Origin of the sequence: Rhizobium lusitanum, assembly GCF_014189535.1 — a bacterium.
Classification (GTDB): Bacteria; Pseudomonadota; Alphaproteobacteria; order Rhizobiales; family Rhizobiaceae; genus Rhizobium; species Rhizobium lusitanum_C.
This window is the reverse complement of the sequence record NZ_CP050308.1, coordinates 1,536,279-1,648,360: the sequence shown is the minus strand read 5'-3', so window position 1 is coordinate 1,648,360 and position 112,082 is coordinate 1,536,279. Positions and strand designations below refer to the sequence as shown.

The 112,082-nt window shown below is 59.6% G+C and carries 114 protein-coding genes, 1 tRNA gene and 6 pseudogenes (2 of these 121 cut by a window edge); 51 read left to right on the top strand and 70 right to left on the bottom strand.

Annotated elements, in window-relative coordinates; genetic code table 11:
• Window positions 1-1,005, bottom strand: partial view of a mannose-1-phosphate guanylyltransferase/mannose-6-phosphate isomerase gene (locus HB780_RS21765; protein WP_183696413.1) — the 5' portion only. 423 nt of this gene lie to the left of the window's left edge; 1,005 of the gene's 1,428 nt are visible here — the first part of the coding sequence; it begins with the start codon at window positions 1,003-1,005; the stop codon falls past the left edge of the window.
• 261 nt (window positions 1,006-1,266) lie between these two features.
• The gene (locus HB780_RS21760) at window positions 1,267-2,367 is read right to left on the bottom strand and encodes a DUF475 domain-containing protein (protein WP_183696410.1); all 1,101 of its coding nucleotides are present in this window, start codon (window positions 2,365-2,367) and stop codon (window positions 1,267-1,269) included.
• Between the two features lie 428 nt (window positions 2,368-2,795).
• Here HB780_RS21760 and HB780_RS21755 point away from each other — a divergent pair, with 428 nt between their 5' ends.
• Window positions 2,796-3,080: a hypothetical protein gene (locus HB780_RS21755; RefSeq protein WP_183696407.1), complete on the top strand. Its 285-nt coding sequence runs from the start codon at window positions 2,796-2,798 to the stop codon at window positions 3,078-3,080.
• 33 nt (window positions 3,081-3,113) lie between these two features.
• On the opposite strand, the gene HB780_RS21750 is transcribed toward HB780_RS21755, so the two are convergent.
• Window positions 3,114-3,587, bottom strand: a complete 474-nt coding sequence (locus HB780_RS21750; protein ID WP_183696404.1) for a hypothetical protein — start codon at window positions 3,585-3,587, stop codon at window positions 3,114-3,116.
• 94 nt (window positions 3,588-3,681) lie between these two features.
• A complete protein-coding gene (locus tag HB780_RS21745) occupies window positions 3,682-3,912 on the bottom strand; it encodes a hypothetical protein (RefSeq protein WP_183696401.1) in 231 nt (76 codons plus the stop codon).
• A 216-nt stretch (window positions 3,913-4,128) separates the two neighbouring features.
• On the opposite strand from HB780_RS21745, the gene HB780_RS33155 reads away from it, so the two are divergent.
• The 9 genes from HB780_RS33155 to HB780_RS21705 all read left to right on the top strand — a co-directional run bounded on the left by HB780_RS33155 (window position 4,129) and on the right by HB780_RS21705 (window position 10,087).
• Window positions 4,129-4,437: a hypothetical protein gene (locus HB780_RS33155; protein WP_286203161.1), complete on the top strand. Its 309-nt coding sequence runs from the start codon at window positions 4,129-4,131 to the stop codon at window positions 4,435-4,437.
• A 464-nt stretch (window positions 4,438-4,901) separates the two neighbouring features.
• Entirely contained in the window at window positions 4,902-5,240 is a 339-nt protein-coding gene (locus tag HB780_RS21740; RefSeq protein WP_183696399.1) for a helix-turn-helix domain-containing protein, read from the top strand.
• On the top strand, window positions 5,224-6,057 hold the full coding sequence (locus HB780_RS21735) for a helix-turn-helix domain-containing protein (protein ID WP_183696396.1): 834 nt from the start codon (window positions 5,224-5,226) through the stop codon (window positions 6,055-6,057). The genes HB780_RS21740 and HB780_RS21735 overlap by 17 nt, the downstream gene beginning before the upstream one ends.
• A 201-nt stretch (window positions 6,058-6,258) precedes the next feature.
• Entirely contained in the window at window positions 6,259-6,738 is a 480-nt protein-coding gene (locus tag HB780_RS21730; RefSeq protein ID WP_183696393.1) for a hypothetical protein, read from the top strand.
• Window positions 6,739-6,788: 50 nt separating this feature from the next.
• Entirely contained in the window at window positions 6,789-7,136 is a 348-nt protein-coding gene (locus tag HB780_RS21725; RefSeq protein WP_183696391.1) for a hypothetical protein, read from the top strand.
• The gene (locus HB780_RS21720; protein ID WP_183696388.1) at window positions 7,133-7,657 is read left to right on the top strand and encodes a hypothetical protein; all 525 of its coding nucleotides are present in this window, start codon (window positions 7,133-7,135) and stop codon (window positions 7,655-7,657) included. The genes HB780_RS21725 and HB780_RS21720 overlap by 4 nt, the downstream gene beginning before the upstream one ends.
• Window positions 7,654-8,658, top strand: a complete 1,005-nt coding sequence (locus HB780_RS21715) for a head maturation protease, ClpP-related (RefSeq protein ID WP_183696385.1) — start codon at window positions 7,654-7,656, stop codon at window positions 8,656-8,658. The genes HB780_RS21720 and HB780_RS21715 overlap by 4 nt, the downstream gene beginning before the upstream one ends.
• A 9-nt stretch (window positions 8,659-8,667) precedes the next feature.
• Window positions 8,668-9,042, top strand: a complete 375-nt coding sequence (locus tag HB780_RS21710) for a head decoration protein (protein ID WP_183696382.1) — start codon at window positions 8,668-8,670, stop codon at window positions 9,040-9,042.
• A gap of 4 nt (window positions 9,043-9,046) precedes the next feature.
• Entirely contained in the window at window positions 9,047-10,087 is a 1,041-nt protein-coding gene (locus HB780_RS21705) for a major capsid protein (RefSeq protein WP_183696379.1), read from the top strand.
• A 311-nt stretch (window positions 10,088-10,398) separates the two neighbouring features.
• On the opposite strand, the gene HB780_RS21700 is transcribed toward HB780_RS21705, so the two are convergent.
• From HB780_RS21700 to HB780_RS21685, 4 genes are all read right to left on the bottom strand, one after another.
• Complete coding sequence (locus HB780_RS21700; protein WP_183696376.1) at window positions 10,399-13,581, bottom strand: P-loop NTPase; 3,183 nt, start codon at window positions 13,579-13,581, stop codon at window positions 10,399-10,401.
• 309 nt (window positions 13,582-13,890) lie between these two features.
• Window positions 13,891-14,169, bottom strand: coding sequence for a helix-turn-helix domain-containing protein (locus HB780_RS21695; RefSeq protein ID WP_183696375.1), 279 nt, complete (start codon window positions 14,167-14,169; stop codon window positions 13,891-13,893).
• A complete protein-coding gene (locus HB780_RS21690) occupies window positions 14,166-14,489 on the bottom strand; it encodes a type II toxin-antitoxin system RelE/ParE family toxin (protein WP_183696372.1) in 324 nt (107 codons plus the stop codon). The genes HB780_RS21695 and HB780_RS21690 overlap by 4 nt, the downstream gene beginning before the upstream one ends.
• A 108-nt stretch (window positions 14,490-14,597) precedes the next feature.
• Window positions 14,598-15,104, bottom strand: a complete 507-nt coding sequence (locus HB780_RS21685; protein WP_183696369.1) for a hypothetical protein — start codon at window positions 15,102-15,104, stop codon at window positions 14,598-14,600.
• A gap of 86 nt (window positions 15,105-15,190) precedes the next feature.
• On the opposite strand from HB780_RS21685, the gene HB780_RS21680 reads away from it, so the two are divergent.
• The 3 genes from HB780_RS21680 to HB780_RS21670 all read left to right on the top strand — a co-directional run bounded on the left by HB780_RS21680 (window position 15,191) and on the right by HB780_RS21670 (window position 17,371).
• Window positions 15,191-15,370 (top strand): ribbon-helix-helix domain-containing protein, encoded by a 180-nt coding sequence (locus tag HB780_RS21680; protein WP_183696366.1) that lies wholly within the window; start codon window positions 15,191-15,193, stop codon window positions 15,368-15,370.
• Window positions 15,371-15,401: 31 nt separating this feature from the next.
• Window positions 15,402-16,040 carry a hypothetical protein gene (locus HB780_RS21675; protein ID WP_183696363.1) on the top strand — a complete coding sequence of 213 codons (639 nt, stop codon included), beginning with the start codon at window positions 15,402-15,404 and terminating at the stop codon, window positions 16,038-16,040.
• A gap of 185 nt (window positions 16,041-16,225) precedes the next feature.
• Window positions 16,226-17,371, top strand: coding sequence for a site-specific integrase (locus HB780_RS21670; RefSeq protein ID WP_183696361.1), 1,146 nt, complete (start codon window positions 16,226-16,228; stop codon window positions 17,369-17,371).
• A 62-nt stretch (window positions 17,372-17,433) separates the two neighbouring features.
• On the opposite strand, the gene HB780_RS21665 is transcribed toward HB780_RS21670, so the two are convergent.
• Both HB780_RS21665 and cpdR1 read right to left on the bottom strand, forming a co-directional pair.
• A tRNA-Val gene (locus HB780_RS21665) sits at window positions 17,434-17,508 on the bottom strand.
• A gap of 84 nt (window positions 17,509-17,592) precedes the next feature.
• Window positions 17,593-17,955 carry a response regulator CpdR1 gene (gene cpdR1 / locus HB780_RS21660; protein WP_183697351.1) on the bottom strand — a complete coding sequence of 121 codons (363 nt, stop codon included), beginning with the start codon at window positions 17,953-17,955 and terminating at the stop codon, window positions 17,593-17,595.
• 285 nt (window positions 17,956-18,240) lie between these two features.
• Between cpdR1 and HB780_RS21655 the strand changes: the two genes are divergently transcribed.
• The 3 genes from HB780_RS21655 to hisN all read left to right on the top strand — a co-directional run bounded on the left by HB780_RS21655 (window position 18,241) and on the right by hisN (window position 21,418).
• A complete protein-coding gene (locus HB780_RS21655; RefSeq protein ID WP_183697348.1) occupies window positions 18,241-19,125 on the top strand; it encodes an N-formylglutamate amidohydrolase in 885 nt (294 codons plus the stop codon).
• A 434-nt stretch (window positions 19,126-19,559) separates the two neighbouring features.
• A complete protein-coding gene (locus tag HB780_RS21650) occupies window positions 19,560-20,210 on the top strand; it encodes a pyridoxamine 5'-phosphate oxidase family protein (RefSeq protein ID WP_183696358.1) in 651 nt (216 codons plus the stop codon).
• Between the two features lie 434 nt (window positions 20,211-20,644).
• Window positions 20,645-21,418, top strand: coding sequence for a histidinol-phosphatase (gene hisN / locus HB780_RS21645; protein ID WP_183696355.1), 774 nt, complete (start codon window positions 20,645-20,647; stop codon window positions 21,416-21,418).
• 56 nt (window positions 21,419-21,474) lie between these two features.
• Here hisN and HB780_RS21640 read toward each other — a convergent pair whose 3' ends face one another.
• Both HB780_RS21640 and HB780_RS21635 read right to left on the bottom strand, forming a co-directional pair.
• A complete protein-coding gene (locus tag HB780_RS21640) occupies window positions 21,475-22,449 on the bottom strand; it encodes an alpha/beta fold hydrolase (protein ID WP_183696351.1) in 975 nt (324 codons plus the stop codon).
• 173 nt (window positions 22,450-22,622) lie between these two features.
• The gene (locus tag HB780_RS21635; RefSeq protein WP_183696348.1) at window positions 22,623-23,102 is read right to left on the bottom strand and encodes an Lrp/AsnC family transcriptional regulator; all 480 of its coding nucleotides are present in this window, start codon (window positions 23,100-23,102) and stop codon (window positions 22,623-22,625) included.
• Window positions 23,103-23,233: 131 nt separating this feature from the next.
• On the opposite strand from HB780_RS21635, the gene HB780_RS21630 reads away from it, so the two are divergent.
• Together HB780_RS21630 and HB780_RS21625 are read left to right on the top strand one after the other, a co-directional pair.
• A complete protein-coding gene (locus HB780_RS21630; protein WP_183696345.1) occupies window positions 23,234-23,650 on the top strand; it encodes a DUF2000 domain-containing protein in 417 nt (138 codons plus the stop codon).
• A gap of 365 nt (window positions 23,651-24,015) precedes the next feature.
• Window positions 24,016-24,480, top strand: a complete 465-nt coding sequence (locus HB780_RS21625) for an Hsp20 family protein (protein WP_183696342.1) — start codon at window positions 24,016-24,018, stop codon at window positions 24,478-24,480.
• Window positions 24,481-24,584: 104 nt separating this feature from the next.
• Here the strand turns inward: HB780_RS21625 and HB780_RS21620 are convergent, their stop codons facing one another.
• Window positions 24,585-25,601: a bile acid:sodium symporter family protein gene (locus tag HB780_RS21620; RefSeq protein WP_183696339.1), complete on the bottom strand. Its 1,017-nt coding sequence runs from the start codon at window positions 25,599-25,601 to the stop codon at window positions 24,585-24,587.
• 109 nt (window positions 25,602-25,710) lie between these two features.
• Here HB780_RS21620 and HB780_RS21615 point away from each other — a divergent pair, with 109 nt between their 5' ends.
• On the top strand, window positions 25,711-26,568 hold the full coding sequence (locus HB780_RS21615; protein WP_183696335.1) for a LysR substrate-binding domain-containing protein: 858 nt from the start codon (window positions 25,711-25,713) through the stop codon (window positions 26,566-26,568).
• 377 nt (window positions 26,569-26,945) lie between these two features.
• Here HB780_RS21615 and HB780_RS21610 read toward each other — a convergent pair whose 3' ends face one another.
• Complete coding sequence (locus HB780_RS21610; RefSeq protein ID WP_183696333.1) at window positions 26,946-27,992, bottom strand: threonine aldolase family protein; 1,047 nt, start codon at window positions 27,990-27,992, stop codon at window positions 26,946-26,948.
• 566 nt (window positions 27,993-28,558) lie between these two features.
• Between HB780_RS21610 and gltB the strand changes: the two genes are divergently transcribed.
• Together gltB and HB780_RS21600 are read left to right on the top strand one after the other, a co-directional pair.
• Window positions 28,559-33,283 (top strand): glutamate synthase large subunit, encoded by a 4,725-nt coding sequence (gltB, locus tag HB780_RS21605; protein ID WP_183696330.1) that lies wholly within the window; start codon window positions 28,559-28,561, stop codon window positions 33,281-33,283.
• 177 nt (window positions 33,284-33,460) lie between these two features.
• Window positions 33,461-34,915, top strand: a complete 1,455-nt coding sequence (locus tag HB780_RS21600) for a glutamate synthase subunit beta (protein WP_183696326.1) — start codon at window positions 33,461-33,463, stop codon at window positions 34,913-34,915.
• A 53-nt stretch (window positions 34,916-34,968) separates the two neighbouring features.
• Here the strand turns inward: HB780_RS21600 and HB780_RS21595 are convergent, their stop codons facing one another.
• The 5 genes from HB780_RS21595 to HB780_RS21575 all read right to left on the bottom strand — a co-directional run bounded on the left by HB780_RS21595 (window position 34,969) and on the right by HB780_RS21575 (window position 39,951).
• The gene (locus HB780_RS21595) at window positions 34,969-35,742 is read right to left on the bottom strand and encodes a GIY-YIG nuclease family protein (protein WP_183696323.1); all 774 of its coding nucleotides are present in this window, start codon (window positions 35,740-35,742) and stop codon (window positions 34,969-34,971) included.
• A complete protein-coding gene (locus HB780_RS21590; protein ID WP_183696320.1) occupies window positions 35,739-36,920 on the bottom strand; it encodes a DNA cytosine methyltransferase in 1,182 nt (393 codons plus the stop codon). Before HB780_RS21590 ends, HB780_RS21595 begins: the two co-directional genes overlap by 4 nt.
• On the bottom strand, window positions 36,917-37,339 hold the full coding sequence (locus HB780_RS21585) for a very short patch repair endonuclease (protein WP_183696317.1): 423 nt from the start codon (window positions 37,337-37,339) through the stop codon (window positions 36,917-36,919). The genes HB780_RS21590 and HB780_RS21585 overlap by 4 nt, the downstream gene beginning before the upstream one ends.
• A gap of 105 nt (window positions 37,340-37,444) precedes the next feature.
• A complete protein-coding gene (locus HB780_RS21580; RefSeq protein ID WP_183696314.1) occupies window positions 37,445-38,638 on the bottom strand; it encodes an SGNH/GDSL hydrolase family protein in 1,194 nt (397 codons plus the stop codon).
• An 89-nt stretch (window positions 38,639-38,727) separates the two neighbouring features.
• Entirely contained in the window at window positions 38,728-39,951 is a 1,224-nt protein-coding gene (locus HB780_RS21575) for a lytic murein transglycosylase (protein ID WP_183696311.1), read from the bottom strand.
• Between the two features lie 204 nt (window positions 39,952-40,155).
• Here HB780_RS21575 and galU point away from each other — a divergent pair, with 204 nt between their 5' ends.
• A complete protein-coding gene (galU, locus tag HB780_RS21570; RefSeq protein WP_183696308.1) occupies window positions 40,156-41,043 on the top strand; it encodes a UTP--glucose-1-phosphate uridylyltransferase GalU in 888 nt (295 codons plus the stop codon).
• 308 nt (window positions 41,044-41,351) lie between these two features.
• Here the strand turns inward: galU and HB780_RS21565 are convergent, their stop codons facing one another.
• Window positions 41,352-42,854 (bottom strand): outer membrane beta-barrel protein, encoded by a 1,503-nt coding sequence (locus HB780_RS21565; protein ID WP_183696305.1) that lies wholly within the window; start codon window positions 42,852-42,854, stop codon window positions 41,352-41,354.
• Window positions 42,855-43,031: 177 nt separating this feature from the next.
• On the opposite strand from HB780_RS21565, the gene HB780_RS21560 reads away from it, so the two are divergent.
• Window positions 43,032-44,027, top strand: coding sequence for a KpsF/GutQ family sugar-phosphate isomerase (locus HB780_RS21560; protein WP_183696302.1), 996 nt, complete (start codon window positions 43,032-43,034; stop codon window positions 44,025-44,027).
• Here the strand turns inward: HB780_RS21560 and HB780_RS21555 are convergent, their stop codons facing one another.
• The gene (locus HB780_RS21555) at window positions 44,028-44,486 is read right to left on the bottom strand and encodes an NfeD family protein (RefSeq protein WP_007701076.1); all 459 of its coding nucleotides are present in this window, start codon (window positions 44,484-44,486) and stop codon (window positions 44,028-44,030) included. It lies immediately after the preceding gene.
• Between the two features lie 3 nt (window positions 44,487-44,489).
• Window positions 44,490-45,506: an SPFH domain-containing protein gene (locus HB780_RS21550; protein ID WP_183696300.1), complete on the bottom strand. Its 1,017-nt coding sequence runs from the start codon at window positions 45,504-45,506 to the stop codon at window positions 44,490-44,492.
• Here HB780_RS21550 and HB780_RS21545 point away from each other — a divergent pair.
• Entirely contained in the window at window positions 45,484-45,834 is a 351-nt protein-coding gene (locus HB780_RS21545) for a hypothetical protein (protein ID WP_183696297.1), read from the top strand. The two genes, HB780_RS21550 and HB780_RS21545, sit on opposite strands and share 23 nt — an antisense overlap.
• A 4-nt stretch (window positions 45,835-45,838) precedes the next feature.
• Complete coding sequence (locus HB780_RS21540) at window positions 45,839-46,747, top strand: S1C family serine protease (RefSeq protein WP_183696294.1); 909 nt, start codon at window positions 45,839-45,841, stop codon at window positions 46,745-46,747.
• Window positions 46,748-46,768: 21 nt separating this feature from the next.
• Here HB780_RS21540 and hemH read toward each other — a convergent pair whose 3' ends face one another.
• From hemH to HB780_RS21485, 11 genes are all read right to left on the bottom strand, one after another.
• The gene (hemH, locus tag HB780_RS21535) at window positions 46,769-47,803 is read right to left on the bottom strand and encodes a ferrochelatase (protein ID WP_183696291.1); all 1,035 of its coding nucleotides are present in this window, start codon (window positions 47,801-47,803) and stop codon (window positions 46,769-46,771) included.
• A gap of 97 nt (window positions 47,804-47,900) precedes the next feature.
• Window positions 47,901-49,946, bottom strand: a complete 2,046-nt coding sequence (locus HB780_RS21530) for a 5'-nucleotidase C-terminal domain-containing protein (RefSeq protein ID WP_183696288.1) — start codon at window positions 49,944-49,946, stop codon at window positions 47,901-47,903.
• Between the two features lie 148 nt (window positions 49,947-50,094).
• Entirely contained in the window at window positions 50,095-50,406 is a 312-nt protein-coding gene (locus HB780_RS21525) for a hypothetical protein (RefSeq protein ID WP_435693915.1), read from the bottom strand.
• 37 nt (window positions 50,407-50,443) lie between these two features.
• Window positions 50,444-50,830: an outer membrane lipoprotein Omp10 gene (locus tag HB780_RS21520; RefSeq protein WP_183696283.1), complete on the bottom strand. Its 387-nt coding sequence runs from the start codon at window positions 50,828-50,830 to the stop codon at window positions 50,444-50,446.
• 182 nt (window positions 50,831-51,012) lie between these two features.
• A complete protein-coding gene (locus tag HB780_RS21515) occupies window positions 51,013-52,464 on the bottom strand; it encodes a homospermidine synthase (RefSeq protein WP_183696280.1) in 1,452 nt (483 codons plus the stop codon).
• 192 nt (window positions 52,465-52,656) lie between these two features.
• Window positions 52,657-53,550, bottom strand: a complete 894-nt coding sequence (locus HB780_RS21510) for a heme-dependent oxidative N-demethylase family protein (protein ID WP_183696277.1) — start codon at window positions 53,548-53,550, stop codon at window positions 52,657-52,659.
• A 9-nt stretch (window positions 53,551-53,559) separates the two neighbouring features.
• Window positions 53,560-53,928 (bottom strand): nuclear transport factor 2 family protein, encoded by a 369-nt coding sequence (locus tag HB780_RS21505; RefSeq protein WP_183696274.1) that lies wholly within the window; start codon window positions 53,926-53,928, stop codon window positions 53,560-53,562.
• A gap of 10 nt (window positions 53,929-53,938) precedes the next feature.
• Entirely contained in the window at window positions 53,939-54,223 is a 285-nt protein-coding gene (locus HB780_RS21500) for a YciI family protein (protein WP_183696271.1), read from the bottom strand.
• A 4-nt stretch (window positions 54,224-54,227) separates the two neighbouring features.
• Window positions 54,228-54,869, bottom strand: a complete 642-nt coding sequence (locus HB780_RS21495; RefSeq protein ID WP_183696268.1) for an aminotransferase class IV family protein — start codon at window positions 54,867-54,869, stop codon at window positions 54,228-54,230.
• The gene (locus HB780_RS21490; RefSeq protein WP_183697345.1) at window positions 54,854-56,014 is read right to left on the bottom strand and encodes an aminodeoxychorismate synthase component I; all 1,161 of its coding nucleotides are present in this window, start codon (window positions 56,012-56,014) and stop codon (window positions 54,854-54,856) included. The genes HB780_RS21495 and HB780_RS21490 overlap by 16 nt, the downstream gene beginning before the upstream one ends.
• A 23-nt stretch (window positions 56,015-56,037) precedes the next feature.
• A complete protein-coding gene (locus HB780_RS21485) occupies window positions 56,038-57,894 on the bottom strand; it encodes a M3 family oligoendopeptidase (RefSeq protein WP_183696265.1) in 1,857 nt (618 codons plus the stop codon).
• A 221-nt stretch (window positions 57,895-58,115) separates the two neighbouring features.
• Between HB780_RS21485 and HB780_RS21480 the strand changes: the two are divergent.
• The 7 genes and pseudogenes from HB780_RS21480 to HB780_RS21455 all read left to right on the top strand — a co-directional run.
• Window positions 58,116-59,367, top strand: a pseudogene (locus HB780_RS21480) (sigma-54-dependent transcriptional regulator); the annotation flags it as partial.
• Between the two features lie 140 nt (window positions 59,368-59,507).
• Window positions 59,508-59,699: pseudogene (locus tag HB780_RS33530) on the top strand (helix-turn-helix domain-containing protein); the annotation flags it as partial.
• A gap of 174 nt (window positions 59,700-59,873) precedes the next feature.
• Window positions 59,874-61,802 (top strand): peptidoglycan L,D-endopeptidase MepK, encoded by a 1,929-nt coding sequence (locus HB780_RS21475; protein ID WP_183696259.1) that lies wholly within the window; start codon window positions 59,874-59,876, stop codon window positions 61,800-61,802.
• Between the two features lie 138 nt (window positions 61,803-61,940).
• A complete protein-coding gene (locus HB780_RS21470; RefSeq protein WP_183696256.1) occupies window positions 61,941-62,543 on the top strand; it encodes a phosphoribosylglycinamide formyltransferase in 603 nt (200 codons plus the stop codon).
• Window positions 62,544-62,679: 136 nt separating this feature from the next.
• On the top strand, window positions 62,680-63,294 hold the full coding sequence (locus HB780_RS21465; RefSeq protein ID WP_183697342.1) for a glycosyltransferase family 29 protein: 615 nt from the start codon (window positions 62,680-62,682) through the stop codon (window positions 63,292-63,294).
• A 137-nt stretch (window positions 63,295-63,431) separates the two neighbouring features.
• Window positions 63,432-64,268 carry a glycosyltransferase family 25 protein gene (locus HB780_RS21460; RefSeq protein ID WP_286203160.1) on the top strand — a complete coding sequence of 279 codons (837 nt, stop codon included), beginning with the start codon at window positions 63,432-63,434 and terminating at the stop codon, window positions 64,266-64,268.
• Between the two features lie 11 nt (window positions 64,269-64,279).
• Window positions 64,280-64,980, top strand: a pseudogene (locus HB780_RS21455) (polysaccharide deacetylase family protein).
• A 75-nt stretch (window positions 64,981-65,055) separates the two neighbouring features.
• Here the strand turns inward: HB780_RS21455 and copC are convergent.
• The 9 genes from copC to HB780_RS21410 form a co-directional block, all read right to left on the bottom strand.
• The gene (copC, locus tag HB780_RS21450; RefSeq protein WP_183696253.1) at window positions 65,056-65,424 is read right to left on the bottom strand and encodes a copper homeostasis periplasmic binding protein CopC; all 369 of its coding nucleotides are present in this window, start codon (window positions 65,422-65,424) and stop codon (window positions 65,056-65,058) included.
• A gap of 124 nt (window positions 65,425-65,548) precedes the next feature.
• Window positions 65,549-66,142 carry an SCO family protein gene (locus HB780_RS21445; RefSeq protein ID WP_183696251.1) on the bottom strand — a complete coding sequence of 198 codons (594 nt, stop codon included), beginning with the start codon at window positions 66,140-66,142 and terminating at the stop codon, window positions 65,549-65,551.
• Window positions 66,143-66,215: 73 nt separating this feature from the next.
• Window positions 66,216-67,235 (bottom strand): ubiquinol oxidase subunit II, encoded by a 1,020-nt coding sequence (gene cyoA / locus HB780_RS21440; RefSeq protein WP_286203181.1) that lies wholly within the window; start codon window positions 67,233-67,235, stop codon window positions 66,216-66,218.
• Window positions 67,236-67,320: 85 nt separating this feature from the next.
• Window positions 67,321-67,857, bottom strand: coding sequence for a copper chaperone PCu(A)C (locus tag HB780_RS21435; RefSeq protein WP_183696244.1), 537 nt, complete (start codon window positions 67,855-67,857; stop codon window positions 67,321-67,323).
• A 34-nt stretch (window positions 67,858-67,891) separates the two neighbouring features.
• Window positions 67,892-69,265, bottom strand: coding sequence for a PepSY-associated TM helix domain-containing protein (locus HB780_RS21430; protein ID WP_183696241.1), 1,374 nt, complete (start codon window positions 69,263-69,265; stop codon window positions 67,892-67,894).
• A 234-nt stretch (window positions 69,266-69,499) separates the two neighbouring features.
• Complete coding sequence (locus HB780_RS21425; protein ID WP_183696238.1) at window positions 69,500-69,925, bottom strand: hypothetical protein; 426 nt, start codon at window positions 69,923-69,925, stop codon at window positions 69,500-69,502.
• A gap of 173 nt (window positions 69,926-70,098) precedes the next feature.
• Window positions 70,099-70,353, bottom strand: coding sequence for a DUF2312 domain-containing protein (locus tag HB780_RS21420; RefSeq protein WP_183696235.1), 255 nt, complete (start codon window positions 70,351-70,353; stop codon window positions 70,099-70,101).
• Window positions 70,354-70,629: 276 nt separating this feature from the next.
• Complete coding sequence (locus HB780_RS21415) at window positions 70,630-70,935, bottom strand: DUF1244 domain-containing protein (RefSeq protein WP_183697336.1); 306 nt, start codon at window positions 70,933-70,935, stop codon at window positions 70,630-70,632.
• Window positions 70,936-71,000: 65 nt separating this feature from the next.
• Complete coding sequence (locus HB780_RS21410; RefSeq protein WP_183696232.1) at window positions 71,001-71,798, bottom strand: N-formylglutamate amidohydrolase; 798 nt, start codon at window positions 71,796-71,798, stop codon at window positions 71,001-71,003.
• A 205-nt stretch (window positions 71,799-72,003) separates the two neighbouring features.
• Between HB780_RS21410 and HB780_RS21405 the strand changes: the two genes are divergently transcribed.
• From HB780_RS21405 to HB780_RS21395, 3 genes are all read left to right on the top strand, one after another.
• Window positions 72,004-72,492: a DUF1036 domain-containing protein gene (locus tag HB780_RS21405; protein WP_183696229.1), complete on the top strand. Its 489-nt coding sequence runs from the start codon at window positions 72,004-72,006 to the stop codon at window positions 72,490-72,492.
• On the top strand, window positions 72,492-73,931 hold the full coding sequence (pyk, locus tag HB780_RS21400) for a pyruvate kinase (RefSeq protein WP_183696226.1): 1,440 nt from the start codon (window positions 72,492-72,494) through the stop codon (window positions 73,929-73,931). Before HB780_RS21405 ends, pyk begins: the two co-directional genes overlap by 1 nt.
• Window positions 73,932-74,367: 436 nt before the next feature.
• Window positions 74,368-75,003: a LysE family translocator gene (locus tag HB780_RS21395; protein WP_183696223.1), complete on the top strand. Its 636-nt coding sequence runs from the start codon at window positions 74,368-74,370 to the stop codon at window positions 75,001-75,003.
• Window positions 75,004-75,008: 5 nt separating this feature from the next.
• Here the strand turns inward: HB780_RS21395 and HB780_RS21390 are convergent, their stop codons facing one another.
• From HB780_RS21390 to HB780_RS21375, 4 genes are all read right to left on the bottom strand, one after another.
• On the bottom strand, window positions 75,009-75,980 hold the full coding sequence (locus tag HB780_RS21390; RefSeq protein ID WP_183696220.1) for a threonine ammonia-lyase: 972 nt from the start codon (window positions 75,978-75,980) through the stop codon (window positions 75,009-75,011).
• An 89-nt stretch (window positions 75,981-76,069) separates the two neighbouring features.
• Window positions 76,070-76,642: a DUF4865 family protein gene (locus HB780_RS21385; RefSeq protein WP_183696217.1), complete on the bottom strand. Its 573-nt coding sequence runs from the start codon at window positions 76,640-76,642 to the stop codon at window positions 76,070-76,072.
• A 3-nt stretch (window positions 76,643-76,645) separates the two neighbouring features.
• Entirely contained in the window at window positions 76,646-77,041 is a 396-nt protein-coding gene (locus HB780_RS21380) for a cupin domain-containing protein (RefSeq protein ID WP_183696214.1), read from the bottom strand.
• A 5-nt stretch (window positions 77,042-77,046) separates the two neighbouring features.
• Window positions 77,047-77,436: a tautomerase family protein gene (locus tag HB780_RS21375; protein ID WP_183696211.1), complete on the bottom strand. Its 390-nt coding sequence runs from the start codon at window positions 77,434-77,436 to the stop codon at window positions 77,047-77,049.
• 110 nt (window positions 77,437-77,546) lie between these two features.
• Between HB780_RS21375 and HB780_RS21370 the strand changes: the two genes are divergently transcribed.
• Window positions 77,547-78,458, top strand: coding sequence for a LysR substrate-binding domain-containing protein (locus tag HB780_RS21370; RefSeq protein ID WP_183696208.1), 912 nt, complete (start codon window positions 77,547-77,549; stop codon window positions 78,456-78,458).
• Window positions 78,459-78,467: 9 nt separating this feature from the next.
• On the opposite strand, the gene HB780_RS21365 is transcribed toward HB780_RS21370, so the two are convergent.
• From HB780_RS21365 to HB780_RS21340, 6 genes are all read right to left on the bottom strand, one after another.
• Window positions 78,468-79,520, bottom strand: coding sequence for an alpha/beta fold hydrolase (locus tag HB780_RS21365; RefSeq protein ID WP_183696205.1), 1,053 nt, complete (start codon window positions 79,518-79,520; stop codon window positions 78,468-78,470).
• Window positions 79,521-79,608: 88 nt separating this feature from the next.
• Window positions 79,609-80,238: a hypothetical protein gene (locus tag HB780_RS21360; protein ID WP_183696202.1), complete on the bottom strand. Its 630-nt coding sequence runs from the start codon at window positions 80,236-80,238 to the stop codon at window positions 79,609-79,611.
• A 127-nt stretch (window positions 80,239-80,365) separates the two neighbouring features.
• The gene (gene ykgO, locus HB780_RS21355; RefSeq protein WP_003542835.1) at window positions 80,366-80,491 is read right to left on the bottom strand and encodes a type B 50S ribosomal protein L36; all 126 of its coding nucleotides are present in this window, start codon (window positions 80,489-80,491) and stop codon (window positions 80,366-80,368) included.
• A 152-nt stretch (window positions 80,492-80,643) separates the two neighbouring features.
• Entirely contained in the window at window positions 80,644-81,702 is a 1,059-nt protein-coding gene (locus HB780_RS21350) for a 5-(carboxyamino)imidazole ribonucleotide synthase (protein WP_183696199.1), read from the bottom strand.
• Window positions 81,699-82,193, bottom strand: a complete 495-nt coding sequence (gene purE, locus HB780_RS21345) for a 5-(carboxyamino)imidazole ribonucleotide mutase (protein WP_183697333.1) — start codon at window positions 82,191-82,193, stop codon at window positions 81,699-81,701. Before purE ends, HB780_RS21350 begins: the two co-directional genes overlap by 4 nt.
• A gap of 19 nt (window positions 82,194-82,212) precedes the next feature.
• Window positions 82,213-82,416: a YdcH family protein gene (locus HB780_RS21340; RefSeq protein WP_183696197.1), complete on the bottom strand. Its 204-nt coding sequence runs from the start codon at window positions 82,414-82,416 to the stop codon at window positions 82,213-82,215.
• A 228-nt stretch (window positions 82,417-82,644) separates the two neighbouring features.
• On the opposite strand from HB780_RS21340, the gene HB780_RS21335 reads away from it, so the two are divergent.
• Window positions 82,645-82,818: a YdcH family protein gene (locus tag HB780_RS21335; RefSeq protein ID WP_183696194.1), complete on the top strand. Its 174-nt coding sequence runs from the start codon at window positions 82,645-82,647 to the stop codon at window positions 82,816-82,818.
• A gap of 284 nt (window positions 82,819-83,102) precedes the next feature.
• On the opposite strand, the gene HB780_RS21330 is transcribed toward HB780_RS21335, so the two are convergent.
• Complete coding sequence (locus HB780_RS21330; protein ID WP_183696191.1) at window positions 83,103-83,363, bottom strand: ArsR/SmtB family transcription factor; 261 nt, start codon at window positions 83,361-83,363, stop codon at window positions 83,103-83,105.
• Window positions 83,364-83,612: 249 nt separating this feature from the next.
• Between HB780_RS21330 and HB780_RS21325 the strand changes: the two genes are divergently transcribed.
• Together HB780_RS21325 and HB780_RS21320 are read left to right on the top strand one after the other, a co-directional pair.
• Window positions 83,613-84,266, top strand: coding sequence for a thiamine phosphate synthase (locus HB780_RS21325; protein ID WP_183696188.1), 654 nt, complete (start codon window positions 83,613-83,615; stop codon window positions 84,264-84,266).
• Between the two features lie 9 nt (window positions 84,267-84,275).
• Window positions 84,276-85,499 (top strand): tetratricopeptide repeat protein, encoded by a 1,224-nt coding sequence (locus HB780_RS21320; protein ID WP_183696185.1) that lies wholly within the window; start codon window positions 84,276-84,278, stop codon window positions 85,497-85,499.
• Between the two features lie 77 nt (window positions 85,500-85,576).
• Here HB780_RS21320 and HB780_RS21315 read toward each other — a convergent pair whose 3' ends face one another.
• Entirely contained in the window at window positions 85,577-86,356 is a 780-nt protein-coding gene (locus tag HB780_RS21315) for an alpha/beta fold hydrolase (RefSeq protein WP_183696182.1), read from the bottom strand.
• A 173-nt stretch (window positions 86,357-86,529) separates the two neighbouring features.
• Here HB780_RS21315 and HB780_RS21310 point away from each other — a divergent pair, with 173 nt between their 5' ends.
• From HB780_RS21310 to HB780_RS21290, 5 genes and pseudogenes are all read left to right on the top strand, one after another.
• Entirely contained in the window at window positions 86,530-87,114 is a 585-nt protein-coding gene (locus HB780_RS21310) for a sigma-70 family RNA polymerase sigma factor (RefSeq protein ID WP_183696179.1), read from the top strand.
• Window positions 87,111-87,757 (top strand): annotated as a pseudogene (locus HB780_RS33380) (NrsF family protein). Before HB780_RS21310 ends, HB780_RS33380 begins: the two are co-directional and overlap by 4 nt.
• 233 nt (window positions 87,758-87,990) lie before the next feature.
• Window positions 87,991-88,793, top strand: a pseudogene (locus tag HB780_RS21300) (inositol monophosphatase family protein).
• A gap of 132 nt (window positions 88,794-88,925) precedes the next feature.
• The gene (locus tag HB780_RS21295) at window positions 88,926-89,969 is read left to right on the top strand and encodes a flagellar motor protein MotA (RefSeq protein WP_183696176.1); all 1,044 of its coding nucleotides are present in this window, start codon (window positions 88,926-88,928) and stop codon (window positions 89,967-89,969) included.
• A 3-nt stretch (window positions 89,970-89,972) separates the two neighbouring features.
• Window positions 89,973-91,004, top strand: coding sequence for a peptidoglycan -binding protein (locus HB780_RS21290; protein ID WP_183696172.1), 1,032 nt, complete (start codon window positions 89,973-89,975; stop codon window positions 91,002-91,004).
• 3 nt (window positions 91,005-91,007) lie between these two features.
• Here HB780_RS21290 and HB780_RS21285 read toward each other — a convergent pair whose 3' ends face one another.
• The 4 genes from HB780_RS21285 to HB780_RS21270 form a co-directional block, all read right to left on the bottom strand.
• Window positions 91,008-92,255 carry an RNA polymerase sigma factor gene (locus HB780_RS21285; RefSeq protein WP_183696169.1) on the bottom strand — a complete coding sequence of 416 codons (1,248 nt, stop codon included), beginning with the start codon at window positions 92,253-92,255 and terminating at the stop codon, window positions 91,008-91,010.
• Between the two features lie 7 nt (window positions 92,256-92,262).
• A complete protein-coding gene (locus HB780_RS21280) occupies window positions 92,263-92,601 on the bottom strand; it encodes a YciI family protein (protein WP_183696166.1) in 339 nt (112 codons plus the stop codon).
• A 253-nt stretch (window positions 92,602-92,854) separates the two neighbouring features.
• Complete coding sequence (locus HB780_RS21275) at window positions 92,855-93,043, bottom strand: YegP family protein (RefSeq protein WP_183696164.1); 189 nt, start codon at window positions 93,041-93,043, stop codon at window positions 92,855-92,857.
• Between the two features lie 108 nt (window positions 93,044-93,151).
• On the bottom strand, window positions 93,152-94,972 hold the full coding sequence (locus HB780_RS21270) for an ABC transporter transmembrane domain-containing protein (protein WP_435693914.1): 1,821 nt from the start codon (window positions 94,970-94,972) through the stop codon (window positions 93,152-93,154).
• A gap of 174 nt (window positions 94,973-95,146) precedes the next feature.
• On the opposite strand from HB780_RS21270, the pseudogene rpmE reads away from it, so the two are divergent.
• Window positions 95,147-95,367 (top strand): annotated as a pseudogene (gene rpmE, locus HB780_RS21265) (50S ribosomal protein L31).
• Between the two features lie 117 nt (window positions 95,368-95,484).
• Here rpmE and HB780_RS21260 read toward each other — a convergent pair.
• Window positions 95,485-96,126, bottom strand: coding sequence for a glutathione binding-like protein (locus tag HB780_RS21260; RefSeq protein WP_353622965.1), 642 nt, complete (start codon window positions 96,124-96,126; stop codon window positions 95,485-95,487).
• A gap of 139 nt (window positions 96,127-96,265) precedes the next feature.
• Here HB780_RS21260 and HB780_RS21255 point away from each other — a divergent pair, with 139 nt between their 5' ends.
• Window positions 96,266-96,589 (top strand): winged helix-turn-helix transcriptional regulator, encoded by a 324-nt coding sequence (locus tag HB780_RS21255; RefSeq protein WP_183696158.1) that lies wholly within the window; start codon window positions 96,266-96,268, stop codon window positions 96,587-96,589.
• Window positions 96,590-96,689: 100 nt separating this feature from the next.
• Here HB780_RS21255 and rcdA read toward each other — a convergent pair whose 3' ends face one another.
• The 3 genes from rcdA to HB780_RS21240 form a co-directional block, all read right to left on the bottom strand.
• Window positions 96,690-97,202, bottom strand: coding sequence for a protease adaptor protein RcdA (gene rcdA / locus HB780_RS21250; RefSeq protein ID WP_047456926.1), 513 nt, complete (start codon window positions 97,200-97,202; stop codon window positions 96,690-96,692).
• Between the two features lie 426 nt (window positions 97,203-97,628).
• Window positions 97,629-97,820: a DUF1192 domain-containing protein gene (locus HB780_RS21245; RefSeq protein ID WP_183696156.1), complete on the bottom strand. Its 192-nt coding sequence runs from the start codon at window positions 97,818-97,820 to the stop codon at window positions 97,629-97,631.
• A 131-nt stretch (window positions 97,821-97,951) separates the two neighbouring features.
• Window positions 97,952-99,226 carry an MFS transporter gene (locus HB780_RS21240; RefSeq protein ID WP_183696153.1) on the bottom strand — a complete coding sequence of 425 codons (1,275 nt, stop codon included), beginning with the start codon at window positions 99,224-99,226 and terminating at the stop codon, window positions 97,952-97,954.
• 225 nt (window positions 99,227-99,451) lie between these two features.
• Here HB780_RS21240 and HB780_RS21235 point away from each other — a divergent pair, with 225 nt between their 5' ends.
• Entirely contained in the window at window positions 99,452-99,613 is a 162-nt protein-coding gene (locus HB780_RS21235) for a hypothetical protein (RefSeq protein ID WP_007701280.1), read from the top strand.
• A gap of 50 nt (window positions 99,614-99,663) precedes the next feature.
• Here HB780_RS21235 and HB780_RS21230 read toward each other — a convergent pair whose 3' ends face one another.
• The gene (locus tag HB780_RS21230; RefSeq protein ID WP_183696151.1) at window positions 99,664-100,581 is read right to left on the bottom strand and encodes a PhzF family phenazine biosynthesis protein; all 918 of its coding nucleotides are present in this window, start codon (window positions 100,579-100,581) and stop codon (window positions 99,664-99,666) included.
• 484 nt (window positions 100,582-101,065) lie between these two features.
• Here HB780_RS21230 and HB780_RS33140 point away from each other — a divergent pair, with 484 nt between their 5' ends.
• Entirely contained in the window at window positions 101,066-101,266 is a 201-nt protein-coding gene (locus HB780_RS33140; protein WP_286203180.1) for a hypothetical protein, read from the top strand.
• Window positions 101,267-101,491: 225 nt separating this feature from the next.
• Here HB780_RS33140 and HB780_RS21220 read toward each other — a convergent pair whose 3' ends face one another.
• Window positions 101,492-101,863 carry a winged helix-turn-helix transcriptional regulator gene (locus HB780_RS21220; RefSeq protein WP_183696146.1) on the bottom strand — a complete coding sequence of 124 codons (372 nt, stop codon included), beginning with the start codon at window positions 101,861-101,863 and terminating at the stop codon, window positions 101,492-101,494.
• Between the two features lie 47 nt (window positions 101,864-101,910).
• On the opposite strand from HB780_RS21220, the gene HB780_RS21215 reads away from it, so the two are divergent.
• Window positions 101,911-102,720, top strand: coding sequence for an SDR family NAD(P)-dependent oxidoreductase (locus HB780_RS21215; RefSeq protein WP_183696143.1), 810 nt, complete (start codon window positions 101,911-101,913; stop codon window positions 102,718-102,720).
• A 130-nt stretch (window positions 102,721-102,850) separates the two neighbouring features.
• Here HB780_RS21215 and HB780_RS21210 read toward each other — a convergent pair whose 3' ends face one another.
• The 6 genes from HB780_RS21210 to tkt form a co-directional block, all read right to left on the bottom strand.
• A complete protein-coding gene (locus HB780_RS21210; protein ID WP_183696140.1) occupies window positions 102,851-103,873 on the bottom strand; it encodes a class I fructose-bisphosphate aldolase in 1,023 nt (340 codons plus the stop codon).
• Between the two features lie 211 nt (window positions 103,874-104,084).
• A complete protein-coding gene (locus HB780_RS21205; RefSeq protein WP_435693923.1) occupies window positions 104,085-105,344 on the bottom strand; it encodes a phosphoglycerate kinase in 1,260 nt (419 codons plus the stop codon).
• Window positions 105,345-105,360: 16 nt separating this feature from the next.
• Window positions 105,361-107,190 (bottom strand): potassium/proton antiporter, encoded by a 1,830-nt coding sequence (locus tag HB780_RS21200; RefSeq protein ID WP_183696134.1) that lies wholly within the window; start codon window positions 107,188-107,190, stop codon window positions 105,361-105,363.
• A gap of 338 nt (window positions 107,191-107,528) precedes the next feature.
• Window positions 107,529-108,113 (bottom strand): putative glycolipid-binding domain-containing protein, encoded by a 585-nt coding sequence (locus HB780_RS21195; RefSeq protein WP_183696132.1) that lies wholly within the window; start codon window positions 108,111-108,113, stop codon window positions 107,529-107,531.
• Window positions 108,114-108,115: 2 nt separating this feature from the next.
• Entirely contained in the window at window positions 108,116-109,126 is a 1,011-nt protein-coding gene (gene gap, locus HB780_RS21190; RefSeq protein ID WP_183696129.1) for a type I glyceraldehyde-3-phosphate dehydrogenase, read from the bottom strand.
• Window positions 109,127-109,189: 63 nt separating this feature from the next.
• Window positions 109,190-111,172, bottom strand: coding sequence for a transketolase (gene tkt / locus HB780_RS21185; RefSeq protein ID WP_183696126.1), 1,983 nt, complete (start codon window positions 111,170-111,172; stop codon window positions 109,190-109,192).
• Window positions 111,173-111,574: 402 nt separating this feature from the next.
• Between tkt and HB780_RS21180 the strand changes: the two genes are divergently transcribed.
• Window positions 111,575-111,850, top strand: a complete 276-nt coding sequence (locus HB780_RS21180) for a DUF4164 domain-containing protein (RefSeq protein ID WP_183696123.1) — start codon at window positions 111,575-111,577, stop codon at window positions 111,848-111,850.
• 49 nt (window positions 111,851-111,899) lie between these two features.
• A protein-coding gene (locus HB780_RS21175; RefSeq protein WP_183696120.1) for a cell division protein ZapA crosses the window boundary here: on the top strand, window positions 111,900-112,082 show its beginning. 195 nt of this gene lie beyond the right edge of the window; the window shows 183 of its 378 coding nt (coding positions 1-183); it begins with the start codon at window positions 111,900-111,902; the stop codon falls past the right edge of the window.

The window sequence follows — 112,082 nt, the reverse complement described above, 5'->3', positions numbered from 1 at the left end:
GCCGACATAGACGGCGTCTTCGCTGGCGATGACCGCGACGTCTTCAAGCCCCTGTACGGCGAGGTGGATGCCGTGGGTCATGACGAGCGAGTTCTTGGTATTGACCAGCGTCGTGCTGCCGGCGGCGACATTGCCATTGTCGTCCTGCTTGCCGACCTTCCAGACCGAATCCCAGCTTCCGAGATCCGACCAGGTGAAGGGCGAGGGGACGACGGCTGCATTCGCCGTCTTTTCCATCAGCGCGTAGTCGATGGAGATATCGGGGCTCTTTGCGAAGCTCTCGGCATCGAGGCGCGTGAAGTCGAGGTCGCGCTTCGACTTGGAAACAGCCTTGCTGGCAGCCTTTTCGACTTCGGGTGCATATTCGCCGATTTCGGACAGAAGCTGGGCGGCGGAGAACATGAACATGCCGGAGTTCCAGTAGTACCCACCGCTGGCGATCATCTCCTTGGCCTTTTCGAGGACCGGCTTTTCGACGAAGCGCTTGACGACATGAGCGCCGGTCGGCAGCGCCTTGCCGCTTTCGATATAGCCATAGCCGGTTGCCGGCTCGGTCGGCGCGATGCCGAAGGTGACAAGCTTGCCCTGAAGCGCGGTATCGCGAGCGATGCGGACGCAATCGTAATAGGTCGCGTTGGCGTCGATCTCGTAGTCGGAGCCCAGGACATGCATGGTTGCGTCCTTGCCGAAAAGCTCGGTCACGAGCGTGGCGGCGGCGGCGACGGCGGCAGCGGTGTTGCGGGCAACCGGCTCCAGCAGCACGGCGGCCAGCGTCAGGCCGAGCTCGCGCGCCTGCTCGGCAACGAGGAAGCGGAATTCTTCGTTGGTGAGCACGATCGGCGCTTCATAAAGCTCGGCATCGGAAACGCGCTCCAGCGTGTTTTGAAAGAGCGTCCTGTCGCCGATGAACTGAATAAATTGCTTCGGCGCCGAGGCGCGAGACAGCGGCCATAACCGTGTTCCCTTGCCTCCGGCCATGATCACCGGGACGATTTTGGCTACCATTCTTTCTTTCTCCTAAACACTTGTTCAAGCGTGACGCGAAAGTCTGCAACGTATGCGATAGTTTAAGTCAATTCCTTGACAACTCTATCGCCATTGCGCTCTGCCGTCGACTGCGAACTTTGCCGATTTTAGTGTGGAAATTCTAATAGACTCTGATCGGAAAGCTTATTCTCTGAGAGAAAGATGAAAGCTTTGTGGCGAACAGTTCGTCGAGACAGATAACCGTTGCCGCTTTGAGCGGCAACGGTCGCGTATTCTCCCTTACGCCTCGGCCCGGTCGCCCGGTTCTTCATGGGCAGGCCCATGCTCGACGCCGTTGCGTTTGTTGTAGCGGATCGACGACCACAGCGAGATGCCGATCAGGGCCGCGCCGCCAAGGCCGGTGATGACCTCGGGAATATGCATGAGCGTCTGGACGTACATGATCACCGAGAGGATCAGGATGGCGTAGAAGGCACCGTGCTCTAGGTAGCGATAGTGCGCGAGCGTACCCTTTTCCACCAGCATGATCGTCATGGAGCGCACATACATGGCGCCGATGCCGAGGCCGATGGCGATGATGAAGAGATTCTGCGTCAGCGCGAAGGCGCCGATGACGCCGTCGAACGAGAAGCTGGCGTCGAGAACCTCGAGGTAGAGGAAGGCGCCGAAGCCTCCCTTGGCGGCGGCACTCATGGTTTTCTGCGAGGCATCGAGAAAGCCCGCGAGGACTTCCACCAGCAGGAAAGTCAGGAGACCGTAGATGGAGGCGTGGAGAAATGTCGTCGAATCCTCGCCATCGAGCAGGGAGGAGAAGGTCAGAATGAGGATCAGAACGAAGGCGATCTCGATGCCCTTGATGGTGGCAAAACGCGCCATCGCCTTTTCCACAAAGGCGATCCAGTGCACATCCTTCTCGTGATTGAAGAAGTAGGTGAGGCCGACCATCATCAGGAAGGTGCCGCCGAAAGCGGCGATGGGCAGATGTGCATCATGCATGATCCGCGCGTACTGCTCTGGCTCGGCCGCCGCAAGCTTCAGCGCTTCCCAAGGATTGATCCAGGCCGCGATGGCGACGATCGCCAGCGGGAAGACGATGCGCATGCCGAAGACGGCGATGACGATGCCCCAGGTCAGAAAGCGGTGCTGCCAGAGCGGCGTCATCTCCTTCAGTTTGTTGGCATTGACGATGGCGTTGTCGAAGGAGAGGGAGATCTCCAGCACGGCCAGCACAGAGCAGATGAAAAAGGCTGTCGCGAGACCGCTGAGCGTGCCGGTCGCATTCCAGCCGAGCAGCGCGCCAAGGGCGAGACCGGCAACGGTAACAGCGAAAGCCCAGCCGAAATAGCCGAGCACGGATCTGGAGGAGGTGGACCGCGTCATGGGCGCACCTCGCTGCAAACGGAGGGGAGATATTCGGATCGAAAGCGCAACCGCATGCCGAAGACGGCATGCGGGCGAGGCATGGTCAAACTATTCATGAAAAGAAATCCGCCGGCTCATCTGCAGGCGGTACCGACATCGCGAGAGCGCCGTAAAAACTCTCGCCAGAGGGGCCCGGCACCATAGTTCGCTCCGCAGCCGATGTCAGAAGGCGCGAAGATGCCACCATTAGTTAGTGAAGTTGCGATGTACGTCAAGAGCCGAATTGGATGTCGATGCTTTCGCGTCCGCTTATACGGGATTTTCCGGAACCAAACGCGGCAGGTGGCGTTTGGTTTTAAGGCGGGCAGAGCAAAGTCCGTTGTCGAACGGATTCCTCAGGCGGATTCCATTGCCGGATAGAGAGCAACGGACAAGGAGAACCTCCCATGAGCCTGCACCCCATCCACCCAAAGACGAAGGAACAAAGGCCGGAACTGACGGCACGGCAGAAACGCGCGCGGCCGAATTCCCTGCGCCAGGCACAGGTGCTGCCGCCGCACCAAGTCGATCTGACGTTGCAACCCCGGGCACATGATGATGTCCACGTACCAGCGCATGTTAGCGGCGCGGATCTTTCTCGCGAGGCGCCGGGCGATGCCAATCATGGGGGCAAGAAAAAGGCGGCTCCCAATAAAATTCCGGAAAGGGCGCTTTCGGGCGCCCTTTTTTGACAGGGATGCGTTCGTCCGGCTTGAGGCTACCGGTTACTTTTTGGTGCGCGGCGGCTTGCCGTTCGACAGGAAGCTGCCGGTAAAGCTCAGTTCGCTCGATTTCGCCGAGCATTGGAATGCGACAGGCTTGCCGGAATAGGGGTTGGAGAAGGTGCAGACGCCTTTTGCCTCAACCTGGCCGGCGATCTTGTTGCCGGCGCCGGTGGAGATGACCTCGACCGGCAATTGTATCGTTCCCTTTGTGGCGCCCGGCTTGATCCCGCGCCCGTCACCCTGGAAGCCAAGCATCTTGCCGCCGGCTGAAAAGATAAACGTCACCGAGCCGTCCGGTCCCGTCACGCTGGCGATCTGGGGTGTACAGCCTTTGGACGCATCGAGCTTGCCGACAACGAGCTTGGAGCACTTGCCATCGATGACGGCCACGCCGGGGCCTGGAAAATTCTGCGCGCCGGCACTCGTGGCAACGGTCATGACTGTCAAAGCAGTGGCAAGGCCTGCGAATCGCATGTTACGGGCTCCTTTAAAGCCCAGACACGTTTGCCGATCGAAATGTGGCAGTCAACCCGCAGCGCTCAGATACAGCCGCGGGTAGGAGTGCCGGTCATTCCGGCACGAGCGTCCCGATCAGCTGCAGAAGGGCGTTCTGCCGGTTGCCGCCGCCGGCCAGGAAGTCATAGAGCGTCATCTGCTTTTCGCTGCCGCCATCGACGACATAGTCGGATTGGCGGATGATGAAGACCTCGCCGCTGTCGGTGTCGCGGGCGAGATGGAACAGATATTCATCACCATTGGTTTTGTGGTTTTTATAGAACTGCTTCTTTACAATCGCCATCTCGTCCTCCCGTACGATCAACGCCTTAGCATAACAGTAGTGTGACAGCGCGAGCGGAAGTCAAGCGTCTGCGAATGGAAATTGTGTGAAACCTACCCGCCACGAACGGGTTCGGGCGCCGAACATCAGCATGTGATTGGATATTGAAGGAAAGAGCTTTATTCTCAAGCTGCGCGGTCGAGCATTCGAGGCGCCACGAGCGAGAGGTCAAAGCAGATGAGAATGATGTTAGCGTTGGGAGCTCTATTGAGCTTGGCTTGCGTCTCCGCAGGCGAAGCACCCTCGAACTACCAGTCATACCACGGCGTCCGCGTCGACAGTGATCCCGTGCTTCTGGAGAGATACGACAGGGCGCTGAACCGTTGCGAACCGGAGGCCTATTCCTGGCATCGGGGATCGCCCGATCCAAACAGCACCCTGTACATTCTGGCATTGAGAAATTGTTTGTATAGACACGGTTTCGTGGACCGCGGCTTCTATGCCTATCCCACGTCGTCGGTGTTCCAGCACTTCCTGGATCTCTGATCGCGCACGGTCTATTTCCGCAATTTGGGAACGCCTTTTCCTTGGTCGGAAAGGGCGTTTATTCGCCTGCCGGATGGGTTGGTTCAGGCAAACAGGACCAAATGAAAAAAGGGCTTCCGGTTTCCCAAAAGCCCTTGCTTTTCAGCGAATTAGGATGGTGGGCGTGACAGGGATTGAACCTGTGACCCCTACGATGTCAACACGGTAGATAGGGCCGAAGCCCTTACCGCGCCGAGTGCGAGCAGTGCAAATAACGGCGCATGTTCTCATTCTGATCTCGATTACCTTGGGCAAAGTTTGGGCGTGCCGCCTCGGGTCCGTGAGGCGGCAATATGGCTTCACCTCACCCGAAATTCCGTCTCAGGCAACGTCATTATTGCTCTCCGCCGCCGATTTGATCTGACGGTCATTGAGGCGGTGGAAGCCTCGAAGCTTGCCCATGCCCTCGATTACGGGCACGCAAAATGACGGGTGCGCAGCAAGACAATCATCCATTTGCCGCTGACGATCTGGAAACGGCGTATCTCGGTATCGGTGTTTCGAGGAGCCTGAGTGTCCTCGATAAGAACGTTGCGACGGCGCTCCTGATCCTCTCTGAGCGGCGCGGCTCTGCCTCTGGCAGCGCTTGCAAGCTCGCTGAAGGCTTCGGCATTACCGAGGAGCGTGTTTACGCTTCCTTGCGCCGCTTGGAGGCCAGAGGGCTAATCAAGGTCATCTATGAGCCGGATATCGCCGCGCTGATCGCGTTGGGTGATGACTTCCGTGCCAATCGCGAGCGGTTGGGCGATGACGAAGAAAACTGATCTCCCTTCCGCTCTTGACATCGCGGTGGCCCGCCGTGCCCTCGGGCTTTGCACCGGCATTTCAGGCGGAGCGCTGAACGTCGGCTTCGCTTTGCTTGAGCATTTCAATCGCAAAACCGGCCAGTGCGACCCTTCTGTGGTGCGGCTTGCAACCATGCTTGGCCTCAGCGAGATAACCATAAAGCGCGCAACCAAAGAGTTGTGCGACGTGCACAAGCTGTTCCAGAAAAGCAGCCATGGCGGCTTTTCGAACCGCGCTAGCTACCGTCCAAATTGGGGGCGGATGCGGTCCATGATTGTCGATTGGGACAAGCGAATGTTGACCGGTTCGCCTCCCGAAAACGACGAGGCGAAGGTATCAGAAATGACACCTTCAACAGATCAAAAACGATACGTTCAAGGTATCAAAAATGATCCCCTAACCTATTGGAATAAACCTATTGGAATAAACCTAAGTACGGACGGTGCTTGTGGAGACATGGGTTTCCCACAGGCCGACGGGGGTGAAACATCGCCAACTTCCGAGCTAGTTGAGAGCACGAAAGGGCTTGGGAAGGAACCGAAAGGCGAGCCTGTCGCAAAGCCACCAAAGGTTGTGGATGGCAAGAACATGCGGATAGCGAAGGAAGCCGCCGGACGGCGCTGGAACTCTGCCATGCTCAGACGTGGTTCCGGCGCGTACAGCCGATTTGTTGACTGGGTGACGGAGACGCACAGCGATGCCGCCACGGCTGCGGAGATGCGGCGGCGTGGCGATGGCGAGCGGTACTTGGTCGAGCAGATGCTGCGCGATGGGGTGGTGACGCGGGATGCTTAGCGTGGTCGGGAGAAGCACGCGGCGGCAGGCCCACGGCGGTGAGGACCGGCGTCAGCCCCCCATTCAGGGACCGTACGAGCAGAAACACCCCCGGACGGGCCTGGGGGACTGCGGGATTTCAGCAGTTGCACCCTTCGCAACCGGTACACGGATACACGTGTGCACACGTGTTTTAAGCACGCATTTGCACGGGTGGCGACCGTGAACAAGTCAGCCAACGACCCGACAGTGACACTGCGTTGGATGGGGCAGATCGCACAGCACGTGGCGGCTGGCCGTCCGCTCCCGTATCACCTTTCGCTGTTCTTGCTTCAGGGGCTTTCGCCCTTCCTCGAAACCGCTGGCGAAGTCTCGCTGGATCAGTCTTTCGGGACCCGCCGCCACGGCGGCATCAGCATCAGCAATGCCGCGAAGAACGCTCAGCGTGACGACATGTTGCGGCATCTCCACAACATTCACCCCGAGTGGAGCGCATTGGCTCCGAGCGTTGCCAGCCGCCGCATGCGGCAGGCCTTCGAACGCTACGAGGCCGGGCGCTGGAAACGCGAGAAAAGCGCCACTTCCGCGCCGTCTTCGGAGCCGTTCACGACCTTCTGGCGCATCCTCAACGCCGGGATGCGGATGCCGCAAGAGGCCCGCCTTCGCCAGATCCTCGAACATGAAATTCAAGAGGCCGTTTGAATTTCAGGTCGCGGGCCGGATTTTCCAAATCATCAACGGGGATATACCGAATGACTATCGATCTTAGCCGCCTGACTGTGCTCGGCACGATCAGCGCTCGCGAAAACGCCGCGCTGGAACAGGCCCGCGCCACGCTGGACGTGGAATTGTCCGCCTCGAAAGAGGTTCGTCGCCAGCTTCTTGCCGAGCAGCGCCGTGACGGATTGGCCAGCGAGCGCGGCAGCATCCGCCGCCGCATCGAGCAGCTTCGCGGCAAACAGGCCGAAATCGACCAGCGTATCGAGGAACAAGAAGCCGCGATTGAGCTGCTTCAGGAGCGTGCCACCGCCGCGCACCGCCTGCGCAAGACCTGCGAAGCGTGGGCCGCGCAGCACGTCCAGAACGGAGGTGCGCAATGAGCGATACCGATCTCCGCCGCATCGTGGAAAAGTCCGTTGCGGGCGGCCAAACCCTGATGACGACGCTTGAGGACATCCGCAAGCGTATCGTCCTGAAGCGCTATTCCATCACCAAAATCCAGCAGGCTCCGGTTTCGTCCGATGAAGCCTTGCAGCGTTTGAATGACTGGATTGAGGCGGCAACCGCTGGCAGCGCCGTCGAAAACCTTGCTGCTCGCTTCATTGCCTCCGGCTATCGCCAGCCGGGCAGCTCCGTTCCCACGGAAATCATTGCCGCTGCGATCTTTGGGCCGCTCCGCGACCTGATCGGTGGCGCGATCTCCAAAAGCTATGGCTCCGCAAAGGGCATTTCCGCCGCCGACCGCGCCCGCGAGCTGGCGAAGGCCGAACGCGAGTTGCTTGAGCTGGAATGCGCCGAAGAGGCGATCATTCGCCATGCCGAACAATGCGGCATCGACGTGCTTCGCCGCATCGACGCCGATCCGCGCGCCGTCCTTTGCTCCGGGGAGTTTCTGAAATGAGCGTTATCGTTGACAAGAATACCATTCGCCTGACCGGTTCCGTACAATCCGGCGAGTTTCAGTCGGGTGAAGACGGCTTCAGCTCGACGGACGTGTTTTACGCGCTGGCTGGCTTCGATGACAAAGCCGCGATCACCGTCTACGTCAACTCTCCCGGCGGCATCGCCACCGAAGGCGCTGCGATCTACGCGCTCCTGAAATCCTATCCCGGTCGGCTCGACGTCGTTGTTGAGGGCATTGCCGCTTCCGCCGCCTCGCTGATCGCCATGGCCGGCAAGAAAGTCACGATGGCGGCGGGTTCGGTGATGATGATCCACGATCCCGCAGCCGTCACGGTCGGCAACAGCGACGACCATTCCAAGACCATCGAGGCGCTTGAAGCGCTCGCGACCGCCTACGCCCGTGTCTACGCGGCGAAGTCGGGCAAGAGCGTCGCTGCCTGCCGCGAAATCATGAAGGCCGAAACGTGGTTTTCCCCGGAAGAGGCGGCAAGCGCCGGTTTCGCGGATGCCAGCAGCGCCAAGTCCGGTTCGATTGTCGCCGCCTTCGATTACCGCCAATTCCGCAACGCGCCTGAAAAGCTGGTGGCGCTTGCGGCCTCTCAAAACTGGGGTTCCAGCAACCCGTCCAAGGCGCAGAAAACGCCGAAATCCAAGGAGAAAACTATGCCGCAGGATGATGCAGCCAACGCGGTCAAGACCCGCATGAAGGCCATCATGAAATCCGATCAGGCCGAAGGCCGCGAGGCGCTTGCCGAGTACCTGGCCTTCGAAACCAGCATGTCCGTTGAGGAAGCGGTCGCGCTCATGGACGTTGCGCCGCGCGGCTCCGATGGCGCGACCACCCAGAGCGAACAGGAATATCACCCGCCACGCACAATGACGATGAATGCTGCCGGCTTGAACCGTGGCGGCATGTCCCCCTCGGCAAGCGAACGCGCTGGCGCTGGCAAGCGCGCCAATCTCTCCGCCAACATGAAGCGCCGTTACGGCATCGAATAGGGAACCGCCATGCAGACGTTCAACTACAAGACGGAAAGCGATATCGTCAAAGACGAGGGTAAAAATCGCTTCTCCCGCGACACAGACACCCTCGCTTCCGGTTCCGGCAAGGTTTTGGCCGGAACCGTCCTCGGAAAGCTTACGAATGGCGGCAAGTTCAAGCCGCTCGCTCCCGATGCGACGGACGGCACGCAGATTGCCGCCGCCATCATCCTTCAGCATGCGGACGCGACCGCTGTCGATCAGGAGGTGGTCAACCTCAAGCGCCGCGCGCAGGTCGTTTCGCAAAACCTCGTCTGGCCCGGCGCGATCACCGCAGCGCAGAAGCTAACCGCCCTCGATCAACTCGCCGCCCTCGGCATCATCGCACGCATGGGAGTGTAAACCGTTGCCTACTCCACTCGACTATCTGAACGCTCCCGAATTTGCCGACGACCGGCTGACGGACAGCATCAACGTGCCGCCCTATGTGACCGGACGCCCGGCGCAGCTCGGCATCTTCACCGATACGCCGATCCACACCACCTATGTTCGTCTCGGCGTTTCCGAGCAGGAATTGACCGTCATCCCGGCCCGCGAGCGCGGCGGCGAAACGAACCTCAACATGCGCGGCGACAAGAGCGGCGTGTCCTTCGATATTCCGCACTTCCCGCTCGATGATGCGATCACGCCGGCCGATATCCAGAACCTCACGACCTGGGGCGAAGGTGACGTGATCATGGCGAGCCTTGAGGATGTCTATAACGACCGCCTCATTAACATGCGCGGTAAACACGACCTGACGCATAGCTATCTCGATTGGGGCGCTCTGAACGGCATCGTGCTGGACGGCGAAGGCAAGCAATTGCTGAACGTCTACGAAAAGTTCGATCTTATCGAGCACAGCGTCGAATACGATCTCGACACGGCGACCACGGAAATCTCGCCGCTCAATCGGCAGGTGAAAGCTTACATCCGCCGTGAGCTGCGCGGCACGCCGGCAACCGGCCTTCGCGTCTTGGCCGGCGCTCAGTTCTTCGACAAGTATGTCGGCCATCCGAACGTGCTGGAAGAGCTTCGCAGCTACAAGGGCGATACGCCCAATCCGGGCCGCGATGACATTCAAGACACCTTCAGCTTTGCGGGCCTTACGCTTGAGCGCATTGACGAGGAATACAAGGTTCGCCAGTCGAACGGCACGCTGGTTTCCCGCAAGGCCGTGGCCGACGATGAGGCGATTGTGGTTCCGCTCGGAACGCCGTTCTTCAAGCGCTACATCGCTCCGCCGGATACGATCAGCGGGGCGAACCGCCGTCCCGACCCGGACACGAAGGTATTCGTTTCGACCGACGATCTTCCCCATGACAAGGGCCGCGAAATCCATACCGAGTCGAACGTGCTGCCGATCTGCATCCGTCCGCAGCTTCTTATTCGCCTGAAGATGAAGTGAGGCCAGCCGCACTGTAAGCCGCTGGATTGGCGGCTTACTTTCAGCGGCTTCCAAAAGGCCAGCATGATGTCAAAGGCAAGCGGCCGGTCCGATTCCCGGCGAAGGGCACCACTAGAATTCCGTTTGCAGCTAGCGCGTTTGCGATTGAGTGAATTTTTCGCCTTTCGAAATGGACCGGTAGGCTCTCGCAGCAGTTGTCGAGAAACGCAGACTATTGCGAGAGATATTTGCGACACGGATCTTCCTGCCTTCCGGCTTTATGGATTTGTCGCGATAGGGACATTTCATGAATTTGCCGCTACGGAATTGCCTTACGAATTAAAACTAACCGTAGCGTTGGCCGTTTGCTCACGTACCTTAATGTCTACGGCTACCGGTCCGCTGCGATTGAAACGCATCCGAAAGTCGACGGAAAGCCCCACTTCGAGATCGCCAACGGTTGCCTCATCGAAGCCTGTCCGGTGCGCATAGATTTTGGCGGGGTAGGATCCTGAACGGATAAAACAATACCCCTCACGAATTTCCTCGATCGTACCATAATAGGTTGGAAGGCGAGCCGTGATAGCGTTATCAACCCTCGGTGCGATGCGCCTAAACTCTTTGGGTGCACGCTTGTGAAGCTCACCGAAACGCTGGAACGTACCTTCCACGTCCCCTTTTTCAAACAAGGCCTGCGCTAAGAGATATCTAGCTTCAAAATTTTGATCCTCCGCCGAAAAGCTACGTCCAAGATGGCTAATTGCCAATTCGAGATCCGGCGGATCCGTTTCGAGAAAGTGCATAGCCATTGCCTGATGCGCTGCCTTATCCTCGGGAGCACGTCGCAATGCTTCTTGTAGGATCTCAAGGCGCTTCTCGGGGTGCCCAGAGGCGGCATAGATTTTGCCTATACGAATACCCGTGCCAGTGCCGCGGGGCAATTTCGCCCAAGCTCTTTCTAGGGCTTTCAAGGCCTTCTTCTTGTCCTTCATTTCCGTCCAGAGCCGGGCTTCTGTCTCGAACATCTCCGCGTCGTCTGGAAAATCATGCTGCGCCTTAGCTATTGCCTTTTCCGTGTCGTCCAGCTTCTCTACGAAGAACTTATCTTCGGACTGCTTCTCCTCGTCGCTAAGACGGTCGCTGAGCTCGGTCACCTCGTCAACGAGGAGCTTGCAACGGCTGGAGGCGGAAAACCGCTCGTTCTTTGGCATCTTTTCAAGAAAGGATCGAGACAGCCGGCGAAGCTGATCCTTGAGCACGAGGGACGTTTCGAAGTTAGCCCGCTTGCGGGCAACCTCGGCTTGAGTATGTAGGAAGGTCATGTTCCTGGGTTCCATGAAACTGGCTATCTCAGCCAGATTCTCTGCCCGAAGGAAATCGCCTCCTGGATGCGTAGACTCAAAGATCGCCCACTGCTGGTAAAGGTACGCCTGTTTCGGTGCAGCGGTGATGGCGGCCTCGTAGATGCACCTGACGGCGGTCGGATCAGAAAAGGTGTCCGTGAAAGACCTTCCTTTACAAATGCCTTCTAGAGCCCGTTGGTCGGATGAAAAGCCCACGTCGAAGCCGTTGATCATTCGGACGAACTGCTCCGTCTTGCGATCGTCATCATCACAGACGCGTCCAAAGAGAATCTTAGCTACATGAGAGTGACGGGTCTTATAGGCGTAATCACCCGTATAAGGGTCTTGCGTGATCAAAATCATATCCTCAAGAGGCTTGAAGAACTTCTCCTGATACTCACGGAAATCGATACCCGATGAACGAGAAATGGTGCCCGCTCTGACTGGGACGTTGTATTGATTCATGGTGGCGATATCGAGATACAGCCTCCGGGCCTGTTCGGAGGCTACCGATCTATATTCGTTGAGCACAATGTCCTCGAACGGCAGGCCTTTGGTCAGCACATGCAGCGCGACCAAGAGTTGCCGATCAGCGTGCTTCTCACTCATAAATGCTTCGACCTGCTGAGCGCGGGTCTTTCCTTTTAGTTCTCCTAGGCAATCGTGGCGAACGAGCAAATCAAGAAGAAGCTCGACTTCGGTTGAAGACAAGGTACCGACCCGCAAGGAATGAACAGGGAGCATGTTTTCGATCGGCAGGCAGTGAAGGTTCCAGTCCGCTTCACGCTCCGCGCCACACACTACGATTGGTATCTTCCGTTGTTTCATCGCAGCAAGAAATGGCACGAGCTTCTCAATGTGAATGGCAACCTGATCAACGAAAAGGTAAATCGGCTTTCGTGTCAGTTCCGATAGCTCTTGAAAGACGTCTGGTCGAGGCTGCCCCGCCTCGTTTAGCCACATCACCACGGCGTTATTGGCTGTAGCCGCATCGAATGCGGCTCGCTTAAGCGAGATCGTCTTACCAGCTCCCGCAGAGCCGCGCAGCAGGAAAAACACCGGACCGTCAGGGTTCTCATTTTCCAGCAGCGCCTTAAAGAGAAGATCCCCTGTAACCTTCCGGCTGGCATCGAGCCGCTTGACAATGCCACCCCACCCCGTGTCGTAGCCAGAATAGAAACGCTCGGCGCTCTGCTCGGCAATAGGCATAGTCGCATGAATGTAGGTGAGGTCCTTCTCTAGTGAACCACGGACCAAGTTTGATTCTTCGGATCCTGATATTGCGTAATGATCCCTAATCGGAAACTTGATGGTTTCTACGGCAGGCATCACGAATCTCAGTAATTTGGGAATTGCCGCGTCGAGTGCATCCATGAATTCACCGAAGCGTAGTTTAAAGACACCCACGTTTTTGCTATCCCAGTACTTGACGTCTTCATCCTCAGCGTTCGGATCGACGATGTACCAGCGCGGACGTTTTGAACCATCAAGTTTATAAATAAGATCCCGAATATGCTGATCGCCGAGGCTATAGCCCACGAAGATCACCGGCGACTCGTGACAGGGATCAGTTAATCGGCCAAAGACGCGGGTGCGGTTGGCCGAGTGGGAGGCATAGCTTTCCCAAGAAAGGACGAGCGGAACATCCTTATCGAGACGATGCTCCAAACATCCATGCAGCTTTAGATATAGTAATGGATTCAGTGCACTTCTCATCCGTTCGTCAACGGGTTCGTCGTCCTTGACGAAGGGGATGAGAACTTGGCGTCTCCGCTTGGAATCCGCATATGCTTTTTCTAAGAATGTATCATAGTTGGTGGTCGCTATACGGTTCCAGATGAAGTCAGAGACCTTACGATGGGCCTCTGAAGTCTCGAAGTTCTGGAACGCACTATTCACGGTCTCGAAAACGAGGCTCGAACCAGCGCCGCTGGCGATGGCGAGTTCTGCCACGCCCATAACGTCACGGTTTGGCATGAGCTTACCGAAGTATTTCTGAGATAGGATATCGCGGAGCTGATCCGAGTTCGGGGGGCGATCTCCCTTCTCGTTAACACACTCCTTGGAAGCGCCCGCACCGAGAAAGAGAATGGCCCGGCCGCTACGTACAGCTTCCGTCAACAAAAACGGCAAATCTACCGGTGCCTTCTTCGTTGTCGCCCTGCTGTTCATGCGCCCCCCGTTTTGTTATCCGACATGATGACTGCCGTGAAAGAGAAGAGCAAGTGTCGAGAAAGCCAGAGAAATTGCGCTCTCCAAGCTGAAACAAAATTCAAAGAGCTATACATCACAGAATAGGCAATTCCGCCATGGCCGCAATGCTCGCTTGTGGCACATAGCGAAAATCGGCGAAAACTATCAGCTACCGGTTATTGGGCGCTAATTTCGCTGGCTGGAAATCGGGTGCAGGTCACCCCGGGTTTTCAGCGCGAGCCACAATCTTTCCGACCTAGCAAAAATTCTTCAGCGAGGCGTAAAGGCTTAAGGATGAACCAGATTGATTTCCAGCTTCGAGCCCGTCGCCTCGGCGTAGCGCCGTAGGGTGTTCAGCGAAGGCGATACGCCGCCGCCTTCTAGCCGTGCAATGGCCGATTGCGTGGTGCCGATGCGGCGGGCAAGCTCTGCCTGCGACAGGTTCGCCTTTGTACGAGCCCCGATCAAAGCTTCGACAAGCTGAAACTCTGCATCTGCCTTCTCGTATTCCTGCCGGAATTCGGGATTGTTCATCAGCTTCTTTTTCAGTTCGGCAATCTTGGTCATGGCTTCACCTCGTTCATTCGCTCTCTAGCTATTGCCAGCGCGCCCGGTGGCGTCTTCTGTGACTTCTTCACGAAAACATGCAGTACGATGACGCGACGGCCCGTAACGGTCACATAGATGCCACGGGCGATGCCTTCGGCGGCTTTGGCGCGTAGTTCCCAAAGCTTGCCTTCCAGATGCTTCACATGCGGTTCGCGTAGTTGCTCAAGGCCGACATTCTCGACCGTTTCCATGAGGCGGATCAGCCGCGCCTGAAGGCCCGGCGGCAATGCCTCGATTTCAGCATCGGCGGCATCGTGCGTTTCGACTGTCCATCTCATGCGTGCTATATAGCTGATATGATATAATGCTGCAAGACGCAAAACGTGCATTTCGAGTGATCAAAATGTAAGTTGAAGAAGCCACCAGAAGTTTGCAAGTCGCGAGAGTTAGTCAAGCGACGTGTCTTCCTTGCTGAGTTTAACAAGATTCAGATAGTGCTCTTTGTACTTTCCTTCGAGCTTTTTGGCTTCCGTGATGATCTCGGCCAAATCCCCCTCAACGCTGAAATTGTTAGCGATGCTGGTTATATTCTTAATTACGGACGCTATGATAGCGTAGCTCATTACCACTTCGGTCGCCGCGACCAAAACATCACCTTCCGCCGAGGTGATGTTTTCTTGATTTCCAATTACTGAGATTTTCTCGGTCAAGACTCTCGTCTTGGCGTGGAGATCAACTAGGCTGGTACCCACATCAATTTTGTTATTGTCGAAGATCGTACCGATTTGGAGAAGCCGGCGGACCGCCTCAGACCTAGTCGCAACTCGGTTCTTAAAGCGCCAATCATCCACAAGCTTCAACTCTTCATCCGACATCATTATCGGAACGCGGTTTTCTCGCGGCTTTACCATAGTAGCCCAATCCCAAAAAATCGGCACAAAAAGCACAACCATGTATTGACCTAACCTCGCAGGTTGGTCAATAAACAAAAATCGGCACAAAAGGCGCTGATTGGTCTGATTTTTTGACGGTGATTATCGTGTCCAACATGAAAACGGAACGCGTCGCGTTCATGCTTGAGAAATCCGCATTGGAAGCAATCGATGAATGGAGCTTCAAGAAGCGCATACGCACGCGCGCAGAAGTCATCCGCCAGCTCATTCAACTTGGATTGGAAGCTTCACAGGGAGAAACGAAAAAAGCCGACGCTACGGCCTAGGAACCCGCGTCGGCTTCAACCTCTACGAAAGGTGCATAATATGCAGACAAAATGTACTACAGAAAACATCGACAGCGCAAGCGCCCTCGACCGTCTCTCCAAACTCGCCAGCCGTCTCGACTGGCTGACCGGTGAAACGCAGGATGTGCGTTGCGCCGCCGAGATTGCGACAAACCATATAATTGGCATTCTTTTTCCGGGCCGGAAAGCAAGCGATAATACCAATGCGGCTTGGGCCAATGAGTATTATCATATCGATGAACGCGAACTCAGACACATCGATTTTATGACGAACGACATGGTCGAGCGCGCAACTCGTGCCGACCGTCTGGCGATCGAGCTTTCCGGAGAACTGCTGAGACTCTCTAGAGAAATGCGTCATGCCGCCACCATCAAGAAGGCGACCGATCTGGAAGACTGCATCGCCGCATGGCAGGCGGCATATGATGCCTGGATCGCAACTGGCCGTGATGGCTTCGTTCCCTACGACACGCCTCAAGCGGACGCGGAAGATGAAGCTCTGCTGGCGCTTGCTTCCTGGCCCTGTGTCTCACTGGAAGATATCCAGCAAAAGACAAATCTGTTTTTGAACAGCAAGTATTTGAGCGGCATGGCGTCGGACCATGCGCTGGATCTGCTGCAATCCTTTTCATTCGGGGAGGCCGCGTAGATGGACGCCCGTCCAAACCCGGATGCGCCGCTACGGCCAGCCGAGGCGGCGAAGTGGGCTTTTCCCGATGGTTCAATCACCAAGAGTAGTCTCCAGCGAGAAATTCGCCGGGGTAATCTCGCGTACGAGATGATTGCCGGGAAAATCTTCGTCACGCTCAACGACATTGCAGATATGAGGGCGAAATGCCGAGAAAATCCAAGGGGCCGCGCCTCTACCTTCGTCGCCGAAAGGGGAGGCCGTCAATTTGGGTCATCCTCGACAGCGGACAGCCTGAAATCAGCACAGGATGCGGCGAGCTTGATCGCGCAGGCGCTGAGAAAACCCTCGCAGACTACCTGACGGCAAAGCACAAGCCAGAGTGGCGCACGGGTGAGCCGCATGAAGTTTCGATTGCTGATGTGCTGGCATACTACGGCAAGGAAAAGGCGATAAACCACGCGCATCCAGAGCTTGTTGGCTACCACATGACTCCCCTCCTCGAATTTTTCGGGGAGCGCATGTGTGACTGGTTAGACGCTTCAGCGTGCCGCCAATATTGGGCGGCAAGGGTTGCCGGAAAGGTGGGGCGTCGAAAGGTGCAAGCGACAACCGCTCGGCGCGAACTTGAAACACTACAGGCTGCTTTGCGCTTTTGCCGGAAAGAGAAAAAACTTTCCGTGGATATTGATTTAACCTTTCCGGAAAAGGCGGAGGCGCGGCAGCGCTGGCTAACGCGTTCAGAGGCAGCAGCATTGATCGGCGGCGCTCTCGGCTTCACTGCGACCGCTTATGACGTGAAAACGCGCCAGCCGGTCAAATGGGGGCGAATGTTCCGCCCTTCCTATCATGTCGCGCGTTTCATCCTGATCGGCCTCTACACGGCCACGAGACACGAGGCCATACTTGCCATGCGTTGGAAGGCCAATACGAAGGGCGGCTGGTTCGATCTTCCCGGCGGGGTCATGTATCGGCGCGGGCAGGGGCAGAAGGAAACAAACAAGCGCCGTCCTGCCGTTCCCATCGCAGAAAACTTGGTGCCTCACCTTCAGCGTTGGCGTGGTCTAACGATGAATGGTCCTGTCGAATATCACGGACGGCTGATCCAGAAGGAGCGGAAAGGCTTCGAGCGGGCGCGCGATCTTGCTGGACTAGACGACTATGTAACGCCGCACGTTCTCAAGCATACATACATCACCTGGGCGATGCAGCGCGGCATTCCGATATGGGAGGTCGCGGGCTTCACCGGCACGTCAGAGAAAACGATTCGTGACGTGTATGGACACCATCATCCCGACGCCATGCCCAACGCCAAGAAGCGATTTCGTGGGCACAGTTTGGGCAAAAAATAAAGAAAGGAATTGCGGGTTATGTCGTCAACCTCGCAAACGCCTGCATGTGCAGGGGAACCGGATGGTGGGCGTGACAGGGATCGAACCTGTGACCCCTACGATGTCAACGTAGTGCTCTCCCGCTGAGCTACACGCCCATCCGATGGCGGCGCATAGATCATAAAACCTTGGGAGCCGTCAATAGGCTTTTTTCAATTTTATGACGCTGTGCGCGGCAAGCCTTATGCGGCAAGGAGTTTGTTCACTTCGTCGACGAGTTCGCGCAGGTGGAAGGGCTTGGAAAGTACCTTCGCATCCTTCGGCGCCTTCGAATCAGGGTTCAGCGCAACGGCGGCAAAGCCGGTGATGAACATCACTTTCAGGTCGGGATCGAGCTCGGTGGCGCGGCGCGCCAGTTCGATGCCGTCCATTTCCGGCATGACGATATCGGTCAGGAGCAACGAAAAAGGCTCTTCGCGCAGCCGGTCATAGGCGCTTGCTCCGTTGTCAAAGGACATGACCTTGTAGCCGGCCTTTTCCAGTGCCTTCACAAGGAAGCGACGCATGTCGTTGTCATCTTCGGCAAGAAGTATCTTCTGGGTCATCATCTGTTTCGCTAATCAACTGTTGTCTTGTTGGACTTGTCCAGCGTGTAAGGTAGCCGCTGGCCGTAAACAAGCTGTGAATGGTTGGACGGGATATAATCATCCACGTTCGCAGCCGCATGGTTGCACCCAGCGCCAGCCTCGTGTGGACCGGTATCTGGCTTCAGGGTTCGTCGGTTTCACAGCGTTGGATTAAGGCCATTTTGCTAAAGTTAGTATGGACTTGCGGGCGTGCAGCTGGCAACATGGATATTGCGACAGGTTGTAGACACGGTAAAGATGTTGATGTCCGCAGAGATGCGTAATTTCGAGATTTTCGAGGTATTGGAGCCCGTCTCCCAGACAATTCCCTTTGTCTATAGCTCGCCCCATAGTGGTCGCATCTATCCGCCCGATTTCATCGCCCAGTCCCGCCTGCAGGGCATCGCCATCCGCCGCTCGGAAGACCATTATGTCGATGAGCTGTTTTCGGCGGCGAGCGATCTCGGTGCGCCCCTGCTGCTTGCCAATTTCCCCCGCGCCTATATCGACGTCAATCGCGAGCCCTATGAGCTCGATCCACGCATGTTCGACGGGGCATTGCCGCCTTATGCCAACGTCAATTCGCTACGGGTCGCCGGCGGCCTCGGTACGATCCCGCGAATCGTCGCGGAAAACATGGAAATTTATGCCCGGCGCGTGCCGGTCGAAGAAGCGCTCAGGCGTATCGATACGATCTACAAGCCCTATCACGCGACCCTGCGGCGACTGATTGCCCGTACTCACGTTCAATTCGGCTTCGGCGTGCTGGTCGATTGCCATTCCATGCCGGGCAATATCCGTATTGCCGGCAGCAATATGCGGCCCGATTTCATCCTTGGCGACCGTTATGGCACCAGCGCCTCGGCGGAGCTTTCGCGTGCCGCCATGCAGATTCTCGAGGAGCTCGGCTTCAACGCCGTGCGCAACAAGCCTTATGCTGGTGGCTTCATCACCGAGCACTACGGCCGCCCCTCCCGTGGGCTGCATGCCCTCCAGATCGAGGTCAATCGCTCGCTCTATGTCGATGAAACGACGCTGGAGAAGCGTTCGGATTTTGACGATGTGGCTGCCGCCATCACCCTGTTCATGAAGCGCATCGCCGAGCATGTGGAATCCTACGCGGGCGATCCGGCTCTGGCGGCTGAGTAGTCGCCTATCTCGCGCTCTGAGCTTGCTGAAATGGGCGAGTGGGACAGAAAATCAGCATATGGGCGAGTGCGGAAATCGGGCAGGCCGTCCGAAAATCTGGGCGCAATCTAACCTTTGGAACCCCGCCCGCGTTTTCGAGCAGTCCGCGGGATTCTCGCGAAATATACAACCAAAGGTGTTGTTGCGTTGATAATGAATGTTATCGGCTGCGGCGGGCGTCCCATTTTAGAAGCCAGACAAGCTCGGTCATCTTGATCCCGTCGAGTTCTTGCGATAATGATTTTTGATGTACGTACGTCAAAAATATATCGTGCGCCTATCTGCGATACCGAAAGCGACGTTTCACTGGGCAGGAACGTGAGGCGCCGATATTCAAACCCGACCGCTCAGGCAAGGCTGATTCACTCAACAAGGCAACTTGGAAAGGCGAGACAATGAAGGGGTTCAGGCTTAATCCAGAATTCGTGATAGCAGATGAACAGTCTCTTCGAAGCCTATTTGAAGCCACACACGCTCTCGCGATATTGAAGTGTCAGGACACCCTCGGCGAGCACGCGCAAGACTTCATTAGGCGCTCGCCATTCTTGTGCATAGGCACACAAAATCTGGATGGAAAAGCGGATGTCAGTCCTCGTGGTGACCCCGTGGGTTTCGTCAAAATTCTCGACGAGCGCACGTTGGCGATACCGGATCGACCTGGCAACAACCGTCTTGATACCCTAATCAATATCATAGCCAATCCGAGCGTTGGGCTGATGTTCGTTATTCCAGGGTTTGACGACACATTGCGCGTGAATGGGCGGGCTACTCTGGTGAATGACCCTGATCTGCTGAAAAGGATGAGCGTCAATGATCGCGCCCCTAAACTCGCGATTGTCGTCGAGGTCGCTGAGGTTTTCATGCATTGCGCCAAGGCTTTCCGGCGCTCTCGGTTGTGGAGTCCGGATCATTTTCAGAACCGTACCGAGATGCCGTCGCTCATCAAGATCATTCTCGATGAAACGACTGGCGCGCCAAGCGACAAGGATGAGATGCGTAAAATGGACGACGACTTGGAGGAGGATTACAAGAGGACGCTCTACTAGCGGTAAACGTCGCTTTGGCACGCTTTGCAAATTTCAGACAGACGGTCTGCGGGAGTTTGGCGACGGGCTGAGTATCGCGGGATGATGATGCTTCGCAGGAGCTTTGAAGTCACCTGCACCTGAGAAATCGGCTCTGCGTCTGCCGCGTCATTCCAATGAAACAATAATTCCCGACAAAAAGAACCGCGCTTGTGGCGCGGTTAAGTCTAGGGAGGAAACACCCAAGGAGGGTATTTACAGTCAGAAGACTGTGAGGAGATGATGCTACTGCACTGCACAAATGTCAAGCAGAATATTGCGTTGCAATATATTTAGGCAATTTAGGATTTTCTGCTTGATCCGCAAGCATTCCGCCTCTTGTATCGGCATTTGGTTTGCTTCCCGATCTTTATGCGTTATGACTTCGCCCGCCCCGTCATTTATCCGGATCGACCATGCTTCCTGATCGCTCGTTCTTCTATCGTCTGGCCGAAGCGGCCAAGGCCGAAACTCTGCCGCGCTTTCGTGCCGGCGTCGATGTGGTCAACAAGGAAGCTCAGGGGTTTGACCCAGTCACCGAAGGCGACCGGGCCGCGGAGGCGGCGATTCGGACGCTGATCGGGGCGGAGTTTCCCGATCACGGCATTCTGGGCGAGGAGCACGGAAATATCGGCCTCGACCGCGAGCATGTCTGGGTGATCGACCCGATCGACGGTACGCGTGCGTTTATCTCCGGCGTGCCTGTGTGGGGAACGCTGATCGGTCTGCAGAAAAACGGCCGTGCCATCATGGGCATGATCGACCAGCCGTTTACCGGCGAGCGTTATTTCGCCGACGGCAATGGTTCGAGCTATTCCGGCCCGGATGGCGAAAAGCGGCTGCAGGTGCGCGATTGCGGCAGCCTGTCAAAGGCTATTCTTTTCACCACCTCGCCGCATCTCTTCGTCGGCGAGGAGATGGTGAAGTATCGTGAGATCGAGAGCCAGGTACGGCTCTTCCGCTATGGTACGGATTGCTATGCCTATGCGCTGCTTGCCGCCGGCCATGTCGATCTCGTCATCGAAAATTCGCTGAAGCCCTATGATGTCGGCGGTATCATTCCCGTCATCGAGCAAGCGGGTGGCATCATCACCACTTGGGATGGCGGCCGGCCGGAAATGGGCGGCTCCATCATCGCCGCTGGCAGCCGGGCGGTCTATGATCAGGCGCGGGCCATCCTGTCGCGCTGACTCTTTTTTACGCAATTCCGACAGGAAAACCGCAGCACACTTTTCCTGGAATTGCGTTAGCTTTCGACTTCCATTGTCTCCGCCTTCGCCTCGGCGTCGCTGCCGGGAATGAAGGCGTTGATGGCGGCGAGCGTCGCGTTCCGATAAATATCCCGCTCCTGCAGGAGTTCGTGCTTGGCCCCGTGAATGGGGACGAGCTGTGCCGCGCGGAAATAGCGCGCCAGCCGCTCCTGATCGGCATAGGGCACGATGCCGTCGCGGGTCGGCGCGATCAGTATGGTCGGAATGGCAATCGAGAACAGATGTTCGGGCCTGGTGACGCGATCGATGGCGCGGAACGATTCCGACAGCCAACGCGCCGTCGGTGGGCCGAGAACGAGCTGCGGATAGGTGGTGGCGATCGCTGTATTGCGTCGGTAACGTCGTTCGTCGCCGGTGAGAAGATTGTCAGGGAAAGGTCTTTCCCTGTTTCTCTTCGTGAACTGCATCCGGCCAAGACCAATTGCGCTTGCGGCGTTCGATAGTGCGCGCACGATGCCGGGCGAGGCACCCTGGCCCATAAGGCCGACGAAGGGCGCGAGCAGCACCATGCGCTCGATCCGGATCGCGAGCCGAGGCGCTGCTGACAGCGCGATCAGCGCGCCGGTCGAATGGGCCAGCAGGTAGAATGGCAGGCGTGTGTCCGGCAGCACGATCTTGTCGAGGAAGGCGGTCAGGTCTCGCTCGTAATCGGAAAAACGGCGGACATGCCCGCGCCTCGGATCCTGCAGCAGCCGTTCGGATCCACCCTGGCTGCGCAGATCGAAGGTCGCGACCCATAGGCCCTTGGCGGTCAAATCGCGGACTGTCTCCAGATATTTCTCGATGAACTCATTGCGGCCCTGCAAGAGCACCACGGTTCCCTTGGCAACCGCCTGCTCGCTGCGGAAGACGACATAGCGCAGCTTGCGCCCGTCGAAACTCTCGAAAAAGCCCTCGATGCGGTTTTCCGGCACAGGATTGTCTGGCGTGGAATAGAGGATCGAATCCATGACGATGTCGTGCCTCGCTAACGCGGTGGTTATTCTGAAGGGGATAGCGCAGGCAGGGGGAATTGCAACAGGTTTGTTGAGGGTTGTCGCTGCAAGGCGGCGGGCGCAGGCGTGTCTGATCGAGCGGCGAGATAGCCCCAAATGCTGCCGAAGTAGAGCCGGAACGTTCCTGCTTACCGCCCCGCCACATCCAGCGGAAAGCCTCGAAACGGCTTGATCTCCTTCAGAACGAACGTCGTCTGCATTTCCTTGATCCGGGGCAGGCGGCGTACGATGGTCATGGCGAAGTCGGCGTAGCTGTCGAGATCCGCCGCCACGACCTGCAACAGGAAATCGGCGTCTCCGGCGATGCTGTAGCAGGCGACGACTTCGCTCAGTTTCAGGACGTCCTGCGAAAACTCTTCCGCTTCCGCCTCGCTATGGCTGTCGATCTTGACGCGGATGAAGGCGAGGACGCCGAGGCCGATCTGCCGCCGGTCCAGAACCGCCGTATAGCTCTGGATGACGCCGCTCTCCTCCAATTGCCGAACCCGCCGCCAGCAAGGAGAGGTCGAAAGCCCGACCTCGGATGAGAGCGCCTGATTCGTCAGGCGGCCATCACTCTGGAGGGCGCCGAGGATGCGCGTATCGACAGACTCTAGCGGAAAAGGCATACTTAACCTCATGGGAAATAAAATACGGTAGCTCTTACCATAATTGCCAAATTTTAGGCAATGAAAGGTAAGATAATTCCCATGGCGGGATATATCCTTCGGCGCAGTTTCATCATCTGCCACAGGTTCTCATGCTCCCCGATACCCGCCTCGCCATCGTCATCAATCCGGAACTGCCGCTTGGTCTGATCGCCAACACGGCGGGCGCGATCGCTATTGGTCTTGGCGCCAGATTTCCGGGCCTTGCTGCCCGCCAGCTTGCCGATCGCGACGATCGCGCCATCGATATCAGCTCCAACCTGCCGGTTCCTATCCTGCAGGCGGACGCGGATACGATCCGGGCGCTGATGCTGAAGGCCCTGCCGCAACAAGGCGAGCGGGCAATCGTGCCGTTTCTAGCCTTCGCGCGGTCGCTGCACGACTATGCGGACTATGAGGCGACATTCCCCGGCCGTGACTTGTCGGAAGAGGTGATCGACGGTCTGGGGCTCGTGGGTCCATCGAAATGGGTGAAATCGCTGACGGGATCGCTGAAGCTTTTGCGGTAGGGTTGTTCGCCACCGTATCGCATAAAAAGGCCGGCTTGCGGAGATAGAGATATCCGCTGAGCCGGCCGAGTAAGGACTGAAGAAGAAGGGACGATATGCTTCAGTCATCGGATGTATTTGATGCATCCGACGGTTATATTGATATTCCCGCCAGCCTGAACGGGTGCCGAACCGGGTGTTCATCTGCGGTTCACGCGGTTTTCGGCGCAATCCGAGGCCAGCCATCGGGGCCTTGAACTCCTGAAAAGCGATCCCCATCTCCATTCTGCGGGTGCCAAACGGGCCCGCGAAACCGTCCCGAGGCCGCCCAGAGCGGGGTCGCGGGGCAAACAGTAAATCGCAATCGTCGCTCACAGGAGGACACCATGCGTCACGTAGACTTTACTCCACTTTACCGTTCCACCGTCGGTTTCGACCGTCTCTTCACCATGCTCGACAGCCTTGCGCAGCCGGATCAGGGTCAGACCTATCCGCCCTACAATATCGAGCGGACCGGTGAGAACACCTATCGCATCACCATGGCCGTTGCCGGGTTTAATGAGAAGGAACTGAGCATCGAGGCTCACGCCCATGTTCTGCAGGTCAAGGGTGAGAAGAGCGAAGAGCCGGCTGAAGCCAGCGAATATCTCTATCGCGGTATTGCCAAGCGCGCCTTCGAGCGTCGTTTCCAGCTCGCCGATCATGTCGAGGTCCAGGCGGCTTCTCTAAAGAATGGTCTGCTGCACATCGATCTGTTGCGCAACATTCCGGAAGCCATGAAGCCCCGCCGCATCTCCATCGCCGCCGAGCCGGTCGATACCCCGAAGGCGATCGAAACTCATATCAGCTAACCGTCGTCAGCCGACAGGCCGAGGACAGATCCTCCCAAGATCAAAAAAATAAGGCGGCGCTCCATTGGGGCGCCGCCTTTGTCTTGGGTACTATCGGGATGTGGCTAGGCTGCGTTCGTGGCCCCGTTAGCCTCGGCTTCGGCCTTGGTGGCATCGCGCCTCTTGGCCGCATCGGCATATTTCTGGGCCAGGAAGGCGCAGGTCATCAGCTGGATCTGGTGGAACAGCATCAGCGGCAGGACGATGGCGCCGATACCCTGACCGGCGAAGATGACGTTGGCCATCGGCACGCCGCTTGCCAGCGATTTCTTCGAACCGCAGAAGGTGATGGTGATCTCGTCGGCCTTGGAGAAGCCGAGCGCCCGGCTGCCGAACATGGTGATGCAGAGTACCACTGCCAGAAGCACCATGTTGGCGACAATGACGGTGGCGATGTCGATCACCGAGAAGGTGTGCCACAGGCCCTCGACCACGGCCTCGCTGAAAGCCGAATAGACGACCATCAGGATCGAGCCGCGATCGACCGGCATCAGGATCTTCTTCTTTGAGCGGATCCAGTCACCGATCCATGGCTGCAGCAGCTGGCCGGCGATGAAGGGGGCGAGCAGCTGGAGCATGATTTGCCACAGCACATCCCAGGAAAAGCCGCCCTGGCCACCGACCGAAAACAGCACGCCGACGAGCAGCGGCGTCAGGAACATGCCGAAGATGTTGGAGGCGGAGGCAGCGCAGATGGCGGCCGGCACATTGCCGCCGGCAATCGACGTGAAGGCGATCGACGACTGCACTGTCGAAGGCAGGACGCTCAAGAACAGAATGCCGGTGTAGAGCGCGGTTGGCAGAATGCTGGTCGGCACGACCTGACCCATGGCGAGCACCAGCAAGGGGAAGATACCGAAGGTCGTCAGCAGGATGACGAGATGCAGCCGCCAGTGCAGCATACCGGCAATGACGACATCGCGCGATAGGCGCGCGCCGTGCAGAAAGAACAGCAGGCCGATGGCAAAGTTGGTGGCGATGCCGAAATAGTGGGCGCCCGCCCCATGCACGGGAAAGAAGGATGCCGTCAGGACCGTCAGGACAAGCAGCATGGTGAAGGTGTCTGGAAGAAAGCGGCGCATCGTGCCAACCCCGATCGCAATTACAAGCCATAAGATTATGCCTTGCAGATAGACCTATCGTGATCCACGATGCAAGGAATAACAGTTATCTTAAATCAGGATAAAAGCGATGCTCGATCTTACGCAATTGCGCAGTTTCGTCGCCGTCGAGCAGATGGGCAGCTTCACGCTGGCCGCCGAGCGCCTCGGGCTTGGTCAGTCCACGGTCAGTCAGCATATCCAGCGACTAGAAACCACGCTTGGGCGCCGGTTGCTGGCGCGCGACACGCATCGGGTCGTGTTGACGGGGGACGGGGAGGCGCTGCTCGGCCATGCCCGGCAGATGCTGTCGATCGAAGGCGAGGTGCAGCAGCTCTTTGCCGGCAACAGCCTGCGCGGCAGTCTGCGGCTCGGCGTTTCCGAGGATTTCGTCACCAGCCAGTTGCCGGATGTGCTGGAGGAATTCGTCCACTCGCATCCCTCCGTCGATCTCGAACTGACGGTCGCGCTCAGCGGTACGCTTTATGAGATGCAGGACAATGGCGATCTCGACCTCGTGCTTGCCAAGCGCCGTCTTGGCGATGTCAGGGGGAAGCTGGTCTATCGTGAACCGTTGGTCTGGCTGGCGCGCGATCCGCAGCGTATCCGGGCGATTGTCGGGCCTCTGCCATTGATCGCCTTTCCAGCACCGAGCGTCACGAGGGCCGTGGCACTGGAAGCGCTGCGTCGCCAGCAGGTGCCTTGGCGCATCGTCTGCACCTGCGGCAGCCTTAGCGGCCTGACGGCGGCGGCGCGGGCCGGCATGGGTGTCCTCGTCCAGCCGCGTAGCATGGCGCCGGCGGGATTGTCGGAAATCGCGCCGGGCTGGCTGCCCGCTCTGGAGGATGTCGAATTCGTGCTGGTGCCGCGCAAGGGGGCGGATCAGCTGCTTGTCAGTGCCTTGTCGGAGGATATCCTGGCGAAGGTGAGGGGATTGCGGTCAATATGAACTTCGCCCGCTTTCGGATCGTCTGGATAGGCGTAAAGGACTCGTTAAGATTCATTCGCCGGCTGCCGTCTCCCTTTCCGCGTGCCTCTCTTTAGTGGTGCACGCGCTTCAGGTTCGAGTCAGCTTATCCTGCTATCGCATTTTTCAGTGAATGAGCTGAAGCGAGGATATCAGCCTCCATGATTTATGGCGCCATCTTCATTTCCGGACTTGTAGCCTGCGTAGTGGCAATGACGATGATCGTTCATCATGCGCCCCCTTATGACGGCGCATCGAACTTCACGATGTTCACGCATCGGAATCAGAACTAGGCTTTTGTCGCAAGACTGAGCGCCGGCTGGCCGAAAGCCAGTTCGGCGCTCTTTTTTATTCAATCGTCAAGCAAGGCAGGCGAGGAAGCCGGCGACATCGTCCTCGGTCGTGGCAAAGCTGGTGACGAGGCGGATCAGGGCTTCGTTCTCGTTCACCAGGTCCGGCTGCGATTCCGGGATCGGCCATTCATAGAACTTTGCGCCCTTGTCTTCTGCTTTCTTGGCCGCCGATTTCGGGATGATTGCGAAGACCTCGTTCGAAGCCGTGGGCCATGCGGGGCGTGCGTCCGGGTTTTGTTGGATGCCGGCGCGCAGGCGGTCGGCCATGCGGTTGGAATGGCGGGCAAGGTCGAGCCAGAGGCCGTCCTGGAAATAGCCGTCGAACTGGGCGGCGATGAAGCGCGACTTGGAGAAAAGCTGGGCGGCGCGCTTGCGGATGAAATGCATTTCCTTGGCCTGCTCCGGATTGAAGAAGACGATCGCCTCGGCGCACCAGCAGCCGTTCTTCGTGCCGCCGAAGGACAGGATGTCGACGCCGCGTTTCCACGTCATCTCCGCCGGGCTGGCGTCGAGCGCGACCAGCGCGTTGGCAAAGCGGGCGCCGTCCATGTGCAGCGGCAGTCCGTTCGCCTTGCTGATGGCGGCGATGGCGTCGATCTCCGCAAGCGAATAGACCGTGCCGATTTCCGTCGCCTGAGTGATGGTTACCGCCGCGGCGCGGCCGTGGTGGATGGCGTCCTGCGGGAAGCGCGCGACCTTGGTGGCGAGCGCCTTTGGGTCGATCTTGCCGAGAGCACCGTCGACGGTCGCGAGCCTCGCGCCGCTGAAGAAATCCGGCGCGCCGCATTCGTCTTCGGCGACATGCGCTTCGCTGTGGCAGAAGCTGATCCCGCCCGGCTTCTGGACGCTGGCGAGCGATAGCGAATTGGCGGCGGTGCCGGTTGCGACGAAGAAGACGGAGACTTCGCGCTCGAAAATCTCGGCGAATTTGGCCTCGACTTGTCTGTCGAGATCGCTGGTGCCATAGGCCGAGGCGAAACCGCCGGATTCGGCAAGCAGACGTTCGGCGATCTTGGAATGGGCGCCGGCCCAATTATCGGAAGCAAAAAACATTGATAACACCAACTGAGACTACAGGTTTGCGGGAAAGGTAGTTAAGGTCTGCCGGACATTAATCCAATGCTGCGGGCTATCAAGAGTGCAGTGCTGAAGGACTCATCACAGAAATTGATCTAAGCAATCAACAAACAAAATGATGCGCTGCAGCGAAACTTTCTTGCTTGAAATTTGCAACATCGGCAATCTTCCGTCGCGCATTGACGAAATTTTGCCCTTTTGCTCTTGCGAAGGCAGATGCTTTCTGTCATAGAGCTGGTGAATTAGGACAGGGTTGCTGTCCTATTTTGGCCACCGAGGCCGAAGATGCGCCAGGGGTCCTGACGATGTCGGGATTTCGAGCTATAGTCATTGTGAGCATGTCCTATCTTAGCCTTCAAGGCGATGGGCAGGGCGGGAATGAAATGGCAAGGCGCGGAACGCTGACGACGGGCTCCACCGAGGGGCCATGGTTTGCGACCGGATCTTCACAATGCAACAGCGCTGTCGCGCGTCGGGCCGGGTAACGGAGCGACGCGGGACGAAGGATCGCCCGCGCCGCGGGCCTTACCGGAGGGAAGACGATGACGAACAGGACGCCGTCCATGACTTTTGACCAGACTGCTGCAGCCAACGCTGTCGCTGCGGCCAAAACGTCGAAACGCGCCGGCGGCATCCCCCGGAAGCAAGGCCTCTACGATCCGCGCAATGAACATGATGCCTGTGGCGTCGGCTTTGTCGCGCATATGAAGGGCCAGAAGTCGCACCAGATCGTGCGCGACGGCCTGTTCATTCTCGAAAACCTGACGCATCGCGGTGCCGTTGGCTCAGATCCGCTGATGGGCGATGGTGCGGGTATTCTCGTGCAGATTCCGGATCGTTTCTTCCGCGAGGAAATGGCCTTGCAGGGCATCACCCTGCCGAAGGCGGGCGAATATGGCGTCGGCCATTTCTTCCTGCCGCGCGACGAGGCACTGATCGAGCATTTCAAGGCTGCCATCAAGCAGGTGGTTACCGAGGAAGGTCAGGTCCTGATCGGCTTCCGCGATGTACCGGTCGACAATTCCTCGCTGTCGAAGGCGCCTGATATCGCCGCCACCGAGCCGCATCATGTGCAGGTCTTCATCGGCGCCGGCCGCGATGCCGGCACGAACGAGGAATTCGAGCGCCGTCTGTTCACCCTGCGCAAGGTGATCTCCAACCGCATCTATGCGGAATACGAAGGCGAAGAGAGCAGCTTCTATCCTGTGTCGCTGTCGAGCTCGACCATCGTCTACAAGGGCATGTTCCTCGCCTATCAGGTGGGTGCCTATTATAAGGACCTGGCCGATCCTCGTTTCGAGACGGCGGTTGCCCTTGTGCACCAGCGCTTCTCGACCAACACCTTCCCGTCGTGGAAGCTGGCGCATCCGTATCGCATGGTCGCCCATAACGGCGAAATCAACACGCTGCGCGGCAACGTCAACTGGATGGCTGCCCGCCAGGCGTCGGTGTCTTCGCCGCTGTTCGGCGAGGATATCTCCAAGCTCTGGCCGATCTCCTATGAAGGCCAGTCGGACACCGCCTGTTTCGACAACGCGCTCGAATTCCTCGTGCGCGGCGGCTATTCCATGGCGCATGCCATGATGATGCTTATCCCTGAGGCATGGGCCGGCAACCAGCTGATGGCGGCCGAGCGCAAGGCGTTCTACGAATATCATGCCGCCCTGATGGAACCGTGGGATGGCCCGGCTGCGGTCGCCTTCACCGACGGCAAGCAGATCGGCGCGACGCTCGATCGTAACGGCCTGCGTCCGGCCCGCTATCTCGTCACCAACGACGATCGCATCATCATGGCGTCCGAAGCCGGCGTTCTGCCGGTGGACGAAGAGAAGATCATTCAAAAGTGGCGCCTGCAGCCGGGCAAGATGCTGCTGATCGACATGGAAAAGGGCCGCATCATCTCCGACGACGAGGTGAAGTCCGAGCTTGCCACCAAGCATCCCTATCAGAGCTGGCTGAAGCGCACGCAGCTGATCCTCGAAGACCTGAAGCCGGTGGAGCCGCGCGCGCTGCGCCGCGACGTATCGCTGCTCGATCGCCAGCAGGCCTTCGGCTATACGCTCGAGGACACCAAGCTCCTGATGTCGCCGATGGCGACGACGGGGCAGGAGGCCATCGGCTCCATGGGCACGGATACGCCGATCTCGGCCATGTCCGACAAGCCGAAGCTGCTCTACACCTATTTCAAGCAGAACTTCGCGCAGGTGACCAACCCGCCGATCGATCCGATCCGCGAAGAGCTGGTGATGAGCCTCGTTTCCTTCATTGGCCCGCGCCCGAACCTGCTCGACCATACAGGCATGGCCAACGCCAAGCGGCTGGAAGTGCGCCAGCCGATCCTGACCAATGGCGATCTGGAGAAGATTCGCTCGATCGGCCACACGGAAGACCGTTTCGACACCAAGACGCTCGACTTCACCTATGATGTCGATCGCGGCGCCGAAGGCATGCCTGAGATGCTCGACCGTCTCTGCGAGCGCGCCGAAGCGGCCGTTCGCGGCGGCTACAACATCATCGTGCTTTCCGATCGTCAGATCGGACCGGACCGCATCGCGATCCCGGCGCTGCTGGCGACCGCCGCCGTGCACCATCACCTGATCCGCAAGGGCCTGCGCACCTCGGTCGGTCTCGTCGTCGAAACCGGCGAGCCGCGCGAAGTGCATCATTTTTGCCTGCTTGCCGGCTATGGCGCCGAGGCTATCAACCCCTATCTCGCCTTCGACACGCTGCTCGACATGCATCAGCGTGGCGACTTCCCCAAGGAAGTGGACGCCAGCGAAGTCGTCTACCGCTACATCAAGGCGGTCGGCAAAGGCATCCTCAAGGTCATGTCGAAGATGGGCATTTCGACCTATCAGTCCTATTGCGGCGCGCAGATCTTCGACGCGATCGGCCTGCAGGAAGAATTGGTCGACAAGTATTTCTTCGGCACGGCGACCATGATCGAAGGCATCGGCCTCGAAACCATCGCCGAGGAAACCGTCGCCCGTCACAAGTCGGCCTTCGGTGCCGACCCGATCCTGGCGAGCACGCTCGAGATCGGTGGCGAATATGCCTATCGTATGCGCGGCGAAAGCCATGCCTGGACGCCGGATGCGGTGGCCGCCCTTCAACATGCCGTGCGCGGCAATGCCGAGGATCGCTATCGCGAGTTCGCGGACATGGTCAACGACTCGGCACTGCGGATGAACACCATCCGTGGCCTGTTCAAGATCAAGAGCGCGGAAGCGCTCGGCCGCAAGCCGATTTCGGTCGATGAGGTCGAGTCCGCCGTCGATATCGTCAAGCGTTTCTCGACGGGCGCCATGTCCTTCGGCTCGATCAGCCGCGAGGCGCATACGACGCTGGCGATCGCCATGAACCGGATCGGCGGCAAGTCGAACACCGGCGAGGGCGGCGAAGAGTCCGACCGTTATATGCCGCTCTTCGACGGTTCGCCGAACCCGGAACGTTCGGCGATCAAGCAGATTGCGTCTGGCCGCTTCGGTGTCACCACCGAATATCTGGTCAATGCCGACGTGCTACAGATCAAGGTCGCGCAGGGCGCCAAGCCTGGCGAAGGTGGACAGCTGCCCGGCCACAAGGTCGACGCGACCGTCGCCAAGACCCGGCATTCGACGCCGGGCGTCGGCCTGATCTCGCCGCCGCCGCATCATGACATCTACTCGATCGAAGATCTGGCGCAGCTGATCTTCGACCTGAAGAACGTCAACCCGACCGCCGATGTCTCGGTCAAGCTCGTCTCGGAAGTCGGTGTCGGCACGGTTGCCGCCGGCGTTGCCAAGGCGCGCGCCGATCACATCACCGTCGCGGGCTTCGACGGCGGCACGGGCGCTTCGCCGCTGACATCGCTGAAGCATGCCGGTTCGCCTTGGGAAATCGGCCTTGCCGAGACACAGCAGACGCTGGTGCTGAACGGGCTGCGCTCGCGCATCGCCCTGCAAGTGGACGGCGGCCTCAAGACCGGGCGCGATGTCATCATCGGCGCACTGCTGGGTGCCGACGAGTTCGGCTTTGCCACCGCACCGCTGATCGCGGCCGGCTGCATCATGATGCGCAAGTGCCACCTGAACACCTGTCCGGTTGGTGTGGCGACACAGGACCCGGTCCTGCGCAAGCGTTTCAAGGGCTCGCCTGAGCACGTTATCAACTACTTCTTCTTCGTTGCCCAGGAAGTGCGCGAAATCCTCGCCTCGCTCGGCTTTGCCAGGCTGGACGACATCATCGGCGCTTCGGAGCTGCTGGAGAAGGACGACATGCTCGCCCATTGGAAGGCAAAGGGGCTCGACTTCAGCCGTATCTTCCACAAGGTCGACGCGCCGAAGGAAGCGACCTATTGGACTGCCCTGCAGAAGCACCCGATCGACGACATTCTCGATCGCAAGCTCATCGAGCAGGCGGAGCCGGCGCTTACCAGCAAGACGCCTGTTGCTATCGAGGTCGGCATCAAGAACGTCGACCGTTCGGCGGGCGCGATGCTGTCGGGCGCTGTCGCCAAGCGTTATGGCGCCCGTGGTCTGAAGGACGATACGATCAGCGTCACGCTGAGGGGCACGGCCGGACAATCGTTCGGCGCGTTCCTGGCGCGGGGCATCACCTTCAACCTCATCGGTGACGGCAACGACTATGTCGGCAAGGGCCTTTCGGGCGGCCGCATCATCATCCGTCCGCCGGAGAACTCGAAGATCCTGGCCGAGCATTCGATCATCGTCGGCAATACCGTGCTTTACGGCGCGACCGAAGGCGAATGCTACTTCCGTGGCGTTGCCGGCGAACGCTTTGCAGTGCGCAACTCCGGTGCCGTCGCGGTTGTCGAAGGTGTCGGCGACCATGGCTGCGAATACATGACCGGCGGTGTCGTTGTCGTGCTCGGCGAAACCGGCCGCAACTTTGCAGCCGGCATGTCGGGCGGCGTTGCCTATGTGTTCGACGAGAAGGGCGATTTTGCCCGCCGCTGCAACATGGCGATGGTCGAGCTGGAACCGGTTCCGGAAGAGGACGAATTGCTGGAGAAGCTGCACCATCACGGTGGCGACCTCATGCACAAGGGACGCGTCGACGTCTCCGACGACATGACGCGCCACGATGAGGAGCGGCTCTACCAGCTCATTTCGAACCATTTCCATTACACCGGTTCGACGCGTGCGAAGGAAATCATCGATCAATGGACGGATTACCGCCCGAAATTCCGCAAGGTCATGCCGGTTGAATACCGTCGCGCCCTAGAGGACATGGAGCGGAACCGGTTGAGTGTGGCGGCGGAGTGATCCGCGGCAACGCCTCTACCATTCGAGGGTTTCGCGCCTGATTGCGATCGCCGAATTGGCGATCGCGACTGTCGAATAGCGGAATCAGATTTGAATTACAGTGCCGGAAAAGGCAGCGGGACTTGCCTTCAGGCATGGGAGCCATCGGGCTTCTCTTTAGAGTGAGGAAACGAAAGCATGGGCAAGGTAACAGGCTTCTTGGAAATCGACCGGCAGGTTGGCAAGTATCAGCCGGCGTCGGACCGTATCCGGCATTTCCGCGAATTCACGATCCCCATGTCGGACCCGGAAGTGCAGAAACAGGCCGCGCGCTGCATGGACTGTGGCATCCCCTATTGCCATGGCCCGACCGGCTGCCCGGTGCATAACCAGATCCCGGACTGGAACGACCTCGTCTACAACAACAATTGGGAAGAGGCGATCCGCAACCTGCATTCGACCAACAACTTCCCGGAGTTCACCGGCCGTGTCTGCCCAGCACCCTGCGAGGAAGCCTGCACGCTGAACCTGGAAGATGCGCCGGTCGCGATCAAGACGGTCGAGCAGGCGATTGCCGACAAGGCCTATGAGCTCGGCTTCATCCGCCCGCAGCCGGCCACGGTCCATACCGGCAAGAAAGTTGCGGTCATCGGCTCCGGCCCCGCCGGCATGGCGGCGGCTCAGCAGCTTGGCCGCGCTGGCCATGAGGTTCATCTTTACGAGCGCGAGTCGAAGGCTGGCGGGTTGCTGCGCTATGGCATTCCGGACTTCAAGATGGAGAAGAACTTCATCGATCGCCGCGTCGAGCAGATGAAGGGCGAGGGTGTGACCTTCCATTGCGGCGTCAATGTCGGCGTCGACGTCAAGATGGAGCAGCTTCTGGCCGATCATGAGGCCGTTCTTTACTGCGGCGGCTCGGAAACCCCGCGCGAAGCCGGCATTCCCGGCGTCGAGCTTGCCGGCGTCCATGATGCCATGCCCTATCTCGTGCAGCAGAACCGCCGCGTCGGTCGTGAAAACATCGACAGCATCGGCTGGCCGTCCGACCCGATCCTCGCCGGCGGCAAGCATATCGTCGTCGTTGGTGGTGGTGACACCGCGTCCGACTGCGTCGGCACGGCCTTCCGCCAAGGCGCCGTCAAGGTGACCCAGCTCGACATCCGCCCGCAGCCGCCGGAAAAGGAAGACAAGCTCGCCGTCTGGCCGTTCTGGGCCACGAAGATGCGCACTTCTTCCTCGCAGGCTGAAGGCGCCGTGCGCGAATTCCAGGTCGCGACGCTGGAATTCGTCGGTGAGGACGGCGTGCTGACCGGCGTGAAGTGCTGCGAAGTGGATGAGCGCCGTAAGCCGATCGCCGGCACGGAATTCATCATTCGCGCCGATCTCGCCTTCATCGCCATCGGCTTCCGCGGCCCGTTCACCGACAGCGTGCTCAAGGACCTCGACGGCAAGTTGACGCTCAACACCGACAAGCGCGGCTCGACCAACGTCGTTGCCGACGACAAGGAATACAAGACCTCGGTCGACAAGCTCTGGACCGCCGGCGACGTTCGCCGCGGCCAGTCCCTGGTCGTCTGGGCCATCCGCGAAGGCCGCCAGGCCGCCCGCGCGATCGATGAAGCCCTGATGGGCGCCACGGTGTTGCCGCGGTAAAAGGCCAGTCAATACCAAGTGGGGCCTTGTTTAATACAAACAAGGCTCCGCTTTCAACTCGCGATGGTTGATGTGGCGATGACTTCCGCTTGAGGATAATCGCGAGGCGCTTCCTTATAGAGGATAATGTAGCCCGGTAGGGCAGTTGCTTGCCATCCGATCGGTAAAGCACTGACAATGTGCTGGATTGCCTTGCGCGGAGTAATAGGGCCGCTTAGCGCGCTAAGTCCAGTTAGTTCCATATCAATGTGAGGTTTTCTGCCGCCACCGCCCTTTCCTTGATAGCGGAATGTATAGGGTAAAGCTTCCTTTAATCGAGCTAGGGCGCTCGCTGCGGCCTCACTCGTTTCGATCGCAAACGCTATTTCTCGATCGATATCAATTGGAAACTTTGCATCGTAATTCTTGGGATCGACCTTCGTGGTATCTCGTTCTCGCCCGGGGTCATTGGAGCCGAAACCACTTCCGTTCCAGTCAAGCGCTTTCACTCCGCCGTAATGCCGAATGAGATCAGACTCCAAATCCATTGCAGTGAAAACGAAGATGCGTACCGTCTTAAAGCTGACACGCGTTGGATCGAGGCCAACGCGATGCATGATTTTCCGCGCGTGGCGGGACAGTCGCTTATGCAAACCTGCCTCGGCATCGGTTTTGCCGATATAGACAACGCGGTCATCGAGGAGAAGCTGATAAACACCTTGTTCTTCAGGTATCGTCAGCAAACTTGCGGTGTTGAGCGGAGCGGCCTCTAATGCGTCGAGTACCTCGATGAGCCGGGTCAATAGCGCGCCCGGAAGGTCAAACTCGAATTCAACATATCCTTTCATTTCAAAAAGTCCGATCCCCCAAAAGTTAGGTGGTGTTTTACGCTGCGAGCTATCACGCTAGCCAGTTCAACGGGCACCGCGTTACCGAGCTGCCGCATGGTTTCAGTCCATGAACCATGAAATCGGAATTCGTCTGGAAACGTTTGTAAGCGCGCACTCTCTCGCACCGTAAAGTAACGCACACTGCCATCTGGCCGCCGAAGCATGTTCTCGCCACCAGGTACGCCGTGGACACCGGCTTTTAAGGTCTTTCCTGGCTCGTCCAATGGGCTGCCAGTATGGCCAGGGTAAGTACGCGCGCCGGCTTGGAAACGATGATCGTGATGCTTTTTAGCTTTTAATGGCTCGAGTTCTGGATCGGGTAGATCGCTGATGGCATCGCGTGTTGTTCGCCAAGGAAGTACGTCCGTCTTTTTGGTGAGACGATCTAGCCGGCCCCAATGGCGGTCATCGACTATGCGATCGGCTTTTCGCACTTTGTGGCGCTCCCAATAATTCCCCTTCAACTGATCCGAGAGGAGAGCGTCGTGGGAGTGAGTTTCGCGAGGGAACGACCATTCGATATCGAGATCATTGCGAAAGCCGACGAATACCACACGTTCGCGGCGCTGTGGCACGCCGTAATTCGCGGCATTGAGTACACGATAGACGACATTGTATTCCAATCCCGTTGATCCGCGATGCCCTGTGTGGTGCTTTTCAAGTCTACTTAAGTGACCTTCCCAGTCTTCACCGTACTTGGCAGTCAATTCGGGATAAGTCATCTGTAAAACAATATGAGACAGGTAGGTGGCGAAACTCTCGCGAGTAAGGCCTTTAACGTTCTCAAAAATGAAAGCCTTGGGTTTTGTTTCGCGTAAAGCACGCACGGCCTCTGGCCACATGTCTCTGGAATCAGCATGGGCTCGGTGCTTCCCACCCAGCGAAAACGGTTGGCACGGAGGCCCCCCGGTGATTAGGTCGATCTTACCTTCCAAAGTCCTGAAATCGACGCCGCGCACGTCACCTTCGGTCGGCTCCGGCCACGTTCCTATCAAGCCGAAACCATCTCGGCGATTCTCACGAATGGTGTCACAACACCATCGATCCCATTCTATAATCATTTGTGGAGAGAATCCGGCTCGACTGACTCCTAGGCCCAGCCCACCGGCGCCCGCGAAAAGCTCGATCGCTTTCATACAGTCTTTTCCTCTAGGAATTCTTGTAATTTGTTCTGCAATTGTTCACTTTGCCGCAATTCACACTCCCATACAATCAATATGTCCCATCCGAGCTGGTTTAGGGTTTTTTGACGCTGCGAGTCGCGCTCAGCGTTCCCTTTCAGCTTCGGTTCCCAGAAATCAAGTCGAGACTTTGGAAGGCGGGCGAGGCGGCATTCTGGGTCATTGTGACGATGCCAAAAACAACCATGGATGAAAATCACCTTCCGACGTTTTCCAAAGACAATATCCGGTCTACCTGGAAGATTGTTCCGATGCAGTCGGTATCGGTAGCCCATCCGATGCAAAAGACGGCGAACAACCATCTCGGGTTTCGTATCACGATTTCGGATACGCGCCATTCTAGCGCTACGTGCGGTGGGGCTCAGAGTATCCATTGACGTTGCCCTGTACACGATAAATAGGCCTGAGCCTGTCTCGTTCGGAGGGGTGATTTAGTTTCGAATCGTTATCTCGATCAAGCGTGTTTACATAACATTTTTTTAATGAGCAGCCCCCGGCAGCCGATAATCGTCGACGCGGCCCTTCGGGGCTGGGGCCATCTGGCCTTTTTCGACCAGCAGGTCGCGGGGCGAAGGTGTCGTAGGCGCCGGGGCGGGAGTTCCGCCGAGGAGCTGCGAGCCGCCGTCGAGGTTGGGGTCGGAGATGCTCATCGGCTGGGTGCGGATGATCTTTTCCGTCTCCGTGGCCGGCAGGTTTGCCTGTTCGGGCGCTACCGGATTGCCGGTGTCGAGGCGTGTGATATCAGGGCTTGCCTGATCGCCAAGTAGGCGGCGCACCGGCTTTTCGACGTAGAAGGCGACCTTGCGCTTGCCTGCCGCCGTCAGGTTGACGCCGTCGGCGGTTCTGAGCCGTACCTGCTGGCCGTTGATGTCGGAGCCGGTGACGATGAATTCACCGTTCTGGTCGGTGAAGCCATCCCAGATATCGATGAACTCGCCGCCGACGCTTGCGGCCTGGCTTTCGTAAAGCTGATTGAGCTTTACCGCGCCTTCGGTCAATTGGTCCGAGCCGAAGGATGGCAGGCCGACCCAGATGAGGGGGATGTGGCGGTTCGTCACCAGCTTGGCGAACTGTTGCACGCGCTCCTCATAGGCGAGGAACCAGGGATCGGTGCCGTATTTTTCGTTGAGGCCGTCGCCGATGATCTGCTGGCGGTCGTTGGCGCCGATCATTACGACGACGACTGCGGGTTTCAGTTGATCCAGCATGGTGGGCAGTTGCTGCGGCCAATTGTAATAGTCCTGGCGCACGAGGCCGGACGCGACTGTGCCGCGGGTCTGGACGACAACGCCGGGTGAAGTCGAAAAGGCGTCTGCTAATCCGTCGCCGAGGCCGCTTGCCAGGAAGTCGCCGACGACAAGGATCGTCTTGGCATCGGGCAACTTTTCCGCCGGTGGCGGTGTATCCGGTTGAACCACCACCTGGCGCGGCTTCGGCGGTGGCGCGACCCGTTTACGCGGCTGCGTCGAGCGTCTCGGAGCCGGCTGATCGTAGGACTGGTCGGGAATATCGGGCTCGGATCGGCCGAACAATATATCGAGCAGCGTCTTGCGCGGCCGCTCCTGCGCCTCGGCGGCCGTCGGCAGGCTGGCAAGGGTAAGGCAGACGGCAAGAAGTGCCGCGAGGGTCGATTTCGCGGCAGCCATGATTGCGCGGGCAGGTCGGTTTTTCATCGGGCTCATTTCCGCTCAATGCCCCCATGGTCGCATGAAGACGGCACCGCCGTCCAGCATATCCAAGGTTCATGGTCGATGGCGGCGACCTATTTGCGTAGCCTGTTCAACAGGTTCATCGAGGGTTCGCCATCGGCGTCCATGCCGATGCGCTGCTGAACCGCGGCGATGGCGGCCTTGGAACCGGAGCCGAAATTGCCGTCGACGACACCGTCGTAATAGCCAAGCTCCTTCAGCCGCGTCTGCAGCTCGAACTTCTGTTTGACATCCAGCGTACCGGTCGGGCGCGGCCAGGATTGCTGCATGCCGCCGTAGCCTGCGAGCTGATCGGCGAGCAGGCCGACGGCGATCGCGTAGCTGTCGGAAGCGTTGTAGCGCTTGATGGTGAAGAAGTTGCCGGTCATCAGGAAGCCGGGGCCGTTGGGACCACCCGGCATCTTCAACTGCGCGCGTTCGGAGTTCAGGCGGAAGCCCTTGCCGTTCGGGCGGCCGAAACCGAGGGCGATCCATTGGGCGAGCGTGTGGGTCTTGCCGGCTTGCGCGCTGCCGCCCGGCGGCACGGTGACTTCGTAACCCCAGGTATGGCCGGTGCTCCAGCCATTCTTCGCCAGCAGGTTGGCCGTTGTCGCCAGCGCGTCGGGAATGGAGTTCCAGATATCGGCATGGCCGCTGCCATCGGCATCTACGGCATAGAGCAGATAGCTGGTCGGGATAAATTGCGTGTGGCCCATGGCGCCGGCCCAGGAGCCGGTCAGCTCCTTGCGCGATATGTCGCCGTTCTGCAGAATCTTCAGTGCTGCGATCAATTGCTTCTTGGCGTAGTTGGCGCGTTTCGTATCGGCATAGGCGAGCGTTGCCAGCGCGCGCGGCACATAATGCAGCTTCTCTTCCTTGGCCAGGACCGCGCCGTAATTCGATTCCATCGACCAGATGGCGAGCATGATATTGCGGTCCACCCCGAAATGCTGTTCTAGTGAACGCAGTGTGGAACCGTATTTGGTCGCCATCTTGCGGCCAACATCGACGGTATAGGGATTGACGCGGGAATCCAGGTAATCCCAGATCTGGGATTTGAATTCCGGCTGGTATTGCGCTTTTTCAAGGACCGTGGGGTCAGGGTCCGTTACGCCGGCAAATGCATTGCGATAGGTCGACTGCGTAATGCCGCTCTTGGCGGCGGTGCTGTAAAAACCCGCAATCCATTTTTGGAACCCTGGGTCCGCTTTGGCGTTAATGGGGGTTAATCCCGCAAAGGCGCCGAGCGCGAGCGCCAGAGCGAGACCAAGAAGGGAGTGTTTGCGGTTTGAAGTCATCTACAGCCGTGTCCATCAATACTTGGATTTCGGAGCGGCGATGCGCGTAGCAGTCGCCCAAGCATGACATTACAGAAATGAAGTCAACAAATTGTTTACCATGGAAGCCGGGGTCAGTCATCATTGCAAAACAGTCGCAAATTTATTCTACTGACCCTCGAAATAATGTTGGCGTAGAACGATTTAATTCCCCAGGAGGTATGAGTGGGACAGCATAAAAAGGTGCGTAAGGCAGTATTTCCGGTCGCCGGGCTTGGGACGCGATTCTTGCCGGCAACCAAGTCGGTGCCGAAGGAAATGCTGACCGTCGTCGATAAGCCGGTGATCCAATACGTTGTCGATGAGGCGATGGAGGCGGGCATCGAGCATTTCGTGTTCGTGACCGGCCGCAGCAAGCATGTCATCGAAGATTATTTCGATATTCAGTTCGAGCTCGAACACACACTGCGCCAGCGCAACAAGAATGCCGAGCTGACGCTTTTGAGCGGCCTTTTGCCGAAGGCGGGCACGGCGAGCTTCACCCGTCAGCAGGAACCGCTCGGCCTCGGTCACGCCGTCTGGTGCGCCCGCGAGATCGTCGGTGACGAGCCATTTGCGCTGCTTCTGCCTGATATGGTCATGCGCGCCGAAAAGAGCTGCATGAAGGGCATGATCGAGCTCTATGGAACCAGCGGCGGCAACGTCATCGCGGTTGAGGAGTGCGCGCCGGACCAGACGCACAAATACGGTATCGTCGGGGTCGGCGACACCATCGGCAACGGCTTCCGCATCACCGAGATGGTGGAAAAGCCAGCCAAGGGCACGGCCCCGTCGAATTTCTTCATCAACGGCCGCTACATCCTGCAGCCGGAGATTTTCGAAATCCTGGAGAGCCAGGAACGCGGCGCCGGCAACGAGATCCAGCTGACCGACGGCATGCTGAAGCTTGCCCAGAAGCAGGATTTCGCCGGCTACCACTTTCAGGGCCAGACGTTCGACTGTGGCGCCAAGGATGGCTTCATCCTCGCCAACGTCGCCTTCGCACTTGCCCGCGCGGATATTCGACCGACTGTCGAAGACGGCCTGAAGGCGCTGGTCGCGGCGCTGAAGTAAGAGCTTTATCTCGCCCTTGGCGGGCGAGAAAGCAATTTCTTAGGATTAGGCGAGGGCTTGTCCCTCGTCTAATTTTTAGAAATTGCAAGAGAGGGGGTAGGTAGGGACACGCGGAACCCCGAACTGATCTGAGCAAGAATTGGACCCCCGCTCTTGCAATTTCAATGGCTTAGAAATTGTGCTAAGCTTCTGAATATATATGGCGCCTCCTGCATCGCAATTCCTAAACCAGTGAAATTGCGTCTCGTCCGCCAAGGGCGAGATGAGCTCCGCGTTCGCCGCGCGCATCAAATCTATCCCGGTAGTAACTACCTCTTCACCGTCAATCCCACGCCCGCCTGGACCTGCCGCGTATCGTCGCCCGTCTTTCGGGACGTCAGCTGGTAGCCGACGTTGCTGGTGAGATCGAGGTAGCGGTTGATGCCCCAGGTGAAGCCGAGAGCGGCGTCATATTCCGTCTCGTCGGCGAAGGTGCTGTCGGAGGGATAGTTACGCCAGATCGTGCCGCCGGTCAGCTTGGCGGTGAGGTCGTCGCGTAGCTGGTGGCTCAAGGTGCTGGTGAGCTGATAGGCGGTATAGCCGCTTTCGCTCGCCGTCGTGGAGGGCTGCACCGTGGTCGCAAGGCCTATGCTGACATCGGTGCCGCGTTGCGGCGACCAGGCGAGCTTGCCGTCGATGGTCGGCGAATCGATTGCGGCGAGCCGCGAATCATCGAATTCCGTGTGTTGATAGCCGAAGCCGAGTTCACCCTTCATCTTTTCGCCGAGGTCGAGCTCGACGCCTGCCTTGCCACCGAAGCTCTGGTTCGAGCGGGCATAGCCGTTGCTGTCATGCGACTGATCGTAGACGGCGAGACCTAGGTCTGCTTCGAGAAAGGGGATGAGGGCGGGTGACAGCTCGTAGCCGATACGCCCGCGCCAGGTGCCGGCCGTCTGGTTGCGGTCGCTGAGCGTTACCGGCGTTCCATCTGACAGCACGGCGTCGGAATAGACGGTGCGGGTCAATGCCACGGCTGTCGTGCCACGCAGCACGCCGAAATCACGCTCCAGCGAGAGGCCGGTGTTGAATTGGTTGACGGCCGATTGCTTCGAGGCGTTGGCGATGGCATTCGGATCGCTGGTATCCTCGCGATAGAATTGATAGCCGGCGGTGATGTGGGCGATGGTATCGGCGGGAAGGTCGAGGCGCAGATCGGCGTTGAGATTGACGGTCGGTTGCTCCGCGCCGCTGCCACTAAAGTTTTTCTGCCAGATGCCCTCGCCGGTGATGGTCAGCGCATGGCGGTCCCAATCCGAGGTCAGCGTGCTGCGCAAATCGGTTTGCAGGAAGCTGCGGTCGTCATTGGTGGAGCCGGTGCGGTTGCGCTCGACATTGACGGACTGGTTGATGGAGGGGCGCAGGGTAAAGGTGCCGAGCGGTATGCCCTGCGCGTCCGCGCGGTCCGGATATTGCCGCGCCCTCAGATCGTTGACGCCGGTTTCGCGCAGATTGACGCGGCGCAGATCGTCGTCGAGGGTCGAGCCCGTTGTCGTCGGATCGATGCTGCCGAGCCGCAGGCGGGCATTGAGTGGCGCGTCCGTATCCGTCGAATTCTGTTTTGCCGCTTTCGTTGTTTTCGATTTGGCGGATGTTTTGGCCGTGCCAGGCAGATCGAGGCTGTCGGTGTCGGCTGATCCTGCCTGGCTGGTGTCGGCCGACTGCGCATGGACCGGTATCGGCATGGCAAATACGCCCCAGCCCAGCAGAGCGGATGCAGCGCATGCCGTCAGCCGGAGGGAGCGTCCACCCGCCTTGTTGTTGCCGATGTCCATTTGATCCTATGTCTGATCTTACTGGAAATACCTTAAACTCTTACCCAATTCTAAAGCCTCATGGTTAACGCTTCCTTGCCAAGAAAAGATAAGGAGCAGGGGAAGAGAGGCTTGGTGCTTGCTGCGCGAAAACGATCGCAGGTGGACAGAAATAAAGAAAAGCGGTAGGCCTCCGTCATGAATAAGAGAGCAGTGAAATTCATCGAGAACGGCGCCATCGAGTCTGCGATGCGGACGATCGAGACCGAAAGACGAGGCCTGGAAGCGCTTGAACGGTCTTTAGCCGATGGTTTGGCCGAGCCTTTCAGCCGTGCGGTCGAGATCATCGGCGGTATCGACGGGCGTGTCATCATCACCGGCGTTGGCAAGAGCGGCCATATCGGCAACAAGCTCGCCGCCTCCTTCGCCTCCACGGGAACGCCGTCTTTCTTCGTGCATCCGGTCGAAGCCAATCACGGCGATCTCGGCATGATCACCCAGGACGATGTCATCATCGCCATATCATGGGGCGGTGAAAGTGCCGAGTTGCGCGGTATCATCAGCTATTCCCGCCGTTTCTCGATCCCGATGATCGCGATCACCGCGGGCGAGACCTCGACGCTGGCGCGTGAATCCGACGTGGTTCTGTTGCTGCCCAAGGAGCAGGAGGCCTGCCCGCATGGATTGGCGCCGACGACATCGACGCTGTTGCAGCTTGCGATCGGTGATGCGCTTGTCGTGGCGCTACTGGAAGCGCGGGGCTTTACCGCCGACGATTTCCGCACCTTCCATCCGGGTGGCAAGCTCGGCGCGAGCCTGTCGCATGTGGTCGATATCATGCACAAGGGCGATCGCGTTCCGCTGGTCAATCTCGGCACGGGCATGCAAGAGGCGGCGATGACGCTCTCGAATATGCGTTTCGGCTGCGTCGGCGTGATCGATGACGACGGCTGCCTTTGCGGCATCATTACCGATGGCGATATCGCCCGCAATCTCGGCCGCAGCCTGGCGGAGATGCGGGTGGACGAGGTGATGACGCGCAATCCGAAGACGGTGAAGGAAACGACGTTGGCAACCGGGGCGATGGCATTGCTCAACCGTTACAATATCTCGGCCTTGATGGTTGTCGACGAAACCAAGCGACCGATCGGCATCGTCCATTTCCACGACCTGCTGCGGATCGGCGTCGCCTGATCAGGCGGCCTCGACGGTCAGGTCGCGCCCGTTGCTGGCGACGACCTTGACGCGGGTGCCGGCCGGCAGATCCGGCCCGGCCACGATCCAATAGGTATCCTCCAGACGGATGCGGCCGCGGCCCTCGATGATCGGCTCGGCAAGCGTTGCCGTGCGACCGACGAGGCTGGCGCTGCGCTGGTTGAGAAACGGCTCGTCCGTTGCCTGGCTGTTATTATAGACATAGTGACGGCCGAGCAGGGTGACGATGACGGCGGATGCCGCGAAGATCAGCCATTGCACCTGCCAGACCCAGAAGGCGCTATCCCAGAAGAGCAGCGACAGCGCGCCGACGATAATGCCGGCAAGGCCGACCCAGATCAGGAAGAAGCCCGGCAATACGAGCTCGGCGGCGAGCAGTACCAGTCCTAGTACCCACCAGCTCCATGGGCCGAGTTGAACGACGAGATTGTCGAACATGGATCAGCTCTCCCGCGGCGCCAGCGGATTGATGGACGGCGTCGTGCGTGGCGGGCCGGGACGCGGACGCGGGGGCTGCGGTGAAGCGCTGCCGTCGCTGTTGTCACCGAAAACCTCGCGGGCGATTGCGCCGATGCCGGCAAGCGAGCCGATAATAGACGTCGCCTCCATCGGCATCAGCACGATCTTGGAATTGCCGGCGGTGCCGATCGCCGTCAGTGCCTCTGTGTATTTCTGCGCGATGAAATAGTTGATCGCCTGCACATTGCCCTCGGCAATCGCCTCGGAGACCACGCGGGTCGCCTTGGCTTCGGCTTCCGCCAGACGTTCGCGGGCCTCGGCGTTGCGGAAGGCGGCTTCGCGCTGGCCCTCGGCCTGGAGCACGGCCGATTGCTTCGCACCTTCGGCACGCAGGATTTGCGCGGCGCGCAAGCCCTCTGCTTCGAGAACCTGAGCGCGCTTTTCGCGCTCCGCCTTCATCTGCCGACCCATGGCGTCGACCAGATCCTTCGGCGGCTGAATGTCCTTGATCTCGACGCGGGTCACCTTGATGCCCCATGGCTCGACCGCGTTGTCGACAACGCGCAGCAGCCGTTCATTGATGGCGTCGCGATTGGACAGCAGCTCATCGAGATCCATCGAGCCCATGACAGAGCGGATGTTGGTCTTGGTGAGGTTGAGGATCGCACTTTCGAGATTGGTGATCTGATAGGCCGCCTGGGCCGCATTCAGCACCTGGAAGAAGGCGACGGCGTCGGTGGAAATGCTGGCATTGTCCTTGGTGATGACCTCCTGGGTCGGCACCGCCAGCACCTGTTCCATCACATTCATGCGCACGCCTAGCGTGTCGATGAAAGGTACGATCAGATTGAGGCCCGGTTCCAGTGTGCGGGTGTAGCGGCCGAAACGCTGGACCGTGTAACGATATCCCTGCGGCACGGTCTTGATCCCGGCAAACAGCACCAGGATGATCAAAACAACCAGGGCAATTACAAAGATGCTGAATCCACCGATCACCATAAAGTCCTCCATCGACGTTGCCCGCTCTCTGCGGGGTTACGTCATTCCCAAGCGTTGCTGCATCTCTGACGCCCACGGTCAAATGCGCCGCGAAGCAGCCCAATCAGATGTGGTGGGTTATCATGTTCTCGGCAAGGGTGAAATGGGCCAAACCATTCAACCTTTCGCGCGTCTTGGGGTTTCGGAATCGATCAAATCGGCGGTCAGGATATTCAATCTCGCCAAGGTCTTGTCTCCGGCACCGCATCTTCATACCTTAAGGGAAGGAAGATCTGGCTTAGCTGCGATGCAGCGTTCCGGGTCAAAGCATTGCGCATCAGCAGGGTGAAGCTATGAATATCGATAGGACCTTGCGGTCGGTCGTGGCCGTGCATTCCAAAATTCCGGAAGATGCCTTTACGGCGGGAGCGCTCGGTACGCGCCGTGAGGGCAGCGGCGTGGTCATCCGCAACAACGGGCTGGTGCTTACCATCGGCTATCTGATCACGGAGGCCGAGGAGGTTTGGCTGACGACCACTGACGGCCGTGTGATTCCCGCCCATGCGCTGGCCTATGATCAGGAAACCGGCTTCGGTCTGGTGCAGGCGCTCGGACGGCTGGATGTTCCCCCGCTGGATTTCGGCAACGTCGCCAAGGCCGAGATCGGCGATGCCGTCACGATGGCCGACGGTATCGGCCAGTTCGTGCAGGCAAACATCGTCGCCAAGCAGGAATTCGCGGGCTATTGGGAATATCTGCTCGATGAAGCGATTTTCGTCGCGCCCGCCCATCCGTCCTGGGGAGGTGCTGCCCTCATCGACGCCGACGGCAAGCTTCTGGGCATCGGCTCGCTACACCTACAGATGGCCGCCAAAAATGGCGGAAGCGCCGATATCAACATGGTCGTACCGATCGATCTGCTTGCCCCCATTCTCGATGACCTGCTCACTCGGGGCCAGGTCAACAAGCCGCCGAGGCCCTGGCTCGGGGCTTTCTCTGCCGAGAGCGACGGCGAGGTCGTGGTCATGAGCGTGTCCGAGGGCGGTCCCGCCGACCAGGCGGGCTTGCGCCGAGGCGATGTCATCTCCGAAATCCGTGATGACGAGGTTGACGGCCTTGCCGATTTCTACCGCAAGATATGGGAGAGCGGCTCCGCTGGAGCGGAAATCCCCATGCGGGTCCTGCGCAATGGCCGCGAGGCATGGCTAAGGGTCAAGTCGGCCGATCGCAGCAGTTTCCTGAGAAAGCCACATCTGCAATAAGGCGGCGCTGGGCCATTCAGATCAGGCCCAGCCCGACAGCTCCCGCCGCACTACCGTCTCCAGCACCCGCATGCCGTCTTCGCCGTCGTTGAGGCACGGGATATGCGTGAACTTCTCGCCGCCGTTGTGATGGAAGGATTCGGCCGCCTGTTCGGCGATTTCCTCAAGTGTTTCCAGGCAGTCGGAAACAAAGCCGGGGTTGAGGACGGCTATGCGCTTGGTGCCTTCCCTTGCAAGGCTCTCCACCGTCTTGTCGGTATAGGGCTGCAGCCATTCCTCCGGGCCGAAACGGGACTGGAAAGTGACCATGAACTGATCCTCGGCAAGACCGAGCTTTTCGCGTAGCAGACGGCCTGTTTTCTGACAGAAACAATAATACGGATCGCCCAGTTTGAAGTACGACATCGGTATGCCGTGGAAAGAGGCGAGGATTTTTTCGGGCTTCCAGTCGAGTGTTGAAAGATGCCGGGTCACGGAATTGGCAAGTGCCTCGATGTAGGTGTCGTCGTCATGGTATTGCGGTACGGTACGGATCGCCGGCTGCCAGCGCATCTTAGCCAGCTTCTCGAACGCCTTGTCATTGACGGTTGCCGTCGTTGCGGCAGCGTATTGCGGATACAGCGGAAAGAGTACGATGCGCTCGCAACCTTGATCCTTGAGAGTCTGGATGCGGTCGCCGATGGAGGGTTGGCCGTAACGCATGGCCCAATCGACGCAGATGTTGGGAAGATCGCGCAGGCGTTGGGCCATCAGGTCGGACTGATTGCGCGTATAGGTGCGAAGGTAGCTCTCGTTTTTTTCCTTGTTCCAGATCGTCTCGTAGGCCTTGCCGACTTTCTGCGGTCGAGTGTTGAGTACGATACCGAACAGGATCGGATACCATTTCCAGCGAGACCACTCGATGACGCGGCGGTCCGTCAGAAATTCACGCAGGTAGCGACGCATGGAGGAGTAATCGGTGCCATCAGGTGTTCCGAGGTTTACAAGCAGCACGCCAACCTTGCCGAATTTGACATTCGGGTGCTCGGGCGGAACGGCGCTCAGATCTGCTGTCATCGATTAAATTCCTTCTCGCGAAACGAAGCCCTCACATAGGAACAAAAGGCGGCCCGGAAAAGCCCGGACCGGCTAAGTCCTGCGAGACAAATCGTCCTTACTTGGCCGGAATCTTCAATTCCTCACCGACGAGAAGCCGGTGCGGCTTGAGATTACGGTTGGCCGCCAGGAGCTTGTGCCAGTCGTTGGCTTTGCCGTAATAGGTCTTGGCGATATCCCAAAGCGTGTCGCCGGCGACGATGACATGAGTGGTCGGTGTCTTTGGCGGTTCATTGGTTTGGGTTGCCGGGGCGACCGTCGTCGTTGCTGGAGCCGTTGCGGCTGGTGGGGTTGTTGTTGCCGCAGGAGCGGTTGCCGCCGGTGCGCTGGTGGCCGGCGCGGCGGTTGCGGGCGCCGATGCGGCGGGTGCTGGCGTGGCCGGCGCCGTGGTGGTCGCGGGTGCTGTGCCGGTATTCGCTGCCGCCGGAGCTGGCTTCTGATCCGGCGCGGCTGCCGGCTCCTGTGTCTGCGCAGGTTTTGCTGCCTCCGGCTGTGCGGCGGCGACCTGGCTTATGCGGCCGTCCGTGTAAGGCTTGTAAGGATTATGCGCGGCCAGATAGTCGGCCACCACGCCCGCCAGATCAGGGCCGAAGTCATAGGCGTTCTTGCCATTCTGCGCGAAGACGACATAGCCGTCGCCGCCGGCGCGCATGTAGTTGTTGCTGACGATGCCATAGGTCTTGTCGGGATCGAGCGGCGCGAATTCCGTGCCTTCCTGCACCGTGACGGAGACCAGGCGGCTGCCGGGTGGCTTGGATTTGTCGAAGCTATATTTGAGGCCGGAGACCTGCGGGAAGCGGCCGGCACCTTCGTCTATCTGGCTGAGACCGTTCTCCAGCGCCGTCTTCACTTCCGCACCCGTCAACTGGAAGGTGGCGACGGTGTTCTGGAATGGCAATACGGTCAGAACGCCGCCCATGCTGATGTCGCCGGCGCCGATCGAGGCGCGCAATCCGCCGCCGTTCTGGATGGCGATGCTGATGCCCTGTCCCTTCGTCCGCTCGAGAATGGCGTCGGCGACGAGGTTGCCCATGGAGCATTCCTGCACGCGGCAAACCTCACGGGCGGCTTCGATCGTGCCCTCGGAACTGCCGATCACCTTATGACGGAGTTCCTCGATCGGCTTGGCCATTTCCTGGACGCGGGCGGCGATCACAGGGTCGGGCTTGACTGAGGCGTCGAGCAGGATCGGATCGCCCTTGGCGTCCTTGACGGCGCCGTTGTCGTCGAAGGTGATGACGACGTCGCCGAGATATTTGCTGTAGGACGCGGCCTGGACGACCGGGACCTTATAGCCAGCGGGGTTGTCGACCATGGTCGGATAAGGGCCGGCGGCTTTCGGATCCGTGTTCGACAGCAGCGTATGCGAATGGCCGCCAACGACGACACTGACGCCGGCGATCTTGGCGATCTTTTCGACGTCACGCGGATAGCCGACATGGGTGAGCGCGATGATCTTGTTGACACCCTGCGACTTCAGCGCATCCACCTCGGCGCTGATCGCGGCGGCATCGTCGGTGATCTTGACATGCGGGCCGGGCGAGGAGAGTTCCGGCGTCTCACTGGTAACGGCGCCGACGATACCGATCTTCTGGCCGCCGATGTCGAGCACGATGGATTTCTTGATGCGGTCGCCGATTTTCGACTGGCCATCGACGACCATATTGGCGGTGACGACGGGGAATTTCGCCTTGTCGAGGAAAGCGGCCAGCGGCTCTTCGCCATCATCGAATTCGTGGTTGCCGACGGTCATGGCGTCGATCTTCATATCGTTGAGGAACTCGACCTCGGCCGCGCCCTTGTAGGTCGTATAGAACAGCGAGCCCTGGAAATTGTCGCCGGCATCGAGCACCAGGACATTCTGGCCGGCAAGGGCTGCGCGGCGTTGATCGATCATGGTTTTCATCCGCGCCGCGCCGCCGAAGCATTCGTTCTTGGCTTCTTCCGCAGCAGAGCAGGTGGTGTCGAATTTGTTGATCGACTCCACGCGGGAATGGAAGTCATTGAAGTGCAGAATGTTGAGCTGATAGTCCGCGAAAGCGGCGCTTGTGCTGAGCGCCAAGGCGGCTGTAGCCAACAGACCCACTCCGAAGGGCTTCGTCATCGTTCTCTCCTGTTGTTTTTCACAATCCGATCCGCCCGTTCCCTTGGCGGCTCCCCTGCCGCGATGTTTCCATCACGGCGGGACGAGCGCAAGCGAAAGCTGTTGGTTGATTAGGATTTTACAAATCCACAGGCGGGAGGCCGCGAGATCAGGCGCAGGCCTCGATTGAGGCGTCGCCATAGGCTTCCCGCACGGCGGCAATGACATTCCAGCCGATGGCGAGAGAGACGAACAGGCAGCAAAGCGCCGCGATGCGATGAAAGCGCCGGCTCTTGTCGCGATAGAGCAGGATCATGCCGCCAGCATAGAGCAGCAAGACCGGTATCGCGATGATCAGGACGCTCATCGGCCCGTCGCAATCGAGCGCGGTTATGCCTTGGGCCTTATAGCTATTGGCGGGAAGAATTACCGCCAGAATGGCGAACGGCAAGCCGATGATCAGGAGGATATAGAGCGCCATCCTGCGCATGCCGTCCTACCCGTCCGCGATGCCGGTCTCAGCCCTGGCGGTTGAGCGAGAAGTGTCCGCCGCCTTCAGCCGTGCAGTTAAGCTGGCTGGGGTTGGCCAGGAAGCAATTGACCTTGGAGCTGGTGCGCTTGACGTTCGAATACAGATTGATCTGAATCGTGCCCGACGGATCTGTCGAATAGGTTCCCGACGCCATCTGCGTATTCGTGCCGTCGGTCGTATGCGTCTCGAACCTGCCACCCGAAAATGACGAGCTCAGCCCGTTTGTGTCGCTCCAGTTGCCGTCCACCGTCGTTGTGCGCGGCTGTGCGCCCCCGCCCATGGTAACCGGTGGAGGGCGAGATCCGCCGAAGTCGACGCAGGCGGAGAGCGCTGCCGCGGCGGTGATTAGGGCAAGGCTGGACTTGATCTTCATAAATCTCTCCCGCGATAAAAGGCGGATTGGCGTCGTGGCGATTGCGAGAAACATGGCGCGACCATCTGTCGAAAGCAAGACTTCACGGCCTCATCACCTTGATTTATCTAGCGAGTGTAACAAAAATGCCCGCACGACCTGTGCGAGCATTTGAATTTTCGACTATGCAGATAATGCGTCGATCAGCGAACGAGGATGTTCTTGAACTGCCAAGGATCCTTGGTGTCGATATCTTCCGGGAACAGGCCAGGACGACCATCGAGCGGCGTCCAGTCGGTGTAGTGACCTTCAACCGGGCCGAGATAGGGCAGCTGCACTTCGAGGCAGCGCTTGTAGTCGATCTCGTCGGCTTCGACGATGCCGGCGGTCGGATTTTCGAGTGCCCAGACCATGCCGGCGAGAACGGCGGAGGTCACCTGCAGGCCGGTTGCGTTCTGGTAGGGAGCGATGCGGCGGGTCTCTTCGAGAGACAGGCGCGAACCGTACCAATAGGCGTTCTTGTCGTGGCCATAAAGCAACACGCCGAGTTCGTCGACGCCGTCTTCCAGCTCATGTTCGTCGAGGACGTGGTGAACCGGCTGCGGCGTGCCGCCATTGCCGAACATTTCGTGCAACGAGAGCACGGCGTCGTTGGCCGGATGGTAGGCATAATGGCAGGTCGGGCGGAAGGTAACGTCGCCGTCCTTGTCGCGGACCGTGAAGAAGTCGGCGATCGAGATCGATTCGTTATGCGTGACCAGGAAGCCGTATTGCGGACCCGGCGTCGGGCACCAGGTGCGGACGCGGGTGTTGGCGCCCGGCTGTTCGAGGTAGATGGCGGCCTTGGAGCCCTTCTTGTGCTTCTTGGCGTTCTTCGGCATCCACTCTTCATGCGTGCCCCAGCCGAGTTCGGCGGGCTGCAGGCCTTCGGAGATGAAGCCTTCGACGGACCATGTGTTCCAGAAGACGTTCAGCGGCTTCGGATGCTTGGTGCGCTGCGTGTCGCGTTCGGCGATGTGGATGCCCTTGACGCCGACCTTCTTCATCAGCTTGGCCCAGCCTTCGCGGTCATGCTGATCCGGCTCTTCGAACTTCACGCCGATGTCGTTGGCGAGGTTGACGAGCGCCTGCTTGACGAACCAGGAGACCATGCCCGGATTGGCGCCGCAGGTGGAAACGGCCGTGGTGCCGCCCGGGTTCTTCGCCTTTTCCTTGCGCATGGTTTCGCGCAGGGCGTAGTTGGTGCGGTCGGCATTCTTCAGGTTCTTGTCGAAATAGAAGCCGAGCCAAGGCTCGACGACGGTGTCGATGTAGAGCACGTCGAGCTTGCGGCAGAGCTTGACCAGGTCGAGCGAGCCGGTATCAACAGAGAGGTTGACGCAGAAGCCCTGACCGCCGCCTTCCGTCAGGAGCGGCTTCAGCAGCTCCTTGTAGTTTTCCTTGGTGACATGTTCCTTGATATGACGAACGCCGTGCTTCGCCAGGATTTCCATGTCGGCGGGCTCTTCGCGGGGGTCGATGACGACTATCCGGCTTTTGTCGAATTTGAAATGGCGCTCGATCAGGGGCAGGGTGCCGCGGCCGATGGAGCCAAAGCCGATCATCACGATCGGGCCGGTAATTTCGGCATATACCGGATATTTGTGTTTCGTCATTCTTGTCTCCTTCGAAAGGCAGGACGCCGTTCGGCCTATGAAATTCAATCAATGTTTGCGTGAAAACGCGAGATGGACGGCTCTAATCACAAATTGATGTCACAATAAAGAGCTCTCCGGGCTACGTCGGGGAAAGTCAATAGAATGGCACCATACACGCGGTTTGCGACGGGTTTGTTGCTTGTCGCATTCCTATATGCCGGCCAACACCCGCAATTGCTTCACCAACTCGGCTTTCTGATGGATCAGTCCCTTATACGCCGTCTGGTGTTCGTCCAATGCATCCAGTTGCGCGGCGAAGTTCGATGCGAGTTCCTGGGCTCTGGGGTGATGGGCGATCGCGGCGATCGGGTCGACATAGACGCGGATGGTGAAGAGAACATCGCCCGAGATCGGCAGCTTGCGCAGCGTCTGGCGCTCGACGCGAGCGAAGCGGGTTTCGAGGGTAGGCGCCGTGGTGACTGGCGGATGTTTGTGTTTTGAGGCCGAGAGAAACAGCTCATCTGTCATGTTCACCGACCAGTTCAGCCGCTCGACGGGCTGTGACTCCTGCAGATTGTCGAAGATGCGGGTGATCAGGGTGGCATTGCGGGTGCCCTCGCCGAAACCGGGCACATCGGCGTGGATCGCCTGCATCGGCCGTCCGAATTTCTCCTGAAGCGACCAAGAGGAGGGGAAGGCGACATGGCCGGCGACGAGATGCCAGCCGTCGGCCTTGCGGCGCATGATGACGAGATCGTCGGCGACCAGCGAGCCGGCCTTCAGAAGCGGCGGAAGCGAGGCGTCGGCGAGATCGACTGAATGACCGTCGGCCTTGACGATATCGCCGTCGCGGCGATGGATGGCCGGATGCTGTTCGCAGAGATAGGCCGTGAGCAGGTCGAGCGCCTCTTGCTGTGCGTCCTGCGTATTATCCTCGGCAACGAAAATCTCGCTCAGATAATCGCGGAAGAGACGCTGCTTCTCATCGAGATAGCGCCCGAGATCGGCATCCGGCTCGATCCAGCGGGTGAGATCCAACGGCACGAGGCCGATGGTGAAGGGTTTTGCGGAGCCGTCATAGGGTGTGTAGGTCAGTTGTGTCATGGATAAAGCTTATCGCGTCAGCGTTCCCTGATGGAAGAGCATCCGCCAACATCCGTCCGCCTCCAGCCGCCAGATCGAACTTCTGAGTGATCGGACAGTGGGCTTGTCGGGAGATGTGCGGGTGGCCCGATAGGTGACGAGAGCGATACCGTCGGACAGCTGGCTGACATGGAAGTCCTCAAGTGTCCGCAGGGCGGTATCCCCCGGGTCTGCCGGAAGCTGGGTCAGGATGTCTTCCAGGTCGAAGAGCCGGCCGGAGCTGCCGATTTCGCGGAACTCCGTGCAGAGCAGTTCCGCCAATGCTTGCCGCGAGCCGCGCACAGCCGGGTCGAAGAGCCTTTCTTCCAGATCTTTCAAATGTGAATGCAGATCGTCCATCGGGCTTTTCTCAGCTTTTCAATGCCTCCAGCCCTTCGGTCACGGTCGTCAGGGCGATTTCCGTGACCTCGTAGGCAGCGACACCGTGGATGGTGAAGGGATCGGCGGCGACATAGGCTTCGAGTTCGGCGCGATCACCGCGGGCGAAGATGATGCCGCCGGTGCGCGGCACCTTGCGGCCGGAGGCGAGGAACCAGCCCTTGGCATAGCCTTCCTTCACCCAGGCCATATGCGGCTCCATGTACTTGTCGGCTTCGTCATTGCCCTTGAGGTAGGTCAGCGAAAGGATGAGCATTGCGTCAATTCCATAGGAGTTGCACGCGGATCAGACCGCGCAGGGAGTTTCCGACATAAAGCGTGGCTTTTTCCAGATCGTCCACCTTGATCCTGCCAACGCGGGCCTTACGCTGGCAGATGAGCTCGGTGCGCAAGACGCCGGCGAGCAAGCCGCAAGAGATGGGCGGCGTTCGCAGGTGGCTCGAACCGTCATCGAGGAAGATCGAGGTGATGGTGCCTTCGCAGACTTCGCCTTTTTCATTCAGCAACAGAACTTCGTCTGCCTCCGCCTGTGGATATTCGGCACGAGCGGCTTCATAGACCGATCGGCGCGTGGTCTTGACGCGCAGCAGCGTGTCGGCGGAATCGATCCGGGTCTTGGCGATGCGGACGCGCCAGACGGTGTCGGGGCCGAGTGGCGTGAAAGCGGCGGTGGTGACATCGGTTTTCCCAGCGCGATCGAAGGTCAGGCGGACCCGCAACGGCGCGGTCGCGCCGGCGACGGCGGCGTCCAGTTTCGTCAATGCATCCTTCGGCGCGGGAAAGCCCAGCCGGCGAGCGGAGCGTTGCAGACGGGCGAGGTGCAGGCGCAGGCGCACGAAGCGGGTTTGCGGCTCGTAACGCAGCGTTTCGATCAGCGAAAAATCCTCTAGCGCTTGATCCATCGATCCCCCACGGCGAAGCGTGCCTTCAGGAGGCATTCTTCATATTCCGCTTCCGCCGTCGAATCGAAAACGATGCCGCCGCCGACATTGAAGATGGCGCGGCCGTCGTCGAATAGCGTGATGGTGCGGATCGCCACGGAAAAGCGCATGGCGCCCGTGGGAGAGATCATGCCGATCGCTCCGCAATAGGCGTCGCGCGGGCTGTCCTCGAGATCATGCAGGATTTCCATCGCCCGCATTTTCGGCGCGCCGGTGATCGAGCCGCAGGGGAAGAGCGCGGCGAAGATATCGCGGATGGTTATATCAGGGCGCAGCCTCGCCTGCACATGGCTGACCATCGTGTGCAGTGTCGGATAGGTCTCGATCTCGAAGAGTTTCGGCACGTCGAGCGTGCCGACCTCGGTGATGCGTGAGATATCGTTGCGCAGGAGATCGACGATCATGCGGTTTTCGGCCTGCGTCTTCTCATCGGCGAGCATGGCGCTGATGATTTCGGCATCCTCGGTAGCGTCTGCGCCGCGCCTGGCTGTGCCCTTCATCGGATGCGTCTCGATCCAGCCGCCTTCATCGGTGCGGAAGAAGAGTTCGGGTGAGCGGGACAGAATGATCGGCCCGCCGAGATCGACCAGCGCGCCGTACTTCACGGGCTGGCGCTCGATCAGCGACCAGAAGGCGGCCCTGGCATCACCGTTCCAACGCGCCGAGATCGGCATGCTGAGGTTCGCCTGATAGCAATCGCCCTGGCGGATATGCCCATGCAGGCGGTCGAATCTCTCTTTATATATGGGGAAGTTCCACGCAGCCGTCGCATCGGTCAGGAACTCCTGGTTTTCAAGGCGCTGCAACGGCTGGGCAAGGGGATGGCCGTCCGTTGCCGGAGCGTCGAAAACGCCGAAGCAGAGCAACGGCGTTTCGCGATTTTCCTCGGCAAAGAGCGCAAGTTTTTCCTCGAAGAGATGGCCGGCTTCATAGGCCATATGGCCCGCTAGCCATTTGCCTTCGGCCTTTGCCTGCTCCATCCGGTCGAGGGCATCGAAGAATTCCGCGCGCGTCCGTGCAACAATGATCTCCGCCGGCTCGGCGAAGATCATTACCTCTCCTGTGTTGTCGTCCCGGAAGAGGACGTAGGGTTGGGCATCGGCCATGCGCGGGTCTTCATCAATGTGCATCAAGCACTCGTATCAAGCGCCTCAAGCTCGTCGATCAGCCCTTCGATCATCGACAGTCCCTTGCTCCAGAACGACGGATCGGTGGCGTCGAGGCCGAAAGGCTTCAGAAGTTCCGAATGATGCTTGGTGCCGCCGGCCTTCAGCAGCTCGAAATACTTCGCCTGAAAGCCCTCTTCGGCATTCTGGTAGACGGCGTAGAGCGAGTTCACCAGGCAATCGCCGAAGGCGTAGGCATAGACATAGAAGGGCGAGTGGATGAAGTGGGGGATATAGGTCCAGTAGGTCTCGTAGCCCTCGGAAATCTTGATTGCCGGTCCGAGGCTTTCCGCCTGCACTGACAGCCACAGCTCGCCGATATCGTCGGAGGTCAGTTCGCCGTTCTTGCGGGCGGTATGCAGCTTGCGCTCGAATTCGTAGAAGGCGATCTGGCGCACGACCGTGTTGATCATGTCCTCGACCTTCTGGGCGAGCATCGCCTTGCGCTCGCGCTTGTCGGTGGTCTTGTCGAGCAGGGTGCGGAAGGTCAGCATCTCGCCGAAGACCGAGGCGGTTTCGGCCAGTGTCAACGGCGTCTGGCACATCAGCGCGCCCTGGCCGCCGGCCAGCACCTGATGCACGCCGTGGCCGAGTTCGTGGGCGAGCGTCATCACATCGCGCGGTTTGCCCATATAGTTGACGAGCACGTAAGGATGCGCGGAGGGCACGGTCGGATGGGCGAAGGCGCCCGGCGCCTTGCCGGGACGCACCGGCGCGTCGATCCATTCCTCATCGAAGAAGCGCTTGGCGATATCGGCCATTTCCGGGGCGAAATTGCCGTAGGCGGACAGCACGGTTTCCCTGGCCTCGGTCCAGGGGATCAGCGCGTTGGAGGTTTCCGGCAGCGGCGCGTTGCGGTCCCAGAAATTCATCTGCTCCATGCCGAGCCACTTGGCCTTCATCTTGTAATAGCGGTGCGAAAGGCGCGGATAGGCGTCGCGCACGGCGGCGGCCAATGCATCGACCACCTCGCGCTCGACGCGGTTGGCCAGATGGCGGCTGTCGGCGATGTCCTCGAAGCCACGCCAGCGATCGCCGATATCCTTATCCTTGGCGAGCGTATTGGTGATCAGCGTGAAGACACGCAGATTGGCCTTGAAGGTCGCGGTCAGCGCCACGGCCGCCTTGCGACGTACTTCAGGGTCCTTTTCCTGCAGCATGTTGAGGGTGACTTCCAGCGGCAGCTTCTCGCCGTCGACCTCGAAGCGCAACTCCGCCATGGTCTCGTCGAACAGGCGGTTGAAGGCGGCAGCGCTGGTCATGGATTTTTCCAGGAACAGCTGCTCCAGCTTGTCGTCGAGCTGGTAGGGCTTGTCCTTGCGCAGGTCGACGAGCCAGGGGCGGTAGTGGCCGGCGGCGGGGTCGTTCGCCATGCAGGCATCCACCACGGCATCGTCGATGCGGTTCAGTTCCAGCGCGAAGAACAGCAAATGGGCGGCATAGTCGGTCAGCCGCGTCTGCACGTCGCCATAGAGCTTGCCGTTGGCCGGATCGCTGGTGTTGGAGAAATAGGTGAGCCCGGCAAAGGAGCCGAGGCGGCCCATGATGTCGTCGAGGGCTTCAAATTCCTTCAGCGCCGCGCCGATGCCGGCGTCACCGCTCTTGGTCGCGGCGTCGGCAAGCTTGCCCTTCCATTTCTCCTCGAAGGCGATGGCCAGCTTGCCGGCCTTTTCCATGTCGCCGGTGAAAGCGGTGGAGGTGGCCGAGGGATAGAGGTCGCTGAGCTTCCAGGCGGGCAGATCCCCAAGCGCGGCATTGGTCGCGGCAGCGGCCGGGCCGGTGGAAAACTTAAGGGATGATTGGAGCGAGGTCGGGCTCATGGACAGTATTTCCTCTATTTTTCTTTTCGGAACGATCCGGTCTATCCGTGTCTATTCGGCCGAAAAGGCCGCGGCAAGGGCGGATTTTGGGTGGTCGGACAATGAAATCATAGGCGATGTTACATTCGACATAATGATTAAAATACGATGGTTTGGCAAAACTTCGTCTTCAAGCCTTTCTGCGAAGGTTCCCATCAGGTTTCGCATGAAGTGAGGCACCAATGACCATATTGAATAGCGCCAAGGGGGGCGCGCAGGTTCTCGTTGTTGAGGATGATCCGATCCAACGACGCCTGCTAAAAAATGCCATCGAGCGGCACGGACACGTTGCTCATCTGGCAGAGAATGGCCGCTTCGGCCTCGAGTTTCTGAAGCGTAATGGCGACCAGATCAATGTGATCGTGCTCGATCTCATGATGCCGGAGATGACCGGCCTCGAACTTCTGGGCGCCTTGAGCGACATGGGGACCGATATCCCCGTCATCGTGCAGACCGGGCAGGGCGGTATCGAAACCGTGGTGCAGGCCATGCGGGCCGGCGCCTTCGATTTCGTCGTCAAGCCGGTTTCGCCGGAACGGATAGGCGCGTCGATCGCCAATGCCCTGAAGCTCGATCAGCGCGAGGCCAAGGCCCGCGCCGGACGTAAATCGCGCTCGAATGCGATTAGCTTCGATGACATCGTCTCGGCGAGCCCGGCGATGATGCGGGTGCTCGATCTCGCCCATCGTGCTGCGCAATCGAATATTCCGGTGGTGCTGGAAGGCGAATCCGGCGTCGGCAAGGAACTGGTGGCCCGCGCCATCCAGGCGGCCAGTGACCGCGCCGGCAAGCCTTTCGTGACGGTCAATTGCGGCGCCATTCCGCATAATCTGGTCGAGAGCATTCTCTTCGGCCATGAGAAGGGTGCCTTCACCGGCGCCACCGAGCGGCATGTCGGCAAGTTCATGGAAGCGGACGGCGGCACGCTGTTCCTCGATGAGGTCGGCGATCTGCCGCTTGAGGTGCAGGTCAAGCTCCTGCGCGCCGTGCAGCAGGGCGAGATCGAGACGGTTGGCGCCCGCGTGGCGCAGAAGGTCAATGTCCGGCTGATCTCGGCCACTAACAAGGATCTGATCGAAGAGGTGAAGGCCGGGCGGTTCCGCGAGGATCTCTACTATCGCCTCAACGTCTTCCCGATCACCATGCCGGCACTGCGCCGCCGCAAGGAGGACATTCCGCACCTTGCTCGCGCCTTCGCCGATCGCTTTGCGTTCGAACAGAAGCTCGGTCATTCTCTGTCGATCAGCCATGGCGCGCTGGCACTGCTGACGGCCTATGACTGGCCTGGTAATATCCGCCAGCTCGAAAATGCGGTCTTCCGCGCGGTCGTGCTGTCGGAAGGGCCGGAGCTGCTGGAAACCGATTTCCCGCAGATCGCAGCGCAATTACCTGGCTATTTCGCTGGCGAGCATCCGACCTTAGTTGTGGATAATTCCGAGACCTACAGCGCCGACGCCGTCGCCGCGGACAGGTTTGAGCGCGGCTTGCGTGTCGCCTCGTCGGATGAAACTACAACCTCGCCGTTCTCGATTGTGGAGGCGTCCTCCGCCCAGACATCGGATAATGTCATCGTCAGCACCGACACCTCCGGCGATGTCAGAAAGCTTGCGGATGTCGAGGAAGAACTCATTCGGTTCGCTCTCAAATTCTATCGAGGACAAATGAGTCAGGTGGCAAGGAAGCTTGGAATCGGTCGCTCAACTCTCTATCGCAAGTTGAAAGACTATGGGATAGACCCGGATGACCCGCAAAAAAACGCGGCCTGATAACACTTTAACGTTTAGGCAAGCATATTTTGTTACCTGTCGTAAAGCACTTGTTAGTGCATCGTTCACCATGTATGAAGAGGGCGACGATGTGTGGCATTTTTGCCATCGTGTCACCGCAATTGACAGCCATTTGGAACACGATGCGACATTGTCTGTCGGACGGGGATCGAATTGCCGAATCTGAGTGGAAATACCAAGCCTAATAGCTTGAGCTGGCATTCTGCGTGCTCTGAGATATTTCGTAAGGTGGCCAAGGTTGTAGCCGTTGGCCTGCTGGCGATGGCTGTCTCCACTCCTGTTTTCGTTGGTTCGCCGTCGAAGGCGGGCGGGGAGACCCGTAGCCTCAAGATCTATTTCGTGCATACGGGCGAAAAGGCAGTCATCACGTACAAGCGTGACGGCAAGTTCGATCCGGCCGGTCTGGAGAAGCTGAACCGCATCCTGCGCGACTGGCGTAAAAACCAGCCGACCAAGATGAACCCGCATTTGTTCGACCTGATCTGGCAAGTCTACCGCGATAGCGGCTCCCATGAATTCATCAATGTCGTCTGCGGTTTCCGCTCGCCGGGAACCAACGAGATGCTGCGCACGCGCACGGCCCATACGGGCGTCGCCAAGAAGAGCCAGCATATGCTCGGCAATGCGATGGATTTCTATATTCCCGACGTGAAGCTGACCAAGCTGCGCGAAATAGGCATGAAGCTTCAGGTCGGCGGCGTCGGCTATTATCCGACCTCCGGATCGCCCTTCGTGCATATGGACGTCGGCGGCGTGCGCGCATGGCCGCGCATGGATCGCCAGGAACTTGTCCGTTTGTTCCCCGATGGCAAGACCATGCATATTCCGGCCGACGGTCGTCCGCTGCCGGGCTACCAGCAGGCAGTGGCGGATTATAAGCGCCGCATGTCGTCTGACGACATCCAGATCGCCAGCTCCTCGTCTCCGCGCCGTGGCTTCTTCGCCCGCTTGTTTGGCGGTGGCGCTGATGAGGAAGAGGACAATGCGGATACCGGTGCGCCGGCAGCGTCTGCCCCAACCACACTGGTTGCCAAGAACACTCAGCGGGCTCCTATAGCAACGGACGACGGCGACGACAGCCAGCCGGTGACGCAGCAGGTTGCCAGCGTCAATGCGCCTGTTCCGCAGGTTCGTCCGGCCTTCGGAAATCAGGCCGGCAGCGAGGTTGCTTCAGCTTTGATGTCGCCGCAGCGTAACGCCGCCCAGGATGCGCTTGCCGCCGCGATGCCGACGACGGATGATCAACAACAGCAATATGCCGATCTGCGCGACTATCGCGTTCCGGTTCCGGCCCTGCTCGATCGTCGCACGCCCGGCGATGCCGAAATGGCCTCCGCCGCATCTGACGTGACGGAACAGACGGTTGGCGTTCCGGTTCCGGTCGAGCGTCCCGAAATCGCCGAAAATCTGCTGGCTTCCGCCGATGCCGATCCGGATGCGATCGATGATGCGGCCGATCAGGGTACGCTTTCGCCTGCGATCGTTGCAGCGCTTGAACAGCGCCGCGCCGATCAGACGGGTGCGAATACAGGTGTTGCTGTCAATGCGGTCGCCAACGATGTTGCCTCCAAGGATGAGGTGTTGCCGGCGAATAGTGCCGTAGCCGACAATGATGCCGTGCGTGCCATTGCTGCCGTTCTGCCGCAGAAGAGGCCGGCGCAGCCGATGCCGATGCAGGTGGCGGCTCTTGCTCCGACTGCCAATGAAACCAAGGCTAGCCGCCGCCGCTTCAACGACAGCTTTGAAGTGATGGCGCCGCAGGAACGTTCGATTGCCGCTGGCGTCGCAACGAAGGGCGGCCGTCCAAACAAGCAGGATGCCGTGGTGGCCGATTCCGGCCGCGCTGCGGTGACTACTCCGCCGAAGTTGACGGACAAGATGATCTCGCAATGGGCGATCGCCAATGCCCGCGTCGAGATCGTCAATCGCCCGGTCAAGGCACCGCGCTTCGTCAGCCCGACGCTCCGCGCCCAGCCGACCGCCGTTTATACGGAAGGCTTCAAGGTGCAAACGGCCTCGATGGATCCTGAACGTTTCAGCGGCACGGCCGTGAACTTCCTGCAGGTCAAGAAATTCAATTAGGTCGAATAGTCGGGGCGGCTCCAATTCCTCGACAATGTTGAATGATAAATGAGATCGCTTGCAGCATGGCGCTGTGGGCGATTTTTTGCTCTCAACATCGAGGACGATGTTGAGAACACCGATTGAGCATAAACGCCGATGAAAACGCTTCGCATCGCAGCTCTTGCCTCGAACAATGGCTCATCCTTCCGCGCAATTGCTGACGCCATTGCCATCGGTCGTTTGAGCGCTTCTATTTCGCTTCTGGTCAGCAATCGCATAAATGCTCCTGCGTTCGACTATGCCAAAGCCCACCGTATCCCTGCCTTGTACATCCCGACAAAAGGGGTCGAAGCCGAAGCCGATGAGGTGCTTAAAGAAGCGCTTGTCGCCGCCGACACGGAGCTGGTCATCCTCTCGGGATATTTACGCAGGCTGGGTCCGAAGACCCTCTCAACCTTCGAGGGGAGAATCTTGAACGTTCACCCGGCGCTTCTACCGAGACATGGCGGAGCGGGCATGTATGGCAGAAAAGTACATCAAGCTGTTCTTGATGCGCGTGAGCCCGTGACCGGTGCTACGATCCATCTGGTGGACGCAGAATACGATCATGGCCGGATCATTGCCGCCACTGAAGTTCGCATAAATCCCTCGGACGACGTAGCAGCCATCGAGCGCCGGGTGATGCAGGCAGAAAACGATCTCTTCATCCAAACGGTGCAAAGAGTTGCGGTAGGCGAACTTTCGTTGCCATTGCAGTAAGGCAAGGCCAGGATCATTCTGCCCGGTTCGGGCGGAATGACGCTCCCGTCGCCTCTTGTGACTGTCGGAAACTTCATTCTTGGCTCATCAAGCGCTGTTAGTTCGTCACAGCGAAAGGGCTGGATATCCTCAATTGATACGCAAGACGGCTGTTATCATCGGCAATGGAACATTGCATCGCGATATCTCCGCGATCGTGGACGATGCGGAATTTGTCATGCGCTTCAACGAGCCGAATCTATCCGGTGGCATGGGCGGCACGCGCACGGATATGCTCTTGCTGGCGGCGTCGAGCAAGGCGATGCAGCGGCGATTGGTCGATCCGGCCTTTCTGGAGAGTGCTGCTTTCAAGGCCGTGAAAGAGGTGGTGCTGGTCTATCATCCGGGCATCATCCGCAAGTATCACCCCAAGCCGAATATCCTCTCGCGCATGAAGGGAAGGCGGGCGGATTGGTCGATGCAGGCGATCGAATTGATCGGTAGCGCGGGCAAGGAGATCCGTATCATGCCGCCGCAATTCTACCTTGACGGTTGCGTGGTCCTTGGGGTGTCAGGCCCCAGAATGCGCGAGGTCTTTCCGAGTACGGGATTTCTCGGCATTTGCTATGCTCTTTCCAAGTTTCCCGCAGACGAGTGGGATGTGAAACTATGCGGTTTTACCTGGGAGGGATGGAAGCGCCATGCCTGGCAGGACGAGCGCCGCTGGGTCGAGGACAGAATTGCGATTGGCCGTCTCAGCATGCTTGCCTAGGACGTCGCCATACGTGGGCGATCGGCCTGCACGGAAGCATTGAAAGTGTTGGTTTTCAGTTTCGCGTCAGGTTTGCCTAAGTTCGCCTTCATTCACGATTGCTACGGGGTCTCGGATACGACAGCGAGATCTCTTGGATGCAGAGCTATAAAATCGGCTTTTCGGCCGCCGCGCCGCTTGAAAGAGCCCATGCCGGGCTCGAGCTGGATCATGCTCCTTTGGGCACGATCAGCGCGCAGCTGGATCAGGCGAACATACGCGGCTTCATCATTCACTTGGATCGCGCGCGCGACCGCCTGCCCCAGGTGGAAAGGCTCGCGGCCATGCTTCCGGTTCGAAGTGAAGTGATCCAGGCCGTTGATGCAAGTGCTTTGCCTGACGTGGACATAGACCTCGTCTATCGTCGGAATTTGCACGAGCCGCGCTATCCCTTTGAGATGAGTGTCGGCGAGATCGCCTGTTTCCTCTCGCATCGCAAGGCATGGGCGGCGATCGTCGAGCAGGGTATTGATGCCGGCCTCGTGTTTGAAGATGACGTGGAGATCGACGCTTCGTTTCACGCCGCTTTTGCCGCTGCTCAAGCGTGTCTCACGCCGGGCGCTTTCATTCGCTTTCCCTTCCGGATGGGCAAGGAACATGGTGAGTGCGTTCTGACGCATGGTCAGGCCAGCGTCATCCAGCCCGGCCGCGTCGGTCTGGGCATGGTGGCGCAGCTCGTTAGTCGCGATGCCGCCATCCGGTTGCTGGCAGCGACGGCCTTGTTTGACCGCCCCGTCGACACCACCGTCCAGATGAGCTGGATGACCGGCCTGTCGCCCCTCGCTGTCCTGCCGGGCGGGGTGCATGAAATATCCGCGCAACTCGGCGGCAGCACCATCAAGCGCCGAAAGACCGTGTTCGAGAAACTTTCCAGAGAGATCCTGCGGCCGCTCTATCGTGCGAAAATCGCAATACGCTCCCGCCGCTCAAGCTGAGACCATACAAGTTGGCCGTTCCAATTCTCTTATATCATCAGATCGCGGTGCCGCCTTCGCGGCGCGCGCCTTTAGAAGCATGGCGGTGCATCCGGAGGCGTTCCATAGCCAGATGGCCTGGCTGAAAAGATTGGGAGTTCAGGGGCTCTCGCTGCGGGAAGCGCTTCCTTATATCCAGGGCGCCAAGACCGGCAAGGTTGCCGCCATCACCTTCGACGACAGCTACGCCAACGTCTACGAGAATGCCTTGCCCGTCTTGCAGGAGTTCGGCTTTACCGCCACGAATTTCGTGGTTGCCAATCAGGTCGGCGGCAGCAATATCTGGGATATTCCCAACGGCGTGGCGCGGGCGCCCTGCATGTCACTGGAACAACTGCGCAAGTGGGTGGCTCTCGGACACGAGGTCGGTTCGCATACGCTCGATCATGTGCATCTGCCACAATTGCCGATGCAGGAAGCACGCCGCCAGATCACCCATTCCCGGGAGCTGCTGGAGGACATGCTTGACGAGATCGTTTCTTCTTTCTGTTTCCCCTATGGCGATGAGATGCCGCTCGATCGGGTTCTTGCCTACGAGGCTGGCTACAGCGCGGCAACGACGACGCGACGCGGCAGGGCGGGGCAAAACCACGACCCCTTCGGCCTGCCGCGAGCCACGGTTCGCCGCAACGACAGCTGGCTCCATTTTATCAAGAAATGCATTGCCGGATAGACTTCGCGTACCATGACGATGGGATTGCAAACTGATCGCTCCCCCGCTTTTGGCAGGGGAGCGATCAGAAGCGTCTCAGGGCGCGACGGTGAAGCTGTAGGTGCCGTTTGTCTTATGGCCGTCGGTCGAAAGGACGTGCCATTCGACGGTGTACTTGCCGGTCGCCAGCTTGTCCGTGACCGGGATCATCAGCGTGGTATCGCCTTTCATCAGCATGGCTTCGCCCGTCTTCACCACCGCCTTGTCTGGGCCGGTAACGGTCACGCCACTGAATTTGAGGTTCAAACCTTCGGTAAAGGTAAGGTCGAGTTCGGAAGGCGCCTGTTTCACGGTGCCGTCGGTGGCGGGAACGGCTGATTTGAGATGGGCATGGGCGAAGGCCTGGCCTGCGAAGGCGAGGCTGGCTGCGAATACTGCGACAAGGAGTTTCTTCATCTGGGGCATGGTGATTGTCCTTTCAGGTTGATAATCCGCAGGGGCTCCTGCGGCAGGTTTTGGCGACCGATCGTGGTCGCCGGCATAGTCCGTTCGGATACTGTCCGGCCGGGAAATCGAGGGGGCTCCACCTTCATTTCAGGAGGTTGCGGATTTTCTGCAAAGCGACGTTCGGATCCTCGCCATAAGCGATCATGCTCCTGAGATTGCCATCGGCCCCCACCAGGAGAACCGAAGCGGTGTGATCCATGGTGTAATCGCCGTCCGGCGTCGGCACCTTCTTGGCATAGATGCGCCAGCCCTTGATCGCCTTCTGCATCTCGCTCGGGTCGCCGGTGATCCCGGTGATCCGGTCGGTGAAGTTGCCGGTGTAGTTGCGCATGATCTGCGGCGTGTCGCGTTCGGGATCGACCGAGAAGAAATAGGCCTTCAGCGCGTCGCCCTGGCCCCCAAGTGCCTTGAACCAACCGGCCATGTCGTAAAGCGTGGTCGGGCAAACTTCGGGGCAATGGGTGTAGCCGAAATAGATGAGTGACGGATGGCCCTTGAGCGCCTGCTCCGTGATGGGTTGGCCGCGGTCGTCGGTCAGTTTGAACACGGCGCCAATATTGGTTTCCGCCGCGTCTGCTTGGGGCATCAGGCTCCATGTGAAATAACCGAGCGCGCCGCAGACGATCAGCAAGACGCCGCCGAGGATGGCGGGGATGGTCCACTCTCTCATGAACATTGGATTCTCCTTTACGTGTTAGCGTAGGTGTCGGGCGGCGGCGCGATTGCCGCCACTATGGTCGTTTGCGGCGTCACTCGAGATTGGTTTGTTGCGCCGGAACGGCGATGGTGACGCCGCCGCCCGGGCCTTTGCCGGTCGGGATGCAGAGTGCGGCTACGAAGGGTGTGGCCGGCCGCTTCGTCTGCTGGCCGCCCAGACGGTCGTCGTAAGTCAACCGCATGATGTTGTTGATACCTTCCATGCCACCGCCGCCTTTGGCGTCGATTTCCATCATCTCGCTGACGCACATCTTCGCCTGGTCGACGCACATGTTAAGGATCGCCTCGTAAAGCGCGGGATCGAGGGAGGAGAAATAACGGACCGGCTCCTTCTCGCTCGGCTGCTCCAGCCTCAGATATTCGAGGCGGCCGAGAGGTGTTCCTTGCGAGCGGACCCTACCCACCCAGTTCTCGAAATCGGCCTGTTCGAGGCCACGGAACTTGAAGCGCATGTTGGAAAAGCCGGCGCCGCTGTAATTGGCAGAGAAGCCCTGATAGTCGCCGACGCGATTGATGACCGCATGCAGCTTCGTTTCCATGCCCGGCATGGCGTAGATCTGTCCGGCAAGGGCGGGAACGAAGAAGGAATTCATCACCGAGGCTGCGGTGATCTTGAAGTTGATTGGCACATCGACTGGAGCGACCAGTTCGTTGACCGTCGCGATGCCAAGATCAGGGTAGAGGAACAGCCATTTCCAATCGAGCGCCACCACTTCGACCGTCAGGGGCTTGGTGCCTGCGGGTATAGGCCGTGAGGCATCGATCCGGTCCAATGGCTTGTAGGGATCGAGCTGGTGGGTGCTGATCCAGGTGACGGCCCCGAGCGCGATGATGATCGCCAGCGGCGCCGACCAGATGACGATCTCCAGGCGTGTGGAATGATGCCATTCGGGATCGTAGGCCGCTTTCGTATTGGATTGACGGTACTTCCAGGCGAAGAACAGGGTCAGGAAGATCACCGGGATGATGATGAGCAGCATCAATACAGTGGAGATGACGATGAGATTGCGTTGCTGCATCGCTATGTCACCGGACGGCGCCAGCACGACCATGTTGCAGCCCGAAAGCAGCAGGAGGGGCGTGAGGGCCAGCGGCTTTAGCGGTTTGCAGGGGATCGCCCCGATACGGCCAGCGGCTTTACTTCGTTTGGTCGGCATGTGCGCCTCCCATAACCGCATCGGGCATGGTCATCGCGCCCATGTCCTTGCTTTTATCCTTGCCGCCAGCGGCAGAGCCGACCGGGAATTCGATATCGACGGACCCCGCCTTTTCAAACTTGAGTGTGGCCTTCACCGTCTGGCCCTCTCTGAATCCCTCTTCGACCTTCATGAACATGACGTGATAGCCGCCCGGCCTTAGCTCGACCGTCTTTCCGGCAGGGATGGGCAGGCCATCGGCGAGTTCGCGCATGACCATGACGTCCTTGTCCATCGTCATCTCGTGGATCTGGACCATCCTCGCGCGCGGCGAACTGGCCGCGATTAGCCGATCGTCGGTGGAGCCGGTGTTGGTGATGGTCATGTAGCCGCCGCCGACCGGTGCGCCCGGTATCATCGCCCGTACATAGGGATCGGAGATGCGGAGGTCGCCGATGGCGAAGTCTTCGGCCGAGGCGGCATGGGACAGGAGTGATGCAAGGCCGAAAGCGGCCAGGGTTGCGACGAGTTTCAGCATGATCGATATCTTTCTTGGAAATGGGGAATGGCCGTCAGGAAAAGAAGCGCCGGAACGGCGGCACGAAGCGCAGCAGGATCTGGTCGAAGAGCAGCATGATGACGATGGCGAGCCCGGTGAGCGGGAAGGCCGCGCCGAAGGCGATCACGATCAGCCATAGGCCAATATAAACGGACTTCCGTGGCGGCATGGGCGGAACGCCGAGGCGTCCCGCCGGACGGCGCTTCCACCACATCATGACAGCCGTCACGCAGGACAGAATGATTGCCAGGCAGGTCGTCAGCATCAGGAGCTGGTTGAAGAGGCCCCATTCCTGGCCCAGATGGACGTTGATTCCCCATTCGATCGCCTTGCCGAGGGCGGGGTACTGGCTGAAGGAGAGATCGACGAGCGGCTTTCCGGAATATTGGTCGATATGGATCGTGCGCTCGTCGGAAAGATCGGCGGGATAGAGCGCGGTGGTGTAGACGCCGGTTTTGTCGGCGGGGATGGCGGTGGCAAAGCCCGGAGCCATGCCGAGCCCCTTGGCGATCTCAACCGCCCTGTCGATGCCGATCGGCCCAACGGATTGCGCGGCGGCCGCATTGGATAGGGGTACTGGTGCCTTTTCGACGATCCAGCCCGGCGCCGGCAGGATATCGTTAGTGACCTTCGTCGATGTCGGCACATTGTCCCAGAGGGCGGCGGGGAAGCCGAGATCGTGCTCCGTCAACCAGGTTTTGACATTGGCCCCCCAATAGCTCGACCACGGCATGCCGCTGAGGGCTAGGAAAAAGATGAGGACGCCCGCGCCAGCGCCGGTGACGGCGTGCAGATCGCGCCAGAAGACGCGGCGCGAAGGTGTGCCGCGAACGGTGACGACGCCGCCGGTCTGCTTGCGCGGCCACCAGAGATAGATGCCGGTGACGACGAGCACCAGCGCGAAGCCGCCGACGATCTCAATGAGCCGGTTGGTCCATGTCCCGAAATAGTCGAGGCTATGGAGACGCCGGACGACCCAGCCGAAATCCTGCTTCGAGCCGACCGAATCCAGCACCTCGCCATTGTGCGGATTGACATAGACGACGGTCGACTGGCCGCCTTTCGATACCGTGACGGCAGCCGACCGATCGCCGGCCGGGGCTTCGCGATAGGATGTGGCCCTGGCGCCCGGCATGGCGGCGGTCGCTGCATCGACGATCCGCTGCGGCGTCAGCACAGGTCCCGCATCGGCGACGACATGGCGATGGGCATAGAAGATGGTGTCGATCTCGTTCTTGAAGAGATAGAGCGATCCGGTGATCGCCAGATTGAGCATGAAGGGGATGACGAGCAGGCCGGCGAAGAAATGCCAGCGCCAGATCGCGCGGTAGAGCGAGATAGTGTCAGTAGTTGCGGCCGCTGGTTCGGCTGTAGTGAAGGCAGACATGAAAAATCCCCCGGAAATCCGGCTGGCGGCGGAGGGCCTGTCTGCGGGGAGGTCACGACCGTTTCGGTCGCTGCCCTATGAGGATCAGCGTGCACGACCGGGATGCCGAGGCGGCCCGTTTCGCGCAGCGATGATCAAGCATGGAGGCAATCCACCCGCAGCCGACACGATCAGATCTCGTGTGGTCCGGCCGCCGTTGACGACGAGTGTCACGGCGCGGGCCGCAACGCAGGCTCAGGCAATGGTGATGCGGAGGAGGGGTGGCGCGCGCGGGCCGGTGTTCGGCGGATAGAGCTGGCGCTGAAAGAGTTCGGTTTTCGGGGCCGGGATATCATCCTGGCTTGCGAAAGTGAGATGCTCGAAGATATCAGTCGGCGGCAATGGAAGCAGGGCCGCCGAAGAGATCCGGCAGGCCTCGCAGTTCGGCACATGCGCGTTGCTATGTTCCTTGCCGTCCGCCGTCTTTTCGGTGACGCAGAGAACCGGCAGGGTTCCGTCCGGTAGCCTGTATTGAGCAAGTGCTGCGGGCGTCAGTTCGTCGGCGCTGGAAATGGCGGGCTGATGAGCAAAGCCGACGGACAACAGCGCGAAGGCGCATAGAATGCGCAGCAGCCACTGTGTTGTCCCGGAAAGCTTTTTCCCCACTGCCGTCCCCGTCATCTCTTGCAGACAAAGCACCTACGACATTCGATGGGAGAGCTCAATGCGGCAATTTGGTATGAGCCTGATCCACCGAACCGCCGAAATGATCGACGGCCGGACAATGAATGGCCGGCCGTCGGGATTCTGTTGTTTTTAGACTTTCAGCGCTACGCCCGAAGGCGGGCTGCGGCCTATTCCATTCCGAGCGCGGCCATATAGGTCTGCAGGATGGATTCTTCTTCGAGGCGCTCGTTGGCGTCCTTCTTGCGCAGGCGGATGATGGTGCGGATCGCCTTGGTGTCGTAGCCGCGTCCCTTTGCCTCGCCCATCACGTCCTTGATGTCGGACTGGATGGCGCCCTTTTCTTCTTCCAGCCGTTCGATACGCTCAATGAACGCCCGCAGTTCCGCGGCGGCGACATTCTCAACACTCGTCGTGTCGTTCATTTTCTTTTCCTTTCAAGGCAGCAGCCTGCGCTGCGCGTGGTTCATGTAATCCCCTGTTTGAAAACGGGAATTACGAAATTCCTGGCCGAAATCCCATGCGCTTGTCTTAGGCGTCCATCCGCTCGATCCGCTTCGAAGGAAGCTCAAAGCTGATCGCGGGTGACGCCAAGAGCCTCGGATACATCGTCTCCGGAGTGCGTGGGGTTTCGAATTCGATCGGGTCGATGACGTGCCGCGAATGAAGCGCGAGGTCAAGCCATCTCGACGAAAGCCAGTCTATTCTTTCGGCTTGTTCTGCTCAAAACCGGCTTTTTGCACAGCCGAGGCTTCGGCCTGATGCAGATTCTTCCAGTCCTCGTAGGGCATGCCGTAGACCATCTCGCGCGATTCGTCCCTGGTCACCGGCAGCCCCTTCTCTTCGGCCGCCTCGCGATACCAGTTGGACAGGCAATTGCGGCAAAAGCCGGCGAGATTCATCAGGTCGATATTCTGGACATCGTTGCGTTCACGCAGATGCGCGACGAGACGGCGGAAGGCTGCCGCTTCCAGTTCGGTCTGTTGTTGCTTGCTGAGCGCGCTCATCGTGACTTCCTTATATTTCTTCCATGGCATGATCTTATCCAAAAACTGCTTCGCACTTTTTGGGATCAAGCCTCTTCGTATGGGCCGGTGCGCGACGGATAGATCTTGTATTCGTGCAGCGCGGGATCGTCGTTCATCGCTGAAAAGATCGGCGCCAGCCGCTCGGCCCATTCGGCAATGCCGGCCTCGTCACCGATCAGATCCTGGCGGACTTCCAGCAGGGCGTGCGGAATGCCTTTTATCATGCAATGGCGATACAGCGTGTCGTTCTTCAGCGCCCCATCATAGGGTTCGTTGTCGCCTATGACGAGATTGGTATCGGCACCAAGCTTTGCAAGAAGCGGCAAGACGGCGCGCTCGTCGCTGTCCCAGAGTACGCTCGCATGCCAGGGGCGGGGAACGCCTTTCCAGGCCGGCGTGAAGGAATGCAGCGACAGCACCAGCGGTGCCTTGCCGGTCGCCTCCGCGACCGAGGCGATCGTCTCTTCGACGGCGTGGTGATAGGGCCGGTGGAAGGTCTCGATGCGATAATTCCACTCTTCGTCGGTGATCGGGTGATTGCCTGGGATGATCGCTCCATCGGAAATCTTCATGATCAGGGTCGGATCGTCCTCGCCGCGATTGGGATCGATCAGCAGGCGGGAAAAGCCGCCCAGCACGGCGGGAACGCCGAGTTTCGCGGAAAGCTGGCGGCAAAGGCCCTCGATGCCGATGTCATAGGCGATATGCCGCGAGAAGGCGGTTTCGGGCAAGCCGAGCCGGCCATAAGCCTCAGGAAGGTCGCGCATTGCATGATCGCCGAGAATGACCATGCCTTTGTCACGATTGCCGAATATGGTCTCGAAGGATTTGAAGTCGTTCATGTGGATTGTCGATTATTGCATTTTCATCTCGTTGTTTGATTGCATGCGAGGGCGGAAGGTGCAAGGCTCGCCTGATTGATCGGGCAAGAGGCACGCTGGAGGGCGTCGTCACCATCCCGTGAAGAAAATATAATCGATTAGAGTTGCGTTGACATTCGTAGGATGGCGGCGCAAGAAGACGCAACAACGAATAATCGGGAGCCCATTGGAAGCCGTGTTCAGCCAAGTCGCGCCAAGTTTCGTTACGCGGTCAGGGCCGCTCGCCCGATTCGCTTTTTTCATCCTTGCCGCCGCCGCACCGTTTTTCTTCACGCCAAATGCAGCCCATGCCGACTTCCGGGTCTGCAACGGCACGCAGAATCTCGTGGGCGTGGCGATCGGCTACCGGGCGAAGGAAGGTTGGGCCACCGAAGGATGGTGGCAGGTTCCGGCCACCACCTGCGCCACATTGATCGAGGGACCGCTTCAGTCCCGCTATTATTACCTCTACGCAGAAGACGCGGCCCGTGGCGGTCGCTGGACGGGTGACGTCGAAATGTGCGTGGCGGAAAATGAATTCAAAATCCCAGGTGTGAAGGATTGCTACGCGCGCGGCTTCCAGAAAATGGGATTCAAGGAATACGACACGGGGCGTCAGGCGAGCTGGATGGTTCAGCTTTCCGATACCCCGGGCAGCCAAGAGAGCCAGAATTGATGAAACGCAACAGAAAAGTCAAAATCCTAGCGACGCTAGGCCCGGCCTCCTCCTCCGAGGAGATGATCCAGAAGCTCCATGAGGCCGGTGCAGACTTGTTCCGCATCAACATGAGCCATGCCAGCCATGATGTGATGCGCATGCTGATTCAGCGCATTCGCGCCGTTGAGGCCCGCTGTGGTCGTCCGATCGGTATTCTCGCCGACTTGCAGGGTCCCAAGTTGCGCGTTGGCAAGTTTGCCGATACCAAGGTCGATCTCAAACCCGGCCAGACCTTCACGCTCGACAACAACGACACACCTGGCGACAGCACCCGCGTGTTCCTGCCACATCCGGAAATCCTGGAATCGGTCAAGCCCGGCCACCGCCTGCTGATCGACGACGGCAAGCTGGCTCTGCGCGCTGAAAAATGCGACGGCAAGAGCATTGTCACGACCGTCATTTCCGGCACGAAGATTTCCGACCGCAAGGGCGTCAGCCTGCCTGATACGCTGCTCGGCGTCGGCGCGCTGACCGAGAAGGACCGCATCGACCTCGATGCCGTGCTTGCCACCAATGAAATCGACTGGGTGGCGCTCTCCTTCATCCAGCGTCCGGAAGATCTGACCGAAGTTCGCAAGATTTCGCATGGCCGCGTCGGCCTGATGTCGAAGATCGAGAAGCCGCAGGCCGTCGAACGCATCGAGGAAATCATCGAGCTTTCCGACGCTCTGATGGTCGCCCGCGGCGACCTCGGCGTCGAAATGCCGCTTGAAGCCGTTCCCGGTATCCAGAAGCAGTTGATCCGCGCCTGCCGTCGTTCTGGCAAGCCGGTGGTCGTCGCCACGCAGATGCTGGAATCGATGATCTCCTCGCCGGTCCCGACCCGCGCTGAAGTCTCCGACGTCGCCACCGCTGTCTTCGAAGGCGCAGATGCCGTCATGTTGTCGGCCGAATCCGCCTCCGGCGACTATCCGATCGAGGCCGTGTCGATGATGGCGTCGATCGCCAGCACGATTGAGCGCGAACCGCATTATTCGGGCATCATCTACGCACAGCGCGCCCAGCCGGAAGCAACCGGCGCCGATGCCATTTCGCTTGCCGCCCGGCAGATCGCCGAGACGCTGAAGCTCTCCGCCATCGTCTGTTACACGTCGTCGGGCACCACGGGCCTGCGCACCTCGCGCGAACGCCCGCAGGTTCCGATCCTGGCGCTGTCGCCGATCATCCAGACGGCACGCCGCCTGTCGGTGGTCTGGGGCATGCACTGCGTCGTCACCCATGACGCGACCGACCTCGACGACATGGTCAACAATGCCTGCCGCATCGTTGCCGAAGAAGGCTTCGGCAAGCCTGGCGACCGCATCATCATCTCGGCCGGCGTGCCGCTCGGCACCCCCGGCGCCACCAACATGCTGCGTCTTGCCTATATCGGTTCGGACGGCCAGTCCGGCGTCTGATCGCTCGCTGTAGCATTGCAAATATTTGAAGCCCGCTGTTGCAGAAACAGCGGGCTTTTTTGCTGGAAGGCGGATCGGTTTTCTGATCGCCGGCCGCGAGGGATGCGGGGTTGGGCGAATTAGGTTCGGCGTCGAGGTTAAGGAGGGTGCGGAGCCCCCCTCTGTCACTTCGTGACATCTCCCCCACAAGTGGGGAGATTGGTAATTTGCGGAGGGCTCTCGCCCCAAACCAAGATCGGATCTGTTGAAATTGAAGCTGATTGTTCTGGAGAGAACCAGCGGCATGCTCCCGACGATCTCCACCCTTGTGGGGGAGATGTCACGAAGTGACAGAGGGGGGTATCAGAGGCTCGGCGTACCCGAGGTCTCTACTACGCAGCCACTTGCCAAGCGCGCCACTGCATGCAACTTTCCGACAACCATAGGGGAGGAAGCCATGCACGCCACTACTCTGCTTGCCTTTATCACAGTCTCCTTCATCGGTATCGCAACGCCGGGACCAACCGTGCTGTTGGCTTTGACCAATGGTTCCCGCTTCGGCGTGCGTCGCGCGCTGGCGGGCATGGTGGGTGCCGTGCTGTCGGATTTCGTGCTGATCGGCGCTGTTGCCATCGGGCTTGGCGCGCTGCTGGCGGCATCGGAATTCTGGTTTTCGGCGCTGAAATGGGCGGGTGCGGCCTATCTCGCTTTCCTCGGCATCATGATGCTGCGCTCCAAGGGAACGATCGACGGCATGCTCAGGGCCAATGCCGAGCAGGCGAAGGGAACGGTGTTTTCCATCGGGCTGAAGAGCTTCATGGTGGCGGTGACCAATCCCAAGGGATATCTGTTTTTCTCGGCCTTCCTGCCGCAATTCATCGATCCAACCGCGCCGTTGATGGCGCAATATGCCATTCTGGGGCTGGTCTTCGCCGCGCTGGATTTCGCGATCATGTTCGGCTATGCCGTTTTCGGCTCGCAGGCCGTGCGGTTCCTGAAGGCGGAAGGTGCGAAATGGCTGGAACGCGCCTGTGGCGGCGCGCTTCTGGCTTTGGCGGGCTCGCTAGCGCTTTATCGTCGCGCCGCGAACTAAGGGTTTTAGTGACGGCGCAGCGCCGCCTCAAAGACATCCGTATCGACATTGCCGCCGGATGTGACCACGATCACCGTGTCGCCGTCGATTTCCTTGCCGTGAAAGAGAGCGGCCGCCAGCGCTACGGCGCCGCCGGGCTCGACCACGATCTTCAGGCGCTTGAAGGCGAGTTCCATGGCGTCCAGCGCTTCTTCATCGGTCACAACCAGGCCAGGGCCGCAGAGACGCTTCAGGATCGGAAAGGTGATGTTGCCGGGTTGCGGCGTGATGATGGCGTCGCAGATCGAACCCTGCAGCGCGGCGTTGCGCTCGATCTTGCCGGAGGCAAGCGAACGGGTGGTATCCTCGAAATCCCTAGGCTCGCAGGGGTGGACCTTGAAGCCGGGCGCGCGGGCTTCCAGTGCCAGCGCGATGCCCGATGTCAGGCCGCCGCCGCCGCAGGGGACCAGCACCGTTGCGGTATCGATGCCCTCTTCGGCTGCCTGTTCGGCGATTTCCAGCCCGGTCGTTCCCTGGCCGGCGATAACCTGCGGTTCGTCGAAAGGCTTGATCAGCGTCAGGCCTCGCTGCGTGGAGAGCCGCGCACCGATCTCGTCTCGGTCTTCCTCCACACGATCATAAAGCACCACTTCAGCGCCCAATGCGCGGGTGTTGGCGATCTTCAGCTTCGGTGCATCGGACGGCATGATAATGACGGCGGGGATACCATGCATCTGTGCAGCCAGCGCCACGCCCTGGGCATGGTTGCCGGAGGAAAAGGCGATGACGCCCCTGGCGCGCACCGAAGGCTCCAGCGCCGACACCGCCGACCAGCCGCCCCGGAACTTGAAGGATCCCGTATGCTGCAGGCACTCCGCCTTCACGAACAGCCGACGTCCGGCGATCTCGTCGAGGAAGGGAGAGGAAAGAGGGGGTGTGCGCCGCGCGCGTCCGTCTATGCGAGCACGAGCGGCTTCGATCATTGCAATATCGACCATGGAGGGATCACTCTTCTGCTGCGGAATGTCTCTCCATCCATAAAACGCCGCGAACCTCTTTAAAACAACGACTTTGTCCCCGTGACACTTCAACCTGCGTTTGGCACGGAGAGATGGCCGACATTGTAGGCCTGGACACCGGGCCGAAGCCTATCTTTCGGCAGATCGGCAAGCAGCCGGAAGCGCACGCGTGTCCAGCTCGTTGGTTCGAAGGCGGCGACCGAAGCGAGTGCGTCGCCATGGGCGACCTCGCGAGCAGTTTCCTCGCTCTCTTGCCGACGTATCTCCGCAAGCGGCGCATAGGGTTCCGTCTGGATGATCTCCCTTGTGGCGAAGCGGGCCTTGCGGATATCCGGCGAGACCTCGGCGCGCCAGACCACCCACGTCTTCACCTGCGGCCAGCCGAAGCTCTCGGTCACTCCGGCAAAGCCAGGGCCGCAGAGGAAATCACTCAGGCCCTCGTCCTTGTCCCAGACATAGAAGGGTGCGTAGAAATTGTCCCGGCTGCCAGTTATCGCATCGCCTTTCCGGGCAGTGAGATAGGCCTTGAATTTCAGGCCGGGCAGATTGTCGAGCAATGGACCTTTCTCCCGGATGCGGCGATCGATGATTGTCATGTCGTAGTCGGCGGGCGGGGTGAAGCTGTATTGCATGGCGATCATGGTTCAATCCTCGAGCCAGGTCACGGCGCTGCCATCTAGGACAGCCTGGATGCTGATATAGGCGAAGGTGCTATCCGGTGTAGCACCATGGCGATGGCGCTCGTCAGGCGCAAAGGTAATGCAGTCGCCGGCGCGCAGCTCCTCTGCCGTTTCGCCATCGCGCTCGGCAAGCCCGACGCCCGAGAGGACGTAGAGGATCTGGCCGTGCGGATGCGTGTGCCATTGCGTCATGGTGCCGGGTTCGAGCGTGCAACGCATGGCGGTCAAGCCACCGTCCTCCCTGCTTTCGACCAGCATCTCCACCCAGAAGGGCGCGTTGGCGATGCCTTCGGGCGAGCGTTGGGTGCTGGTGCCGGCGCGATGGATCGCGGGTGACTGCCGCGCGGTTTTCTGGCTCATCCTGGTCAATCCTGCTGGATCATCTGCGCGATACCGTCGGCGAAGGACCAGTCCTCGCGCGTCGTCGTGACGATGTTGATCATGACGTCTTCCGGCCGCACGCCGGGCGCGTCTGCAAGCAGGGTGACGAGACGGCGGTAGAAAGCCTTTTTGACCTCCGTCGAGCGCGGCTTGCCGATGGTGATGTGGAAGAAGACATAATCGTCCGAGCGGGGGCCGCCGAGATAGGTGCGGTCGAAGATCAGCTCGTTCGGTTCGAGCTGGTGGATCGCCTGGAAACGATCGGTGGGCGGCACGTCGAAGGTCTCGACCATGGCGCGATGGAAATTATCCGAGAGTGCCTTCAGATATTCGGGCGACTTGCCGCGGAGAAGGGAAATATTGGTGAAGGGCATGATGTGCTCCTGTTCTCTATCTACTTGACGATTTCAGCATGCCACGGGATAATCGTGCTGAAAATCAGAAAATACTGGACATTTGGTCCCAAAAATATGGATGGTTAGTCGTGCGGAAAGTCATCTTCGATCTCGACGTCCTGCGCAGTTTCGTCACCGGCATGGAGCTTGGCAGCTACGCCAAGGCGGCCGACCGGTTGGGGCGCTCTACGTCGGCTGTCAGTGCGCAGCTCAAGAAGCTGGAGGATCAGGCGGGCACGCCGATCTTCCGCAAGGCCGGGCGCGGGCTGGCGTTGACCGAAGCTGGCGAGACCATGCTCGCCTATGCCCGGCGATTGCTCGATCTCAACGACGAGGCGGCCACCGCGATCCATGGCGGGGATTTGGAGGGCTGGGTGCGGCTCGGCCTGCAGGAGGATTTCGGCGAGACATTGCTGCCGGAGGTGCTTGGCCGTTTTGCTCGCGCCCATCCGAAAGTGCGTATCGAGGCGCGCGTGGTTCGCAATGCGGAGCTGGTCGAGCGGGTGACATCCGGCAAGCTCGATCTGGCGCTCGCCTGGAGCGATGGATTTCGCACTGCCCATACCGAGCGGATCGCCGAGGTGCCGATGTGCTGGGTCGGGCCGGCTGAGGGTGCCACCCATTGGCACGCCGCCACCGGCGAGCCGTTGCTGCTGGCATCGCTTGAGGCGCCTTGCATGTTGCGGTCGATTGCGACGAAGGTGCTGGATAATGCCGGTATCGGTTGGCGGATTTCTTTCGTCAGCCCGAGCCTTGGCGGTCTCTGGGCTGCGACGGCGGCGGGGCTGGGCCTGACGGTGCGCACACCGCTGGGCTTGCCGGACAAGGTGCGGCCGCTGATGGCGGGCGAAGCCGGCTTGCCGTCGCTGCCGAAGCTCGATCTCGTGCTGCATCGCGCCGAGGCGGAGGCCAATCCGGCGACGGAACGGCTAGCTTCGATCATGCTGCAAGCCGTGCGGCAAACGGTTGACGCCACGCCGCAAGGGCGGGTTTTTTGCTGATGCAAGGGATTACGAGGTCGTGACCGCCTGAGTCGACGCGGCGATTTCGGTTGACGGCTGCGGCTTCAGGCTGACGATGCGCGCTTCCGCCTGCTGAGCAAGTGCCTGAAGATCGCGTGATGCGCCCGCGAGCCGTTCCATCGCGGCAATGGCGACGTCGGTCGCCACATAGTCCGGTTTGTGGCCGAGATTGCGGATGGTGATGAGTTCGGCGCCGGGAATGTCTCGCGCCAGGCCACGCGAATGCAACTCCTCCAGAACGATATCGTCGCTGTCACCGGTGATGATGACGGTCGGTGCCTTGATCTCGCGATAGTGGTGCGCCTGGGTCGAAACAAAAGCGAAGAGGTTGACGACATCGACGGCGTTGTTGCGGAAGGTCTTGGGTCGCAAGACCAGTTCCGGTGCGGTCTTTTCGACGTAGTCGACTGGGCGTTCGTTGGGGCGGAAGATACTGAGCGTGCCGCTTTCCACCCGGCGCAGCCCGATCGGTATTACCAGCAGATGCGAGAAGAGCCAGCCGAGGACCGGCATGGCGGCAAGTGTATAATACCAGTCGATGCCTCCGGGCCACGGGTGGGTCGCCGGCGCGAGGAAGAGCAGGCCGGCGGTCTTGTCCGGATGGCGGACGCCAAAGGAGGCGGCGATCGCGCCGCCGAAGGAATGGCCGACGATGATGGCGCTTTTGATGCCGCGCTTCTCCATAAGCTTGGCGATCGCGTCGGCCTGGCCGGAGGGCAGGGTGTTTTCTGGGCCACCGCGTTCGGAATAGCCGTGGCCGGGCCGGTCGACGAACAGCATTTCGGCGCGCCCGGCAAGCGGGCCGGCAAAGGCTTCGAACTGGTCGCGCAAATTGCCGCTGGCGCCGTGGATGAAGATCAGAGGCGGCAGGTCGGCGGAGGCTGGACGCGGCAGATGCAGGGCATTGATGCGGAAGTCGCCAATATCGGTCAGCTCGCCGATGTTGGGATGAGCCTGCTCTATGGCGCGCGTCTTGAAGGCCGAGAAAGCTGCGGCCACGACGAGGATGAGAACAAGGGCGTAAAGCAGCACATTGATCATTGCGGTATCATGCAGCTATTGGGGCTGTCGGCCTATCAGACTTCGATGACCTCTCGTCCGTTGTAGGCTTGCCCGTTGTTGATAAATCTCAAGTTCGGCTGCCGGCGACTTTTTCCGAGAGTGTATTCACTTGCTCCTGGGCGGCGCGATTCGCCGGATAGATTTCCAGGAAGCGTTCCCAGGCCTTGAGCGCCATTTCATCCTTGCCGGTCTCACCCAGGATCGCGGCCATGCCGACGAGCGCGCCGAAATGGCGCGGCTCTATCCTGAGCACCTGATTGATATCCTCCATCGACTTGCGATAGTCGCCGATGGCGTAATTCAGCGTGGCGCGACGGTTCCAGCCTTCGGCATAATCCGGCTTCAGCGAGATGACCTGGTCGAGGAAATCCATGGCCGCTGGATTGCGCTTTTCCTGTACGGCCTTGTCGGCCCATTGCATCAGGAGATTGATGGTAGCGCTGCCGGAATCATTCCACTCCGTGCGGATCTGGTCGGCAATAAGATTTGCCTGATCGGGATCACGCTGGCGCTTGAGGGCTATGAAAAGATTGTCGATCTGCTGCTTCGGCGAGAGGCTAGCGTCGGCAGTGCCTGGGCCTTTTTTCTCAACCATACCAGAATCATTCGCCATCGCGACATGCGGTGCAACGACGGTCAGGGCTAGGAGAATCGGCAGGGCCGGATATGACAAAGCAAAAATGCGCATGGCGGGCATAGTAGCCCGCCAATGTCGAAGATCAAAACAATTTTGATGTGATCATCCTGAACGGTCATGATGCTGGCATCATGACCCGGCCGTCACACGGCCGGCCCGGTTCGCAAACCGGGCTCCACACGCAAAATCAGCCCTGACGAGCCTTGAAGCGCGGGTTCAGCTTGTTGATGATGTACATGCGGCCCTTGCGGCGAACCAGACGGTTGTCACGGTGACGCGCCTTGAGCGACTTGAGCGAATTCTTGATCTTCATTTTTCTGATCCGCGATTTCTGAGGGGGAATGTCACATTCGCCCGTATCGTTTAACAATCAAAAGCGCGCTCAGGGCGCGCTCTTTAGGGTGGGGAGCAAATACCCCGTCGCCTGGGCCCTGTCAACCACGTCAGGGCTTTTTCCCTGTACTGTTAGCGACGAAGCTGTGTGATATGGCCCATTTTACGGCCAGGGCGGGATTCCGTCTTGCCGTAGAGATGCACTAGCACATCGTCACGGCGCAGCCAATCGGGGACCGAAAGGATATCGTCGCCAATCAGATTCTGCATCACGCAGTCGGAATGGCGGACGGGATTGCCGAGTGGCAGGCCGGCGACGGCGCGGATATGCTGCTCGAATTGCGAGACGACGCAGGCAGCTTCCGTCCAGTGGCCGGAATTGTGTACGCGCGGGGCCATTTCATTGGCGATCAGGCTGCCGTCGGCAAGGGCGAAGAACTCGATGCCGATAACGCCGACATAGCCGAGCGCGGCCAAGATTTTCTCCGCGGCCTCGCGGGCCGCTGCCGCCGTCTCGGCGGAGATGCTCGCGGGCAGGGTAGACGTATGGAGGATGCCGTCGCGGTGGATATTCTCCGCCGGATCATAGCAAGCGATCGCGCCATCGAGGCCACGGGCGGCGATGATGGAAATCTCCCGCTCGAAGGATACGAAGCTTTCAAGGATCAGCGGCACGCTGCCAAGCGCGGCATAGCCGCCTTCGGCGCTGTCGGCGGATGAGCGATAGACCCGCTGGCCCTTGCCGTCATAGCCGAGACGCCGGGTTTTCAGCACGCCCTGTCCGCCGAAATCGGCAAGGGCGGCTTCAAGGTCGGCCTGGCTGTCGACGGCGTGGAAGCGGGCGGTTGGAATGCCGCAATCGTTGATAAAGCGCTTTTCGGTCAGCCGGTCCTGCGCCATTTCCAGCGCCTTCGGTGGCGGATAGACTGGGACATCCTTGGCCAGCCTTTCGGCGGCGGCGACCGGCACGTTCTCGAATTCATAGGTGACGACGTCGCAACGCTTCGCCAGTTCGGCAAGGGCCGCCGGATCGTCATAGGCAGCGATGATCTGATCGCTTGCCACCTGCGCGGCCGGACAATCGGCCAGCGGCTCGAGGACGACGGTTTGAAAGTTCAGCCGGGCTGCTGCCATGGCCAGCATGCGGCCGAGCTGGCCGCCGCCGATAATGCCGATCGTTTTTGCGGTCATAGGTCGTCCATTGGATATTCGGCGACCGCGGCGCTCTGCCGGGCACGCCATTCGTCGAGCCGGTCGGCGATCCCTTCGTCGCTGAGCGCCAGGACGGCGGCGGCGAGAAGGGCGGCATTGATGGCGCCGGCCTTGCCGATCGCCAGCGTGCCGACGGGAATGCCAGCCGGCATCTGGACGATGGAGAGAAGACTGTCCTGGCCTGACAGAGCACGCGATTGCACCGGCACGCCGAAGACCGGCAGCGGCGTCATCGAGGCGGCCATGCCCGGGAGATGGGCAGCGCCGCCCGCGCCGGCGATGATGACCTTGAAGCCTTCGTCGCGCGCGCTCTTGGCGAAGTTTACCAGCCTGTCCGGCGTGCGGTGCGCGGAGATGATGCGTGCATCATAGGTGATTTCCAGCGCTTCTAGCGTGTCTGCTGCATTCTTCATGGTTTCCCAGTCGGACTGGCTGCCCATGATGATGGCGACGGGCGGTCTTTCTGTCATCATCGTCGCGTCTTGCTCCTCAGGCGATAATGTCGGGGATGATCTGGTCTTCAAGCTTGGTCAACCTGTCCTTGATGACGAGCTTCTTCTTCTTCATGCGCTGGATGCGGAGGGCTTCGCAGCCCGTCTGGATCATGGCATTGATCGCGACGTCATAATCCTCGTGTTCCTGGCGCATCCGCGCCACGATCAGCCTGATTTCCGCCTGTTCCTGATCGGGCATGCTTATTTCCCCAATGCTTGCGGAATCGCGTTCGTTCCGCCTCATGAATTCCGCAAGCTCCTATCACCAAATGGCGAGGACGGGAAGTTATCCATCGTCATGAATTTGCCGCCCATAGGCCACGTTTTCGCCTTCGACAAGGGTTCAATATTATGTCACACTGATAAGGTTGACACCTAAATCCCCGGCGAAGGATAGCTGGAGATTGTAAGAGGAAGGAAGGGTCATATGACTGTTCAAGCACATCTTGATTCGCTCGAAAAGAAACATGTCGCTCTCGAGGAGGCGCTGCATTCTGCACTGACATCTCCCTCTATCAAGGATACCGAAATAGCCGATCTCAAGCGCAGGAAGCTGCGCCTCAAGGACGAAATCCAGCGTCTGAAATCGTCAGTTCACTGACGCAACGTCTTATATAAGGGACAAAACCACCGATTACGGCCAGGAAGGACAGGCGGGCTGAAGAGCCCCGGGGCAATCCTTGGCCGGAGATGGTGACCATTCCAGCTAAAACGAATGCGCCGGCTTCGACATGTTACAAGTCGAAGCCGGCGTAATTTTTATGCGAAGCATCGGGAATTCGCGGGATGGCACGGGAGCAATTCCAGGAAAAGTGCGTAGCTGTTTTCCGTCCGGAATTGCGTCAAAAAACAGCATAAATCGCTGAAACGCTTTAAGGGCCGCTCTCAGGCCCAGAATTGATCCAGCCACAAATTGAGTTTGTCGAAGCCGGGGCCGTTGACCGCGTAGATGCGTTTCGTGCCATCGGAGGTGACGGAAACGAGGTTGCTGTCGAGCAGCGCCTTGAGATGTTGCGACACGGCGGGGCGGCTGATGGGCAGGCCCCGTGCCAGCTCGTTGACCGTTTTCGGTGCGCGCCGCAACTCTTCCAGCAGATAGCGCCGGTTCGGATCCGCGATGGCAGCGAAGGGGTCCATGGTCGACATGGCAAAAAGCTACGTCAAACCTAGGGGACCGGCAAGTCAATTGTGCGATGCAATGACGGGTTACGTCGTTTGTTTCCTGGCATCGCGCCCGGAACGTCCCACAGGGCCATTCATAATGGGCATGGTGTTCATGGCGCGGGCCTGTTTCGGTAGCCTGCCCCTTGTCAGACCGTGCTAACGGATTTACTCACAAACATCGAACGGGTACGCCATCCCTGACGAATGAAACCGTAAATATGGAAACTCTTGATGTCTGTGCCAAAAGATCGCTGCCGCCTCGTTCTGATCGTTCCCGATATTGCCGATATCGACGAGCAGGCGAAGGTACTGGCCGACGCGTTGAGGGGTGGGGATGTAGCCTCCGTTATCATCCCGCAATACGCGCTTGACGATGGTACCTTCCAGAAACATGCGGAAAAGCTGGTGCCGTTGGTGCAGGAGACGGGTGCCGCCGCGATGATCGCCGGCGACAGCCGCGTTGCCGGTCGCGCCAAGGCTGACGGCCTGCACATCACCGGTAATCTCGCCGAATTCACCGAGGCGGTGGAAAAACACGCGCCGAAGCTGATCGTCGGCGGCGGCAATGCCGCGGACAGGCATCATGCGCTGGAGATCGGCGAACTGCGGCCCGACTATATCTTCTTCGGCAAGCTCGAGGGCGACATCAAGCCGGTGGCGCATCCGAAAAACGTGGCGCTCGCCGAATGGTGGGCGTCGATGATCGCGATCCCCTGTATCGTCATGGGTGGCACGGATCCGAAATCGACGCTGGAGGTAGCTTTGTCGGGCGCCGAATTCGTGGCGCTCCGCATGGCTGTTTTTGCCGATCCCGCGGCTGCCACCTCTATCGTTGCGGAAGTGAATGCACTTCTTGACGAAAAAGCGCCACGGTTTGAAGATTGATAGCAAACCATGTCGTTTACGCCTCGATTCAGTCACAGGTCCTTCCTTGCCGCGCTTGCCGTCGGACTGACGGTATTGCCGTTGCTGGCAGTGGCGCAGTCGAGCAATAGCGATACGTCGCTGCCTGGCATCGCCGCGCAGCCGGACGCGAGTGCCAAACCTGCCGAAGGCGGGCCTGCCGACGATACCGATGTGCCGCTGGACGACGCCGCTTCGACGCGTGGAGAGAGCGTTGTGACGCGTCCTCTCGATGCCGGCACCAACACCTTCAAGACCGAGAAGATCCAGCCTAGCGCGGAGCCGAAGGCCGATGATGTCAAGCCGTCAGAAGGTGTCGGGGTCTTTGAGCGCATGGGCGCGAATCTGCCCGATCTGCCAAAAGACAAACCCTTCAAGGGTAAAGTCGACGAAGCTTACGGTGCATTCCAGCGTGGCTATTATCTGACTGCGTTCCAGAGGGCTCTGCCGCGGGCCCAGCTCGGCGACCCCGCTGCGCAGACCCTGCTTGCCGAACTGATGTCGCAAGGTCTCGGCGTCAAGCGCGACAACAAGGATGCCGCCTTCTGGTACAACAAGGCGGCCGAGGGCGGCGACGCCACCGCGATGTTCAAATATGCGCTCGTCCTGATGGAAGGGCGCGACGTGCTGCGCGACCGGAAGAAGGCGGACGAATGGATGAAGAAGGCGGCCGATGCCGGCCAGGCATCCGCCGAATTCAACTTGGGGCAGATGCTGACGGCGGAAAATCCCGGCATAAAGGGCCTGCAGATGGCTCTTCCCTATTATGAGAAGTCCGCCGAACAGGGCATTGCCGACGCGCAGTATGCGATCTCGCAACTCTATCTCAACATGCCCGACCTGCCACCGGAGAAGAAGGCGCAGGCGCGTGCCTGGTTGTCGCGCGCCGCCAATGCCGGTTTCGACACCGCGCAGCTCGACATGGGCGTCTGGCTGATCAACGGTACCGGCGGCAAGCAGGATCTGGAAAACGGCTTCAATTGGATGCGTGTTGCCGCCTATCGCGGCAATGTCGTTGCCCAGAACAAGCTGGCGCATCTCTATATCAATGCGCTTGGCACGAAGCAGGATCCGGTGGCGGCGGCGACATGGTATGTCATCTCCCGCCGTGCTGGCCTGAAGGATCCGGAGCTCGAGGATTTCTACCAGGGCATCGAGGATTATCAGCAGAAAGCAGCTATCGACGCGGCCAACAAGTTCCGCCGGGCGCGGTAGCGCGTCCGGCGTGTTTGCAGTTTTCTGAAGCAGATCGCTGAATCGATCTCGAAAATGTATCAGATGATTGGCGTCAGCTATTTCTTCACTGCGTAGCCTGCGGCCGCAAGGATCATGTTGGCGATTTCACGCGGGTGGGAAATCAGTGAGACGTGGCTGGAGTTGAGTTCGACGGTGGTCGCATTCATGCGCTTGGCGAGAAAGCGTTCCAGCTCGGGCGATGTGGTATGGTCGTTCTTCGAGATGGCGTACCAGCTCGGCTTGGTCTTCCAGGCGGCCTGCGTGGTGCGCGAGGCAAATAGCGTGTCCGAAATCCGTCCCTGCACCGCATAGAGCGCCCTGGCTTTGGCGGGTTTCAGGTCGCCAGCGAAGTCATGGACGAAAGCATCTTCGCTGAGCTGAGCGAAACCGTCTGAATGGACGAGACCCTTGCTTGCCGGTGGGGTGGGGAATTTGGCGGCGAGTGCTGCATAGTCTTCGCCGGCGTCCGGTGCGCGGGCGGCAACATAGACGAGGGCGCTGACCTTCGGGTCGACGCCGGTCTCGCTGATGACCATGCCCGCATAGGAATGGCCGACGAGCACGGTCGGGCCGTCCTGTAACGCCAGAGCCCGGTTGGTGGCGGCAACGTCATCGGCGAAGGACGTCAGAGGGTTTTGCACCGAAGTGACATGCAGGCCGGCACGCTGAAGTATCGGGATCACCTCGGACCAGCTCGATCCGTCCGCGTAGGCGCCATGGACGAGGACGACATTATGCGCCTTGATCGTCGGCGCGGTTGCGGCGAGGGCCGGATGTGCTGCGAAGGCAGCCAATAGTGCGGCTGCGGCAAGGACAAGCTTTTGCATTGTTTTCATCGATCGGTTTCCTTGGTTGATTGTCGGGAGGATTCTTCACGCTCCTGAAACTCAATTCGCCCGGCTCGGGTGCGGCGCAACATCATCACGGAAACGTGTTGGTGTTTGGCCCGAAGCGATAAAAAATCTGAGTTACGTCGTAACAAACGCGCTTTGGCGGCGAATAGGTAGGTATGGAATCGCGCGAACAGATTTGGGCCAATGCCATGAAGGCCGAGCGGCGGGGCGATGCTGCCGCTTATGAATGGTTGCTGGGAGATGTCGCGAAATCGCTGCGCATATTGGTTCGCGGACGGTTGTCGCGGCTCGGCATGAGTGCGCATGAGACCGAGGATATCGTTCAGGAGATATTGATCGGCCTGCATACGATGCGGCATCGATGGGACGCGGATCGCGCCTTTCTGCCGTGGTTTTACGCCATTGCACGTTACAAGCTGTCGGACGCGATGCGCCGCCGACGCCGGGAAGCGCGGTATCGCAGCGATCTGACGCTGGAAGAATGGTCCAATGTGGTCGAAGCTCCGCGTGAAGACGCCGACCGGGCGCTCGTCGATCTCGATCGTCATTTGAACGGTCTCTCCCTTGGTCAACGCACCGTCGTCCAGGCGCTGACGATCGAGGGCGCATCGGTGCGCGAGACAGCCGAGAAGCTCCAGACCAGCGAAGGTGCTGTGCGGGTGACGCTGCACCGGGCGCTGCAACACCTGGCTTTGGTCGCTGGCGTGGCTCCACACAAACCAAGCAAGGGCAAGATATGAAAACGGCTGATGATACGGACCTCATGATCCGAAGTCTGGCTGGCGAGGCTGGGGCAGGGCAGCGACGCCCGGCTCTTTCCTTTGAGCGCATTTTGCTGCTTGCAACGATCCTTTCGCTCATCTGCGCGATCGTCCTGGTCTTTGTCACCTTCGGCTTTCAGCCCGAATTGCAGGCGACTTTGCGCAGCGCGCCATTCCATCACAAGATCATCAGCATGCTGATGCTGGCCGGTGGTGGCATTCTGGCCGTGCGTCATGCCGGCAAGCCGGGCTCGGGGAGCTTTCGCTTGCCATGCTGCTGCCGGGGGTGGCGCTGTTGTTGATCGGTGCTGCTTCGGATGCATCGGGTTTCCCGCTGATGGGCCGGTCCGGCGTTTCCGTTCCGAGCTGCCTGATGGCCATGGTCCTGCTATCGCTCGTTCCGCTGGCGCTGATCATCGCGGCGCTACGCACCGGCGTCACGACCCGACCGACCATGGCTGGTGCTGCGGCCGGTATTCTCGCGGGCGCTCTCGGGGCTGCTGCCTATGCTTTCGTCTGCAAGAATGATGGCGGCCTGTTCGTGGCGGTCTGGTATAGCATCGCGATTGCTATCGTGATGGGTATGGGCGCTTTTGTCGGCAAACGCGTACTGGCTTGGTGATATCGCCCGGATTCGAGTTCCTTCACCTGCTCTCGTGGTGAAGTGCATAAGACAAAGGCCGCAGCCTCGAACCACGAGGGCGGCCCGATAATGGCAGCATTTGCCTCGGCACTTGAAATTCCCCCGATTTTGTGGTCTTGAGGCCGCCAATCTTTTATTGCGCTGCCGATCCCGCTCCGCCGGGGCCTTTTTCGGGTCCGGTCAGTGCCTTCTATATTACCCAAGGAAAACCGATGGCCCGTTCAGCTCTTCTCAATGTCATGGTTCAGGCTGCCCTCAAGGCAGGCAAGTCACTCAGCCGCGATTTCGGCGAAGTGCAGAACCTGCAGGTTTCGGTGAAGGGACCAGGCGATTTCGTCAGCCAGGCCGATCTGAAGGCGCAGAAGATCATCCGCGACGAGCTGTTGAAGGCACGGCCGACCTACGGCTTCCTCGGCGAAGAGGCCGATGAGGAGATCAAGGGCACCGACGGCGCGCATCGCTGGATCGTCGATCCGCTCGACGGCACGACCAACTTCCTGCACGGCATTCCGATGTTCTCCGTGTCGGTCGCGCTCGAGCGTAACGGCGAGATCGTCGCCGGCGTCATCTTCAATCCGGCGACGGACGAGCTTTACACCGCCGAGCGCGGCGGCGGAGCCTTCCTCAACGATCGCCGCCTGCGCGTCGCCTCGCGCCGCGTGCTCTCGGATTGCGTCATCGGCTGCGGCGTTCCGCATCTTGGCGCGGCAATCACGGCAAGTTCCTCGTCGAGCTGCGCCATGTCATGGGCGAAGTCGCCGGTGTTCGCCGCGTCGGTTCGGCAGCGCTCGATCTCGCCTATGTCGCCGCCGGCCGTTTCGACGGCTTCTGGGAAGTGGGCCTGTCGCCCTGGGACATGGCGGCCGGTATTCTGCTGGTGCGTGAAGCTGGTGGTTTCGTATCGGATTTCGATGGCGGCAGCGACATGCTCGCCACCAGTTCGATCATCTGCGGCAATGAGCATATTCACAAGGCGCTTGCCGAGGTCGTCAAGCGGCCGATTCCGACGAAATAAGGTCGCACTAGCCCAATCACCTGTGGCAAAACTGCCTGTTGCCAACGGGTTGTTTTGTGCTTTCCGTCTCTTCAATTCGGCTCAATGTTGCTCTAGTCTCCGCCTGCGGAAACTCCGGAGGCTGAGCGTGCAATGGAAAATGTGAACCTGGGGGATATGGGGTCGACCGACAATGCGTCGGGCGGATATACCTACAAGCTCTCCAGCCCAATGGCCTTCTTCTGGACGATGATCCTGTTTCTGGTCATCGTCGGCTTTATCGTGGCAATCCTGTTTCGTCAGGCCCAAGTCGCCTTCATGCACAATCCCGGCCTTAACGGTCTGATTCTCGGTGTATTGGCCGTCGGCATCCTGCTGGTCTTCAACCATGTGCTGATGCTGCGGCCGGAAGTCCGCTGGTTCAATCACTTCCGCGCGGTTGGCAATGCCGACAAGGTCGGTCGCAATCCCCGGCTTCTGGCGCCGATGCGGGCGCTGATCGGCAACCGCCGCGGCATGCAGCTTTCGACGGCGACGCTGCGCTCTATCCTCGATTCCATCGCCACCCGCCTTGACGAGTCGCGCGACACCTCGCGCTATCTCATCGGCCTGCTGGTCTTCCTCGGCCTGCTCGGCACTTTCTGGGGCCTGATCGGCACGATCGGTTCCATCAACGATGTCATCCAGAGCCTCGATGTCGGCTCGGGCGATAGCAGCGATATTCTCGGTTCGCTGAAGTCCGGCCTGTCCGGGCCGCTGGTCGGCATGGGCACAGCGTTCTCGTCTTCGCTGCTTGGTCTTTCCGGCTCGCTGATCCTCGGCTTTCTCGACCTGCAGGCCGGTCGTGCGCAGAACCGCTTTTATACCGAGCTGGAAAACTGGCTCTCCTCCGTCACCGATGTCGGTTCCGATCACGGTCCGGTCATCGACGGCACCAACGGCGCATCCTCCGAGGATGTGCGCGCGCTTTCGGACTATCTGCGCAAGATCGCCGACGAGGGCGGTGGCCAGCGTTCGGTGACGGCCATGGCAAACCTTGCCGAAGGCATCCAGGGCCTGGTCAAGAACATGCGTAACGAGCAGCAGATGCTGCGTGACTGGATCGAAGCGCAGCAGGAGGAGGCGAAATCGATGCGTCGCACGCTCGATCGCCTTGCCGACCGCATCAGCCATACCGAGAAGACCGGGAGCAAGTAAGCCATGGCGCTCGCGCGAAACCGCCGCCACCAGCGAACGGTCGATTATTGGCCAGGCTTCGTCGATGCGCTGTCCACGCTGTTGATGGCGATCATGTTCCTGCTGACGGTGTTCGTCCTCGGCCAGTTCATCCTCAGTCGCGAAATCTCCGGCCGAGACGCGGCGCTCAATAGGCTTAACAGCCGCATCAATGATCTGGTGGAGCAACTGGCGCTGGAGAAGAACGGCAAGGAGGATCTGGAGGATTCGGTTGCCAATCTGCAAGCATCGCTGTCGTTGGCAGAGGGCGAGCGCTCGCGCCTGCAGGCGCTGCTTAGCGCCGGCTCCGGCAATAGCCAGGTGTCCCAGCAGCAAGTCGGTACGCTATCGCAGCAGCTTGACGAGCAGAAGCAGTCAAGTGCGCGCGCGCTCAGCCAGGTTGAGCTCCTCAATCAGCAGATTGCAGCACTTCGCAGCCAGATCGCCGCTGTCGAGGCCGCGTTGCAGGCTTCGGAGAGCAAGGATCAGTCATCGCAGGTGAAGATCGCCGATCTCGGCCGGCGGCTGAATGTGGCGCTGGCGCAGCGGGTGCAGGAGCTCAACCGCTATCGCTCCGACTTCTTCGGGCGCCTGCGCGAAATCCTCTCCGACCGCGACAATATCCGCATCGTCGGCGATCGCTTCGTCTTCCAGTCCGAAGTGCTGTTCCCCTCCGGCGCTGCCGATCTCAATCCGGCCGGCCAGACGGAGATGGGGAAACTCGCCGCCGCGTTGGTCGATCTTTCCAAGGAAATTCCCCCGGAGATCAACTGGGTGCTGCGTGTCGACGGGCATACGGACAATGTGCCGCTTTCGGGTAATGGCCGCTATCCGGATAATTGGGCGCTGTCGTCTGCCCGTGCCATCGCCGTCGTCAAATTCCTCATTTCGCAGGGCGTTCCCGCCGACCGGCTCGTCGCCGCCGGCTTTGGCGAGTTCCAGCCGATCGCACCCGGCGACACGCCGGAGGCGCGTGCTACCAATCGGCGTATTGAGCTGAAGCTGACGGAGAAGTAGTCGTCAGTTCTTGTCGGCCTGAACGGCGTCGAGGCGAGTCTGGAGAAACTCCCGCACGGAGGGACTGTCGCTGAGGCCAATCGCGGTGCGATAGGCTACGACAGCGCTTTCCGTTTCTCCGGCTTCAGCAAGCAGATGAGCACGGACGGCCCAATGGGGCTGGTAGGTGGCGATATCGCGTTCGGCCATCTGGTTCAAATGGTGCAACCCTGCGGTCGCGCCCTGTGCTCGGCCGATGACGGCTGCCCGGCTGACGCGGGCGCCGGTGGTTGGGGTCATCAGGACGAGTGCGTCATAAAGCATTGCGAGTGCGGCCCAGTCGGTGCCGCCGGAGCGGTGGCGTTCGGTGTGGACGGACTGGATTGCCGCCTGGCATTGGAACGGGCCGAAGCGGTCGAAAGCGCCTGCCTGCCGCAGCAGATTGTCGGCTTCGGCGATCATGATAGCATTCCAGCGTGCGGTATCCTGTTCGTCGAGCGGCACATAGCGGCCCTCGGCATTCCGGCGAGCGCTGCGGCGGGCCTCGCAATAGAGCATCAAGGACAGCAGGCCTGCCGTCTCTGGCTCCTCTGGTAGGGTGGCAAGCAGGGCGCGGCCGAGCCAGATGGCTTCGTCTGCCAGCGAGCCGTGCTTTCCGTCTTCACCGTCGAGCCCGTCCCAGCCGAGGCCATAGGCGGCATAGATTGCCGACAGCACACCCGCCAGTCGTCCCGGCAGCATGGAGCGATCGGGAACGGTAAAAGGGATGTGCGCCTCGCGGATCTTGGTCTTTGCCCGCACCAGCCGCTGGCTCATGGTTTCGGGCGAGACGATAAAGGCTCGGGCGATGGTTTTGGCGTCGATGCCGAGGACCGTCTGCAGCATCAGCGGCGTGTGCACGGAGCGGTCGATAGCGGGATGGGTGCAAGTGAACAACAGCTTCAGCCGCTCGTCGGGGAAGGCTGGGCCATCCGCATTCATGCGTTCCTCCGCTTCCTCGAATGCCATGGTGACCGTATCGCGGGCGGCGGTTTTGACTTTCGCATGTCTTGCCGCGCGATAAAGGTTACGCCGCGCGGCGACCATCAGCCAGGCTTCGGGATTGTCCGGGATACCCCGCTCCGGCCAGCTATCCAGCGCGGCGGCGAGTGCCTCGGAGAGTGCATCCTCCGCTGACGGCACGTCGCCCGAACGTGCCGCGAGAAAGGCGATCAGCTTGCCATAGGATTGACGCGCCACCCGTTCGGTAGCGCGTCCAACGTCGGGGTTCATGGTCGTCTCACATGTGCAGGAGCGGCCGTATCTCGACGGAGCCCTGCTGAGAAACCGGCACACGCACGGCCCATTCCAGGGCCGTGTCGAGATCCGGCACGTCGATTAGGTAGAAGCCGCCGAGTTGCTCCTTGCCCTCCGGGAAGGGGCCGTCCTGCACATCATGATCGTCACCACGGTGGCGGATGAGCGTTGCGGTTTCCGGCGCGGTCAGTCCGGCGCCTCCGGTCATGATGCCGGCCTGGATCAGCGCCTGCGTATAGGCGATCCAGCCGTTTTTGTAGGTGGGATCCTCGCGCCGCTTAAAATCCTCGGCCGATTCACGGATGATCAAGGCGTATTGCATGGGAAACTCCTGCTCGCTGTGTTGACGGTTTTCCGGGCTGGATGCTGCATCTAAGGAGCAAATCTCAAGATACGCAACGCCGCCGGTGAAGCGGCTTCATGCCGTTCCGATACAATGAGCCGCGAGCCGGGTCGATTTCGACAGATTGGAGCGAATTTTCCGAAGTATTTCCGACGGTCAAACAAAAACGGCCGGCACACCAAAAGGCGGCCAGCCGTGGACGATTGTTGTAGCAGGCGCTCGACGTGAAGTCTTAAGCGGTGGCTGTGGTCTGGTCGTCGATGACGGCGCCGCCGACATGGGACTTGATCGATTCGATAGCGTGCAGGGCCGAAGCCTTCGCCTTGTAGCCTTCGGAGCCAAACATGGTTTCGCCGTTCGAGGCCTTGAACCGGAATCGGAATTCGCCAGCCTTATCCTTATAGACTTCAAATTTATACATCGTTCCCGTCTCCTAGAATCGCATCAGTGCGAGATAACGTTGGAAATCTAGCGCAACTTCAAAGTCATTTCCACCTGTTGCATTCGCAATGACTTGATCAATCTGTCGTTATTTCACAACGAGCATGCGATCGTCGACGCCGGCGTCGAATTGCAGCCGCGCCAGCTTGGCGTAGATGCCGCCGTGATGGATGAGGCTCTGGTGCGTGCCTTCCTCGACAATGCGGCCCTGATCGAGCACCAGGATGCGGTCGGCCTTGAGCACGGTCGCCAGGCGATGAGCGATGACGAGGGTGGTGCGCGTTTCCATCAGGCCGTCCAGCGCCTTTTGCACCAGCGTCTCGCTTTCGGCATCGAGCGCGGAGGTCGCTTCGTCGAGCAGCAGGATCGGCGCATTCTTCAGGATGGCGCGGGCAATGGCGATGCGCTGGCGCTGGCCGCCGGAAAGAGTGATGCCGCGCTCGCCGACCTGTGTGTCGTAACCCTCGTCGAGGCGCGCGATGAACTCATCCGCCTGTGCGGCGATCGCGGCGGCGCGCACTTCGTCACGCAAAGCGCCGGGGCGGCCGAAGGCGATGTTGTTGTGGATCGTCGCGGCGAAGATCGTCGTGTCCTGCGGCACAATGGCGATGCGGTCGCGCAAGGCTTCGGGCGAGACGCGGCGGGCGTCGATGCCGTCGATGGCGATGCTGCCTTGTTGCGGATCGTAGAAGCGCAGGAGCAGCGAGAAGATGGTGCTCTTGCCGGCGCCCGAGGGGCCGACGATCGCCACCGTCTCACCCGGTTTGACGGACAGCGACAGGCCATGCAGCGCCGATCTGCCGGGCCGCGACGGATAGGAGAAATGCACGTCCGAGAAGTCGACGCGGCCCTGCGGTGGCTGGGGTAGGGGGAGTGGATCGGAGGGGGCGGCGATCGGCGATACCTCCGCCATAAGCTCGCCCAGGCGATCTGCCGCGCCCGCTGCCTGTGACAGTTCGCCCCAGACTTCCGACAGCGAACCGAGCGAGGTGCCGGCGATGACGGAATAGAGCAGGAATTGGCCAAGCGTTCCGGCCGACATCGTGCCGGCGAGTACGTTCTCCGCACCGACCCAGAGCACGGCGACGATGCTGCCGAAGATCATCGTGATGGCAAAGCCGGTGAGCAGCGAGCGGGACTTGATCGCGGCGCGCGCGGCCTGAAAGGCGTCTTCCACCGAAGCGCCATAGCGCTCTGCTGCGGCTGTCTCGCCATTGAAAGCCTGAATGGTGCGGCTGGCGGCGATGGTTTCGTTGGCGTAAGCCGATGCATGGGCCAGCGTATCTTGTGCTGCGCGCGAGCGCTTGCGAACCGAACGGCCGAAGCTGACGAGCGGCAGCACGATGACCGGGATGGCGATCAGCACGATGCTCGACAGTTTCGGGCTGGTGACGATCATCATCCCCACGGCGCCGAAACAGAGAATAAGATTGCGCAGCGCCACAGACGCCGTCGCGCCGACGGCTGATTTGATCTGCGTCGTGTCGGCCGTCAGTCGCGAGACGATCTCGCCGGACTGGTTGACGTCGAAGAAGGAGGGCGAGAGCCGCGTTACATGGTCGAAGACCTCGCGGCGCATATCCGAGACGATGCGCTCGCCGATGGTGATGACGAAATAGTAGCGCATTGCGCTTGCCACCGCGAGAACGACGGCCATGATCATCATCGCGACGAAATAGCTGTTGATGAGACCGCGGTCGGCCTGATCGAAGCCGTGGTCGATCATGCGCCTGACGGCCAGCGGCAGGGCGAGCGAGGTGACGGCGGCAGCCACCAGCGCGACGATAGCGCCCATGACCATGCCGCGATAGCGTTTGAGATAGGGCGTCAGCCGCCCGAGGGGACGGATGGATCCGCGTTTTTTGTCGTCTGTCTGGCCAGTCTCTGACAAGTCGTCTCCAATCCCCATATCAGCAAGGGGCTTCGCTTTTTCGGCCCTTGTTATCCTTGCCGCCTTCATGTATAGGCACGCCATCTCAATTGGAAGCCGTAGCCTAATCGGACTGCGGCTTCATTTATTCAATCGGTTCGGTTGCCGCAATGGCTTGCGACAAATGGACCCTGGCATGACAGGAAGATTGTTATGAAGGCCAACATCCATCCCGACTACCACACGATCAAGGTAGTCATGACTGACGGCACCGAATACGAAACCCGCTCGACCTGGGGTTCTGAAGGCGCCACCATGAATCTCGAAATCGACAGCAAGTCGCATCCGGCTTGGACGGGCGGCAATCAGCAGCTCATGGACGCGGTGGCCGCGTTTCCAAGTTCAACAAGCGCTTCGGCAGCCTCGGCGTCTAATCGCTTCGCGATACGACGTTTTGACAAGAGCCCGGTTTTACCGGGCTTTTTTGTTGTCTTGTTGTCAGGGTATGGCGCCAGATGAACGACGGCACACCGTTGCCGTGAGTTGCAGTTCTATTCCAGTCCCTCTTCCCGAAGCGCCTTCCTGACCGAATCGCGTTCACGCACGCGGCCATACCAGGCCTTGAGATTGTCCAGTTGATCGAAATGGATGCCTGCCTTGTAGTAGGACTTCAACCAGTCTGCCTGGCCCCAGCCGGTGAGCGCGAACAGGTAGGCGTCGGCCACGCTGAAGGTATCGCGCATGAGAAAGTCGCGACCGGCAAGCCGCTCGTCTATCCAGGCATAGCGCTTCTCAAGTTTTGGCGTCGCGGTCTCCACATATTTGCCTGCCAGCCTCGCGTAGAGAAGCGGGATGAAGCCCTTGTGAATCTCCGATGCCAGGAAATTGAGCCACTCCTGCAGGCGGTAGCGCTCCATCGTGCCGTTTGGCGGAGCCAGGCCTCGTTCCGGCTTGAGATCGGCCAGATACTGCACGATCACCGGCCCCTCGTGCAGCCTCGTTCCATCGTCGAGCTCGAGGACCGGAACATAGCCAAGGGGATTGATGTCGTAGTAGTCGCCACCGCCTTCGATCGTATGCTTGCTGTGATCGATTTTGAGCAACGTCACATCGAGACCAAGCTCATTGATGACGATATGGGGGAAAGGGAGCAACTGGCGGGCATGTAATAAAGCTTCACTTGCAATCTCCATGGCGGATTTTGATTGCCTGCCTTCACGTTGAAAGGCGGCTTTGGGCCATGTAGTCGAAGTGGTATGGAAAAGTAAGAAGGCACTAGTTTGACATCTAGGTACATAAAATATACCTACGTGCGGCCTGGAGGTGTGTTCTATGAGAAAAAATGTAAGCGGCTGTTCCGTCGAGGAAGCAATGCACCTGTTAGGCGGGCGCTGGCGCCTGCTTCTGGTGTCCTATCTGGTTGATGGTCCGAAGCGCTTCAACGAACTCCGGCGCGATGTGCCGGGGATCTCCCAGAGGATGCTGACCTTGGACCTCCGCGCCCTTGAAGAGGCTGGTCTGGTGCTGCGCACCGTCTATCCCACAGTGCCGGTCAAGGTGGAGTATGCGCTGACGGAGGATGGCAAGCGATTGAAGTATGTCGTCGCCGTTATCCAGGAATTCGGACTTTGGCTGAAGCAGCGCGACGCGGCTTGAGGCACGCGGATAATTTTCCATTTGCCGATCACCGGCAAAACAAAACCGGCCGCGCAAGACACGACCGGTTCAATTCGTCCGCAATAGGATGCTTTGTCGGTTATTCCCCGAAAGCTGTCTGCAGCAGAGTGAGCTGCGCCTTGACGCTGTTCTGGTTGTCCGGAACGATCTGGGGTTCCGTCGGGCGGTAGATTTCGCGGTCGAGCAGGGCGACGCGGTTCTGAAGGCGCAGCGAGCGTTCGACGAGGTCGCGGAAGGCTTCCGGCAGGTCGTTCCAGCCGGGCGCGTTGCGGTCGACGTTGAAGCCGTCGAGGCGAACCTTGTTCTTTTCGGCCAGCACCTGATCGCGCGACATTTCGCCATTGTTGACGGCGCGCTGCAGCAGCAGCCAGGAGGCCATCTGCATCAGGCGGGTGGTGAGCCGCATGGATTCGGCAGCGTAGAGTACGGAGGCCATGCGCGGCAGAACCTTGGAGGCGGTGCGGCCGTTGCCATCGAGATAGCCGGCGGTTTCCTCGACCAGCGACATGCCTTCGGAGTACAGCATCCTGAACTGTGCCGACGACGCTGCATGGCCAGCAAAGCTGATCGTGTTCAAACCAAGTTCTGACATCGAAGAAATCCCTGCTTCACGCAACACTTTTGTTCAGGAAAGACCGGGCAAGTCCAGAAGGACTCTCGGCATCCGTTCTTATGACTTCAAGATGATGATTTTAACTGAAATCCGCAAGACGATTCTTAAGAAAGGGTTAATCTCCACAGTTTCGTCGAAAGCCCTGCGGTACAGGGAAAAAGAAGAGCCGCAAAAGCGGCTCTCAAGGTAAAACAGGGAGAAAAATCAGACCAATTCGACAAGTGGAGGAACTGTCTGAAGTCCAGAGCAAATCTGGATGATGTAGTAATATGTCGTAAAGCTTAATATTCCGTTGAACACGCCCATCCGTCTGTCTCGAGCGCGCAGGTTTTGCGCCGATGGCGGGCTATTGTTTTCGCGCAACTCCGGACGGAAAACCGCTGCGCACTTTCCCTTAGAATTGCACTAGAAACGGAAGAGGTTTTCAGCGGCTTTCCGGCCGGATGCCTTGACTACGATCTCGTCTTCCAGGCGAGCGATCTCCGCTTGCAGTAACGCGACGCGGTTCTTCAGCTCATCGACGGAGAGCATCGAAAGATCACTGCCGATCTCGTGGGCGGACGGCTGCTTCGGTTGGTCGTTGTCGAAAATGCTCATCTCGGCTCCTCTTTGCCGCCAGAGCGCCGCGCGTTCATCTGAACGCGCAAAGGTCGCTCTAGTCTTTTGAATCTGGAGCATCTTGTCCGCTTTCAGACGACATCGCCTGAAAGCGGAATGCTCCAGTGGGCTTAGGTGCCGTAATTTACAGTGTTATCGTCCTTATTTGAAGCCTCGCTGCGTGCCAGCGACATGCTCTCCGGCGTGATCATCTGTGCGTTTGCCGACGGCATGGTTGTGTAGGCGTCGCGATCACCCGCCGGCTTTGCCGCGCGCTGCCGACTGCGAAAGACCGCATAGGCCGTAATCAGCACATGCGCGACAGCGGTGACGAAGAACAGTGCGTAGGGGCCGACGGTCGACATGACCGGGCCGCCGAGCGTCGGGCCGATGATCGTGCCGATGCCGTAGAGCAGCAGCAGGCCGCCGGAGACCTTGACGTATTCCTCCGGCGCGGCGAAGTCGTTGGCATGGGCGACGGCGATCGGGTAGAGCGTGTTGGCGACAGCGCCATAGATTATCACCATGGCAATCAGGAAATGCGGATTGCCCGGCTTTATCAGGAAGAGCAGCAGGCCGTCGAGCGCGGCAATGGCGGCCATGCCGGCCAGCACATAGCGGCGATCGATGCGGTCCGAAAGGCGTCCGGCCGGAAACTGCATCACGGCGCCGGCAAAGATGGTCGAGCTCATCATCACCGCGATATTGCTATCGGAGAGGCCGGCATTGGCACCGAAGACGGCGCCAAGCGTGCCATAGGCACCGTTGGCGATGCCGACCAGCAAGATGCCGAGGGAGGCGACCGGCGAATTACGATAGAGCGCCTTCAGGTCAAGGCTGACGGTTTTCAGCGGTTGTGGCGACGCGGCGGTCGACAATGTCGTCGGCAACATGGCGACGCAGTAGCAAATGCCGCAGACCATGAAGAGGATCGGCGTATGGATGTCGGCGAAGGGGACCATCATCTGGCCGGCGACGGCGCCGATCAGGGTAATGCCGATATAGAGCGAGAAAATCGCGCCACGGCTCTCATTGGTGGCGCGCTCGTTGAGCCAGCTTTCGATGATCATCGAGGTGCCGGCGGTGCAGAAGCCGGTAATGGCGCGCAAGGCCACCCACCAGACGGGATCGACGACGATGCCGGTCAGAAGCGCGATAATGGCGATGACGGCGACGAAGCCGGAGAAGGCGCGAACATGGCCGATGCGTCGGACGAGCTTCGGCGCCGTCAGGCAGCCGAGCACGAAGCCGGTGGCCCAGGTCGTGCCCAGCAGGCCGAGCGTCGTCGTGGCATAGCCTTCGGCGGTGCCGCGTACCGGCAGCAACAGGCCGTGCAGGCCATTTCCCGTGAATAGGAAGAGCGTGCCGAAAAGCAGGGCGAGAACGGGCAGGATATTTCTTTTCATGTCCCTACTTTCATGCGGCTCCGCTTAAAGAACCGATAAGGCAGGAACCATGTCCCGCCAGTTTTCGCTATTGATTGTGCCCCGGATTGCCGCTATCGGCGTGTAGAAACAGTCTGTTGGCGCGGAAAGATGTCCGTCCTATGACGATTAGAGCATGATCGCGAAAACTGCGCAGTGGTTTTTGAAGGGGTCTTGCTCACTCTTGCTCAAACGGGGAAAAATACCGTGACAAAAGTGATCGCGGTGCTGCTGATGCTGGCCATGGCGGTACAGATCATCAAGCCGCTCGGGCTGCCCGGCCTCAAGCGGCGTGTTGATTTCTGGAAGATCGCCATTATCGCCTTTGCGGTCTGGACGATCGCGCTGATCATCAACGAGACGTTTTAGCGCAGCACCTCAAAAGCCGGCTGGGATCTTCGCAAAGGCTTATCCGCAGGTCATAATGCGACTTCGCCTCGCATGACGCTGACGCAATGGCCGGAGAGGAAGACGTCGGTGACGATCCCCCCGGATTTCCTGACATCGACGCCGATCAGGCTACGCCGGCCCATTTCCACGCCCTGTTCGATGGTGATCTGCGTCTCGATGTCGCCTTCGGGCAGCAGTGAAGTGAGATAGGCGCCGAGGGCCGCCGAGGCGCTGCCGGTGGCCGGATCTTCGGTGACGTTATCGAGCGGTGCGAACATGCGGGCGCGGATATGCCAAGGCTTTTCAGTCGTGCGGGTATAGAGGAACAGCGAAAAGCCGGTCTTGTCTTCCTTGTGAAGAGCTGCTGCTTCCGCAAAGATGGCGGCGTTCGGGCGTGCCTTGCCGAGCGTTTCGAGACTATCCAATTCCGCGAAGGCAAACGCCAAACCGACGGAGGCGAAGGTCGGGGCATGTGTCGTGTGTCGAATGGATGCGGGATCGACCTGGATGCAGCGGGCAATAAGGTCGTCGGCGATGGTGTCGCCGAGTTGCAGTTCCCCCGGTGCTCGTATTTTCGCGCCGCTGACGTCGTTGCCGGTGCGAAGAAGCTGAACATCCACCAGCCCGGCCTTCTCCTCGAAGATCAGCCTGTCGCCAGGTGCTTTTCCGAAGATCTCCGCCTGCTGGCCGAGCACGAAGGCCGTGCCGACATTGGGATGCCCGGCGAAGGGGATTTCCTTGGTCGGCGTGAAGATACGGACACGCGCAGTATTGTCCGGATTTTCGGCCGGCAGCACGAAGGTCGTTTCCGAATAGTTGAACTCGGTCGCGATCTTCTGCATCGCCTCATCGCTCAGGCCGCGCGCATCGGGAATGACGGCCAGCGGATTACCGGCGAAACGCTCGGAGGTGAAAACGTCGGTGGTGACGTAGGCGGCGGTATTCATGGGTGGCTCCTGCCAGTTCGGATAGGTTTGCAGGATTTAGCCGCTGGATGTCTGTGGCTGGAAGCTAGAACTTGTGCTGGTGACAACTTCAACCTCCAGGTAAGTGGCTGGAGAGGCTTATGCGGAATTATGTAGCAAACGCCACCAGTCTGCTTGCCGTTCGTGAGCATCGGTCAGTGGCGGCTTCGCGCCGGAAGTGCGGTTGGTATCGTCCAATGGCGAGAACCGATGCGATCCTTGCGCGTTTTTTCTGCCCAATCAGCAGGAACGAGCAAACCGATCGAGACGGAGCGACTGAATTGACCAAGCTTATTGGAGCTTTTATACAATAGCTTTTGCGAAACCTCGGGTTGACCAAAAATAATCATTTTAAATCAATGAGGTTCTCCTGGATGGTGCCAAGTCAGGAAAGCGGAACCGGATTGGTGAAACGACGCGGCGCGGCTGTATGCAGCAGCCATGGAGAAACGAAATTATCAAGATAATGGTATTGCTGCACAGCGCCGTTGGCGTGGATTGGCAGTCTCCCCCCAAAGGCACAAGCCTGAAGACACTGAGCGAAGCTGAAGAGCAAGGCTTCATCTTGATCCGTGGGGAATTTCAGAAACGACAATTCAGTTTGACAAAGCTGGGCTCCGAATATGTCGAGCGCGACAAGCGGCGTCTGGAAGCTCGCAGGCTCTGAACCGATACCGCCGGCTAGAGAACTTCCAGGAAAAGTGCGCAGCGGTTTTCCGTCTGGAATGCGAACAAACAAGAAGATAGAGCGTTTTCGCGATTCGAAGAAAAGCGGAAATGCTCTAAGCGCGAACTGAGGCGCACAAGCCGGGCTGCCCAGCGGGCCGAAAGCGAATTTGACAATGGCAGGATCGTGCCAACGGCGGTCATACGACGCGACCACGTGCGCTTTTTAGAGATGGCGCCGTGAAAACTCCCTTGCCGCCATCAAGACCGGCATAAGGTCTCGACCCGAATTGGTCAGCGCATACGCCACATGTGGCGGCTGCTCACCGAAGTCCCGTCTTGCGACAAGTTCGTCATTCTCAAGCTCTCGCAGATGCTGCGTCAGCATCTTCTGCGAAATGCCCGGCATATCGCGCTTCAACTGCGAGGTCCGCATCGATGGCTCAGCGAAGAGACGGAACAGGATTGGAAGCTTCCAGCGTCCGCTGATCATCCGAAGCATCCTGGTGACATGCGCCACGGACCCATCCGGGCCAAGGCATACTGACCGCTCTTCGCGGTCTACAGGCACTTTAAAGTGCGTAATTGTGTCGATCATCGTTCTGTTCTTTTGTGAGGTATCGCCTTCAAGATAGGTACCACGCCATGGACTTGAAACTGGACGGGAAGACAGCGCTCGTCACCGGGAGTAGCAAGGGCATAGGAGAAGCGATCGCCAGAGGACTTGCTCGTGAGAAGGTGGTCGTCGTTGTCCACGGTCGCGACAGGGTGCAGACGGAGCGGGTCGCCTATGACATCATCGCCGAAGGAGGGCGCGCCCATGCCGTTCTCGGAGACCTCACAATTGATGATGATGTGCGGCGGCTCGTCAACGAGGCACAAGCGCTTGCCGGTCCGATACACATCGTGATCAACAATGCCGGCGGTTCAGGTGAGGTGGAGGACTGGACGAGCAGCCGGCCAGCTTCATGGGCGTCGGCCTATGACCGCAACGTTCTCGCTGCCGTGAGGGTAATAACCCTGCTGCTACCGAGAATGCGTCATGCCAAGTGGGGACGGGTCGTCAACATTTCGAGCCTGGCCGGTTTGATGCCGCCAGCCTCCCGGCCAGACTACTCCGCTTGCAAGGCCGCCATGAACGCAATGACGGTCTCTATGGCGAAAGCGGTCGCGGCCGACGGTGTCACAGTGAATACCGTATCGCCCGGCACGATACACAGCGACAGGCTGGACGCCTGGTTTCGCGAAGTTGCCGTGGAGCAGGGGCTTGCACAAGACGCGCCGTGGGGGGTGATCGAACAAGCCGTGCTACCTCTGTTCGCCCAAGTCCCGGTTGGTCGCGTGGGAACTCTTGAGGAGATAGCTGATGCTGTTTCGTTTCTCGCCAGTCCGCGAGCCGCATACATAACCGGCGTCAATCTGAGGCTCGACGGTGGAATGCTGCCGACCACCTAGGAGGAATTGGGTGGCGATGACCGCTGTGGGCCGGATGAGAGCATTTCCAAGCGATGTCCCTGCATAAAAGCAAAAAGCCCTGACCGCATCGCGATCAGGGCTTTCAATCGTTTCAAGCTATCTGCTGAAATCAAGCAGCCTTTTCGCTGTTCTTGGTCCAGCTGCCCTTGGCGGCGAGGTAGTTCATCTCGGCGCGGTGGGTGAAGGCGCGCTGGCCGGCGGCGACGTTTTCGGGCTTGCCATCCCATGCCTTCAGCGCTGCGTCCTGCAGGGCGCGGCCGTAGGAGAAGGTGACGTCCCAGGGCAGGTCGTAGCCATTGATGGCGGAGAGATGCGCGGTTGCTTCTTCCGACGTCTGACCGCCGGAGAGGAAGGCGATGCCCGGAACGGCGGAAGGAACGGTTTCCTTCAGCACCTTGACGGTGCGTTCGGCAACCTGCTCGACCGATGCCTTGCGCAGCTTTTTGCCATCGATGACCATACTTGGCTTCAGGATCATGCCTTCGAGGCTGACGCGGGCGTCGGCGAGTTCCTGGAAGACGATCTGCAGCGTCCGGCGGGTAACTTCCTCGCTGCGGTCGAGATCATGCGTGCCCGGAACGCCATCCATCAGCACTTCCGGCTCGACGATCGGCACGATCTTCGCCTGCTGGCAAAGGGCGGCGTAGCGGGCGAGCGCGTGGGCGTTGGCCTTGATCGCGCCGTAGGTCGGCAGCGTATCGGAAATGGAGATCACGCCGCGCCACTTGGCGAAGCGGGCGCCGGCGTCATAATATTTCGCCAGGCGGTCGGCGAGACCATCGAGGCCCTCGGTGACGGTTTCGCCCGGGAAGCCGGCCAGCGGCTTGGCGCCGGTATCGACCTTGATGCCGGGAATACCGCCGGCGGTCCTGATGATGTCGACGAAGGGCGTGCCGTTGGCAGCCTTCTGGAAGAGGGTTTCCTCATAGAGAATGACGCCGGAGATGTATTTCTTCATCGCATCGTCGGAGCGGAAGAGCATTTCGCGATAGTCGCGGCGGCTCTCCTCGGTAGAAACGAGAGCGATGGTGTCGAAGCGCTTCTTGTTCGTGGCGGTGGATTCGTCAGCCGCCAAGAGGCCCTTGCCATCGGCAACCATCTTTACGGCAATGTCTTCAAGTCTTTCGCTCATTTTTCGTTCTCCAAGGCGTTTTCTGTCGGCGACGAGATCAATATAGGTCGGCGATAACAGAAGTATATAAGGAGGGAAATGCTCAGCTAAGCTATTGAAACGATTGAATTGATTTCAAACGTTTGAAAGTTTGTGTGGTGATCCTACCATCTTGTGGAAAGCCGCGAAAGTTTTGGCTTTCGCGGCTCTTCTTATCGTCAAATGCTGCTGCTTACTTTGCGGCCTGAAGAACGGCCACGCCCGGCAGAACCTTGCCTTCCATCCATTCGAGGAAGGCGCCGCCCGCCGTCGAAACATAGGTGAAATCGTCGGCAACGCCGGCATGGTTCAGCGCGGAGACGGTATCGCCGCCGCCGGCAACGGAGGTCAGCTTGCCGGCTTTGGTGCGTTCGGCCGCATATTGGGCGGCCGCTACGGTGGCGGTGTCGAAGGGGGTGATTTCGAAGGCGCCGAGCGGGCCGTTCCAGACCAGTGTCGTCGACCCCTCGATGATTTTCTTCACGGCTTCGACAGACTTCGGGCCGATATCGAGCACCATGGCGTCGGCCGGAATGGCATCGATCGCGACCACTTCGTTGGCGGCACCTGCCTTGAACTCACGAGCGACGACTCCGTCCGTCGGCAAGACGATCTGGCAATTCGAGGCCTTGGCTTCCGCGATGATCTCTCTGGCGGTTTCGGCGAGATCATGCTCGCAGAGCGACTTGCCGACATCAATGCCGTTGGCGGCGAGGAAGGTGTTGGCCATGCCGCCGCCGATCACCAGCGCATCGACCTTATGCACCAGGTTCTTCAGGAGATCGATCTTGGAAGAGACCTTGGCGCCGCCGACGATGGCGACGACCGGGCGGACCGGATTGCCGAGGCCCTTTTCCAGTGCCGTGAGTTCACCCTGCATGGTACGGCCGGCATAGGCGGGCAGGAGGTGGGCAAGACCCTCGGTCGAGGCGTGGGCGCGGTGGGCGGCCGAAAAGGCGTCGTTGACGTAGAGATCGCCATTGGCGGCCAGCGCCTTGGTGAAGGCCGCGTCGTTCTTTTCCTCTTCCTTGTGGAAGCGGGTGTTCTCGAGCAGCAGGATGTCGCCGTTGCCCATCTTGGCAACGGCCTCAGTTGCCGGCGTGCCGATGCAATCGGAGGCAAACAGAACAGCGTGATCGAGCACTTCCTCAACCGCCGGGATGATCAGGGACAGCGACAGATCCGGCGACGGGCCATCCTTCGGGCGGCCGAAATGGGCGAGCAGGATGACCTTGGCGCCCTTGCCGGACAATTCGAGGATCGTCGGGGCGACGCGCTCGATACGGGTCGCGTCGGTGACCTTGCCGTCCTTGACCGGCACATTGAGGTCGACGCGCACGAGCACGCGCTTGCCGGTGATGTCGGTGAGATTGTCGAGTGTTTTGAAGGCTGCCATAGGGAGGAATCCAATATTGTTGGTACCGTGAAGTGCGCCGACCATACTACGGATGATAGGAGACGCAAGGCGGTCAGGCGTCGTTTTTGCCAGCCCCTGTGACGCGTTCCCGGCGCTTTCGCAGGTAGCCGCGAATGCCGTCCAGGATATCGTGCAGATTGACGAAAATCGGCAGGGCGGTTGCCGGTTCCAGTGCCTCCAGCGACATGCCGACGGACTGGATATGATCGTTTTCGTCGAGATCGCGGACGATCAGGATGATCTGGCCGAGGCGGACGCGGTCGGCATAGTCGGCTTTGCCACCGAGGCGCTGGCGCATGAATTCGGCGATCGTCAGCCCCTTTTCCTGCTCGCTCAGAAGCCCCGGCCCATAGGCTGCGTCGAGGTCGGCGGCCGGTCGCAACGGCGAGATCGAGAAGGCGCCGAAGAAATCGGTGTCTTCTGGATCGACCGGCGCGCGGCTGGCAAAGAGACGGTCGAGGAGGCGTGAATAACTCGGGGTGACAAAGAGATAGACGAGATCGTTTTCCCTCAGGCGGCCGGCATATTGATAGCGCATCGATTTGCCGTCGCGCACGACGAGCGACGGCATGGCCCAGCGCGGAATGCGCTCGCCGCGCAGGACCGGGCTGTCCTTGACGACGCGGTAGGAGAGCAGCTCATGATTGGCCGCGCCCGGTAGGTCGACCTCGACCTTGTCGACGGCTCCCATGCGCGGCGGCACGATCAGGCCGAGCCGGCGCGCCATTGGCTTGATCGTCCAGCCTTGGAGCAGCAGCGACACCAGCACGACGATGAAGGCGACGTTGAAATAGGTTTGGCCGGCTTCGAGGTTGCCGAGGATCGGCATGATGGCGAGCAGGATGGAGACGGCGCCGCGCAGGCCAACCCAGGCGACGAAGCCGGTCTCCCGCTGCGTATAGTCGAAGGGCAGCAGGCAGAGCCAGACGGCGATCGGGCGGGCGACGAAGATCAGGAAGAGGGCCAGCGCCACGGCGGGAATGGCGATTGCCGGAAATTGCGACGGCGTGGCGAGCAGGCCGAGAACGAGGAACATGATGATCTGCGCCAGCCACGTCATGCCGTCCTGGAAGCGCTTGATCGAGGCCGAGGCCGGCATCTTGCGATTGCCGGCATAGATGCCGGCGACATAGACCGCGAGGAAGCCGCTGCCGCCGACAGCACCGGTGAAGGAGAAGACGAGGAGGGCGAGTGCCAGCACGAAGATCGGGGTCAGGCCGCGGTCGGTCTCCAGCCGGCTGACGATCAGCACGATCATCATGCCGCCGAGCATGCCGAGAATGACGCCGAGGCCCATCTGCTGGATGAAGGTGGCAAGCATGGTAAGATTGATGCCGTGATAGCCTTCGCCGTTTGCCAGCACTTCGACGAGCGCCAGCGTCAGGAAGATCGCCATCGGGTCGTTGGTGCCGGATTCGACCTCCAGCGTGGAGCGCACCTTGTCACGGATGTTGATGCCGCCGATGCGCAGCAGGAAGAAGACGGCTGCCGCATCCGTCGAGGCGACGATCGAGCCAAGAAGCAAGCCTTGCAGCCAGGTGAAACCGAGAAGCCAGGTGGCCGCAAGACCGAACAGCGCCGCCGTCACGAGGACGCCGAGGGACGCTATGGTCAAGGCCGGCACGGCCGCGAGTTTGAAGGCCTGGATCGACGTGCCATATCCCGAATCGAAGAGGATGACGGCAAGGGCGAGGGAGCCGAGAATATAGGCAAGATAATTGTTGGAGAATTCGATGCCGAGGCCATCCGTGCCGGCCAGCAGGCCGATGAGCAGGAAGAGCAGCAGTAACGGCGCGCCGAAACGGAAAGCAAGCAGGCTCGAGAAGGCCGCGATCAGGATCAGAACCGTGCACACCAGCACGATGACGTAAAATGCCTCCACTCGGTCTTCCCCTTTCCCGCATGCCGCTGCTCGGGCTGAAAGCCCGGATCGATCGTTATTCTCCCCCCACCATTCAGCATGGTGTCGCGCAGTTTGAAATTAGTAAAACAAATATTGTCGGGGAGGGCGTCAGGATCGAAACCCGCTCCGATAACTGCGACTTCATGGTGTGATGCGCTTCGCCAGAACGACGAATCGATTCCGGAATGCCTGGGGAGAATTCCTATCAAAAATTTATAGGTAAATCTGGACCATAGCAGGGCAGGAAGGGGAAAGATTTGGGCGGATTGGAGGAATAATGCGGGCCATGCGCCACGGGCTGCGATATCCGCAGAGCCTCAAAGGTCTACGCGCTTGAAATAGATCGGATAGTCGATCACCAGGCCGTCCGCATCGACGGGTAGGTCGACGGTGAAAACCCTGTCTTCGGCGGCGTAGCGATAGAGCTTTTCCGGGGTGATGCAGGTGTAGCGCTGGCCGTCGCGCACGGGCTCCAAGCTGTCGAAGGGGATATAGAGCATCGAGAGCTTCACTGTCCCGTCTTCTGGAAGCGGCTCTAGCCGCCGGATCGGCAGGCTGTTGGTGAAGGGGGAACCATAGAGATCGATGTCGACGCAGCCGTCGAATTGCGGCAGGGCAAGACCGTCTTCGGTTTGCCAATGGCCCTTGCCGTCCGAGAAAAGGGCGAGGCGTCGGCCGTCAGTGGTTTCGACCGAGAAAGAGAGGACGGTCCAGTCGGCTGTGCAGTCGATGCGGTAGAAGACGCCGTAGGGCGAGCCGCCACGGCCGCCGATAATGGTGCCACAGGCGCGAATGGCCGCGCCGGTGGCAGTATTGATGGGAGCGATCGTCAGATGCTCCAGCCCGTCTCCTTCCAGCGGACGCCAGCGAACTGTCGTCGGAAGGAGAGGGCGGAAGGCCATGATCAGATCAGCTTGGCAAACGCGACGGCCGTGTCGGACATGCGGCTGGAGAAGCCCCATTCGTTGTCGTACCAGGTGAGGATACGCACGAAGTTGCCTTCCATGACCTTGGTCTGGTCGGTCGCGAAGATCGACGAGTGGCTGTCATGGTTGAAGTCGCGGGAAACCAGCGGCTCGTCGGTGTAGCCAAGGATGCCCTTCAGCTTGCCGTTTGATGCAGCCTTGATGGCTTCGTTGATTTCTCCGACCGTCGTTGCCTTCTTGGCCACGAACTTGAAGTCGACAACCGAGACGTTCGGGGTCGGAACGCGGATCGACGTGCCGTCGAGCTTGCCCTTCAGGTGCGGCAGAACGAGACCAACGGCCTTTGCGGCGCCCGTCGAGGTCGGAATCATGGACAGGGCTGCGGCGCGGGCGCGATACAGGTCCTTGTGCATGGTGTCGAGCGTCGGCTGGTCGCCGGTGTAGGAGTGGATGGTCGTCATGAAGCCATGGTCGATACCGACGGCGTCGTCGAGAACCTTAACGACCGGCACCAGGCAGTTCGTGGTGCAGGACGCATTGGAGATGACCAGGTGCTCCTTGGTGAGCTGGTCGTGGTTGACGCCGAAAACGACAGTCAGGTCGGCGCCGTCAGCAGGAGCCGAAATGATGACGCGCTTGGCGCCGGCCGTCAGGTGTGCGGCAGCCTTGTCACGAGACGTGAAGATGCCGGTGCATTCCATCGCGATGTCGACGCCGAGTGCGGCATGCGGCAGGGTCGCCGGATCCTTGATCGCCGTGACCTTGATCGGCTTGCCGCCGCCAACGATGATCGTGTCGCCTTCGACCTTCACTTCGGCCGGGAAGCGGCCATGGATCGAGTCGTAGCGCAGAAGGTGGGCATTGGTCTCGACCGGGCCGAGGTCGTTGATGGCAACGACTTCGATGTCGGTACGGCCGGATTCGACGATGGCGCGCAGAACGTTACGGCCGATGCGGCCGAAACCGTTGATGGCAACTTTTACAGTCATTCAATTCACTCCCGTTTACTCAGGGCGGTTATCTAGTGGAAATGAGAGCGCTTGTCAGCGCCCTCAGGAAAGCTTTGCCTCGGCAGCGGCGACAACCGCTTCCTTGGTGATGCCGAAATGGTTGTAGACGTCCTTGTACGGTGCAGAAGCGCCGAAGCTCTTCATGCCGATGAAGGCGCCTTCCGGACCGACGAATGCGTCCCAGCCTTCGCGAACACCGGCTTCGACGGCGATCTTGACCGGCGAGGTGCCGAGCACTTCCTTGCGGTAGGCGTCCGGCTGCTCGAAGAACAGCTCCGTGCAGGGAACGGAAACGACGCGGGTGGAAATGCCCTTGCCTTCAAGTTCCGTGCGGGCGGCAACGGCGAGTTCGACTTCGGAACCCGAAGCGAAGATAGTCACCTTGGCATCGGCATTGCCGGCCAGCGTGTAGGCGCCGAGTTCGCAGAGGTTCTTCTCGCTGTATTCGGTACGCGCGGCGAGCAGGTTCTGGCGGGTGAGCGCGAGGCCCGACGGACGATTGGCCGTCTTGATCGCGATCTGCCAGCATTCCGCCGTCTCGGTAGCATCAGCCGGACGGAACAGCATGAAGTTCGGAATGGCGCGCAGGCTGGCGACTTGTTCGACCGGCTGATGGGTCGGGCCGTCTTCACCAACGCCGATCGAATCATGCGTCAGAACGTGGATGGCGCGGATACCCATCAGGGCAGCCAGACGCAGCGGCGGACGGCAATAATCCGAGAAGATCATGAAGCCGCCGGAATAGGGGATCAGGCCGCCATGCAGCGTGATGCCGTTCATGGCTGCTGCCATGCCATGCTCGCGAATGCCCCAGTGCATGTAACGGCCGGAGAAATCGGTCGGGGTGATCGACTTCATCTGGCTGGTCTTGGTGTTGTTCGACGGCGTCAGGTCGGCGGAGCCGCCGATCGTTTCCGGAATGAAGCCGTTGATGATTTCGAGCGCGTCTTCCGATGCCTTGCGGGTTGCAAGCGTCGGCTTGGTCTCGGCAAGCTTCTTCTTGTAGTCGCTGATGGCGGCGTCGAATCCAACAGGCAGTTCGCCGGCGAAGCGACGAATGAATTCACCCTTCTTGCCTGCTTCCGTAGCGGCAAGGCGGCCTTCCCAGGCTTCGCGCGTGCCAACCGAGCGTTCGCCAGCTGTGCGCCAATCAGCAAGAACGTCGTTCGGAATGACGAAGGGCTCATAGGGCCAGTTCAGCGCAACGCGGGTTGCGGCGATTTCCTCGGCGCCGAGCGGCGAGCCGTGGACCTTGTGGGTGCCCTGCTTGTTCGGGGCGCCGAAGCCGATGATCGTCTTGCAGGCGATCATCGTCGGGCGGTCGGACTTATGAGCGGCTTCGATGGCGGCAGCGATCGCAGCCTGGTCGTGGCCGTCGACTTCGATCGTGTTCCAGTGAACGGCCTTGAAGCGGGCAACCTGGTCGGTCGAATCCGAGAGCGAAACAGCACCGTCGATGGTGATCGAGTTGTTGTCCCAGAACAGGATGAGCTTGTTGAGCTTCAGGTGGCCGGCGAGCGCGATGGCTTCATGGCTGATACCTTCCATCAGGCAGCCGTCGCCACACATGGCATAGGTGTGGTGTTCCTGCAGATCGGAGCCGAATTCCTCACGCAGCTTGCGCTCGGCGATCGCCATGCCGACGGCATTGGCAATGCCCTGGCCGAGAGGGCCGGTGGTGGTTTCGATGCCTGTGGCGTGACCATATTCAGGATGGCCGGCGGTCTTGGAGCCGAGCTGACGGAAGCGTGTCAATTCCTCGACCGTCATGTCCGGGTAGCCGGTCAGATACAGAACCGAATAAAGCAGCATGGAGCCGTGGCCGGCCGACAGAACGAAGCGGTCGCGGTCAGGCCAGCGCGGGTTCTTCGGATCGAAACGCAGATATTTGCTAAAGAGAACCGTGGCGACATCAGCCATCCCCATCGGCAGACCGGGATGACCGGAATTGGCCTTCTCGACAGCATCCATGGCAAGGAAACGGATCGCATTCGCCATCCGGTCGTGTTGTTCGCGAGAGATCATGGGTTTTTCCGCAATGTTCCGGGTTCGAGGGATGGCCACACGCTTAAAAAGCAGGGTCACCGGTTGAAAGGCGGCCGAAACGGAGAAGCGTTTGCCAACTCCACTTTCAGCACTGCCTCAGGCGGCTGAGACATAGCAGTTAGGGCGCGCAAGTCAATAAATCCACAGGCCGATCCGGGGGTGGTTTGGCATTTTTTTGACATTTGCCCGCCGACTTTGACAAAAGACGACAATGGTAAGACAAAGCCTGTGTAAGCGGCAAAGGTGACCGTCATCCACAGATTAGGCCACCTGCCGCATGGCCGCCTTTATTGACGTACAGTTGCTGAGTTGAATATTGTTGGGAAATCAGACAAGTGGCCGGATATTCTGATTCGGGCCTTGCGCGGAGACTCGAAAGGCATGGAGCCCTCAGGCAAAACGGTAGATGTGGCGCTCACTCAATTGCGCCAGGCGCTTTCGACTTTGGAGAGCGCCGTCGATGGACGGTTTGAACGCGAACGTGCGCAAAGCGATGTCGAAGGCGAAGTTCGCCGGGTGCACACCGATCGCTCGCGGCTCGCCCAGGAACTCGACCAGGCGGAGTTTCGAGCGAACCGGCTCGAAGAAGTCAATCGCGAAGTGTCGCGCCGGCTTGTGACAGCTATGGAAACCATAAGAGCCGTACTCGACCGCTGATCCCTCGGGACACAGCCGTCGTGTTCAGCGGCAATGATCGGAAAGTCGAATGGCGCAGGTAACGGTAACGATCGACGGCAAGGCCTACCGGATGGCCTGCGAAGAGGGCCAGGAAGCGCATCTGACGGATCTCGCCACCCGTTTCGACCGCTACGTCATACATTTGAAGAGCCAGTTCGGCGAAATTGGCGATCTGCGCGTCACCGTGATGGCCGGTATCATGATTATGGAC

Coding starts and splice junctions, on each gene's coding strand:
- HB780_RS21760 (WP_183696410.1), bottom strand. CDS start 2,367: ATGACGCGGTCCACCTCCTCCAGATCCGTGCTCGGCTATTTCGGCTGG.
- HB780_RS21755 (WP_183696407.1), top strand. CDS start 2,796: ATGAGCCTGCACCCCATCCACCCAAAGACGAAGGAACAAAGGCCGGAA.
- HB780_RS21750 (WP_183696404.1), bottom strand. CDS start 3,587: ATGCGATTCGCAGGCCTTGCCACTGCTTTGACAGTCATGACCGTTGCC.
- HB780_RS21745 (WP_183696401.1), bottom strand. CDS start 3,912: ATGGCGATTGTAAAGAAGCAGTTCTATAAAAACCACAAAACCAATGGT.
- HB780_RS33155 (WP_286203161.1), top strand. CDS start 4,129: ATGAGAATGATGTTAGCGTTGGGAGCTCTATTGAGCTTGGCTTGCGTC.
- HB780_RS21740 (WP_183696399.1), top strand. CDS start 4,902: ATGACGGGTGCGCAGCAAGACAATCATCCATTTGCCGCTGACGATCTG.
- HB780_RS21735 (WP_183696396.1), top strand. CDS start 5,224: ATGACGAAGAAAACTGATCTCCCTTCCGCTCTTGACATCGCGGTGGCC.
- HB780_RS21725 (WP_183696391.1), top strand. CDS start 6,789: ATGACTATCGATCTTAGCCGCCTGACTGTGCTCGGCACGATCAGCGCT.
- HB780_RS21720 (WP_183696388.1), top strand. CDS start 7,133: ATGAGCGATACCGATCTCCGCCGCATCGTGGAAAAGTCCGTTGCGGGC.
- HB780_RS21715 (WP_183696385.1), top strand. CDS start 7,654: ATGAGCGTTATCGTTGACAAGAATACCATTCGCCTGACCGGTTCCGTA.
- HB780_RS21710 (WP_183696382.1), top strand. CDS start 8,668: ATGCAGACGTTCAACTACAAGACGGAAAGCGATATCGTCAAAGACGAG.
- HB780_RS21700 (WP_183696376.1), bottom strand. CDS start 13,581: ATGAACAGCAGGGCGACAACGAAGAAGGCACCGGTAGATTTGCCGTTT.
- HB780_RS21695 (WP_183696375.1), bottom strand. CDS start 14,169: ATGACCAAGATTGCCGAACTGAAAAAGAAGCTGATGAACAATCCCGAA.
- HB780_RS21690 (WP_183696372.1), bottom strand. CDS start 14,489: ATGAGATGGACAGTCGAAACGCACGATGCCGCCGATGCTGAAATCGAG.
- HB780_RS21685 (WP_183696369.1), bottom strand. CDS start 15,104: ATGGTTGTGCTTTTTGTGCCGATTTTTTGGGATTGGGCTACTATGGTA.
- HB780_RS21670 (WP_183696361.1), top strand. CDS start 16,226: ATGCCGAGAAAATCCAAGGGGCCGCGCCTCTACCTTCGTCGCCGAAAG.
- cpdR1 (WP_183697351.1), bottom strand. CDS start 17,955: ATGACCCAGAAGATACTTCTTGCCGAAGATGACAACGACATGCGTCGC.
- HB780_RS21655 (WP_183697348.1), top strand. CDS start 18,241: ATGTCCGCAGAGATGCGTAATTTCGAGATTTTCGAGGTATTGGAGCCC.
- HB780_RS21650 (WP_183696358.1), top strand. CDS start 19,560: ATGAAGGGGTTCAGGCTTAATCCAGAATTCGTGATAGCAGATGAACAG.
- hisN (WP_183696355.1), top strand. CDS start 20,645: ATGCTTCCTGATCGCTCGTTCTTCTATCGTCTGGCCGAAGCGGCCAAG.
- HB780_RS21640 (WP_183696351.1), bottom strand. CDS start 22,449: ATGGATTCGATCCTCTATTCCACGCCAGACAATCCTGTGCCGGAAAAC.
- HB780_RS21635 (WP_183696348.1), bottom strand. CDS start 23,102: ATGCCTTTTCCGCTAGAGTCTGTCGATACGCGCATCCTCGGCGCCCTC.
- HB780_RS21630 (WP_183696345.1), top strand. CDS start 23,234: ATGCTCCCCGATACCCGCCTCGCCATCGTCATCAATCCGGAACTGCCG.
- HB780_RS21625 (WP_183696342.1), top strand. CDS start 24,016: ATGCGTCACGTAGACTTTACTCCACTTTACCGTTCCACCGTCGGTTTC.
- HB780_RS21620 (WP_183696339.1), bottom strand. CDS start 25,601: ATGCGCCGCTTTCTTCCAGACACCTTCACCATGCTGCTTGTCCTGACG.
- HB780_RS21615 (WP_183696335.1), top strand. CDS start 25,711: ATGCTCGATCTTACGCAATTGCGCAGTTTCGTCGCCGTCGAGCAGATG.
- HB780_RS21610 (WP_183696333.1), bottom strand. CDS start 27,992: ATGTTTTTTGCTTCCGATAATTGGGCCGGCGCCCATTCCAAGATCGCC.
- gltB (WP_183696330.1), top strand. CDS start 28,559: ATGACGAACAGGACGCCGTCCATGACTTTTGACCAGACTGCTGCAGCC.
- HB780_RS21600 (WP_183696326.1), top strand. CDS start 33,461: ATGGGCAAGGTAACAGGCTTCTTGGAAATCGACCGGCAGGTTGGCAAG.
- HB780_RS21595 (WP_183696323.1), bottom strand. CDS start 35,742: ATGAAAGGATATGTTGAATTCGAGTTTGACCTTCCGGGCGCGCTATTG.
- HB780_RS21590 (WP_183696320.1), bottom strand. CDS start 36,920: ATGAAAGCGATCGAGCTTTTCGCGGGCGCCGGTGGGCTGGGCCTAGGA.
- HB780_RS21585 (WP_183696317.1), bottom strand. CDS start 37,339: ATGGATACTCTGAGCCCCACCGCACGTAGCGCTAGAATGGCGCGTATC.
- HB780_RS21580 (WP_183696314.1), bottom strand. CDS start 38,638: ATGAAAAACCGACCTGCCCGCGCAATCATGGCTGCCGCGAAATCGACC.
- HB780_RS21575 (WP_183696311.1), bottom strand. CDS start 39,951: ATGACTTCAAACCGCAAACACTCCCTTCTTGGTCTCGCTCTGGCGCTC.
- HB780_RS21565 (WP_183696305.1), bottom strand. CDS start 42,854: ATGGACATCGGCAACAACAAGGCGGGTGGACGCTCCCTCCGGCTGACG.
- HB780_RS21560 (WP_183696302.1), top strand. CDS start 43,032: ATGAATAAGAGAGCAGTGAAATTCATCGAGAACGGCGCCATCGAGTCT.
- HB780_RS21555 (WP_007701076.1), bottom strand. CDS start 44,486: ATGTTCGACAATCTCGTCGTTCAACTCGGCCCATGGAGCTGGTGGGTA.
- HB780_RS21545 (WP_183696297.1), top strand. CDS start 45,484: ATGCTGAATCCACCGATCACCATAAAGTCCTCCATCGACGTTGCCCGC.
- HB780_RS21550 (WP_183696300.1), bottom strand. CDS start 45,506: ATGGTGATCGGTGGATTCAGCATCTTTGTAATTGCCCTGGTTGTTTTG.
- HB780_RS21540 (WP_183696294.1), top strand. CDS start 45,839: ATGAATATCGATAGGACCTTGCGGTCGGTCGTGGCCGTGCATTCCAAA.
- hemH (WP_183696291.1), bottom strand. CDS start 47,803: ATGACAGCAGATCTGAGCGCCGTTCCGCCCGAGCACCCGAATGTCAAA.
- HB780_RS21530 (WP_183696288.1), bottom strand. CDS start 49,946: ATGACGAAGCCCTTCGGAGTGGGTCTGTTGGCTACAGCCGCCTTGGCG.
- HB780_RS21525 (WP_435693915.1), bottom strand. CDS start 50,406: ATGGCGCTCTATATCCTCCTGATCATCGGCTTGCCGTTCGCCATTCTG.
- HB780_RS21520 (WP_183696283.1), bottom strand. CDS start 50,830: ATGAAGATCAAGTCCAGCCTTGCCCTAATCACCGCCGCGGCAGCGCTC.
- HB780_RS21515 (WP_183696280.1), bottom strand. CDS start 52,464: ATGACGAAACACAAATATCCGGTATATGCCGAAATTACCGGCCCGATC.
- HB780_RS21510 (WP_183696277.1), bottom strand. CDS start 53,550: ATGACACAACTGACCTACACACCCTATGACGGCTCCGCAAAACCCTTC.
- HB780_RS21505 (WP_183696274.1), bottom strand. CDS start 53,928: ATGGACGATCTGCATTCACATTTGAAAGATCTGGAAGAAAGGCTCTTC.
- HB780_RS21500 (WP_183696271.1), bottom strand. CDS start 54,223: ATGCTCATCCTTTCGCTGACCTACCTCAAGGGCAATGACGAAGCCGAC.
- HB780_RS21495 (WP_183696268.1), bottom strand. CDS start 54,869: ATGGATCAAGCGCTAGAGGATTTTTCGCTGATCGAAACGCTGCGTTAC.
- HB780_RS21490 (WP_183697345.1), bottom strand. CDS start 56,014: ATGGCCGATGCCCAACCCTACGTCCTCTTCCGGGACGACAACACAGGA.
- HB780_RS21485 (WP_183696265.1), bottom strand. CDS start 57,894: ATGAGCCCGACCTCGCTCCAATCATCCCTTAAGTTTTCCACCGGCCCG.
- HB780_RS21470 (WP_183696256.1), top strand. CDS start 61,941: ATGAAAACGCTTCGCATCGCAGCTCTTGCCTCGAACAATGGCTCATCC.
- HB780_RS21460 (WP_286203160.1), top strand. CDS start 63,432: ATGCAGAGCTATAAAATCGGCTTTTCGGCCGCCGCGCCGCTTGAAAGA.
- copC (WP_183696253.1), bottom strand. CDS start 65,424: ATGCCCCAGATGAAGAAACTCCTTGTCGCAGTATTCGCAGCCAGCCTC.
- HB780_RS21445 (WP_183696251.1), bottom strand. CDS start 66,142: ATGTTCATGAGAGAGTGGACCATCCCCGCCATCCTCGGCGGCGTCTTG.
- cyoA (WP_286203181.1), bottom strand. CDS start 67,235: ATGGTCGTGCTGGCGCCGTCCGGTGACATAGCGATGCAGCAACGCAAT.
- HB780_RS21435 (WP_183696244.1), bottom strand. CDS start 67,857: ATGCTGAAACTCGTCGCAACCCTGGCCGCTTTCGGCCTTGCATCACTC.
- HB780_RS21430 (WP_183696241.1), bottom strand. CDS start 69,265: ATGTCTGCCTTCACTACAGCCGAACCAGCGGCCGCAACTACTGACACT.
- HB780_RS21425 (WP_183696238.1), bottom strand. CDS start 69,925: ATGACGGGGACGGCAGTGGGGAAAAAGCTTTCCGGGACAACACAGTGG.
- HB780_RS21420 (WP_183696235.1), bottom strand. CDS start 70,353: ATGAACGACACGACGAGTGTTGAGAATGTCGCCGCCGCGGAACTGCGG.
- HB780_RS21415 (WP_183697336.1), bottom strand. CDS start 70,935: ATGAGCGCGCTCAGCAAGCAACAACAGACCGAACTGGAAGCGGCAGCC.
- HB780_RS21410 (WP_183696232.1), bottom strand. CDS start 71,798: ATGAACGACTTCAAATCCTTCGAGACCATATTCGGCAATCGTGACAAA.
- pyk (WP_183696226.1), top strand. CDS start 72,492: ATGAAACGCAACAGAAAAGTCAAAATCCTAGCGACGCTAGGCCCGGCC.
- HB780_RS21395 (WP_183696223.1), top strand. CDS start 74,368: ATGCACGCCACTACTCTGCTTGCCTTTATCACAGTCTCCTTCATCGGT.
- HB780_RS21390 (WP_183696220.1), bottom strand. CDS start 75,980: ATGGTCGATATTGCAATGATCGAAGCCGCTCGTGCTCGCATAGACGGA.
- HB780_RS21385 (WP_183696217.1), bottom strand. CDS start 76,642: ATGATCGCCATGCAATACAGCTTCACCCCGCCCGCCGACTACGACATG.
- HB780_RS21380 (WP_183696214.1), bottom strand. CDS start 77,041: ATGAGCCAGAAAACCGCGCGGCAGTCACCCGCGATCCATCGCGCCGGC.
- HB780_RS21375 (WP_183696211.1), bottom strand. CDS start 77,436: ATGCCCTTCACCAATATTTCCCTTCTCCGCGGCAAGTCGCCCGAATAT.
- HB780_RS21365 (WP_183696205.1), bottom strand. CDS start 79,520: ATGATCAATGTGCTGCTTTACGCCCTTGTTCTCATCCTCGTCGTGGCC.
- HB780_RS21360 (WP_183696202.1), bottom strand. CDS start 80,238: ATGCCCGCCATGCGCATTTTTGCTTTGTCATATCCGGCCCTGCCGATT.
- ykgO (WP_003542835.1), bottom strand. CDS start 80,491: ATGAAGATCAAGAATTCGCTCAAGTCGCTCAAGGCGCGTCACCGTGAC.
- HB780_RS21350 (WP_183696199.1), bottom strand. CDS start 81,702: ATGACCGCAAAAACGATCGGCATTATCGGCGGCGGCCAGCTCGGCCGC.
- purE (WP_183697333.1), bottom strand. CDS start 82,193: ATGACAGAAAGACCGCCCGTCGCCATCATCATGGGCAGCCAGTCCGAC.
- HB780_RS21340 (WP_183696197.1), bottom strand. CDS start 82,416: ATGCCCGATCAGGAACAGGCGGAAATCAGGCTGATCGTGGCGCGGATG.
- HB780_RS21335 (WP_183696194.1), top strand. CDS start 82,645: ATGACTGTTCAAGCACATCTTGATTCGCTCGAAAAGAAACATGTCGCT.
- HB780_RS21330 (WP_183696191.1), bottom strand. CDS start 83,363: ATGTCGACCATGGACCCCTTCGCTGCCATCGCGGATCCGAACCGGCGC.
- HB780_RS21325 (WP_183696188.1), top strand. CDS start 83,613: ATGTCTGTGCCAAAAGATCGCTGCCGCCTCGTTCTGATCGTTCCCGAT.
- HB780_RS21320 (WP_183696185.1), top strand. CDS start 84,276: ATGTCGTTTACGCCTCGATTCAGTCACAGGTCCTTCCTTGCCGCGCTT.
- HB780_RS21315 (WP_183696182.1), bottom strand. CDS start 86,356: ATGAAAACAATGCAAAAGCTTGTCCTTGCCGCAGCCGCACTATTGGCT.
- HB780_RS21310 (WP_183696179.1), top strand. CDS start 86,530: ATGGAATCGCGCGAACAGATTTGGGCCAATGCCATGAAGGCCGAGCGG.
- HB780_RS21295 (WP_183696176.1), top strand. CDS start 88,926: ATGGAAAATGTGAACCTGGGGGATATGGGGTCGACCGACAATGCGTCG.
- HB780_RS21290 (WP_183696172.1), top strand. CDS start 89,973: ATGGCGCTCGCGCGAAACCGCCGCCACCAGCGAACGGTCGATTATTGG.
- HB780_RS21285 (WP_183696169.1), bottom strand. CDS start 92,255: ATGAACCCCGACGTTGGACGCGCTACCGAACGGGTGGCGCGTCAATCC.
- HB780_RS21280 (WP_183696166.1), bottom strand. CDS start 92,601: ATGCAATACGCCTTGATCATCCGTGAATCGGCCGAGGATTTTAAGCGG.
- HB780_RS21275 (WP_183696164.1), bottom strand. CDS start 93,043: ATGTATAAATTTGAAGTCTATAAGGATAAGGCTGGCGAATTCCGATTC.
- HB780_RS21270 (WP_435693914.1), bottom strand. CDS start 94,972: ATGGGGATTGGAGACGACTTGTCAGAGACTGGCCAGACAGACGACAAA.
- HB780_RS21260 (WP_353622965.1), bottom strand. CDS start 96,126: ATGGAGATTGCAAGTGAAGCTTTATTACATGCCCGCCAGTTGCTCCCT.
- HB780_RS21255 (WP_183696158.1), top strand. CDS start 96,266: ATGAGAAAAAATGTAAGCGGCTGTTCCGTCGAGGAAGCAATGCACCTG.
- rcdA (WP_047456926.1), bottom strand. CDS start 97,202: ATGTCAGAACTTGGTTTGAACACGATCAGCTTTGCTGGCCATGCAGCG.
- HB780_RS21245 (WP_183696156.1), bottom strand. CDS start 97,820: ATGAGCATTTTCGACAACGACCAACCGAAGCAGCCGTCCGCCCACGAG.
- HB780_RS21240 (WP_183696153.1), bottom strand. CDS start 99,226: ATGAAAAGAAATATCCTGCCCGTTCTCGCCCTGCTTTTCGGCACGCTC.
- HB780_RS21230 (WP_183696151.1), bottom strand. CDS start 100,581: ATGAATACCGCCGCCTACGTCACCACCGACGTTTTCACCTCCGAGCGT.
- HB780_RS33140 (WP_286203180.1), top strand. CDS start 101,066: ATGGTATTGCTGCACAGCGCCGTTGGCGTGGATTGGCAGTCTCCCCCC.
- HB780_RS21220 (WP_183696146.1), bottom strand. CDS start 101,863: ATGATCGACACAATTACGCACTTTAAAGTGCCTGTAGACCGCGAAGAG.
- HB780_RS21215 (WP_183696143.1), top strand. CDS start 101,911: ATGGACTTGAAACTGGACGGGAAGACAGCGCTCGTCACCGGGAGTAGC.
- HB780_RS21210 (WP_183696140.1), bottom strand. CDS start 103,873: ATGAGCGAAAGACTTGAAGACATTGCCGTAAAGATGGTTGCCGATGGC.
- HB780_RS21195 (WP_183696132.1), bottom strand. CDS start 108,113: ATGGCCTTCCGCCCTCTCCTTCCGACGACAGTTCGCTGGCGTCCGCTG.
- gap (WP_183696129.1), bottom strand. CDS start 109,126: ATGACTGTAAAAGTTGCCATCAACGGTTTCGGCCGCATCGGCCGTAAC.
- tkt (WP_183696126.1), bottom strand. CDS start 111,172: ATGATCTCTCGCGAACAACACGACCGGATGGCGAATGCGATCCGTTTC.
- HB780_RS21180 (WP_183696123.1), top strand. CDS start 111,575: ATGGAGCCCTCAGGCAAAACGGTAGATGTGGCGCTCACTCAATTGCGC.